The 115343-nt window shown below is 71.0% G+C and carries 98 protein-coding genes and 5 pseudogenes (2 of these 103 cut by a window edge); 45 read left to right on the top strand and 58 right to left on the bottom strand.

The window, feature by feature from the left end; translation table 11 throughout:
- A protein-coding gene (locus F9278_RS11820) for a MazG-like family protein (RefSeq protein WP_152168290.1) crosses the window boundary here: on the bottom strand, positions 1-162 show its start. Its footprint begins 192 nt before the window's first position; only the first 162 of its 354 coding nucleotides appear in the window; the start codon lies at positions 160-162; its stop codon lies off the left edge, out of view.
- A 35-nt stretch (positions 163-197) separates the two neighbouring features.
- On the bottom strand, positions 198-743 hold the full coding sequence (locus F9278_RS11815; protein ID WP_152168289.1) for a DoxX family membrane protein: 546 nt from the start codon (positions 741-743) through the stop codon (positions 198-200).
- Between the two features lie 443 nt (positions 744-1186).
- Here F9278_RS11815 and F9278_RS11810 point away from each other — a divergent pair, with 443 nt between their 5' ends.
- Positions 1187-1513, top strand: a complete 327-nt coding sequence (locus tag F9278_RS11810) for a sigma-70 family RNA polymerase sigma factor family protein (protein ID WP_152168288.1) — start codon at positions 1187-1189, stop codon at positions 1511-1513.
- 97 nt (positions 1514-1610) lie between these two features.
- Positions 1611-2624 carry an aldo/keto reductase gene (locus F9278_RS11805; RefSeq protein WP_152168287.1) on the top strand — a complete coding sequence of 338 codons (1014 nt, stop codon included), beginning with the start codon at positions 1611-1613 and terminating at the stop codon, positions 2622-2624.
- Positions 2625-2657: 33 nt separating this feature from the next.
- On the opposite strand, the gene F9278_RS11800 is transcribed toward F9278_RS11805, so the two are convergent.
- The 3 genes from F9278_RS11800 to F9278_RS11790 form a co-directional block, all read right to left on the bottom strand.
- Positions 2658-3353: an ABC transporter ATP-binding protein gene (locus F9278_RS11800; protein WP_152168286.1), complete on the bottom strand. Its 696-nt coding sequence runs from the start codon at positions 3351-3353 to the stop codon at positions 2658-2660.
- A gap of 33 nt (positions 3354-3386) precedes the next feature.
- Complete coding sequence (locus tag F9278_RS11795; RefSeq protein WP_152168285.1) at positions 3387-4886, bottom strand: ABC transporter permease; 1500 nt, start codon at positions 4884-4886, stop codon at positions 3387-3389.
- A 446-nt stretch (positions 4887-5332) separates the two neighbouring features.
- A complete protein-coding gene (locus F9278_RS11790; RefSeq protein WP_152168284.1) occupies positions 5333-6112 on the bottom strand; it encodes an SDR family oxidoreductase in 780 nt (259 codons plus the stop codon).
- 158 nt (positions 6113-6270) lie between these two features.
- Between F9278_RS11790 and F9278_RS11785 the strand changes: the two genes are divergently transcribed.
- Positions 6271-7932 carry an alkaline phosphatase D family protein gene (locus tag F9278_RS11785; protein WP_152168283.1) on the top strand — a complete coding sequence of 554 codons (1662 nt, stop codon included), beginning with the start codon at positions 6271-6273 and terminating at the stop codon, positions 7930-7932.
- Here the strand turns inward: F9278_RS11785 and F9278_RS11780 are convergent.
- The gene (locus F9278_RS11780; protein ID WP_152173809.1) at positions 7919-8938 is read right to left on the bottom strand and encodes a Gfo/Idh/MocA family protein; all 1020 of its coding nucleotides are present in this window, start codon (positions 8936-8938) and stop codon (positions 7919-7921) included. The genes F9278_RS11785 and F9278_RS11780 overlap by 14 nt on opposite strands.
- A gap of 177 nt (positions 8939-9115) precedes the next feature.
- Here F9278_RS11780 and F9278_RS11775 point away from each other — a divergent pair, with 177 nt between their 5' ends.
- The 5 genes from F9278_RS11775 (at position 9116) to F9278_RS11750 (ending at position 14037) form a co-directional block, all read left to right on the top strand.
- Complete coding sequence (locus F9278_RS11775) at positions 9116-10522, top strand: multidrug effflux MFS transporter (RefSeq protein ID WP_226966703.1); 1407 nt, start codon at positions 9116-9118, stop codon at positions 10520-10522.
- Positions 10519-11652: a serine hydrolase domain-containing protein gene (locus F9278_RS11770; RefSeq protein WP_152173808.1), complete on the top strand. Its 1134-nt coding sequence runs from the start codon at positions 10519-10521 to the stop codon at positions 11650-11652. The genes F9278_RS11775 and F9278_RS11770 overlap by 4 nt, the downstream gene beginning before the upstream one ends.
- 90 nt (positions 11653-11742) lie before the next feature.
- A complete protein-coding gene (locus F9278_RS11760; RefSeq protein WP_404818870.1) occupies positions 11743-12771 on the top strand; it encodes a small ribosomal subunit Rsm22 family protein in 1029 nt (342 codons plus the stop codon).
- Between the two features lie 43 nt (positions 12772-12814).
- The gene (locus tag F9278_RS11755; protein WP_152168282.1) at positions 12815-13297 is read left to right on the top strand and encodes a GNAT family N-acetyltransferase; all 483 of its coding nucleotides are present in this window, start codon (positions 12815-12817) and stop codon (positions 13295-13297) included.
- Entirely contained in the window at positions 13294-14037 is a 744-nt protein-coding gene (locus F9278_RS11750) for a VOC family protein (protein WP_152168281.1), read from the top strand. The genes F9278_RS11755 and F9278_RS11750 overlap by 4 nt, the downstream gene beginning before the upstream one ends.
- A 93-nt stretch (positions 14038-14130) precedes the next feature.
- On the opposite strand, the gene F9278_RS11745 is transcribed toward F9278_RS11750, so the two are convergent.
- Positions 14131-14328 (bottom strand): DUF6243 family protein, encoded by a 198-nt coding sequence (locus tag F9278_RS11745; protein ID WP_152168280.1) that lies wholly within the window; start codon positions 14326-14328, stop codon positions 14131-14133.
- A gap of 96 nt (positions 14329-14424) precedes the next feature.
- Between F9278_RS11745 and F9278_RS11740 the strand changes: the two genes are divergently transcribed.
- Both F9278_RS11740 and F9278_RS11735 read left to right on the top strand, forming a co-directional pair.
- Positions 14425-15060 carry a TetR/AcrR family transcriptional regulator gene (locus F9278_RS11740; RefSeq protein WP_152168279.1) on the top strand — a complete coding sequence of 212 codons (636 nt, stop codon included), beginning with the start codon at positions 14425-14427 and terminating at the stop codon, positions 15058-15060.
- Positions 15061-15305: 245 nt separating this feature from the next.
- Entirely contained in the window at positions 15306-16058 is a 753-nt protein-coding gene (locus F9278_RS11735) for a bifunctional DNA primase/polymerase (protein WP_152168278.1), read from the top strand.
- A 68-nt stretch (positions 16059-16126) separates the two neighbouring features.
- Here the strand turns inward: F9278_RS11735 and F9278_RS11730 are convergent, their stop codons facing one another.
- The 6 genes from F9278_RS11730 to F9278_RS11705 all read right to left on the bottom strand — a co-directional run bounded on the left by F9278_RS11730 (position 16127) and on the right by F9278_RS11705 (position 22621).
- Positions 16127-17077, bottom strand: a complete 951-nt coding sequence (locus tag F9278_RS11730) for a hypothetical protein (RefSeq protein WP_226966702.1) — start codon at positions 17075-17077, stop codon at positions 16127-16129.
- Positions 17078-17135: 58 nt separating this feature from the next.
- Positions 17136-18017: an iron uptake transporter permease EfeU gene (efeU, locus tag F9278_RS11725; protein ID WP_152168276.1), complete on the bottom strand. Its 882-nt coding sequence runs from the start codon at positions 18015-18017 to the stop codon at positions 17136-17138.
- Positions 18018-18020: 3 nt separating this feature from the next.
- Complete coding sequence (gene efeB, locus F9278_RS11720) at positions 18021-19331, bottom strand: iron uptake transporter deferrochelatase/peroxidase subunit (protein WP_152168275.1); 1311 nt, start codon at positions 19329-19331, stop codon at positions 18021-18023.
- A gap of 2 nt (positions 19332-19333) precedes the next feature.
- Positions 19334-20497: an iron uptake system protein EfeO gene (gene efeO, locus F9278_RS11715; protein ID WP_152168274.1), complete on the bottom strand. Its 1164-nt coding sequence runs from the start codon at positions 20495-20497 to the stop codon at positions 19334-19336.
- A 208-nt stretch (positions 20498-20705) separates the two neighbouring features.
- On the bottom strand, positions 20706-21551 hold the full coding sequence (locus F9278_RS11710) for a heme ABC transporter ATP-binding protein (RefSeq protein ID WP_152168273.1): 846 nt from the start codon (positions 21549-21551) through the stop codon (positions 20706-20708).
- An 8-nt stretch (positions 21552-21559) separates the two neighbouring features.
- Complete coding sequence (locus F9278_RS11705; protein WP_152173806.1) at positions 21560-22621, bottom strand: FecCD family ABC transporter permease; 1062 nt, start codon at positions 22619-22621, stop codon at positions 21560-21562.
- Between the two features lie 205 nt (positions 22622-22826).
- Here F9278_RS11705 and F9278_RS11695 point away from each other — a divergent pair, with 205 nt between their 5' ends.
- Positions 22827-23510, top strand: a complete 684-nt coding sequence (locus tag F9278_RS11695; protein WP_152168272.1) for a PhzF family phenazine biosynthesis protein — start codon at positions 22827-22829, stop codon at positions 23508-23510.
- 108 nt (positions 23511-23618) lie between these two features.
- On the opposite strand, the gene F9278_RS11690 is transcribed toward F9278_RS11695, so the two are convergent.
- On the bottom strand, positions 23619-24287 hold the full coding sequence (locus F9278_RS11690) for a biliverdin-producing heme oxygenase (protein WP_193241985.1): 669 nt from the start codon (positions 24285-24287) through the stop codon (positions 23619-23621).
- Between the two features lie 228 nt (positions 24288-24515).
- On the bottom strand, positions 24516-25373 hold the full coding sequence (gene map, locus F9278_RS11685) for a type I methionyl aminopeptidase (RefSeq protein WP_152168270.1): 858 nt from the start codon (positions 25371-25373) through the stop codon (positions 24516-24518).
- Between the two features lie 76 nt (positions 25374-25449).
- Between map and F9278_RS11680 the strand changes: the two genes are divergently transcribed.
- The gene (locus tag F9278_RS11680) at positions 25450-25677 is read left to right on the top strand and encodes a hypothetical protein (RefSeq protein ID WP_152168269.1); all 228 of its coding nucleotides are present in this window, start codon (positions 25450-25452) and stop codon (positions 25675-25677) included.
- Between the two features lie 61 nt (positions 25678-25738).
- Here F9278_RS11680 and F9278_RS11675 read toward each other — a convergent pair whose 3' ends face one another.
- Together F9278_RS11675 and F9278_RS11670 are read right to left on the bottom strand one after the other, a co-directional pair.
- Entirely contained in the window at positions 25739-26578 is an 840-nt protein-coding gene (locus tag F9278_RS11675; protein WP_152168268.1) for an MHYT domain-containing protein, read from the bottom strand.
- A gap of 186 nt (positions 26579-26764) precedes the next feature.
- Positions 26765-27367: a hypothetical protein gene (locus F9278_RS11670; RefSeq protein ID WP_152168267.1), complete on the bottom strand. Its 603-nt coding sequence runs from the start codon at positions 27365-27367 to the stop codon at positions 26765-26767.
- A gap of 160 nt (positions 27368-27527) precedes the next feature.
- On the opposite strand from F9278_RS11670, the gene F9278_RS11665 reads away from it, so the two are divergent.
- The 3 genes from F9278_RS11665 to F9278_RS11655 all read left to right on the top strand — a co-directional run bounded on the left by F9278_RS11665 (position 27528) and on the right by F9278_RS11655 (position 29704).
- Positions 27528-28610, top strand: a complete 1083-nt coding sequence (locus F9278_RS11665) for a sialidase family protein (RefSeq protein WP_152168266.1) — start codon at positions 27528-27530, stop codon at positions 28608-28610.
- 69 nt (positions 28611-28679) lie between these two features.
- A complete protein-coding gene (gene npdG / locus F9278_RS11660; RefSeq protein WP_152168265.1) occupies positions 28680-29408 on the top strand; it encodes an NADPH-dependent F420 reductase in 729 nt (242 codons plus the stop codon).
- An 83-nt stretch (positions 29409-29491) separates the two neighbouring features.
- Entirely contained in the window at positions 29492-29704 is a 213-nt protein-coding gene (locus F9278_RS11655) for a hypothetical protein (RefSeq protein WP_152168264.1), read from the top strand.
- Here F9278_RS11655 and F9278_RS11650 read toward each other — a convergent pair.
- Together F9278_RS11650 and F9278_RS11645 are read right to left on the bottom strand one after the other, a co-directional pair.
- Positions 29691-30488: a site-2 protease family protein gene (locus F9278_RS11650; RefSeq protein WP_152168263.1), complete on the bottom strand. Its 798-nt coding sequence runs from the start codon at positions 30486-30488 to the stop codon at positions 29691-29693. The two genes, F9278_RS11655 and F9278_RS11650, sit on opposite strands and share 14 nt — an antisense overlap.
- Before the next feature lie 145 nt (positions 30489-30633).
- Complete coding sequence (locus F9278_RS11645; protein WP_226966700.1) at positions 30634-32115, bottom strand: recombinase family protein; 1482 nt, start codon at positions 32113-32115, stop codon at positions 30634-30636.
- A 42-nt stretch (positions 32116-32157) separates the two neighbouring features.
- Between F9278_RS11645 and F9278_RS11640 the strand changes: the two genes are divergently transcribed.
- A complete protein-coding gene (locus tag F9278_RS11640) occupies positions 32158-35502 on the top strand; it encodes an AfsR/SARP family transcriptional regulator (protein WP_152168262.1) in 3345 nt (1114 codons plus the stop codon).
- A gap of 141 nt (positions 35503-35643) precedes the next feature.
- Here the strand turns inward: F9278_RS11640 and F9278_RS11635 are convergent, their stop codons facing one another.
- From F9278_RS11635 to panB, 3 genes are all read right to left on the bottom strand, one after another.
- Complete coding sequence (locus F9278_RS11635; RefSeq protein WP_152168261.1) at positions 35644-36474, bottom strand: ABC transporter permease; 831 nt, start codon at positions 36472-36474, stop codon at positions 35644-35646.
- The gene (locus tag F9278_RS11630; protein ID WP_193241445.1) at positions 36471-37496 is read right to left on the bottom strand and encodes an ATP-binding cassette domain-containing protein; all 1026 of its coding nucleotides are present in this window, start codon (positions 37494-37496) and stop codon (positions 36471-36473) included. The genes F9278_RS11635 and F9278_RS11630 overlap by 4 nt, the downstream gene beginning before the upstream one ends.
- Before the next feature lie 352 nt (positions 37497-37848).
- Complete coding sequence (panB, locus tag F9278_RS11625; protein WP_152168259.1) at positions 37849-38727, bottom strand: 3-methyl-2-oxobutanoate hydroxymethyltransferase; 879 nt, start codon at positions 38725-38727, stop codon at positions 37849-37851.
- Between the two features lie 210 nt (positions 38728-38937).
- Here panB and F9278_RS11620 point away from each other — a divergent pair, with 210 nt between their 5' ends.
- The 4 genes from F9278_RS11620 to F9278_RS11605 all read left to right on the top strand — a co-directional run bounded on the left by F9278_RS11620 (position 38938) and on the right by F9278_RS11605 (position 44045).
- Positions 38938-40524, top strand: a complete 1587-nt coding sequence (locus F9278_RS11620) for an MFS transporter (protein WP_152168258.1) — start codon at positions 38938-38940, stop codon at positions 40522-40524.
- A gap of 91 nt (positions 40525-40615) precedes the next feature.
- Positions 40616-41251: a TetR/AcrR family transcriptional regulator gene (locus F9278_RS11615; RefSeq protein ID WP_152168257.1), complete on the top strand. Its 636-nt coding sequence runs from the start codon at positions 40616-40618 to the stop codon at positions 41249-41251.
- A gap of 364 nt (positions 41252-41615) precedes the next feature.
- Positions 41616-42665 carry an endonuclease/exonuclease/phosphatase family protein gene (locus F9278_RS11610; protein WP_152168256.1) on the top strand — a complete coding sequence of 350 codons (1050 nt, stop codon included), beginning with the start codon at positions 41616-41618 and terminating at the stop codon, positions 42663-42665.
- Between the two features lie 153 nt (positions 42666-42818).
- Positions 42819-44045: an MFS transporter gene (locus F9278_RS11605; RefSeq protein WP_152168255.1), complete on the top strand. Its 1227-nt coding sequence runs from the start codon at positions 42819-42821 to the stop codon at positions 44043-44045.
- A gap of 168 nt (positions 44046-44213) precedes the next feature.
- On the opposite strand, the gene F9278_RS11600 is transcribed toward F9278_RS11605, so the two are convergent.
- The 4 genes from F9278_RS11600 to F9278_RS11585 form a co-directional block, all read right to left on the bottom strand.
- Positions 44214-45968, bottom strand: a complete 1755-nt coding sequence (locus F9278_RS11600; RefSeq protein WP_152168254.1) for an NAD+ synthase — start codon at positions 45966-45968, stop codon at positions 44214-44216.
- 101 nt (positions 45969-46069) lie between these two features.
- Complete coding sequence (locus tag F9278_RS11595) at positions 46070-48040, bottom strand: S53 family peptidase (RefSeq protein WP_152168253.1); 1971 nt, start codon at positions 48038-48040, stop codon at positions 46070-46072.
- A gap of 156 nt (positions 48041-48196) precedes the next feature.
- Positions 48197-48817: a DUF305 domain-containing protein gene (locus F9278_RS11590; RefSeq protein WP_152168252.1), complete on the bottom strand. Its 621-nt coding sequence runs from the start codon at positions 48815-48817 to the stop codon at positions 48197-48199.
- Between the two features lie 28 nt (positions 48818-48845).
- On the bottom strand, positions 48846-49511 hold the full coding sequence (locus tag F9278_RS11585) for a DUF3105 domain-containing protein (protein ID WP_152168251.1): 666 nt from the start codon (positions 49509-49511) through the stop codon (positions 48846-48848).
- A 391-nt stretch (positions 49512-49902) separates the two neighbouring features.
- On the opposite strand from F9278_RS11585, the gene F9278_RS11580 reads away from it, so the two are divergent.
- Entirely contained in the window at positions 49903-51264 is a 1362-nt protein-coding gene (locus tag F9278_RS11580) for a glutamine synthetase family protein (protein ID WP_152168250.1), read from the top strand.
- A 115-nt stretch (positions 51265-51379) separates the two neighbouring features.
- Positions 51380-51880, top strand: a complete 501-nt coding sequence (locus tag F9278_RS11575) for a hypothetical protein (RefSeq protein ID WP_152168249.1) — start codon at positions 51380-51382, stop codon at positions 51878-51880.
- Between the two features lie 45 nt (positions 51881-51925).
- Here the strand turns inward: F9278_RS11575 and F9278_RS11570 are convergent, their stop codons facing one another.
- The 4 genes from F9278_RS11570 to F9278_RS11555 all read right to left on the bottom strand — a co-directional run bounded on the left by F9278_RS11570 (position 51926) and on the right by F9278_RS11555 (position 54104).
- Positions 51926-52489 carry a DUF4291 domain-containing protein gene (locus F9278_RS11570; protein WP_152168248.1) on the bottom strand — a complete coding sequence of 188 codons (564 nt, stop codon included), beginning with the start codon at positions 52487-52489 and terminating at the stop codon, positions 51926-51928.
- A 76-nt stretch (positions 52490-52565) separates the two neighbouring features.
- Positions 52566-53009, bottom strand: a complete 444-nt coding sequence (locus F9278_RS11565; protein WP_152168247.1) for a VOC family protein — start codon at positions 53007-53009, stop codon at positions 52566-52568.
- Positions 53010-53055: 46 nt separating this feature from the next.
- Positions 53056-53571, bottom strand: coding sequence for a pyridoxamine 5'-phosphate oxidase family protein (locus tag F9278_RS11560; RefSeq protein ID WP_152168246.1), 516 nt, complete (start codon positions 53569-53571; stop codon positions 53056-53058).
- A gap of 89 nt (positions 53572-53660) precedes the next feature.
- Positions 53661-54104 (bottom strand): hypothetical protein, encoded by a 444-nt coding sequence (locus tag F9278_RS11555; RefSeq protein ID WP_226966699.1) that lies wholly within the window; start codon positions 54102-54104, stop codon positions 53661-53663.
- Positions 54105-54292: 188 nt separating this feature from the next.
- Here F9278_RS11555 and F9278_RS11550 point away from each other — a divergent pair, with 188 nt between their 5' ends.
- Complete coding sequence (locus F9278_RS11550) at positions 54293-57304, top strand: bifunctional [glutamine synthetase] adenylyltransferase/[glutamine synthetase]-adenylyl-L-tyrosine phosphorylase (protein WP_152168245.1); 3012 nt, start codon at positions 54293-54295, stop codon at positions 57302-57304.
- On the opposite strand, the gene F9278_RS11545 is transcribed toward F9278_RS11550, so the two are convergent.
- A complete protein-coding gene (locus F9278_RS11545) occupies positions 57255-58352 on the bottom strand; it encodes a DMT family transporter (RefSeq protein WP_226966698.1) in 1098 nt (365 codons plus the stop codon). The two genes, F9278_RS11550 and F9278_RS11545, sit on opposite strands and share 50 nt — an antisense overlap.
- A gap of 98 nt (positions 58353-58450) precedes the next feature.
- Between F9278_RS11545 and F9278_RS11540 the strand changes: the two genes are divergently transcribed.
- Positions 58451-59395 carry a LysR family transcriptional regulator gene (locus F9278_RS11540; RefSeq protein ID WP_152173803.1) on the top strand — a complete coding sequence of 315 codons (945 nt, stop codon included), beginning with the start codon at positions 58451-58453 and terminating at the stop codon, positions 59393-59395.
- On the opposite strand, the gene F9278_RS11535 is transcribed toward F9278_RS11540, so the two are convergent.
- Positions 59385-60248 carry a phosphatase PAP2 family protein gene (locus F9278_RS11535; protein WP_152168244.1) on the bottom strand — a complete coding sequence of 288 codons (864 nt, stop codon included), beginning with the start codon at positions 60246-60248 and terminating at the stop codon, positions 59385-59387. The two genes, F9278_RS11540 and F9278_RS11535, sit on opposite strands and share 11 nt — an antisense overlap.
- Positions 60249-60380: 132 nt before the next feature.
- Positions 60381-61415 (bottom strand): LacI family DNA-binding transcriptional regulator, encoded by a 1035-nt coding sequence (locus F9278_RS11530; RefSeq protein WP_264300164.1) that lies wholly within the window; start codon positions 61413-61415, stop codon positions 60381-60383.
- Between the two features lie 465 nt (positions 61416-61880).
- Here F9278_RS11530 and F9278_RS11525 point away from each other — a divergent pair, with 465 nt between their 5' ends.
- The 7 genes and pseudogenes from F9278_RS11525 to F9278_RS11495 form a co-directional block, all read left to right on the top strand.
- On the top strand, positions 61881-63152 hold the full coding sequence (locus tag F9278_RS11525; protein ID WP_152168242.1) for an extracellular solute-binding protein: 1272 nt from the start codon (positions 61881-61883) through the stop codon (positions 63150-63152).
- Between the two features lie 108 nt (positions 63153-63260).
- Positions 63261-64265, top strand: a complete 1005-nt coding sequence (locus F9278_RS11520; RefSeq protein ID WP_152168241.1) for a carbohydrate ABC transporter permease — start codon at positions 63261-63263, stop codon at positions 64263-64265.
- Positions 64266-64278: 13 nt separating this feature from the next.
- The gene (locus F9278_RS11515; RefSeq protein ID WP_152168240.1) at positions 64279-65202 is read left to right on the top strand and encodes a sugar ABC transporter permease; all 924 of its coding nucleotides are present in this window, start codon (positions 64279-64281) and stop codon (positions 65200-65202) included.
- 218 nt (positions 65203-65420) lie between these two features.
- Complete coding sequence (locus F9278_RS11510) at positions 65421-67097, top strand: glycoside hydrolase family 13 protein (protein WP_152168239.1); 1677 nt, start codon at positions 65421-65423, stop codon at positions 67095-67097.
- Positions 67098-67289: 192 nt separating this feature from the next.
- A complete protein-coding gene (locus F9278_RS11505; protein WP_193241444.1) occupies positions 67290-67718 on the top strand; it encodes a hypothetical protein in 429 nt (142 codons plus the stop codon).
- Between the two features lie 235 nt (positions 67719-67953).
- Positions 67954-68778 (top strand): DUF6879 family protein, encoded by an 825-nt coding sequence (locus F9278_RS11500; RefSeq protein WP_226966697.1) that lies wholly within the window; start codon positions 67954-67956, stop codon positions 68776-68778.
- Positions 68726-69088: pseudogene (locus tag F9278_RS11495) on the top strand (helix-turn-helix domain-containing protein); the annotation flags it as partial. The gene F9278_RS11500 and the pseudogene F9278_RS11495, both read left to right, overlap by 53 nt.
- A gap of 25 nt (positions 69089-69113) precedes the next feature.
- Here the strand turns inward: F9278_RS11495 and F9278_RS11490 are convergent.
- A complete protein-coding gene (locus tag F9278_RS11490; protein ID WP_152168238.1) occupies positions 69114-70007 on the bottom strand; it encodes a LysR family transcriptional regulator in 894 nt (297 codons plus the stop codon).
- A 98-nt stretch (positions 70008-70105) separates the two neighbouring features.
- On the opposite strand from F9278_RS11490, the gene F9278_RS11485 reads away from it, so the two are divergent.
- Positions 70106-70471, top strand: a complete 366-nt coding sequence (locus F9278_RS11485) for a YybH family protein (protein WP_152168237.1) — start codon at positions 70106-70108, stop codon at positions 70469-70471.
- A gap of 239 nt (positions 70472-70710) precedes the next feature.
- On the opposite strand, the pseudogene F9278_RS46980 reads toward F9278_RS11485, so the two are convergent.
- Positions 70711-70959: pseudogene (locus tag F9278_RS46980) on the bottom strand (IS200/IS605 family accessory protein TnpB-related protein); the annotation flags it as partial.
- 124 nt (positions 70960-71083) lie between these two features.
- Here F9278_RS46980 and F9278_RS11475 point away from each other — a divergent pair.
- The 5 genes and pseudogenes from F9278_RS11475 (at position 71084) to F9278_RS11455 (ending at position 81432) form a co-directional block, all read left to right on the top strand.
- Positions 71084-72466: an alpha-amylase gene (locus F9278_RS11475; RefSeq protein ID WP_152168236.1), complete on the top strand. Its 1383-nt coding sequence runs from the start codon at positions 71084-71086 to the stop codon at positions 72464-72466.
- Between the two features lie 309 nt (positions 72467-72775).
- A pseudogene (locus F9278_RS11470) lies at positions 72776-73750 on the top strand (non-reducing end alpha-L-arabinofuranosidase family hydrolase); the annotation flags it as partial.
- Between the two features lie 152 nt (positions 73751-73902).
- Complete coding sequence (gene pulA / locus F9278_RS11465; RefSeq protein WP_226966696.1) at positions 73903-79323, top strand: pullulanase-type alpha-1,6-glucosidase; 5421 nt, start codon at positions 73903-73905, stop codon at positions 79321-79323.
- Between the two features lie 74 nt (positions 79324-79397).
- A complete protein-coding gene (locus tag F9278_RS11460) occupies positions 79398-81062 on the top strand; it encodes a fused response regulator/phosphatase (protein ID WP_152168233.1) in 1665 nt (554 codons plus the stop codon).
- Between the two features lie 4 nt (positions 81063-81066).
- Positions 81067-81432: a 5-carboxymethyl-2-hydroxymuconate Delta-isomerase gene (locus F9278_RS11455; RefSeq protein WP_152168232.1), complete on the top strand. Its 366-nt coding sequence runs from the start codon at positions 81067-81069 to the stop codon at positions 81430-81432.
- A 24-nt stretch (positions 81433-81456) separates the two neighbouring features.
- On the opposite strand, the gene F9278_RS11450 is transcribed toward F9278_RS11455, so the two are convergent.
- Positions 81457-82161: a TetR/AcrR family transcriptional regulator gene (locus F9278_RS11450; RefSeq protein WP_152168231.1), complete on the bottom strand. Its 705-nt coding sequence runs from the start codon at positions 82159-82161 to the stop codon at positions 81457-81459.
- Between the two features lie 68 nt (positions 82162-82229).
- Positions 82230-84164 (bottom strand): hypothetical protein, encoded by a 1935-nt coding sequence (locus F9278_RS11445; RefSeq protein WP_152168230.1) that lies wholly within the window; start codon positions 84162-84164, stop codon positions 82230-82232.
- 131 nt (positions 84165-84295) lie between these two features.
- On the opposite strand from F9278_RS11445, the gene F9278_RS11440 reads away from it, so the two are divergent.
- A protein-coding gene (locus F9278_RS11440; RefSeq protein WP_404818858.1) for an IS5 family transposase occupies positions 84296-85281 on the top strand; the annotation gives its coding sequence in 2 pieces (ribosomal slippage) (positions 84296-84703 and positions 84706-85281; 984 coding nt in all).
- 218 nt (positions 85282-85499) lie between these two features.
- Here the strand turns inward: F9278_RS11440 and F9278_RS11435 are convergent.
- On the bottom strand, positions 85500-88628 hold the full coding sequence (locus tag F9278_RS11435; protein ID WP_152168229.1) for an alpha-N-acetylglucosaminidase: 3129 nt from the start codon (positions 88626-88628) through the stop codon (positions 85500-85502).
- 114 nt (positions 88629-88742) lie between these two features.
- On the opposite strand from F9278_RS11435, the gene F9278_RS11430 reads away from it, so the two are divergent.
- Positions 88743-89195, top strand: a complete 453-nt coding sequence (locus F9278_RS11430) for a hypothetical protein (RefSeq protein ID WP_193241443.1) — start codon at positions 88743-88745, stop codon at positions 89193-89195.
- 109 nt (positions 89196-89304) lie between these two features.
- Here F9278_RS11430 and F9278_RS11425 read toward each other — a convergent pair whose 3' ends face one another.
- The 7 genes from F9278_RS11425 to F9278_RS11395 form a co-directional block, all read right to left on the bottom strand.
- Positions 89305-90888, bottom strand: coding sequence for a DUF1996 domain-containing protein (locus F9278_RS11425; protein WP_152168228.1), 1584 nt, complete (start codon positions 90886-90888; stop codon positions 89305-89307).
- Between the two features lie 289 nt (positions 90889-91177).
- Positions 91178-92224 (bottom strand): NAD-dependent epimerase/dehydratase family protein, encoded by a 1047-nt coding sequence (locus F9278_RS11420; protein WP_193241442.1) that lies wholly within the window; start codon positions 92222-92224, stop codon positions 91178-91180.
- A 135-nt stretch (positions 92225-92359) separates the two neighbouring features.
- Entirely contained in the window at positions 92360-93049 is a 690-nt protein-coding gene (locus F9278_RS11415; protein WP_152168227.1) for a winged helix-turn-helix domain-containing protein, read from the bottom strand.
- Positions 93050-93383: 334 nt separating this feature from the next.
- Positions 93384-94346, bottom strand: coding sequence for a DUF6891 domain-containing protein (locus tag F9278_RS11410; protein WP_152168226.1), 963 nt, complete (start codon positions 94344-94346; stop codon positions 93384-93386).
- A gap of 103 nt (positions 94347-94449) precedes the next feature.
- Positions 94450-95478: a glutamine synthetase gene (gene glnII / locus F9278_RS11405; RefSeq protein WP_152168225.1), complete on the bottom strand. Its 1029-nt coding sequence runs from the start codon at positions 95476-95478 to the stop codon at positions 94450-94452.
- A 315-nt stretch (positions 95479-95793) separates the two neighbouring features.
- On the bottom strand, positions 95794-96501 hold the full coding sequence (locus F9278_RS11400) for an RlpA-like double-psi beta-barrel domain-containing protein (protein WP_152168224.1): 708 nt from the start codon (positions 96499-96501) through the stop codon (positions 95794-95796).
- 161 nt (positions 96502-96662) lie between these two features.
- A complete protein-coding gene (locus F9278_RS11395; protein ID WP_193241441.1) occupies positions 96663-97022 on the bottom strand; it encodes an arsenate reductase family protein in 360 nt (119 codons plus the stop codon).
- A gap of 176 nt (positions 97023-97198) precedes the next feature.
- Between F9278_RS11395 and F9278_RS11390 the strand changes: the two genes are divergently transcribed.
- Positions 97199-97513, top strand: a complete 315-nt coding sequence (locus tag F9278_RS11390; RefSeq protein ID WP_152168223.1) for a hypothetical protein — start codon at positions 97199-97201, stop codon at positions 97511-97513.
- 232 nt (positions 97514-97745) lie between these two features.
- Positions 97746-98393 carry a DUF4360 domain-containing protein gene (locus F9278_RS11385; protein ID WP_152168222.1) on the top strand — a complete coding sequence of 216 codons (648 nt, stop codon included), beginning with the start codon at positions 97746-97748 and terminating at the stop codon, positions 98391-98393.
- A gap of 264 nt (positions 98394-98657) precedes the next feature.
- Here F9278_RS11385 and F9278_RS11380 read toward each other — a convergent pair whose 3' ends face one another.
- Complete coding sequence (locus F9278_RS11380; RefSeq protein WP_193241440.1) at positions 98658-99605, bottom strand: phosphotransferase family protein; 948 nt, start codon at positions 99603-99605, stop codon at positions 98658-98660.
- A 173-nt stretch (positions 99606-99778) separates the two neighbouring features.
- Here F9278_RS11380 and F9278_RS11375 point away from each other — a divergent pair, with 173 nt between their 5' ends.
- Complete coding sequence (locus F9278_RS11375; protein ID WP_152168221.1) at positions 99779-100072, top strand: hypothetical protein; 294 nt, start codon at positions 99779-99781, stop codon at positions 100070-100072.
- A 59-nt stretch (positions 100073-100131) separates the two neighbouring features.
- Here F9278_RS11375 and pspAB read toward each other — a convergent pair.
- The 5 genes and pseudogenes from pspAB to glnA form a co-directional block, all read right to left on the bottom strand.
- Positions 100132-100460: pseudogene (pspAB, locus tag F9278_RS11370) on the bottom strand (PspA-associated protein PspAB); the annotation flags it as partial.
- 80 nt (positions 100461-100540) lie between these two features.
- Positions 100541-101762, bottom strand: a pseudogene (locus F9278_RS11365) (RNA-guided endonuclease InsQ/TnpB family protein).
- Between the two features lie 429 nt (positions 101763-102191).
- Positions 102192-103622 carry a hypothetical protein gene (locus tag F9278_RS11360; RefSeq protein ID WP_152168220.1) on the bottom strand — a complete coding sequence of 477 codons (1431 nt, stop codon included), beginning with the start codon at positions 103620-103622 and terminating at the stop codon, positions 102192-102194.
- An 11-nt stretch (positions 103623-103633) separates the two neighbouring features.
- On the bottom strand, positions 103634-103888 hold the full coding sequence (locus F9278_RS11355) for an SCO2583/SCO2584 N-terminal domain-containing protein (RefSeq protein WP_152168219.1): 255 nt from the start codon (positions 103886-103888) through the stop codon (positions 103634-103636).
- A 126-nt stretch (positions 103889-104014) separates the two neighbouring features.
- A complete protein-coding gene (glnA, locus tag F9278_RS11350) occupies positions 104015-105424 on the bottom strand; it encodes a type I glutamate--ammonia ligase (RefSeq protein ID WP_152168218.1) in 1410 nt (469 codons plus the stop codon).
- Between the two features lie 198 nt (positions 105425-105622).
- Here glnA and F9278_RS11345 point away from each other — a divergent pair, with 198 nt between their 5' ends.
- Entirely contained in the window at positions 105623-106090 is a 468-nt protein-coding gene (locus F9278_RS11345) for an RDD family protein (protein WP_152168217.1), read from the top strand.
- Positions 106091-106159: 69 nt separating this feature from the next.
- On the opposite strand, the gene F9278_RS11340 is transcribed toward F9278_RS11345, so the two are convergent.
- From F9278_RS11340 to lipB, 4 genes are all read right to left on the bottom strand, one after another.
- The gene (locus F9278_RS11340; protein WP_152168216.1) at positions 106160-106861 is read right to left on the bottom strand and encodes a DUF4191 domain-containing protein; all 702 of its coding nucleotides are present in this window, start codon (positions 106859-106861) and stop codon (positions 106160-106162) included.
- 161 nt (positions 106862-107022) lie between these two features.
- A complete protein-coding gene (locus tag F9278_RS11335; RefSeq protein WP_152168215.1) occupies positions 107023-107226 on the bottom strand; it encodes an SCO2195 family GlnR-regulated protein in 204 nt (67 codons plus the stop codon).
- 360 nt (positions 107227-107586) lie between these two features.
- Positions 107587-108552 carry a lipoyl synthase gene (lipA, locus tag F9278_RS11330; protein WP_152168214.1) on the bottom strand — a complete coding sequence of 322 codons (966 nt, stop codon included), beginning with the start codon at positions 108550-108552 and terminating at the stop codon, positions 107587-107589.
- 309 nt (positions 108553-108861) lie between these two features.
- Positions 108862-109653, bottom strand: a complete 792-nt coding sequence (lipB, locus tag F9278_RS11325; protein WP_152168213.1) for a lipoyl(octanoyl) transferase LipB — start codon at positions 109651-109653, stop codon at positions 108862-108864.
- 384 nt (positions 109654-110037) lie between these two features.
- On the opposite strand from lipB, the gene F9278_RS11320 reads away from it, so the two are divergent.
- On the top strand, positions 110038-111477 hold the full coding sequence (locus F9278_RS11320; protein WP_152168212.1) for a regulator: 1440 nt from the start codon (positions 110038-110040) through the stop codon (positions 111475-111477).
- 55 nt (positions 111478-111532) lie between these two features.
- On the opposite strand, the gene F9278_RS11315 is transcribed toward F9278_RS11320, so the two are convergent.
- A complete protein-coding gene (locus F9278_RS11315) occupies positions 111533-112930 on the bottom strand; it encodes an NAD(P)/FAD-dependent oxidoreductase (RefSeq protein WP_152168211.1) in 1398 nt (465 codons plus the stop codon).
- Positions 112931-113280: 350 nt separating this feature from the next.
- Positions 113281-114204 carry a TIGR01777 family oxidoreductase gene (locus F9278_RS11310; protein WP_152168210.1) on the bottom strand — a complete coding sequence of 308 codons (924 nt, stop codon included), beginning with the start codon at positions 114202-114204 and terminating at the stop codon, positions 113281-113283.
- Positions 114205-114309: 105 nt separating this feature from the next.
- On the opposite strand from F9278_RS11310, the gene F9278_RS11305 reads away from it, so the two are divergent.
- Positions 114310-114798, top strand: coding sequence for a GNAT family N-acetyltransferase (locus F9278_RS11305; RefSeq protein ID WP_193241439.1), 489 nt, complete (start codon positions 114310-114312; stop codon positions 114796-114798).
- Positions 114799-114819: 21 nt separating this feature from the next.
- Here the strand turns inward: F9278_RS11305 and F9278_RS11300 are convergent, their stop codons facing one another.
- On the bottom strand, positions 114820-115343 hold the end of the coding sequence (locus tag F9278_RS11300; protein WP_152168208.1) for a MarP family serine protease. It continues 661 nt past the right edge of the window; 524 of the gene's 1185 nt are visible here — the last part of the coding sequence; the start codon falls outside the window, past its right edge; it ends in the stop codon at positions 114820-114822.

Genomic DNA, 115343 nt, shown 5'->3' with positions numbered 1-115343 from the left:
CGCCTGCGCGACCTCGCCGACCTCCTCCTGCAGCTTCAACATCCGCAGCAGCAGCGCCTCCTGGCCGCCGTGGGGCTGGCCGGCCTCCAGCCAGTCGTGCAGCCGGGCGACGGACTGCCAGAGGTCGTCGGGGGCGTGGGGATGCCGGGGATGCTCGCTCATGGGCGCAGCTTGTCACGCCCCTGTGACAGCCGAGGTCACTCCTCGAACAACGCCTCCTGCTCGCCCTCCTTGGCCTTCCGCACCCGCTGGTTGCGCATGCCCACGACCACCGCGGTGACGGCGGCCGTACCGGCGAGCGCCACCGGGACCATCCAGCCCCGGTCGACGACATGGCGGAACGCGTGGTCGAGGGAGAGCCGGCCGGGCCCGGTGACGGCGAGGCCCGCCGCGGCCAGGCCCAGGGTCGCGGCGTACTCGTAGCCGCCCTCGGCGTTGAAGAAGCCGTTGGGCGCGTGGATCGCGGTCGCGCCGCCCATCGCGCCCGCCGCGGCGGCACCGGCCGCGGGTGTCGCGAGGCCCAGCGCGAGGAGGGTGCCGCCGCCCAGCTCGGCCATCCCGGCCGCGGTGGCGCTCGCTCTGCCCGGCGCGTAGCCGACGGACTCCATGAACTGGCCGGTCCCCTCGATGCCGTGCCCGCCGAACCAGCCGAACAGCTTCTGCGTCCCGTGCGCGGCGAGCACACCGCCCGTGCCCAGCCGCAGCAGCAACAGCCCCAGATCACGTCGGTCGAACGAGGTCATGAACACTCCCTGGACAGCCCTTGGGTGGGTCCGGTGGGTCCCCTCCCGCGTATCCACCGTCGCACCGATCACACCCGCCCGACCCGCTCGCGCGCCCGTTCGGGTGGCGGGCTGGGGCCTGTCTTTCGGATCATGCCGGCTTCGGGTCACGGTGCCTGGTGACCGCCGGTGAGCGGGCTTGGTGCGTGCGGCTGCGAGGCGGAGGAGGGCGTCGACGCGATGGGGGTACCTCCCGCTCGCGCGAAGTCGAGAGTGGGGGAGTCGGCGACCGACGACAACGCGGCTGGGGGTTCCCCCACACCCTTAAGGCCCCGTGAGGCAGTGGGGGAGTGCGTGCCAAGCCCCGCGGCCCAGGCGTGATCCGAACGACAGGCCCCAGGTCGCCCGAATCCGAGGCGCCCTTCCGGTGGCGTACCCTCGTCGTCGGTGTGAGGCTGGCCGCCATGACGATCGCACCCGCCAAACTCAGCGACCCGGCCGTCCGGGCCTTCGTCGCCGCGGTGAACGCCCACGACGAGACCGCGTTCTTCGCGCTCCTCACGGACGACGCGACCATGTCGGACGACGGCTCCGACCGTGACCTCGCCGACTGGACCGACCGGGAGATTTTCTCCTCCCACGGACATATGGAGGTCCAGCGCGAATCCGCCGGCGGCCGGGCCCTGGTCGCCAACTACCGCAACGACACCTGGGGCGAGATGCGCACCGCGTGGCGCTTCACTGTGTCGGAGGACGGCAGGATCAGCCGGTTCGAGACGGGTCAGGCGTAACACCCCGTACGACACACCCCGTACGACACACCCCGTACGACACGGAAGGTTCGGGGGCTTGCGTTCGTGTGCACTCCAACTCCTAACGTCCGTGGTCATGGAGACGAACACGCACACGTCCGCGCACCCGTACACCAGGCACCTCGGCCGCAGCGGTATCCAGGTCAGCGCCCTCGGCTTCGGCTGCTGGGCCATCGGCGGTGAGTGGCAGGCCCCCGACGGGCAGCCGCTCGGCTGGGGCAAGGTGGACGACGAGGAGTCCGTACGGGCGGTCCACCGCGCCCTCGACCTCGGCGTCACCTTCTTCGACACGGCCGACGCGTACGGCACCGGGCACAGCGAGCGGGTGCTCGGCCGCGCCCTCGGCAAGCGCCGCGCGGACGTCGTCGTGGCCACCAAGTGGGGCAACGTCTTCGACGAGCCGACCCGCACCCTCACCGGCCAGGACGACACCCCGGCCCACGCCCGCCGCGCCCTCACCGCCTCCCTGGACCGCCTCGGCACCGACCACGTCGACCTGTACCAGCTCCACCTCTCCGACGCCGACCCCGAGCGCGCCGCCGAACTCCGCGAGGCCTGCGAGGAGTTCGTACGGGAGGGCCTGATCCGGGCGTACGCGTGGAGCACCGACGACCCGGACCGCGCCGCCGTGTTCGCCGAGGGACCGCACTGCGCGGCCGTGCAGCACCGGCTGAACATCCTCCAGGACGCGCCCGAACTCCTGGCACTCTGCGAGGAGTCGAACCTCGCGAGCATCAACCGCAGTCCTCTCGCCATGGGGTTGCTCACCGGCAAGCACACCGCCGGGCGCGCCCTGGAGTCCGGCGACATCCGCAGCACCCCGCCCGCCTGGCTGCCCGGTTTCACCGCCGACTCCGGCGCCGACCCGGAGTGGCTCGGCCGGGTCGAGGCGCTGCGGGAGATCCTCACCAGCGGCGGCCGTACGCTCGCACAGGGCGCCCTCGGCTGGATCTGGGCCCGCAGCCCGCGGACCGTGCCCATCCCCGGCTTCCGCTCGGTCGCCCAGGCCGAGGAGAACGCGGGCGCCCTCGCGAAAGGGCCGCTCACCGCGGACCAGGTGGCCGAGATCGACCGGATCCTGGGGCGGTGAGCGGCCCGTACGCCACGGCAGCCGAAAGGGTTGTCAGCTCGCGTACTGCTCCTGCTCCTGCTCGGTGAGCGTCAGCTGTCCCGCCTTGATGGTGGCGAGCCGGGGCGCGCGGCGGGCGATCGAGGAGTCGTGGGTGACCAGGATGAAGGTGAGGCCCTGCTCGCGCCACAGCCCCTCCAGCAGGGCCATGATCTCGTCGCGGGTGCCCTCGTCGAGGTTGCCGGTGGGCTCGTCGGCGAGCAGCACCTTCGGTCGCTTGACGAGGGCGCGGGCGATGGCGACGCGCTGCTGCTGACCGCCGGACAGCTCGGACGGGGCGTGGGTGAGACGTTCGCCGAGGCCCACCGAACGCAGTGCCTCGGCGGCCCGCTCGCGCCGCTCCTTCGCCTTCACACCGAGCGGGACGAGCGCGGTCTCCACGTTCTCCTGTGCGGTGAGCGTCGGGATGAGGTTGAACGCCTGGAAGATGATGCCGACCTTCTCGGCCCGCACCCGGGTCAGCTTGGCCTCGCTGATGGAGGCGAGGTCCACGCCGTCCAGTTCGACACTGCCCTCGGAGGGGCGGTCGAGGCCGCCGATCATCTGCAGCAGGGTGGACTTGCCGCCACCCGTGGGGCCCTGGACGACGAGCTGGTCGCCGTCCTCGATGACGAGGTCGATGCCGCGCAGCGCCTCGATGGTCTCCTTGCCCCGCTTGTAGCGCTTGGTGACGCCGGTGAGCTTGTACATGGGTTCGTCCTTGGGGGAGTTGGGGCCGGCCGGCTACGACACGCTGCGCAGGGCGTCCGCGGGCCGCATCCGGGAGGCGCGCCAGCCGCCCATGGCCCCGGCGATCAGTCCGCCGGCGATGGCGAGGCCCGCCGCGAGGGCGATGGTGGACAGGGAGACGGGTGCGGAGAGCGCGATCTCCAGGGCGTCGGAGGTCTGCTGGCCGGGAGCGCCGCCGCCCCCGCCGGGGCCGCCGCCCATGCCGCCACCGCCCATGCCGCCGGTGTTGCCCAGCTCCGCCTTGAGGGTCGGGCTGATCGCGGTCACCGTGTAGGCGGCGGCGAGGCCGAGGCCGATGCCGAGGGCGCCGCCGAGCAGTCCGTTCACCATGGACTCGCCGACGACCTGCCGGGTGACCTTGCGGCTGGGCCAGCCGAGCGCCTTCAGCGTGCCGAACTCGCGCACCCGGCGGGACACGGCGGAGGAGGTGAGCAGCGCGGCCACCAGGAACGCGGCGGCGAGCACGGCGATGGAGAGCCACTTGCCGACGCTGGTCGCGAGGTCGGAGGCGGTGGTCAGCGAGCCGGAGACGGTCTCGGCGAGATCGGCGGAGGTGGTGACCGTGGTCCCCGAGATGTTCTTCTGGATGGTCGCCTTGACCGCGTCGATCCGCTGCGAGTCGATGGCCTTGACGTAGATCGTGGTGACGGTGTTCTTGGCGTCGCCGAGCGTCTGCGCCTGCTTCAGCGGCAGATAGACGTCGGTGGTGGACTCGCTGCTGTCGGGCGTCGCGATCCCGATGATCTTGTACTTGGTGCCGGAGATCGTGATCTTCTCCCCGACCGTGTACTCGTTCTCCTTGGCGTACGACTTGCTGAGCACCGCGACCTTCGCGTCGGTCTGCGCGGCCGTGAACGTCCTGCCCTTGGTGATCTTCGAGGTGGCGAGCGGGCCGAGGTCCTGGTCGGTGACGTCGACACCGGCGACGGAGTAGCTGTTGACGCCGAAGGAGGCGCCGCCGCCCTCGACACGGGGCCGGCTGGAGCCGCCGCCCTGGTTCGTGCCGCCGCCGGGGCCGCCCTGGCCCTGCTGCTGCGAGGAGGAGGAGGTGTCGTCGGTGCGGGCCTCGCCCTGGGTGAAGGAGCCGTCGACCTTGGTGACGTTGAGGCTGAGGGCGCCCACGGCCTGGGCGACGCCGTCCTGCTCGGCCACCTCGGCGACGAGCGAGGACTTCAGGGTCTGTCCGCCCTGCGTCATGACCCGGTCCGAACTCTGCTCCTCGCCGTCGTCGCCGTCGGCGGTGGCGTCGAACTCGAATCTGGGCCCGCCCTGCTCCTCGTCGTCCCCGGAGGGTGCCTCTCTGGCCTTGGTGACCGTCATGTCGGTGCCGAGACCGTAGAGCGACTGGAGGACCTTGTCCTGCGCCTGCCGCATCCCCGCCGAGACCGAGTTGACGGTGATGACCAGCGCGATTCCGAGCGCCAGACCCATGGCGATGACCAGAGCCGCCTTCTTGCGCCGGCTCAGCTCACGCTTGAGATAGATGCCAAACATCCCGTTCCTCAAAGGTTCTTGGCGCCCGCTGTGGGCGCGGTCACAAGCTAGGGAGGAACCTTTGAGGGGTCCTGAGTAAGGAATGTGTGAGGCCTGAGAAATCGGCGCCCGGGATCAGATTTCGATAAGACAGCGCATTCCTGAGCCACTCATGGGCCATTGCCAGGAACCGCGGCTTGGATACCGGCCGGAGAAGCGGATGTCGGCGGGCAGCCGTTCCGTGGTCCGGTGCTTACCTCGCGGTCCCTCGCGAGGTCCGCCCCCTTCCGGGCCACGGAACGGCTGCCGCCACCCCCCTCGGGTTGGCCACGGAAGCCATCGCCTCCAAGTGTGAAGCTCTCGTGGAGACGAGTCCTGAGCATATGCCTCCCACGTGCCCGAATGGACCGGAGGGGAGCCCTCCGTTTGTGCAGGTTGAGTCGTGGACGAATCCCGCCGCGACCGGCTCAGCCCCGCCCCACGTACGGCATCGTCGTCGCCATCACCGTCGCGAACTGCACGTTCGCCTCCAGTGGCAGTTCCGCCATGTGACGGACGGTCCGGGCGACGTCCGTCACGTCCATCACCGGCTCGGGCAGGAGTTGGCCGTTGGCCTGGGGGACGCCCTTCGCCATGCGTTCCGTCATGTCCGTCGCCGCGTTGCCGATGTCGATCTGGCCGACGGCGATGCCGTACGGGCGGCCGTCCAGGGAGAGGGACTTGGTGAGACCGGTCAGGGCGTGCTTGGTCGCGGTGTAGGCGACGGAGTGCGGGCGGGGGGTGTGCGCGGAGATGGAGCCGTTGTTGATGATCCGGCCGCCCCGCGGGTCCTGGTCCTTCATCTGGCGGTACGCCGCCTGCGCGCACAGGAACGCTCCGTTGAGGTTGGTGTCCACCACGTGCCGCCAGGCCGCGTAGTCCAGCTCCTCCACCGGCACCCCGCCCGGCCCGAACGTGCCCGCGTTGTTGAACAGCAGGTCCAGCCGCCCGAACCGGTCGCGCACGGCGGCGAGGAGCGCGTCCACGTCACCGGGCCGGGAGACGTCCGTACGGACGCACAGGGCTTCCGGGGACCCGCCCCCAGGGAGGCGGGCGCCCGCCTCCGCCGCCGTCCCGGCGAGCCGGTCCTCGCGGCGGCCGGCCAGCGCCACCGACCAGCCGGTGCGCAGCAGTTCCACGGCCACGGCACGGCCGATGCCGGAGCCCGCGCCTGTCACGATCGCGATCTTGGTTCGCATAGCGTTCATGGCCTCGCAGCGTAAGGGAGGGCGCGTGCTCGACCGCGCAGGTGGGGCCCATCATGCGGAACTCATCCGTCCGCCATCTGGGTGTTGTGGACGCGACAGAAGATCGTCCAACCTGGCCACTCCGATAACTTGCACAACTACCTTCAGCAGAGGGCCAGATGACGCACACCGCCCACGGGCCGACGCGGACCCACTCGTCCCACGCATCCGAACTCCGTGCCGCCGCCCGGCACTTCGATCGCCGCCGCTTCCTCACCGTCACGGGAGCCGCCGCCGCGCTCGCCTTCGCCACCAACCTCCCCGCGGCCGGTGCCGCTGCCGCCGCCACGCTCGACCCGAGCCAGATCACCGAGGACCCCTTCACCCTCGGCGTGGCCTCCGGCGACCCGCTGTCCACCTCCGTGCTCCTGTGGACCCGGCTCGCCCCGGCCCCGTACCAGGCCGACGGCGGACTGCCCGCCGAACGGGTCGCCGTCCGCTGGGAGTTGGCCCAGGACGAGAGATTCCGACGCGTCGTCAGACGCGGCACCGCCACCGCCCACCCCGAGTTCCACCACACGGTCCATGTCGAGGCCGGCCACCTCGCCCCCGGACGCGTCTACTACTACCGCTTCCGCACCGGCACCTGGATCAGCGAGACCGGCCGCACCCGCACGGCCCCCGCTCGCGGCCACCTGACCGGCGCCACCGGCCTCTCCTTCGCCGCCGTCTCCTGCCAGCGGTACGACCAGGGCCACTACACCGCCTACAAGCACCTCGCGGACGAGGACATCGATGTCGTCTTCCACCTCGGGGACTACCTCTACGAGTACGCCGTGAACTCCGTCGGCGGCGCCCGCAACTACACCGACCGCGTCCTGCCCGACGTCTTCAACCACGAGACCGTCACCCTGGAGGACTACCGACTGCGCTACGCCCTCCACAAGACCGACCCCGACCAGCGGGCCGCCCACGCCGCGCACCCCTTCGTCGTCACCTGGGACGACCACGAGACCGAGAACAACTACGCCGGTGACCACCCCGACGGCGGCGAGCCCTCCGAGGAGTTCCTGCTGCGCCGCGCCGCCGCCTACCGCGCGTACTGGGAGAACCAGCCGCTGCGCCGTCCGCAGCGCCCCGACGGGCCCGACATGAAGCTCTACCGCCGCTTCCGGTGGGGCCGCCTCGCCCAGTTCGACATACTCGACACCCGCCAGTACCGCTCCAACCAGGCACAGGGCGACGGCTGGCAGATCCCGGGACCGGAGTCCGCCGACCCCGCCCGCACGATGACCGGTGGCACACAGGAACGCTGGCTCCTGGACGGGTGGGACCGGTCCGACGCGGTCTGGAACGTCGTCCCCCAGCAGGTCACCTTCTCCCAGCGCCGCAACGCCGTCGGCGACGTCTACCGGGTGGCGATGGACGCCTGGGACGGCTACACCGCCTCCCGCGAACGCCTCCTCGCGGGCGCGGACGCCGCCGGTATCGAGAACCTGATGGTCCTCACCGGCGACGTCCACGTCGGCTACGCCTTCGACATCAAACGCGACTTCGACGACCGCTCGTCCCGCACCGTCGGCACCGAACTCGTCGCCACGTCCATCTCCAGCGGCGGCAACGGCTCGGACAGGCCCGCCAACTGGGACACCTACATGACCGCCAACCCCCATATGCGCTTCTACAACGGCCGCCGGGGGTACCTCACCGTCGCCCTCGACCGCGAGGCGGCCCGCGCCGACTTCAAGGCCGTGCCGTACGTGACGACCACCGGGGCCGGCATCTCCACGGTGGCGTCCTTCGCGGTCGAGGCGGGCGCGCCGGGGCTCACACCGGCGTGATCGCCGGCTCCTCACCGAGGCGGTGCTCCTCGCCGGGGTAGCGCACCCCGATACGGTCCCGGACCGCGTCCAAGGTGCGCATCACGGCGAGGGTGCCGTCGAGGGGGACGAGCGGGGACTCCGTCTCACCGACGCGCAGGGCGCGCATCACCTCGGCGGCCTCGTGACGGAGGCTGTTGCGGGGCCCGTCGGCCGGATCCGCGGTGAAGACCCGCGGGTCGCGGCCGTCGCGGTGCAGGACGAACTCCTCCGGGAAGAAGAACCCGGACGGGATGTCGATACGGCCCTCGGAACCGGTCACCGAGGCCGACGTGCCCGTGCCGCCCACGATGGAACAGTGCAGCGAGGCGATGGCACCGCTCTCCCAGGACAGCAGCGCGCCGGTCTGGAGGTCGACACCCTCCTCCGAGAGCACCGCCCGGCCCGTGACGTCCGACGGCTCCCCGAGCAGCAGCTGCGCGAACGACACCGGGTACACCCCGAGGTCGAGCAGCGCGCCCCCGCCCTGCGCCGGATCCCGCAGCCGGTGCGAGGGCGGGAAGGGCCCCGCGAGCCCGAAGTCGGCCTGCACGGTGCGCACCTCACCGATCGCGCCGTCCCGCACCAGCTCCGTCAGCCGCCGCACCAGCGGATTGCAGTACATCCACATGGCCTCCATCAGGAACCGCCCGCGGTCCCGGGCCAGGGCGACCAGCTCCTCCGCCTCCCGTACGTTCAGCGTGAACGCCTTCTCGCACAGCACGTTCCGCCCCGCCTCCAGACACATCCCGGCGGCCACCCGGTGCGCCGCGTGCGGAGTGGCGACGTACACCACGTCCACGTCCGTGTCCTCGGCGAGCGCCCGCCAGTCGCCGTACGCCCTCGGTATCCCGAACCGTTCCGCGAAGGTCTTCGCCGAGGCCTCGCTGCGCGACGCCACCGCCACGACCTCGGCGTCCGGCAGGTCGACGAGGTCGGCCGTGAAGGCCGCGGCGATCCCTCCGGTCGCCAGGATCCCCCACCGCACCGGTCCGTCGTTCGACCGCCCGTCGTCCGGCCGTCCGTCGTTCGACCGCCCGTCGTCCGGCCGTCCGTCGTTCGACATCGCCACCCCTGTCCTCGGCCCCGGGGCGGGATTGTGACCCCGCCCACGTCGTACGAGCTGAGAGCATAGGTGGCGGACCGAACGGAGAGGGAGGGGCACATGCCCGAGGGGCACATACCGGGCTCGGCGCAGGCCGAGCCGGACACGACGGCAACGGGGGAGGCCGCGCGGCCACAGGCGCCGCCGGCGAACCCCACCGCCCCGCGCCGCACCGGCCTCCTCGTCACGCTCATCCTCGGCGGGCTCACCGCCACCCCGCCGCTCGCGATGGACATGTACCTCCCGGCCCTGCCGGAGGTCACCACCTCCCTGCACGCCCCCGCCACCACGGTCCAGCTCACCCTCACGGCCTGCCTCGCCGGCATGGCGCTCGGCCAGCTCCTGATCGGCCCCATGAGCGACCGCTTCGGCCGCCGCCGCCCGCTGCTCCTCGGTCTCGCCGTCTACATCGTCGCCACCGCGCTGTGCGCCCTCGCCCCCACCATCGAGACCCTCATCGCCTTCCGTCTGGTGCAGGGACTCGCCGGTTCGGCCGGGATCGTGATCGCCCGAGCCGTGGTCCGCGACCTGTACGACGGCGACGCGATGGCCCGCTTCTTCTCCACCCTGATGCTGATCTCCGGGGTGGCCCCGATCATCGCGCCCCTGATCGGCGGTCAGATCCTCCGTGTCACGGACTGGCGGGGCGTCTTCGTCCTCCTCACGGGAATCGGTGTCGCGCTCCTCGCGGTCGTCTGGGCGAGACTCCCCGAGACGCTCACCCCCGCCGAACGCCACGGCGGCGGCATCAGCGAGACCCTGGGCGCCATGCGCGGCCTGCTCACCGACCGGGTCTTCATGGGCTACACGCTCGCCGGCGGCTTCGCCTTCGCCGCCCTCTTCGCCTACATCAGCGCCTCCCCGTTCGTGATCCAGGAGATCTACGGCGCCTCCCCGCAGACGTTCAGCCTGCTCTTCGGCGTCAACTCCGTCGGCCTCGTCGTCGTCGGCCAGATCAACGGCAAGATCCTGGTCGGCCGCGTCAGCCTGGACAAGGTGTTCGCGGTGGGCCTCGCGATCGTCGCCGTCTCCGCGACCGCGCTGCTGCTGATGTCCCTCGGCGTCTTCGGCGAGGTCGGTCTCGCCCCGGTGTCGGTGGCCCTCTTCGTACTGATGTCCGCGATGGGTGTCACCCTCCCCAACACCCAGGCGCTCGCCCTGATGCGGGTCCGGCACGCGGCGGGTTCCGCGTCGGCGCTGCTGGGTACCTCGTCCTTCCTGATCGGCGCGATAGCGTCCCCCCTGGTCGGCGTCGCGGGCGAGGACACCGCCGTGCCCATGGCCGTCGTCCAACTGGCCGCGACACTGGTGGCCGCGGCCTGCTTCATGGCACTGTGCCGTCCCTGGAACAGGCGTACGGCAGTGGGTACTTCGGTGGGTACGACGGTGAGTACGACGGCGGATTCGACGGCGGATTCGACGGCGGTTGCGAAGACGGATTCGAAGACGGAGGGAGCGGAGAGCTGAGCGCGCCGAGACTGCGCACGGACACCCCGGAACGGGCCGGACTCGACCCCGAGGAACTGCGCCGCCTCGTCAGGGACGTGCGCGCGCTGACGGAGGGGGAGCGGCCCCGGGCCCCCGCCGCCGTGGTCCTCGCCGGGCGCGGCCCCGTCGTCGCCGTCGAGGAGGCGGCGGGCTGGGCGGTCCGCTACGAGGCCCACGACGAACGCGCCGACCGGGGACGGGAACTGCCGCCGGACGCCCGCGTCCCGGCGACCCCCCAGACCCCCTTCGACCTGGCCTCCCTCACCAAGCTGTTCACCGCCGTGGCCGCCGTCCAGCAGCTGGAGCGCGGCACCCTCGGCATCGACGCGAAGGTGGCCGCGTACCTCCCCGACTTCACCGGCGCCGCCGCACACGGCCTCACCGTCCGCCACCTGCTCACCCACACCTCCGGGCTCCGCCCCGAACTCCCGCTGTACGACTGCCCGTCCCCGGCGGCCCGGCTGGCGATGCTCCGCGCGCAGACCCCGATGACGCCCCCCGGCGGGGCCCACCTCTACTCCGACCTGAACCTCCTGCTCCTCCAGCACGTCCTGGAACGCCTCACCGGCCGCCCGCTCGACGTCCTGATCCGCGACGGCATCACCCACCCCCTGGGCATGGTGTCGACGACCTTCGGCCCCTGCCCGGCCGCCGCCGCGACGGAGGACCAGCGCCGGCCCTGGGCGAAGGCGGACCGGGGCATGGTGCGTGGCGAGGTCCACGACGAGAACGCCTGGTCCCTCGGCGGCGTGGCCGGCCACGCGGGCCTCTTCTCCACCGCGCGTGACCTGGCGGTCTTCTGCCGCACCCTGCTGGCCGGGGGCTCCTACGGCCCCGCCCGCATCCTCGGCCCCGACTTCGTCGAGCTGATGCTCACCCCGCCCGGCCTCGGCTTCGCCCTCGACCAGTCCTGGTTCATGGGGGAACTGGCGGGCCGGGGCGCGGCCGGCCACACCGGCTTCACCGGCACCTCCCTGGTCCTCGACCAGGCCACGGACACCTTCCTGATCCTCCTCACCAACGCGGTCCACCCCCGCCGTCACGCCCCGATCAACGCGGCACGAGCGGCGGCGGGGACGCGGGTGGCGCGGGCGATACGGGGGAGATGAGACGGCGGCTGGGGACTACGGCGGTGTGGGACGCCGGCCGGAGCCGTACGCTCGGGCGGCCCCCGACCCACCCCCTCGTAGAATCACCCCGTGAACGCCCCAGCCACCCCCGCCTCCCCTGCCTCCTCCGCCACCCCCTCCGCCACCCCCTCCGCCACCCTCCGCACCGCGCTCGCCGGGCTGCTCGACGGGCTGCCGCCCAAGTCGGCCACGCAGGCGGTGGAGCGGCTGATCGCGAACTACCGGGGGCGGACGCCGACGGACGCGCCCGTGCTGCGGGACCGGGCGGACGTGGTGGCGTACGCGGCGTACCGGATGCCGGCGACGTTCGAGGCGGTGTGCTCGGCGCTGGAGGCGTTCGCGACGGCGGTGCCCGGCTGGGTGCCCGGTGGTCATGTGGATGTCGGCGGGGGCACGGGCGCGGCGACCTGGGCGGTGAACGCCACCTGGGAGGGTGCCCGGCCCGTGACCGTGCTCGACTGGGCGGAGCCGGCGCTCGCGCTCGGCCGGGAGATCGCCGCGGCGAACCCGGAGCTGAAGGGCGCCGAGTGGCAGCGCGCCCGTATCGGATCGGCGCTCACCATCGCCGACACCGATCTCGTCACCGTCTCCTACGTCCTCGGCGAGCTGACCCCCACCGACCGCGCGGCCGTGGTGGAGGCCGCCGCGACCGCCGCCCAGGCCGTCGTGATCATCGAACCCGGCACCCCCGACGGCTACGCCCGCGTCATCGAGGCCCGGGAGCGGCTGGTCGCCGCCGGGTTCCACATCGCCGCCCCCTGCCCGCACAGCGCCGCCTGCCCCATCGTCCCCGGTGAAGACTGGTGCCACTTCTCGGCCCGGGTCAGCCGTTCCTCCCTGCACCGCCAGGTCAAGGGCGGCTCCCTGCCGTACGAGGACGAGAAGTTCAGCTACGTCGCCGCCACCCGCTTCCCTCCGGACCCGGCCCCCTCCCGCGTGGTCCGCAGGCCCCAGATCCGCAAGGGCCAGGTCCTGCTGGACCTCTGCGAGACCGAGCCCGCCCTCACCCGGACCACCGTCACCAAACGCCACGGCCTCCTCTACCGCGCGGCCCGCGACACCGACTGGGGCGACGCCTGGCCCCCGGCCACCGGGTAAATCGGTTGCGGCGCCCGCACCTCTTCCGGCTATCTCGTCGATCATGTCCACCACCCCACAGCTGGCCGAGATAACCCCCGCCAACCTCGATGCCGCGCTCGGCGTCCGGATCCGTCCCGATCAGGAACACCTGGTGGAGCCGGTCGAGAAGTCGCTGGCCGAGGCGTACGTCCATCCCGGCGTCGCCTGGCCCCGGCTCATCCTGGACGGGGACCGGGCCGTCGGTTTCCTGATGGCCTTCCTCGACATCGACTGGAAGGGCGACGGCTCGGGCACCGACATCCGCTCCGGGCTCTGGCGGCTCAACATCGGCGCGGACGCGCAGGGCCGCGGCTACGGCCGCTTCGCCGTCGAGTCCGTCGCCGCCGAGATCCGCCGCCGAGGCGGCGACCGCCTCTTCGTCACCTGGCACCCCGGCCCCGACGGCCCGGAGGCCTTCTACCTCGGCCTCGGCTTCCGTACGACGGGGGAGACCAGCGGCGGCCAGACGGTGGGAGTCCTGGACCTGCTGGAGCCGACCGGATGACCGCCGGTCCCGCCTCTCCGACCGGGTTCTGCTGGATGGACCTCAAGACCCGTGACCTGCCCGGCACCGCCGCCTTCCTCACCGCCGCCCTGGGCCGGCGCTTCGCCGTGGACGAGGACGACCCGCGCCGGGCGACGAAGATCAGCACGGGGAACGGCCACCGGATCGGCGGGGTCAGCGACCTCGCCCAGCCCTTCTATCCGCCGGGCACGCCCGCCCATATCGCCTACTACCTCGCGGTCGACGACCTCGACCGTCGTACGGACAGGGCGCTGGCGCGCGGGGCCGGTCTCGTCGTCCCGCCCTTCGACGCGGGCGACCAAGGGCGGATGGCCACCCTGGTCGACCCGGAGGGCGCCGGGGTCTCCCTGTGGCAGCCGTACCGATTCGGCGGGTGGCGGTTCCCACCGGGTTCCCCGGGCACCCCGCACCGTATGGTCCTGGCCTGCGAACGACCGGACCGCGCCCGGCGCTTCTACCGTGACGTGACCGGCACGGACCTCCCCGCCGCCGACTTCACCGACAACCACGCCGACGGCACCTACGCCGCCACCGGGCCCGCCGCCCCGCGATGGGAGCTGGCGGTCGGGGTCGACGACCTGGCCGCCGTCGCCGCGCGGGTGCGCGAGTACGGTCGGGGCCTTGCCTCGTGGCCGTACGACCCCGACCGTTCCGTACTGCGGTTGACCAGCCCGGAAGGCCTCCCCCTGCGGGTGGTCCGGCTCCGAACCCGCACCTGATCACGAAGCCTCGTCGGTCGCACGACCCCCCCGGCCGTGCGACCGTCCCGGCGTTCCCCCTGCCCTCCGCCCTTCCTATTCCTCCTATTCCTCCTATTCCTCCTGCTCCCCTTGCCCGGCCCGCCTCTCCTGCTTCTCCTGGAGCTTGCGCAGCAGCTCCCGCTTCTGGGCCTGGGCGTCGAGGCCGCCACCGACGCGGCCGTTCGCGGGGCCGCCGCGCAGGGCCGCGCGGCCCAGGTTCCGGCGGGAGCCGCCGACGCCCAGCATGTTCCCTGCTCCACCTCGGGTCATGACACTCTCCTTCGCTGCGACGATACGGTTCGTCTCGTCTACGCTTCTCACCATGAGGCGAGACGCACCGTCTTGTCAACCTGATAAATTCGGAGCATGGCCAACAAGACCGCCCCTGATTCCGCCCGGCGCAGCGAGAAGTCGCGCCGCGCCATCTACGACGCCGCCCTCGCCCTCGTCGGCGAGGTCGGCTACCAGAAGACGACCATCGAGGGCATCGCGGCCCGCGCCGGCGTCGGGAAGCAGACGATCTACCGGTGGTGGGCCTCCAAGGCGGAGGTGCTCCTGGAGGCGTTCCTCGACCTGAGCGCCCAGGCGGCCGAGGCCGCCGCCCGCCCCGAGGTCGTCGGGGAGCACGCCGAGTACGAGATCCCGGACACCGGGGACCTCGAAGCCGACCTCAAGGCGGTCCTGCGTGCCACCGTCGACGAACTCCTCGATCCCAAGTTCGAGGTCCCCTCGCGCGCCCTGGCCGCCGAGGGAGTGGTCAACCGGCAGCTCGGCACCGAGTTCGTCGGCAAACTGCTGGAACCCCAGCTCCAGCTCTATGTGAAGCGCCTGCGCGCCGCCCAGGAGCAGGGCGCGGTACGCCCCGACATCGACCCCCGGATCGCCCTGGAGCTCTTCGTCTCCCCGCTCGCCCAGCGCTGGCTCCAGTACACGGGCCCCATCTCGTACGACTACACGGACGCACTCGTCGAATACGCCCTGTACGGCCTCGCGCCCCGCTGAGCCCCGTCAACACGCCGCCCGAGTGTGATCAATCCGACCAAGTGGCGCCCAAATGACGTCCGAACGGCGTCCGGGCGGCGGCTGTGACCGGCTCCAAATCCCGCCAAAGCATGTGATAGCCCACCATCCCTGTCCGCACCCCGGCTTCGCCCCACCTACCCCGGATGTGGGCTCCGGCCACCCGCGGCGCAGGATGGTGGGACGATGAAGCATGCTGTCCGCACCACAGCGAGGCGAGGCGATAGATGAGCGCGACGTTCGGCGGCCGGACCGGTCGGCAGGGCAAGTTCTCCGAGTGGCTGCGCGCCCGTCGTCCCGGCCGCCCGCTCGACCAGGGCGCCGACGGCACCGGCCGTGAGGAGCTGCTGATCGCCGCCGCCGCTGCCGGACTCCCGCTCGCGCCCGCCGCATACCCCTCGGGCTTCCGGTGTTCCTGCGACCGCGTCGGCTGTCCCACCCCCGCCCGGCACCCGGTGTCCTTCGCCTGGCAGACGCAGTCGACCACCGACCGCGCCCAGATCGAGCGCTGGGCCCGGCACCAGCCGCAGGCCAACTTCATCACCGCGACCGGCATGGTCCACGATGTGCTGGACGTCCCCTTCGCCGCCGGCAGCGAGGCCCTGGAGCGGCTGCTCGCCGCCGGGATCGAGGTGGGGCCGGTCGCGGAGTCCCAGTCCGAGTCCGGCGAGGGACGGCTGCTGTTCTTCACCCTCACCCGGGGCACGCCCGAGGACGAGGACGAGTGGTGGCCCTGCGAGCTGGACTGCCACCCGGAGACCATGGACGAGCACCCGGGCCTGCGCTGGCACTGCCGGGGGTCCTATGTCCTGGTCCCGCCGGCCCGGCTCCCCGGTGACCTCGACGTCCACTGGGTACGCGGCCCCGAGCACCCCCTGCCGGACCCGCTGAGCCTGCTGGAGATCCTCACCGACGCCTGCTCCCGCCATGTCGGCGAACAGCCGGACCACGCGAACACGGCCTGGCCCTCCCGGGGTTGACCCGACCGGTCCCGAGCCGCCCCGCCTCACCGGCCCGGCTCCATCCGCCCCGCGTCACTCGCCCCGCGTCACTCGCCCTTCGCCCCCGTGAGCCCGCCCACCTGGCTCAGCACCCTCACCTGCTGGTCCGACTCGGTCTTCGCCGGATCGAGGACCGCCTGGTTGTTCACGAACTCCAGGGTCAGGGACTGCTTGGGCTCGCCCGTCATCAGCGCCCGGACGGCCGCGTCGTTGACCGGGATGGTCACGCCCTGCGCGGCGGTCTGCTTCTGATAGGTGCGGGTGGTGAAGAAGACCAGCGCGCCACCGTCCGTGGTGCGCAGCCCGACCGGCGCGTAGTCGCCGTTGGTGAGGGCCTCGTCGATGTACTGCCGTGCCAGCCCCGGCTTCCGCGCGTTCTCCTGCCGCCGGGCCCGCTCCTCGGAGGTGTACGGGCCGTCCGCGAAGAGGGCGCTGTCGTTCTTGAGGTAGGTGACGTACCGGTCGGGCAACTCGGAGGGCTCGACGGAGAGTTGGGTGTCGTCGGGCTGGACGACCTGCGCGTTGCCGTTCTCGTCCTTCTGGAACTCGGGCATGTCGTCGGCGGGGACGACCGTGAGGAAGGACACCTCCCACAGATCGGTCAGCCCGTCCCGGGTGAAGACGAACAGCCAACGGTCCGTCTTGTTGCCCTTGTTGGCGGCGGCGTCGGCCACGAACCAGCGCGGCCAGGCCGCCTTCTCCGGAATCGTGTACGTGACGTCGGTCAGCTTCAGCGGCACATGGTTGGGGTTGCCGCCCGGGTTGAGCTTCGCGCCCGAGCGGAGCTTGCCGCCGTCGATGTCCGCGAGCGCGCCGGTGACCCGGGAGGCGTCCTGGGACTGGTCGTACGCCTTGTCCGCCTTGTTGTACGCGACGGTGAAGTCCTCCAGCGCCCGCGCCGCCTCGCCCTGGGTCGCCGTGGGGACGACCTCCAGATCGCCGCGGACCACCACACACCCGCTCACCGTCAACGACAGCGCGGCCACCGCCGTGGTCATCAGCGTACGAACCGCACGAACCTCGCGAACCGCACGAACCTCGCGAACCGCACGAACCTCACGAAGTGTCCGTGGACCGCGAACCCCGCGCACCCTGCCCCTGCTCATCAGGAATCTTCACCTTCCCCTTCCCGGAGGCGAACCCTACCGGGGCGAGGAACAGCGCGAGCGTCGGGACCAGGTACAGGAGCCAGACCGTGACTTGCAGGACCGTCGGGTCGGGCTGGAAGTTGAACACGCCCTTCAGCAGCGTGCCGTACCAGCTGTCCGGCGGGATCGTCCCGGTGATGTCGAACGCCTTGTCCGTCAGGCCGGGCAGGAAGTCGGCCTCCTGGAGGTCGTGGAAGCCGTACGCGAGGACACCGGCCGCGACCACCACGAGCATGCCGCCGGTCCAGGTGAAGAACTTGGCGAGGTTGATGCGCAGCGCGCCCCGGTAGAACAGCCAGCCGAGCACCACCGCCGTCACCAGGCCCAGCAGTACGCCGATCAACGGGCCCTCGGTACCGTCGCCGGACGCCCGTACGGACGTCCACACGAACAGCGAGGTCTCCAGGCCCTCCCGGCCCACCGCCAGGAACGCGGTCGCCACCAGCGCGCCCGTGCCCATCCGCAGGGCCGCGTCCAGCTTGCCGCGCAGATCGGCCTTCAGATGGCGGGCGGTGCGCCGCATCCAGAAGACCATCCAGGTCACCAGGACCACGGCGATGATCGACAGGGAGCCGCCGAGTGCCTCCTGCGCCTTGAACGTCAGCTCCTGGGAGCCGAATTCGAGGACACAGCCGAACGCGAGCGCCAGCCCGACGGCGACCCCGATGCCGGTCCAGACGGGCTTCAGCGCGTCCCTGCGGTCGGTCTTCACCAGATAGGCGATGAGGACGCAGACGACGAGACTGGCCTCCAGACCCTCCCGCAGACCGATCAGATAGTTCGCGAACACGGCTCAGCCTTCTGTCGTCGAGGGAGAGAACAGTGCCCGGCCCCACCAGTCGTCCGCGTCCCGGACGCCCGGCGGGACCGCGAAGACCGCCGAACCCACGTGCTGGATGTACTCGTTGAGCGCGTCCGCGGCCAGATTGCGCTGGACCGGGATGAACCCCGTGCGCACATCGCGCTGGTAGGCGAGGAAGAACAGGCCCGCGTCCAGACGGCCCAGCCCGTCCGTGCCGTCGGTGAAGGAGTAGCCGCGCCGCAGCAGCGTCGCCCCGTCGTTGGAGTCGGGGTGCGCGAGCCGGACATGCGCGTCCGGCAGCATCGCCTTCAGGAACGGCTCGTCCCGCTCCTTCGCCTTCCCCACCGGCGCGCCCTCGCCCTTGTCACGGCCGAAGATGTCCTCCTGCTCCTGCAGCGAGGTCCGGTCCCAGGGCTCGATGTGCATCCGGATGCGCCGGGCGACCAGATACGAACCACCGCTCATCCAGGCCGAGTTCGCGTCGACGTCCTTCGCGCCGACCCACACGAACCTCTTCAGCCGGGCCGTCTCCGTACCCGCGATGTTGCGGGTGCCGTCCTTGAACCCCATGAGGTTGCGCGGGGTCTGTGCCTCGGGTGTGGTCGAGGAGGTCTTGCCGAACCCGAGCTGCGACCAGCGCACCGACACCTTGCCGAAGCCGATCCGGGCGAGGTTGCGGATGGCGTGCACGGCCACCTGCGGATCGTCCGCGCAGGCCTGTACGCACAGGTCGCCGCCGCTGCGGGCCCTGTCCAGGTTGTCGCCGGCGAACTGCGGCAGATCCACCAGGGCTTCGGGCCGCCGTCCCGCCAGCCCGAACCGGTCGAACAGCGACGGCCCGAAGCCGACCGTCAGCGTCAGCCGGGACGGCCTCAGCCCCAGCGCCTCCCCGGTGTCGTCCGGCGGGGCCTCCGGCAGACCGCCGTACGCGCCGTCGCCGACGGCCTGCCCGGCCGTCATCCGGCGCGCGGCGGCCGTCCAGTCCTTCAGCATCGCCACGAATTCGGCCCGGTCGTCCGTCTCCACGTCGAACGCGGCGAAGTGCAGCCGGTCCTGCACGGGCGTGGCGATCCCGGCCTGATGGGCGCCGTGGAAGGCCACTGCGGCGCCCGCGCCGGGGGAGCCGCCGTCGTCGCCGGTACGGGCGACGGCCGCCGCGCCCCCGGCCGCGGCGGCCCCGAGCGCGAGCCCGGCACCGCCCCAGCCGATCAGCGCCCGCCGGGAGGGGGCACGGGTGTCGGGGGCCTTGGAGGAGGGGGGCTCGTGGGAAGGGGCCTCGGCGGAGGGATCCTCGGTGGCCATCGTCACTTCACCACGGCTGCCGCGAGCTGCGACAGCGGCTCGGCGAGGGCGTTCACGGCGTCCGACAGTTCCTTGCGCTCCGCCTTGCCGACCTTGTCGTAGGAGACGAAGTCATAACCCGTCTTGTCCGCACGGTACTTGTCGAGCAGCGTGTTCAACGCCGCGAACTGCTGGTCGAGTTCCTTCGTCAGCTCCGGGTCGTTCTCGGCGGCGACCGACTTCAGCAGCGCGTACGACTCCTCGGCGCCCTCGACGTTGGCCTTGAAGTCGACGAGGTCGGTGTGCGAGTAGCGCTCCTCCTCGCCGGTGACCTTGCCGGTGGCGACCTCGTCGAGGAGTTCCTTGGCGCCGTTGGCCATGGAGGTCGGGGTGATCTCGGCCTTGCCGACCCGCTTCTGCCAGTCCTCCAGATCGGTCACCAGCTGGTCGGCCAGCTCGGAGTCGCGGGCGGTGAGCTTGCCGTCCTGCCAGAGCGAACGCTCAAGCCGGTGCCAGCCCGTCCAGTCCTTCTCCGGGTCCTGGCCCTCCTCCAGACCGTCCGCCCGCACATCCACCTTCGGGTCGATGTCCCCGAAGGACTCGGCGACCGGCTCGGTCCGCTCCCAGCCGATCCGCGAGGGCGCGTACGCCTTCCTCGCCGCCGCGATGTCCCCGTCCTTGACGGCCTCGGCGAACACCTTCACCAGCGGGATCGTCGCGTCGGCCTGCTCCTGCGCGTACTTGCGGTACGAGGCCACGGCCTTGTCGAGCCGGGGGTCCCGCTTCGCGATCTTGCCGGAGCCGGTGGCGGTGACGTCCTGGCGGATGCCGTCACCCTTCATCCCCGGCTTGCAGGCGATCCGGTAGTCGCCCTCCTTCACCTCGGCGGTGACCTTCTGCTTGGTGCCGGGCCCGATGTTCTCGCGCTCGGTGACCACCCGGTCGTCCGGGAAGAGCAGATACACCTCGGTGACCTTGGAGCCCTTGTTCTCGATGTCCAACTCGACATGGCCCGCCGGGAACTCCTTCTTCGACACCTCGCACTTGGTGTCGGTCGCGGTCACCGCGATCGCCCCGTCCGCGCCCGCACCGCTTTTTTCGGTGCAGCCGGTGAGAGCGGTCAGGGCGGCCACGGTCGTGGCGGCGGTGACGACGGAGAGTCTGAAGGGGCGTCTGAGGGGGCGCATTTCGGCTCCAAGGAGATACACGGGGGACGCACAGGAAAGGCTGGGCCGCCTCATGGTTACATAAGGCTTACCTAACCAATTGCTGTGCGTCCAGTGAATCCCTCTCCTCGGGGCTGGGCGAGCACGACCGGATCACAGTGGCTCAAAACAGCCCCCATACTCCGGTCAAGAGCGGGTCAAGAGCCCCCGATCGAGGTCAAGAACCCTGTTACCCCCGTTTCGGTGTGATCAGGACATCGCCGGTTCGTGGATGCGGGAACACCTCGACCGGCTGCCGGTACACGTCCGACAGCAGTGCTTCCTCGAACACCCCGGCCGGCGGTCCGTCCGCCGCGACCCGCCCGTCGCGCAGGACGGCCACCCGGTCCGCGTACGCCGCCGCGAGCCCCAGATCGTGCAGCACGACCACCACCGCGTCCCCGGCCCGCGCCCGCGCCCGGCACACCCGCAGCACCAACTCCTGGTGCCTGAGGTCCAACGCGGCCGTCGGCTCGTCCAGCATCAGCAGCGGCGCCCGCTGGGCCAGCACCCGCGCCAGCGCCACCCGGGCCCGCTCGCCACCGCTCAGCGCGGAGAAGGGCCGGGCCGCGAACCCGGTGACCTCGGTGACCGCCATCGCCTCCGCGACAGCCGTGTCGTCCTCGTCGTACATGTCCGGCTGCCGCGCCCACGGCGCCCGCCCCATCCGTACGACCTCCTCCACCGTGAACGGGAACGACAGCACCGCCGACTGCGGCAACACCGCCCGCCGCAGCGCGAGTTCGGGCGCCGACCACTCGCCCGCCGGCCGCCCGTGCACCCGTACGACCCCGCCGTCCACCGGCATATCGGCGGCGAGAGCCCCCAACAGGGTTGATTTTCCAGCACCGTTGGGCCCGACGAGGGCGAGCACCTCGCCGGCGCGGGCGGCGATCGACACACCGTGGAGGACTTCGCGGGCGCCGAGCCGGACGCTCACGTCCTCGGCCTCGGCGAGCACGTCACCGGGCCCGGCCGGGGCCGGGGGAGTGGGGGCGCCGGAACCCAGCCGTCCCCGCAGGGACGCCGTGCTCATCCTGAACCTCATGCCCAACCCCCTTGCCTGCGGCGGGTCCTGCGGAGCAGCCAGAAGAAGAACGGGCTGCCGATCAGCGCGGTGAGGACCCCGAGGGGCAGTTCGGCGGGCTGGACGATCGTGCGGGCCGCGAGATCCGCCGCCAGCAGCACGACCGCCCCGGCGAGCGCGCTCCCCGGGATCAGGAACCGGTGCCCCGGCCCGGCCGCCATCCGCAGCAGGTGCGGGATGACCAGCCCGACGAACCCGATGACCCCCGACACGCTCACGGCGGCGGCGGTCAGCAGCGCGACGACCAGGATCAGCACGATCCGCAGCCGCTCCACGTCCACCCCGAGATGCCGGGCCGGCCGCTCGCCCAGCGCGAGCAGATCCAGCCGCCGCGCGTAGAAGGGCGCCACGATCAGCCCGATCGCCGCGCACGGCAGCACCGCGAGCACCTTCGGCCAGGTCGACTGCGCGAGCGAGCCCAGCTGCCAGAACGTGATCTGGTTGACGGCCGCCGTGTCCTCCGCCAGGAAGATGAACAGCCCGATCGTGGCCCCCGCGAACGCGTTCACCGCGATCCCGGTGAGGATCAGCGTCACGACCTCCGTACGCCCGCCCGACCGGGACATGGCATACACGACCAACACGGTGATGAGACCGGCGACGAACGCGAAGACGGACACCGTCCAGTTCCCGAGGAACGTGATCCCGAACGCGATCGTGGCGACCGCGCCCACCGCCGCGCCCAGCGACACCCCGATGACACTCGGTTCCGCCAGCGGGTTCCCGAAGATCCCCTGCATCAGCGCCCCCGCGCAGCCGAGCGACGCCCCGATCAGCAGCGCCAGCACGATCCTCGGGAACCGCACGTTCCACAGCACCGACTCGGGCACCCGCTCCAGCTCCGCCCCGCCGAGCCCGATCCGATGGACGACCGAGGAGATCACATCACCGGTGGGGATCGGATAGGCCCCGAGCCCACCGGCCACGGGCACCAGGACGAGAAGGGCGGCGACGAGTCCGACGGTGAGGAGGAGAGGGGCGCGACGGCGGGCGGAGGCGGAAGCGGGGGCGGCGGGCACGGGCGCGGTGGGCCGGGGCTCACCGGACTCCCGGCGCCCACCGGACTCCCTGGGCCCGTCGGACCTCTCCGGCTCGACCGGCTCCACCGGCTTGTCCAGTACGGTCACTTGGTCCTCTCATGGGTGGGATCTGCCGCGCCCGATCGCCGTCCCGCACTGCGGTGACCTGGCACGACCCGGGGCCGGTTGATGTTTCAATGCGGGGGTGACCGACTTCGACGTGCTGCGTGTGTTCTGCGGACCCCGCGGCGGATACGGCAACGAACTGGGCGTCGTCCGCGAGGGCTCCGTCATGCCCGACCGCGCCGAGCGCCAGGAGTTCGCCGCCAAACTGGGCTTCGGCGAGACCGTGTTCGTGGACGACCCCGAGCGCGGTGTCATCGACATCTACACCCCCTCGCTGCGCCTGCCCTTCGCCGGAAACGCCTGTGTGGGCGCCGCCTGGCTGCTGGACGTACCCGAACTGGTCACCCCGGCCGGTGTGGTCGGGGCCCGGCTGGACGGCGAGTTCAGCTGGATCGAGGCCCTGCCGGAGTGGGCCCCGCCCCGTACGTTCCGCCAGTACGCCTCCGCCGCCGAGGTCGACGACCTGCGCGTCCCCCCGCCCGGCGAGCGAAGCGAGATGGGGGTCCCCCCGGACGAAGTCTGGGGGAGGATCTACGCCTGGGCCTGGGAGGACGAGGCCGCCGGCCGTGTCCGCGCCCGCGCCTTCCCCGGCCGCGACGACGGCGTCGACGAGGACGAGGCCACAGGAGCGGCGGCCCTCCAACTCACCGCCCACCTCGGCCGAGCCCTGAACATCACCCAGGGCACAGGTTCCCAGCTCCTGACGGCCCCGCAGCCGCACGGCTGGGTGGAGGTAGGCGGCAGAGTCTTCCTGGAGCGATAGGGCGCCTTCGGTAGCCAGGGGGGTACCCCGTGCTTTTAAGGGGCGCGGGGAACCGCGCGACCAGCCCCCACCCACCCGCGGCGAACAACCGACCCCCCGGCGGAGCCGTCACGCGCTCAACGGAAACTCTTCCCCCAAGGCAAGAAAGACCGCGGTGTTGAGCGCGAACGCCCGCTTGCACTCAGTCACGATCCGCTGCTTCTCCAGATCATCGGCCCGCACCCCGTCCAGCAGCTCCCGGTACCCCCGCTTGAACGCCGCCGGGTTGGTGATCTCCTCGAACACATAGAACCGGACCCCGTCGCCCTTCTTGGCGAAGCCCCACGTCTTCTCGGCCCGGTCCCGGATGATCTGCCCACCGGACAGGTCCCCGAGATACCGCGTGTAGTGGTGGGCCACATAACCGCCGGCCCAGGTGCGCGCGCACTCGGCCACCCGCCCCGCGTACGCCTCGGTCGCCGGCAGCGCCGTGAGGGTCGTCCGCCAGTCGGGGCCGCGCAGATGCTCCAGGTCCCGCTCCAGCGCGGGCAGCCGCATCAGCTCGGGCTGGATGAACGGCCCGGCGACCGGGTCACCGGCCAGCCCCGGCGCGGCGCTCTCCAACGCCTCGTACACGAACCACAGCTGCTCGGTGTACCGCGTGTACGCCTCGACGCCGAGTTTGCCGCCCAACATGTCGCCCATGAACGTCGTGGACTCCGCCTCGGTGTGCTGCTCGTGCGAAGCGGTGCGGATGAGCGTGGAGAACGCCGTGGCGTCAGTGTCCGACGCGTGCATCGCGTTCATGAGGGCCTCCGGGCCGATATGAGGATGGACTGGGATGGACGAGAACCTGCGGCCATTTTCCATGGTTAGGTTTACCTAAGTCAACAGGTTCCCGACTCCCTGTCGGTAAAAACGTTACCCCGAATCCCCGCCGGTCCCTCAGGGAATCCGCGCAAGAGAGAACCCGCCGTCCGGCGGAGGCCGGGCGGCGGGCTGCGCCGAGGCGGTGTCGATGCTGTGCTACGGCAGGGTGAGGATCTCCGCGCCGCTCTCCGTCACCACCAGCGTGTGCTCGAACTGCGCGGTCCGCTTCCGGTCCTTCGTCACGACCGTCCAGCCGTCGTCCCACATGTCGTAGTCGTACGACCCGAGCGTCAGCATCGGCTCGATCGTGAACGTCATCCCGGTCTGGATCACGGTCGTGGCGTGCGGGGAGTCGTAGTGCGGGACGATCAGCCCGGAGTGGAACGACGAGTTGATCCCGTGCCCGGTGAAGTCCCGCACGACGCCGTACCCGAACCGCTTCGCGTACGACTCGATGACCCGCCCGATGATGTTGATCTGCCGTCCGGGCCGCACCGCCTTGATGGCGCGGGCGAGCGACTCCCGGGTCCGCTCGACGAGCAGCGAGGACTCCTCGTCCACGTCCCCCACCAGGTAGGTGGCGTTGTTGTCGCCGTGCACGCCGCCGATGTACGCCGTCACGTCGAGGTTGACGATGTCGCCGTCGTTCAGCACGGTCGAGTCGGGGATGCCGTGGCAGATGACCTCGTTGACCGAGGTGCACAGCGACTTGGGGAAGCCGCGGTAGCCGAGCGTCGACGGATAGGCCCCGTGGTCGCACATGTACTCGTGCGCGACCCGGTCCAGCTCGTCCGTGGTGACCCCGGGGGCGATGTGCTTGGCCGCCTCGGCCATCGCCCGCGCGGCGATCCGGCCGGCGATCCGCATCGCCTCGATCGTCTCGGCGGTCTGCACCTCCGGCCCGGTGTACGGAGTCGGGGCGGGCTTGCCCACGTACTCGGGTCGGCGGATGTTCCCCGGGACGGGGCGGGCGGGGGAGAGCTTCCCCGGTGCGAGCAGCGACTGGCCAGACATGCCAGCGATTTTAACCAGCGGTCGCGGGGGACCATGCTGGGTACGTCGTGACGACTGGTGAAGGGAACTGAAGGTCATGCCCCTGTTCAAGCGGCGCACGGTCGGCAAGCCCGGCGAGTGGTTCTACTGCCTGGAGCACAAGAAGGTCGAAGAGGGCCCCGACTGCCCCGGCAAGGACCGTATGGGCCCCTACGCCTCCCGCGAGGAAGCCACCCGGGCCATGGAGACGGCCCGCGAACGCAACGCGGAGTGGGAGACGGACCCGCGCTGGCACGACGCCCCGTCCGGGGAGCCCGACGCCTGATCTCCCGGGCCGCCCTTTCGTACTCCGCCGGGGTGGAGGTCACCACTCCGCGAGGGTGGGGTCACCACTCCGCGGGGGTGGAGGGGCGGCCGTCGTGCGGGGCCCGGTGGCGTGCGGGGGCGCCGGTGCCGGCCTCGCGCGGGGCGGGTGCCGTGCGGTCCCACTCCGTGTCGCCGAGCACCATGTCGGGGTCGAACATGACGATGACGGCGGCGATCAGCAGGACCACGAGCGGGCCCGCGAGCATGGCCAGCAGGAACGACAGCAGATCGGCGGAGGACTGCGAGACGGCGGACCGGCCGGTGAGATGGACGGAGACGGAGGCCATGCCGGTGTAGTGCATCCCGGTCACGGCCACGCCCATCACCATGCTCGCCCCGAGGCTGGCCCACAGGGTGTGGATGGAGACCGCCGCCCACAGGGCCGCCGTGGCCGCCGCGACGGCGATCACGACGGAGAGGACCACCGTCGCGGTGTCGTAGTGGAGCGTGCCGTTGGTGTGCACGGCGGCCATACCGAGGTAGTGCATGGCCGCGACCCCGAGCCCGGTGATCGTGCCGGCCGTCGCCAGCGTCAGCGGGGAACCGCCCCGGTGGCCGACGAGGAACACCCCGACCGCGACGACGCCGATGGCGACGGCGAGGCTGAGCAGGGTCTTCGTGGTGTCGTAGTCGACCAGCGCGCCCTGGACGTTGAAGCCGATCATGGCGATGAAGTGCATGGTCCAGATGCCGCAGCCGATGGATATCGCGCCCAGGGTCAGCCACCCGGCCCTGCGGTGCGGGCGTCTGAGCGAGCGGGTCGTGCACCGCAGCCCGAGCGCCGCCCCGAGGCAGGCCATCAGATACGCCGCGACCGGGGTCGCGGCGCCGTAATAGAAGTTGGAGACGGTGGCGTTCATGTAGGGCCCTCCCCTGGCGCACATGAGATCCGACTCGGTTCGGCGGCTCGAACGACTGATTCAAGCCATTTGGCCGAGGTGGCACGATTCAATCACACTGTGCGCACACTTCCCACACACAGTGGTGATCATTGGTTGAATCGAGGACGACCGCCCGGGGATCGCGCGGGGTGCGGCGGACCGGGATCACCAGTGGGTGGGCGGCGGTGAGGTCAGCTGGTCGGTGAGGCGGGAGAGGCGGTCACGGAAGCGGCGCCGCCCGCGCGGGACCGGCGGCGCGTTCTCCCCGACGGCCGCGCCGACCAGGTGCTGCACGGTGTCCAGGTCGACATCCGGTTCGGCGGGCGCCGCCAGCGCCTCGTGGGCCAGCGCGTCCAGCTCCCGGTCGCCGGTGTCCAGCGCGAGCACCGTCGCCCCGGCCCGCCGCGCGTCGTGCACCCGCTCCAGCAGGTCGGCGCCCGGCGCGGAGGGCGCCACGACGAGCAGGGTCTCGCCCCGCCGGGCCGCCGACACCCGGCCGAGCCCCACCGCGAGATGCGCCGGATCCGAGGGCCGCGCCCGATGCCGTACGAGCGTGGGGGACAGCTCCGGCGTACCCGACCAGGCCGCCTCGTCCACCAGATGGGCCGTGAGATGCCACGGCTCGTACTCGGCCGTCCCCACCAGCAGCAGCCCGCCGCCGTACGACACCACGGACCCCCGCAGCGCCCCCGCGAACCGCCGGGTGGCCGCCAGCCACTCGGTCCCGGCGAGCACGTCACGCAACAAAGCGACCCTTACGGCATCCATGCGCCCGCATCCTGCCGCAACCGGACACTCGTGACCCGGAGTTCACCCGGAATTAGCCCGCGGCGGGCACGCACGCCGCACCGGCGGAACCGAAGCCGGCCCCGGAATCGAGCCGCACCCCACCCCCACAGCTCACCGTCCCCCCACACCAGGAGCCCCAGTGACCCTCACCCCCGAGACCAGCACCCCCTTCCACGCCGGCCGCGAGGGCTACGCCAGCTTCCGGATCCCGGCGGTCGTCGTCACCGCCTCCGGCGATCTGCTCGCCTTCTGCGAGGGACGGGTCGGCGGGCGGGAGGACTTCGGGAACATCGACATCGTGGTGAAGCGGTCCACGGACGGCGGCCGGACCTGGGGCCCGCTCCAGGTCGCCGCCGAGAACGGCGACTCCCTCGCGGGCAACCCCGCCCCCGTCGTCCTCGACACCGGCCGGATCCTGCTGGTGCACGTCCGCAACGCCGCCCACGCCACCGAGGACGCCATCCGGCGCGGCGCCGTGAGCGCGGCCGACGGGCGCCGGGTCTGGGTGCGGCACAGCGACGACGAGGGAGCCACCTGGTCCGGCCCCCGGGAGATCACCGCCCAGACCAAGAAGCCCGAGTGGCGCTGGTACGCCACCACCCCCGGCCACGCGCTCCGGCTCTCCACCGGCCGCGTCGTCGTCCCCGCCAACCACTCCCTCCCGCCCACCGGCACCGACAACGGCACGGAGGGCAAGTACAACGGCGGACACTGTCTGCTGAGCGACGACGAGGGCACCACCTGGCGCATCGGCTACGTCGACGACAACACGGACGGCCACATCAACGCCAACGAGACCACCGCCACCGAACTCCCCGACGGCCGCGTCTACTTCAACACCCGCAACGACTCCCCGGCCCCCGGCACCCGCGCCGACGCGTACTCGCAGGACGGCGGTGAGACCCTCACCAAACCCTTCCGGCCGCAGGCGGGCCTCGTCGGCCCGGTCGTCGAGGGCAGCGTCCTCCAGCTCCGCGACCCCGATCTGCTCCTCTACTCCGGCCCCGCCGACCCCGGCTTCCGCGCCCTGATGACCGTCCGCGCCAGCACGGACCACGGCGTCACCTGGCGCCCCGCGCACACCGTCGACGGCCTGCCCGCCGCCTACTCCGACCTGGTCCGCGTCGACGAGGACACCGTCGGACTGCTGTACGAGACGGGCGACTTCAGCGCGTACGAGACGATCACCTTCCGCCGGATCCCGGTCGACGGCCTCGGCTGAACCCGGGGACGCCCGTGACCGGGCTCACGTCACCGCCACCCGCCCGGGACACGCACGTAAAGTCGGCCCATGACCTCTACTGACAGTGCACAGCAGCCCCCCGTGAACGCGCCCGCGAAGGCCCCGGCCAAGGACCCCTGGGACCTGCCGGACGTGTCGGGGCTCGTCGTCGGTGTGCTCGGCGGCACCGGTCCGCAGGGCAAGGGCCTCGCCTACCGCCTCGCCAAGGCCGGCCAGAAGGTGATCATCGGCTCGCGGGCCGCCGAGCGCGCCCAGGGCGTGGCCGAGGAACTCGGACACGGCGTCGAGGGCGCCGACAACGCCGAGACCGCCCGCCGCAGCGACATCGTGATCGTCGCCGTGCCCTGGGACGGACATGGCAAGACCCTCGAATCGCTGCGCGAGGAACTGTCCGGCAAGCTCGTCGTCGACTGCGTCAACCCGCTCGGCTTCGACAAGAAGGGCGCCTACGCGCTGAAGCCGGAGGAGGGCAGCGCCGCCGAACAGGCCGCCGCCCTCCTCCCGGACTCGCGCGTCACCGCCGCCTTCCACCACCTCTCCGCCGTCCTCCTCGAAGACCCGGAGATCGACGAGATCGACACCGATGTGATGGTCCTCGGCGAGGAGCGCGCCGACGTCGAGACCGTGCAGGCGCTGGCCGACCGCATCCCCGGCATGCGCGGCATCTTCGCCGGTCGGCTGCGCAACGCCCACCAGGTCGAGTCGCTGGTCGCCAACCTGATCTCCGTCAACCGCCGCTACAAGGCGCACGCGGGCATCCGCCTCACGGACCTGTAGCCGACGCCCGCCCGCCCTCGGGCATGGGGGACACTGGACGCCGTACCTCTCTCGTCCGACCGTCCTCCCAGGAGCCGACCCCCATGCCCCCCTTGCTCCCACCCGGCCCGGCCCGGCGACTCGCCGTCTACGCCCTCGTCGTCTGTCTCCTCGCCGTCACCGCGGCCGTGGTCTCCTTCAGCCGGGGCAGCTGGCTGGGTGTGGTGTGGGTGCTGATGGCCGGTCTGTCGTCCAACATGACCTGGTACTACGTGCGGAAGGCCAAGGAGGAGCGCCGGGAGGTCACATCCCGGTGAGGCAGATGTCGCTGTCCTCGCGCCAGAAGCGGTAGAGCCAGTAGCCGCAGTCGGACAGCTGGTCCTGGATCCCGAGGCCCCGCATGAACGCGTCGATCACGTCCCAGAACACGCCGTTCACCGCCGGGATCCACAGCACCGCGAAGACGAGCAGCAGCCCGAAGGGCGCGAGCGGCTCCACCTGACGCCGGATCTTGTACGACAGCCAGGGCTCGATGACGCCGTAGCCGTCCAGGCCGGGCACCGGCAGGAAGTTCAGGATCGCCGCCGTGACCTGGAGCATCGCCAGGAAGGCCAGCGCGAAGAGGAACGCCGCCGGGACGCCGTCCGTCACCCCCAGCCAGAACGGCGCGGTGCAGACGGCCGCGAACAGCACGTTCGTCAGCGGCCCCGCCGCCGAGATCAGACTGTGCTTCCAGCGCCCCTGGATCCGTCCCCGCTCGATGAACACCGCACCACCGGGCAGACCGATCCCGCCCATGATCACGAACACGACCGGCAGCACGATGCTGAGCAGGGCGTGTGTATAGGCGAGTGGATTGAGGCTCAAATACCCTTTCGCGCCCACGGTGATGTCGCCCCCGTGCAGAGCGGTGCGGGCATGCGCGTATTCGTGCAGACAGAGGGAGACCACCCAGGCCGAGGTGACGAAGAGAAAGACGGCGAGCCCCGGAGCCGATGCGAAGCCTGTCCACACTGCCCACCCGGTGACCGCCATGACGGCGACGATCCCTAGGAAGACCGGGCTGATCCGGTGGTCGCCGGTGCGAGAGGTGAGGGTCATGTACAGGACTCCTGAGAGGTGGCCGCCGGGATGGGCGAGGAGAATCGGCTGTGATGGTGAACATGAGGACAACGTCCCGAGAGGCGACTGCTCTCCCGAGGCGATTCTCCATTCGGCACCTGACCACCCACCGTGGGACCCCGCCTCACATCAGGAACCCGGCAAGGCGCTGTTGGAAGTCTCCGGGAATCTCCGGGACGTGACCGCCGCGTTCTCGGGGGTGGCATCTGATCGCGATGCCGGCACGGATCAGGTCCTCACCGACCTCCGCGATTCCCATGCTCAGCCACCGCTCGGCGAAGGTTGAACCGAGTGGCACGAACTGCCAACGATCCTCGTCGACGGCATGGGGCGGATTTCCGGCCTCGCTCTTGGTCCTGGTTCGCGGCACGTACTCACGGCGGACTACGGATGTGTGTCCGACCGCATCGACCAGCATGCCCAGGATCGGCGTGATGATGTCCTCGTCGGGCACGAACACATAGCCGGGGCACGCCGGGGAGCCGGCGCGCGAGAGGCAGCGGATCTTCTCGGTGATCCGGTACGTACCGTCCTTGCGTCGCTTTCTGGTGGTGTGCAGCTGAAGGTTCTTGCCGCACCCGCCGCACTTGATCACGCCGAGGAGTGGGGTCCTGGGCGTCGCGGGACGGCGGCTCGACGGTGAGGCCGAATCGGCCAGGGCGCTCTGCAGACGGTCGAAGGTCTCCTGCTCCAGTACTCCTTCGGCCACACGCACCGGATCGCCCGCCTGATCGCGCACCAGTACACGCGTCTTGTACCTTCTGCCGGGCACATCTTCGCTCCGTGTCTTCCAACCGAGCAGTGTGGGCGAGGTGAGAATCCCCTTCAGCGTGCGCGGATACCAGATGAAATCCTTCCCCGACTTGTTGCGCCGGTACGTGTCCGCAGGCGCTGGTACGCCCCGCGCCTCGAAGTCCCGGCAGACGGCGTTGACGGGTTCGCCGCCGATGACGCGCCGAGCGGCCTCCCGCACGACAGTCGCCGTTTCGGGGTTGATCTCCAGGTAACGGGCCCCGTCCCTCGCGTACGTCCTGTAGCCGAACGGTGGCGAACTTCCGCCCCACCGTGCGGAGATGAGCAGGTGCGCACGCGCAGAGGCGACTCGCTCGGCCGCGGCCCGTGCTTCCATCTGGGCGAAGGTGGCGATCATGGTGGCTGTCGCCCTGCCGGTCGGACTCGTGAGGTCGAACGGTTCGGTGGCGGATACGAGGCCCTTTCCGCCATGGGTCTCCGCCCACTCGATCATCTTGTGAAGGTCACCGACGCGGCGAACGAACCGATCGAGTCGCCAGAAGACGACGACGTCGAATTCGGGGGCGCGTTCGTCGAGCCAGCGGGACAGCTCCGGCCGTTGCCATGGGGGAACGGCGGTGGCCGAGACGGAGAGATCTCTGGCGATGCCCACGACCTCCCAGCCGCGCGACTCGCAATAGGACCTGCACTCTTCGATCTGTCGCTCAGGGCTGGTGGTCGACTCGGTTCGGACCGTCGGCCGGACGGTGATGAGTGCTCTGTGAGATCTCCCCATGACGGCCAAGATAGCGTGTTTGTATCTAAGTTGTTTAGAGTTTTCAAAGTTAGTCCTCTGGTCCCTGGGATGCGCCAAAAGTGAGTTCGCCAGTTCTTCGGGGCGAGTGAGAATGACCCCGTGCGCTACCGCATCCTCGGCACCACCCAGGCACTGCAGACCGACGGCACCCCCGTCCCCGTCGGGGGCGCCCGGCTGCGCGCCCTGCTGACCGTGCTCGCGCTGCGGCAGGGGCGTACGGTGCCCGCGTCCGCGCTCGTCGACGAGGTGTGGGCCGACGCTCCACCGGCCGACGCGCCGGCCGCGCTGCAGGCACTGGTCGGCCGGCTGCGCAGAGCGCTCGGCCCGGACGCGGTCGAGTCGCTCAACGGCGGCTACCGGCTCGCGGCGGCCCCGGACGACATCGACCTGCACCGCTTCGAGCGCCTCGCGGACGAGGGGGCCCGCGCGCTCGCCGACGGCGACCCGGCCAAGGCCGCCGACCTCCTCGACGACGCGCTCACCCTCTGGCAGGGTCCGCCGCTGGCCGACCTCCCGGACCGCGCCGCCGAGGCCGCCCGCTGGGAGACCCGCCGCCTCGACGCGCAGCGCACCCGCCTCACCGCCGCCCTCGCCCTCGGCCGGCCCGACGCCGCGCTCCCCGACCTCACCGCCCTCTGCGGCACCCACCCCCTCGACGAACCCCTCCAGGCCCTCCGCCTCCGAGCCCTCCACGACACCGGCCGCACGGCGGAGGCCCTGGCCGCGTACGAGCAGGTACGCCGCCTCTTGTCGACCCGCCTGGGCACGAGCCCGGGGCCGACGCTCAGCGGACTGCACGCGGAACTTCTCCGATCAGGCGAACCCGCGCCCCGTCAGGGGCGCGGGGAACCCCGCGAGAACCCCCACGATCCCGCACCCGACAACGCACCCCCTCGGGGCGGGAAACCGGACCGCCACCCCCACCCCACCCGCCCTCCGGGCAACCTCCGAGCCCGCCTCACCTCGTTCGTGGGCCGCGACACCGACATCGACACCATCCGCCACGACCTCACCACCACCCGCCTGGTCACCCTCCTCGGCCCAGGCGGCGCGGGCAAGACCCGCCTCTCCCAGGAGTCCGCCGAGAAGATCGCCGAAGCCATGCCGGACGGCGTCTGGCTCGCCGAACTCGCCCCCGTGGACGACCCCGAGAACGTCCCGGAAGCCGTCCTCACCGCCCTCGGCGCCCGCGAGACCGTCCTGCGCGGCGCCGGCGCAGAGGAGATGCGCGTCGCCGCCGACCGCCAGGCCGACCCGCTGACCCGTCTCGCCGAACACTGCGCCGGACGCCGCATGCTGCTGATCCTCGACAACTGCGAACACGTCGTGGAAGCCGCCGCCCACCTCGTCGACCACCTCCTCCGGCACTGCCCGACACTCACCGTCCTGGCCACCAGCCGCGAACCCCTCGGCGTACCGGGCGAGTTGCTGCGCCCGGTCGAGCCGCTGACGGAACCCCACGCCCTGCGCCTGCTCGCCGACCGGGGAGCCGCCGCCCGGCCCGGCTTCACCGTGGACGCCGACCCGGAGGCCGCCGCCGAGATCTGCCGCCGCCTCGACGGCCTCCCCCTCGCCATCGAGCTGGCGGCGGCCCGGCTGAGGATGTTGACACCCCGTCAGATCGCCGACCGTCTCGACGACCGCTTCCGGCTGCTCACCTCCGGCAGCCGTACCGTCCTGCCCCGGCAGCAGACCCTGCGCGCGGTCGTCGACTGGTCCTGGGAACTGCTCGACGAGGACGAACGGTACGTACTGCGGCGCCTTTCGGTGTTCGCGGGCGGCTGCGACCTGGCCGCAGCCGAGGCCGTCTGCGGCCCCGCCGCGCTGGAGGCGCTCGGCTCGCTCGTCGACAAGTCCCTTGTCGTGGCGGCCCCTTCGGGTCCGGGCGGGGACGGCGGGATGCGCTACCGGCTCCTGGAGACCGTCGTCGAGTACGCCGGCGAACGGCTCGACGGGACGGGCACCCGCCCCGCCGCCGCCCGCGCCCACCTCACGTACTACCGCGAACTCGTCCGCGCCACCGACCCGTTGCTGCGCGGCTCCGGCCAGCGCGCCGCGGTCGAGCTGCTGGAGCTGGAGTACGAGAACATCCGTACCGCCCTGCGCTACGCCGTCGTCGAGCGGGACGAGCAGGAGGCGCTCTGTCTGACGCTGTCGCTGTGCTGGTACTGGCAGATGCGTGATCTGAAGACCGAGGCCCGGCACTGGTCCGCCCAGGTCAAGGACCTCGGCCCGGACCCCTTCACCGCCCCCGCCCGCCCCGTCCCGGACCTGCGCGGACGCACCGTCGACAGCCCGCCGCCGATGAGCCCGGAGGTCCTCGACGAGGCCCGGCGCGGGGTGCACCTCGTCCATCTGGCCTGTATGGACATGGAGTTGCCCGCCTGGGAGACGCCCGAGAGCCAGGAGAAGCTGCGGGTCATCAGCGCGACCTACGAGCCCGGCCAGCCGCAGACCTGCCGCTTCCCCGGCTTCATGTGGTTCTACGCCGTCCTGCTGACCGGCGACATGGTCCGGCTGCGCGCGGTCCTGGACGCCAACATCCGCACCTGCCGCGACCTCGGCTTCACCTGGGAGCTGGCGCAGACCCTGCAGATGCGGGCCAACATCCTCGCCAACCGCACCGACTGGGCGGGCGACGCCATCACGGACGCCGACGAGTCGCTGGAGCTCTTCGACCGGCTCGGGGACGCCTGGGGCGCCGCCGAGGCGCTGTCGGCGCGCGGCGAGTCCCTGGAACGCCGGGGCGAGTTCGCACTCGCCGCCGCGGACTTCGAGCGGGCCATCGAGTACGCCGAACGGCTCGGCGCCAACGCCCAGTTGGGCGTGCTCGGGGTCCGGCTCGGCAGTGTGTACATCGAGGACGGCGACGCGGAACGCGGCGAGAAGATGCTGTTCGACGTGTTGGAGGCCGGGCGCGGTGCCGCCCGCGAGGCGGTGCCCGCCGCCCGGCTCTTCCTCGCGGTCCGGCTCGGCCGCAGCGGGCGCACGGCCGAGGCCCGGGAGCAGATCACCCTGCTGCGGGAGGACTTCCACGCCGCCGACTTCGTGCTCTTCGCCGGGTTCGTCCTCGGTGTCGAGGGCTGGCTGGAGATGACGGACGGCCGCCACGAGGAGGCGCTGCGGCTGCTGCGCCAGGCGCTGGACCGCAGCCTGGACAGGCTGTCCCGGATGGTCGCGCCCCATATGCCCGCCATCCACCTGGTGACCGCCGCCCTCTCCCTCGCGGGCGCCGACGACGGCTCCCGCGCCCCCGACGCGGCCCGCCTCCTGGGCGCCGCCGACGCGCTGCTGCCGCCCGGCCACTTCTCCACGCCGATGGAGGTCGAGACCCGCGCCAGGGCCGATGCCGTGGTCCGGGCGCTGCTGGACGACACCGCGTACGAGCAGGCGTACGCCGAGGGCGGCACCCTCACCCCGGAGGAGGCCGCCGCCCTCGTCTGAACGCCGTACGACCGCTGACGCCGTGCGACCGCTGAACGCCGTGCGACCGCTGACGCCGTGCGACCGCTGAACGCCGTGCGACCGCTGACGCCGTGCGACCGCTGACGCCGTGCGACCGCTGACGCCGTACGACCGCGCCGGTCAGTTCTTCGTCTTGAACTTGTGGATCGCGATCGGCGCCATCACCGCCGTCAGTCCGACCGACCAGCAGAGCGTGACGATCAGATCGTGGGCGATCGGCCCGCCGGTCATCAGCCCGCGCGCGGCGTCCGCGAGGGCCGACAGCGGGTTGTAGTCGGTGAAGGCCTGCAGCCAGCCCGGCATGGACTGGGTCGGCGCGAAGATCGACGACCCGAACTGCAGCGGGAACAGCACCAGGAAGCCCATGGCCTGCACGGACTGCGCGTTCTTCATCGTCACGCCCAGCACCAGGAAGATCCACATCAGGGACGAGCCGAACACGATCGCGAGGCCCACCGCGCCGAACAGCCCCGGCCAGCTGGTGATGTCGAAGCCGATGAGGACGCCGACGGTCAGCAGGATCGTCGTGGCGACCAGCATGCGCAGCAGCTCGACGGAGATCTTCGCGAGCAGCACCGAGGACCGGCCGATGGGCAGGGACCGGAAGCGGTCCATGACGCCCTTCTGGAAGTCCTCGTTGAAGCCCGTGCCGACGCCCATGGCGATGTTCATGCCCATCATCGCCATCAGCCCCGGCACCACGTACTGCACGTACTGCTCCTGGCCGCCGCCCAGCGCCTGCCCGATGGAGCCGCCGAAGACGTACACGAAGAGCAGGGTGAACACGATCGGCATCAGCACCGCGTCGAACATCGACTCGGGGTCCTGCCGGATCCACAGCAGATTGCGCCGGACCAGCGCACCGGTGTGCCGGGCATGGGCCCGCGGCCCGATCCGGCCGTCGGCCTCGCCCGTGCCACCGGTCGGGGGAAGGGTGGTGGTGGCGCTCATACGGCGACCTCCTCGTAGGCGGCGGACGGGGTGACGTCCTGCGGCGCACTGGCCCGATGGCCGGTGAGCGACAGGAACACCTCGTCCAGGCTGGGCAGTTCGGTGCTGATCGAGGCGATCGTGACCCCGCGCGCGGTGATCGCGCCGACGACGGCGGTCAGTTGCTCGTCGCTGAGGACCGGCACGTGGAGGGTGCCGGTCTCGGCGTCCACCGTGGTGGTGGCCAGCCCGGTGATACCGAGCCCGTCCAACTCCTTGGCCAGTGGCCGCAGTTGCACCGGATCGGCCGGCCGGACCCGGAGCGTGCGTCCGCCGACCTGGGCTTTCAGCTCCTCGATCCGGCCGCCCGCGATCACCTTCCCCTTGTCGATCACGGTCAGCTCGGAGGCCAGCTGCTCGGCCTCCTCCATGTACTGGGTGGTCAGCAGCACGGTCACCCCGTCGCCGACCATCCGCTTGACCTCGGCCCACACCTCGTTGCGGGTGTGCGGGTCCAGGCCGGTCGTCGGCTCGTCCAGATACAGCACGGCCGGGCTCCCGATCATGGACGCGGCCAGGTCGAGCCGCCGCCGCATACCGCCGGAGTACGTGCCCGCCGCGCGCTTCGCGGCGTCGGTCAGCGAGAACCGCTCCAGCAGACCGGTGGCCCGGCTCCGCGCCTCCTTCCGGGGCAGGTCCAGCAGCCGGCCGATCATGTACAGGTTCTCGAAGCCGGACAGCTTCTCGTCCACGGACGCGTACTGCCCGGTCAGCCCGATCACCCGGCGCAGCTGCCGCGGCTGCCGTACGACGTCGTACCCGGCCACGGTGGCGTGCCCCGAGTCCGGTGTGATCAGCGTGGCCAGGCACCGCACGAGCGTGGTCTTGCCCGCGCCGTTCGGCCCGAGCACCCCCATCACGGTGCCCTCACGCACATCCAGGTCGACACCGTCCAGCGCCCTGGTCTCCCCGTAGTGCTTGACCAGCCCCCGCACGGTGACAGCGCCCTTCGCGCCGCTGGCGTTCTTGTCGATTCGTGTCATGCGAACGACCATGTCAGCCCCCACCGACAAACCACCGACAGCCCGCCTACACGGCCGACGGGGTGCCGATACGCGTGAGAACTCGGGGGGCGGCGTTCATCGGCGGGTGCGGGTCCGGTGGGGCTTCTCGCGCGGTTCCCCGCGCCCCTGAAAAGCAGGGGCCGTTGTTCTTAGGGGCGCGGGGAACCGCGCGAGAAGCCCCCACGCACCCGCACCCGCCGACGAAACCCGCCCCCACCCCCTCCCGCGCCACCCCAAAAACAAAGCCGCGGCCCGCCGACGGGGGAAGATCGGCGGGCCGCAGTCGTACCGCAGTGGCTCTGAGCGCGAGGGGCCCTAGTGGACGGAGTGCTTAGTGGACGGAGTGCTCCTCCAGCGGGAACGTTCCGCCGACGACGTCCTCGGCGAACGCCTTCGCCGCGTCGCCCATGACCGCGCGCAGGTCGGCGTACTGCTTGACGAACTTCGGCACGCGCCCGCCCGTCAGGCCGAGCATGTCGGTCCAGACGAGGACCTGCGCGTCGGTCTCGGCGCCCGCGCCGATGCCGACGGTGGGGATGTGGAGCGTTCGGGTGACCTCGGCCGCCAGCTCCGCCGGGACCAGCTCCAGGACGACCGCGAAGGCGCCCGCGTCCTGGACGGCCTTGGCGTCGCGCAGCAGCTGCTGCGCGGCCTCCTCGCCCCGGCCCTGCACGCGGTAGCCCATCGCGTTGACGGACTGCGGGGTGAGGCCGATGTGCGCCATCACCGGGATACCGGACTCGACCAGCAGCTCGATCTGGCGGTGCGAGCGCTCACCGCCCTCCAGCTTGACCGCCCCGACCCCGGCCTCCTTGACCAGCCGGGTCGCCGAGCGCAGCGCCTGCACCGGGCCCTCCTGGTAGGAGCCGAAGGGCAGGTCGCCGACGATCAGGGCGCGGCTGGTGCCCCGTACGACGGCCGCCGAGAGCATGGTCATCTCGTCGAGGGTGACGGGCACGGTCGACTCGTACCCGAGGTGGCAGTTGCCCGCGGAGTCGCCGACGAGCATGACCGGGATACCGGCCTCGTCGAACACGGACGCGGTCATCGCGTCGTAGGCGGTGAGCATGGGCCACTTCTCGCCGCGTTCCTTGGCGAGGGCGATGTCCCGGACGGTGATTCGGCGAGTGCCCTTGCCCCCGTACAGCGCCTTGCTGCCGTCGGAGGACTTGGCCTGGGCGTTCGCCCGGACGGCCGAAAGCTGCGTCATCGCTACAGCTCCTTCATGTCATCTCGAGGCACCCTGACGGTGTCCCCGGACCGCTTCCATGGTGGCACCTCGGGCAGGGGAGGGCCAGGGCGGGTGCGTGTGACGGTTCAGGCACCCGGCATATAAGAGCCGGGTAAAAGCGGGTAAAAGATTGCCGAAGATTTTCGATACGAGACGGGTCCGTATCGAAATAGGTCTAGGCTCGACGCCATGACTACCGCAGTGCCTGACGACTCCCGCTCCCGCATACCGGCGGCCGTGCACCGGCGCCGCTGGGTGATCCTCGGTGTGCTGATGCTCAGCCTGCTGATCGTGGTGCTCGACAACTCGATCCTCAATGTCGCCATCAAGACGATCTCCACCCCTGAGCCCACCGGTCTCGGCGCCACCCAGAGCGAGCTGGAGTGGGCGATCAACGCCTACACCCTGGTCTTCGCGGGCCTGCTGTTCTCCGCCGGCCTGCTCGGCGACCGCCTCGGCCGCAAGAAGGTGCTGCTCGGCGGACTCGTCGTCTTCGGCGTGGGCTCCGCGCTGGCCGCGATGTCGGGCTCCCCGGCCGAGCTGATCGTCTTCCGCGCGGTGATGGGCCTCGGCGCCGCCTTCGTCATGCCCGCCACCCTCGCCGTCCTGATGAACGTCTTCGAACGCGACGAGCAGCCGAAGGCCATCGGCATCTGGGCGGGCGGCGTCGGCCTCGCCATCGCCATCGGCCCGATCACCGGCGGCGTCCTGCTGGACCACTTCTGGTGGGGCTCGGTCTTCCTGATCAACGTCCCGATCGTCGTCCTCGCGCTCGGCCTGATGATCTGGCTGGTCCCGGACTCCCGCGACCCCGCCCCGGGCCGTGTCGACCCCGTCGGCGTCCTGCTCTCCGTCGTCGGCCTCGTGCTCCTCGTCTACGGCATCATCCGCGGCGGCCAGCTCGCCGACTTCACCGACGCCACCGTCCTCGCGACCATCCTGGCCGGACTCGCGGTCCTCGCCGCCTTCGTCGTCTTCGAGAAGCGCAGCGACCACCCGTCCATCGACATGTCGTTCTTCAAGAACAAGGTCTTCTCGACCGCCATCGGCGTCATCGGCGTGGTCTTCTTCGCGCTAATGGGCGTGACCTTCTTCTCCGTCTTCTACACCCAGACCGTCCGCGGCTACTCCCCGCTCCAGACCGGCCTGCTGATGCTGCCGCTGGCCGTCGCCCAGCTCGTCTTCGCGCCCCGCGCCCGCCTCGTCGTGGACCGCTTCGGCAACAGCGCGGTGTGCACGGCCGGTATGACGCTGATCGCCGGGATGCTGGCCGCGTTCGCCGTGCTGGACGCGGACACCCCGATCTGGATCCTCGAAGTCATCTTCTTCTTCATGGGCGTGGGCATGGCACACGTCATGACCCCGCTGAGCGTCGTCATCATGCAGGCGCTGCCCCGTGAGAAGGCCGGCTCCGCGTCCGCGCTCAGCAACACCTTCCGCCAGGTCGGCGGCGCCCTCGGCATCGCCGTCCTCGGCTCGGTGCTCTCCACCGCCTACCGGAGCGGCATCGAGGACAAGCTGCCCCCCGGCGCCCCGCACGCCGCCGCCGAGTCCATCGAGGCCACCCTCGGCCTCGCCGCCCGCCTCGGCGACCGGGGCGAGGCCCTCGTCGGCCCCGCCCACGACGCCTTCCTGCACGCCATGCACGTGACCGCCCTGTGCGGGGCGGGCATCGCACTGCTCGGCGCGGTGGCGATGGCGGTGTTCCTGCCGGGACGGACGAAGGACGGCCAAAAGGGCAAGGGGGAGCCGGAGTTGGTGGCCGCCGACCACTGACCGAGAATGGGACCGGTCCGACGGCCGGAGAACCGGGCCGGTCCGAGGACGCGGAGAGAAGACACGAAGACACACAGAGACGGAGTCGACCTTGAGCCTCGCCGAGAGCCACGCCGGAGACGGGCGGGTCCGGGACGGCAGCCCCGGACGCGGGCGGCCCCGCAGCGAGGCCGTGGAACGGTCCATCATCGAGGGCGTGATGAGACTCCTCGAAGAGGGCGTCCCGCTCTCGGAGTTGTCGATCGAACGCGTGGCCCGCACGGCCGGGGTCGGCAAGGCGACCATCTACCGCCGCTGGAGCGGCAAGGAGGCCCTCTTCGTCGACGTCCTGCGCGCCGCCGAACCCCCGGACCCCGTCCTGCCCGGCACCTCCATGCGCGACGACCTCGTCGTCCTGATGGAGGCGGCCCGCAGGCGCGGACTCCTCAACCGCCCCTCGGCGATCCTCCACAACGTCATCGCGCAGATGAAGAGCAGCCCCAAGATCTGGGACGCCTACCACGCGGACGTCGTCGCCCCCCGCCGCCGCGTCCTCGCCGAAGTCCTGCGCCGCGGCCGGGACAACGGCGAACTCCGCGCCGACGTCGACATCGACCTCGCCGGCGATCTCGTCTTCGGCCCCATGCTCGTCCGCACGGTCATGCGCCCGGACGCCTCCCTCCCCGAGAACCTCGCCGAGAACATCGTCGACACGGTCCTCGAAGGACTCCGTCCGTCTGCGAAGTGAGTCACATGGAATCCTCCCTTCCCTTGTATTTCGGGAGGGGATTCCTGGCTCAGGCCGCCTCCTGGAGCAGCGCTCCAGGAGGTCTTCCGCCACCGAACCCCAACGGGCGAGCCCAGGCACGCGCGTTCGCGTCATCGCTACGGTTTCGGTGGCGGTACGGGCACCGCACGCCCTCCGCAAGAGACAATTGATGTGCGCGTTTCGTCACAACGTCTGGCTCCGTCCGCCGGTTCGGAACTCCGAACAGCGGGTTGTTCGTCCTCGTGGCCATGGGCCCGCGATGTGGCGGCGGGAACCGCGGCGATCATCCCCTAGGGTCGTTAGTCGCGGGGAAGAAGTGCACGGCAGGCAGTGAGGCGACGGTATGGCGCAGGCGTACATGACGGAGACGGGCGGCGGCGGCACGGGCCAGGACCGCGAACGAACCCGGCTCCGGCGCCTGGTGGGCCGTCTCTTCGGCGGCTGGAGAGGGGACCGGCGGATCTGGCGGCGCGGCATCGTCCTCGCCGTCCTCGCGGTCCTCGTCGCCCTGGTGATGGTGCTGCACGCGCAGGTCCCCAACGCGGTGGGAAACCTGGGCAGTCTGACCGAGACGTTCCTGCCCTGGCTGGGCGTCGCGATCCCGCTGCTGCTGATCCTCGCGCTGGTCCGCAGGTCGGCGACCGCGCTGATCGCGCTGCTGGTGCCCACGGTCGTCTGGCTGAACACCTTCGGCGGACTCGTCACCAGCAAGACCGGCGCCGGCGGCGACTTCACCGTCGTCACCCACAACGTCAACGCGGACAACGCCGATCCGTCCGGCACGGCCCGCGAGGTGGCCTCCTCCGGCGCGGACGTGATCGCCCTGGAGGAGCTGACCGAGACCGCGGTGCCGGTGTACGAGAAGGCGCTGGCGGCGACGTACCCGTACCACGAGGTCGTCGGCACCGTCGGTATGTGGAGCAAGTACCGGATGAGCGACACCGAGCCCGTCGACATCAAGCTCGGCTGGGAGCGCGCGATGCGTACGACGGTGGCGACTCCGGACGGCCGGGTCGCCGTGTACGTCGCCCATCTGCCCTCGGTGCGGGTGAAGCTGGAGGCCGGGTTCACCGCCCGGCAGCGCGACAAGAGCGCCAACGCCCTCGGCGAGGCCATCGCCGACGAACCGATCCAGCAGGTCGCCCTCCTCGGTGACCTCAACGGCACGATGAACGACCGCGCCCTGAACGCCGTCACCGCCCAGATGCGCTCCACCCAGGGCGCCGCGGGCAGCGGCTTCGGCTTCAGCTGGCCCGCCGCGTTCCCGATGGCCCGTATCGACCAGATCATGGTCCGGGGCATGGAGCCGACGGCCTCGTGGACCCTCCCGGAGACCGGCAGCGACCATCTGCCGGTGGCGGCCCGGGTGACGATCGACACGTCGGGGAGCTGACGGCGCTGGCAGGACGGGGGAGAGGGCCGGGGGAACAGGTCCCGGGCCGGGTTTGTTCCGTCCATGAACATATGGAACGTACGATGGAACGGACCTCGATTCCTTCCTTTCCCTCCCCCTGCCCTCCCGCACCCTTTGAAAGGTCTCCCCGCCATGCCCTTGGCCCTGCTCGCACTCGCCGTAGGCGCCTTCGGAATCGGTACGACCGAGTTCGTCATCATGGGTCTGCTGCCCGAGGTCGCGGCCGACCTCGGTATCTCGATCCCCGCCGCCGGCCACCTCGTCTCCGCGTACGCGCTGGGTGTCGTCATCGGCGCCCCGCTGCTCGCCGCCGCCACGGCCCGTCTGCCCCGCCGCAAGGTCCTGATCGGACTGATGGTGCTCTTCGTCGCCGGCAACGCGCTGTCCGCGCTCGCCCCCGACGAGCACTGGCTGCTCGCCGCACGCTTCCTCAGCGGTCTGCCGCACGGCGCCTTCTTCGGTGTCGGCGCGGTCGTCGCGACCGGCCTCGTGGCGCCGGAGCGCAAGGCCCGCTCGGTCTCGCTGATGTTCCTGGGCCTGACGATCGCGAACGTCGCCGGTGTCCCGGCCGCGACCCTCGTGGGCCAGCACTTCGGCTGGCGGATCACCTTCCTCGGCGTGAGCGCGATCGGCCTCGCCGCCATCGCCTCCCTCGCCCTCCTCCTGCCGGCCGACCGGACGGAGACACACTCCTCCGCCGGTCTGCGCGGTGAACTGGGCGCCCTGCGCTCGCTCCCCGTCTGGCTCGCCCTCGGCACCACGGTCGCCGGCTTCGGCGCGCTCTTCTCCGCCTACAGCTACATCACGCCGATGCTCACGGACTCCGCCGGGTACGCCGAGACCAGCGTGACCCTGCTGCTCGCCCTGTTCGGCGTCGGCGCCACCATCGGCAACCTGGCCGGTGGCCGCCTCGCCGACCACTCCCTGCGGGGCACCCTCTTCGGCGGCCTCGCGTCCCTGATCCTGGTTCTGGCGCTCTTCCCGGTGCTCATGGCCGCCCAGTGGAGCGCGGCCCTGGCGGTCCTCCTCCTGGGCGTCGCCGCCTTCGCCACGGGTTCGCCGCTCCAGCTGATGGTCATGGAGAAGGCCGCCACCGCCCCCTCGCTCGCCTCCTCCGCCAACCAGGCCGCCTTCAACCTCGCCAACGCCGGCGGCGCCTGGACCGGCGGCCTGGCCCTCTCCGCCGGCTTCGGCGCGACGGCCCCCGCGACCGTCGGCGCGGGCCTCGCGGTGATCGGCCTGACGGTCGCGGCCATCGCCCACACGGTCGACACCCGCCGCACGCCCACCCCCATCCCGCACCGCGGCCGTGTGGTGGCCTCACACGTACCGGGGGAGTCGGAGACGGTACGGGTCTGAGCCCCGCCCCAAAGGGGCGCGGGGAACTGCGCGAGCAACCACAGCCCACCCGCACCCGCCAACGAACCGACCCCCCCCGAGCCATCAGGCGCCGAAGGGGGGTCGAAGGGGCACAGCCCCTTGAGGATGGGACGGGTAGGGGCGGCGGGGGCGAAATCCCCCCGGCGCCTACGCCCGCTCCCGCCACCGATTGGTGATAGGCAGCCGCCGGTCCTTCCCGAACCCCTTCGGCGAGATCTTCGTCCCCGGCGGATACTGCCGCCGCTTGTACTCGGCCGTGTCGACCATCCGCAGCGTCTTGACGACCAGCTCACGGTCGAACCCGGCGGCCACGATCGCGTCCGCCCCCTGGTCCCGGTCGACGTACAGCTCCAGGATCGCGTCCAGCACCGGATAGTCCGGCAGGGAGTCCGTGTCCACCTGCCCGGGCCGCAGCTCCGCGCTCGGCGGCTTGGAGATGGAGTTCTCGGGGATCGGCGGGGTCTGGCCCCGCTCGGCCGCCGCCCGGTTGCGCCACTCGGCGAGCCGGAAGATCGACGTCTTGTACACGTCCTTGATGGGGCCGTACGCCCCCACCGAGTCGCCGTACAGCGTCGAATACCCCACCGCCAGCTCCGACTTGTTGCCGGGGGCCAGCACGATGTGGCCCTCCTGGTTGGAGATCGCCATCAGCAGCGTGCCGCGCAGCCGCGACTGGAGGTTCTCCTCCGCCAGGCCCGTCAGCTCGGTCGACGCCATGTACGCGTCGAACATCGGGGCGATCGGGATGGTCCGGAAGTTGAGGCCCGTGCGGCGCGCCAGCTCCGCCGCGTCGCCCTTGGAGTGGTCCGAGGAGTACTTCGACGGCATGGACACGCCGTACACGTTCCGCGCGCCCAGCGCGTCGCAGGCGATCGCCGCGACGAGGGCGGAGTCGATACCGCCGGAGAGGCCGATCAGCACGGACGAGAAGCCGTTCTTCGCGGCGTACGCCCGAAGGCCCACCACCAGCGCCGAGTACACCTCCTCGTCGTCGTCGAGGCGCTCCGCGTACCCGCCGGTCAGCTCCGGCTCGTACGCGGGCAGCGGCTCCTCGGAGATGACGAGGCGGTCGACGCGCAGCCCGTCGTCGACGACACCCGTCACGGGTTCGGCGGCGCCCGCCGGGAGGTCCAGGTCCAGGACCACGCAGCCCTCCGCGAACTGCGGCGCCCGCGCGACCACTTCGCCGTTCCGGTCGACGACGATCGAGTCGCCGTCGAAGACCAGCTCGTCCTGGCCGCCGATCATCGCCAGATACGCGGTCGTGCAGCCCGCCTCCTGGGCGCGCTTGCGGACCAGCTCAAGGCGCGTGTCGTCCTTGTCCCGCTCGTACGGCGAGGCGTTGATCGAGAGCAGCAGCCCGGCCCCGGCGGAACGGGCGGCCGGGACCCGGCCGCCGTCCTGCCAGAGGTCCTCGCAGATGGCGAGGGCGATGTCGACGCCGTGCAGCCGCACCACCGGCATGGTGTCGCCGGGCACGAAGTAGCGGAACTCGTCGAACACGCCGTAGTTGGGGAGGTGGTGCTTGGCGTAGGTGAGCGCCACCTCGCCCCGGTGCAGCACCGCCCCCGCGTTGCGCGGGGCGCCCGCCGGCTGGCCGAACCTCGGCGAGGCCGACTCGGAGCGGTCGAGGTAGCCGAGGACCACCGGCAGCTCCCCGAGGCCCTCCTCGGCGAGCCGCGCGGCCAGCGCCTTCAGCGCGGCGCGCGATGCCTCCACGAAGGACCCGCGCAGCGCCAGGTCCTCGACGGGGTACCCGGTCAGCACCATCTCCGGGAACGCCACCAGGTGCGCTCCCTGCTCGGCGGAGTGCCGGGTCCAGCGGACCACCGCCTCGGCGTTACCGGCGATGTCGCCGACCGTCGAGTCGATCTGATTCAAAGCGAGACGAAGTTGAGGCACGGGCCCAGTGTAATCGTCAGAGCGACGCAATGGGGTGTGGGGCGCCCCACGTTTGGCACGCCCCACACGCTCCGCACGCCCCGCACCCCCTCGCGTGATCCCTACCGGCGGTACGACTCCACGTAACCCTTCGCGGGCGACCCCACCCCGGTCACGTCGTCGTACCCGCGCACGGCGTGCAGCGAGCTGTCGGCGCCGAGCGTGCGTACGGAGGTGGCGAGCCCGTCGGCGCTGTCGTAGCCGTTGACGAAGTCCACGCGGGCCACCGCGAGCCCGGCACCGCCGCCCGCCGGGGCGTCGGTGACGTCGTGGAACACCTTCGGCCCGTACGAGCCTTGCGCCGAGGCCGCGTACCGGGCGTAGATCGCCGGGTTGGCGAACCCCAGCGGACGTCCGCCGTGCGCCTCCTGGGCCAGTGCCTGCACACCGGCGACGACCGGCGCGGCGAGCGAGGTGCCGCCGATCCGGTACTCGCCGTAACCCTGCCCGCCCTCGGGGAGCGTCTGGGTCTGCCCGATCAGGAACCCGGTGTTCGGGTCGGCGATCGCCGAGATGTCCGGGACCGTGCGCATCGGCCCGCCCCCGTTCGCCGTGGCGAGCGCCTTCGGCACGAGCCCCCGCTGGTAGAAGGGCTGCGGCACGGTCCGGCTGGTTCCGCCGCCCGCGCCGGAGGTGAAGGCGCCCGGGAAGTCCGTCCAGCTCGTGCCGTCGTCCGACAGCGTGGCCTTCAACGTGCCCCAGCCGGTCTCCCACCGGTACGTGTCGCCCTTGCCGACCGCCAGCGACGTACCGCCGACCGCCGTCACCCACGCCGAGTTCGCCGGGGTGTCCACCTGCTTGGTGCCGGTGTTCGCGACCTCGTCGCCGTCGTCACCGGAGGAGAAGTAGAAACCGATGCCCTCGACCGCGCCCAGCTGGAACACCTGGTCGTAGGCGGCGGCGAGGTCCGGGGTCTGGTTGGCCTCGATGTCGCCCCAGGAGTTGGAGACGATGTCGGCGAGACGCCGGTCGACGATCTTCCCGAGCGCGTCGAGCAGATCGTCGTCGTGGCAGGACGCGCCCGCGACGTAGGTGATGTCCGCGGCCGGCGCGACCGCGTGCACGGCCTCGACGTCGAGCGTCTCCTCGCCGTACCAGCTGGCCGCCGAGCACTCCTCGGTCGCCGTGTACTGCTTCGGCAGCACCTGCCGCAACTGCCCGCTCCGGTAGGCCGTGTCGCCGTGCCTGCGCGCGTACGTGGCCGCGTCGGAGGCGATCGTCGGCGAGGCGTACGCGTCCGTGATCGCGACCCGCACCCCCTTGCCCGTACGGCTTCCCGCCCCGTACGCCGCCCGCAGCTGCTTGCCCGTGTACCCCTTGACCGCGTACGGGATCTTCGTGCCGTACGCGTCGGGCAGCGTGCTCGCGGTCGTCGAGCCGTAGTACGAGGAGAAGGGCCCGGCGTTGCGGAACACCGTGTCCGGCGGCGGGAGTTGGTCGTCATGGGTGGCCCGGTGGGGCGCGGTGTCCAGGCCTGTCACGGTCAGGACCGCCCCGTTCAGGGCGGCGGGCGCGGAGGCCGTCTTCGCCGGGGCGCGGTAAGTGTGACCGCTCTTGCGGTAGTTGTGCAGCTGGGTGCCGAACGCCCGCTCGGCGTCGGCGACTTCACCGGTCACCGCTATGTACCGCTGGTTCGTGCCGGTGACGGTCAGCCCGGCGCCCTTCAGCCACTTCCTCACGGCCGTGACCTGCGCCGAGGTCGCCCCGAAGCGTGCCTGTGTCCGCGCCGGGCTCAGGAACTTCCCGTACGACTTCGACGACGGATCGGACACGGCCTCGGCGTACGCCGCGAGCCCCGTCGCGTCCCGGCCCGCGAGATAGACGCGCGCGGAGACCTTGGAACTGTCGGCCGTGGCCCCCGCGTCGGCCTTCGCCGTGGCCCACGCGGGTCTGGTGCCCCGGAGTGTGTCCCGGCCCGGGTCGGTCGAGACGGTCGAGACGGTCGAGACGGTCGAGGCGTGTGCGGCGGGGATGCCGAGCACGAGCACACCGGCGGCGAGCAGCGCGGCACGCCCGGACCTCTTGGTTCGCATGGATGTACCCCCTGGAATGCGGTTGCCGCAACTCTCGCGATGAACCGTTCATGCCAGGGAATGGGGGCGGGCACGGGTGGACCAAGAACCCCTCAAGCGCGCGTATGGAAGCGTATGGAAGCCCCAAGGAGCCGTGCGCGCAAAGGAATCACCGGGTCACCGCGGCGCGGCACCCCGCTCCTTGAGCATCCCCGTCATCAGGGAGATCTCCGACTCCTGGGCGTTGACCATGCCCTGCGCGAGCTTCTTCTCCACGCCGACCGCGCACTTGGAGACACAGCCCTCGGCCATGTGGATGCCGCCCTTGTGGTGGTCGGTCATCAACTGCAGGAAGAAGATCTCGGCCTGCTTGCCGTTGAGCTTGCCGAGCTTCTCCATCTCGGCATTGGTGGCCATGCCCGGCATCAGCGAGCCGTCCTCGCCGGAGGCCATCTCGCCCATGCCCATCCAGGACATCGGCTCGGCCGACGACACCTTCGGCAGCCCCCACAGGTCCAGCCAGCCGATCATCATGCCGCGCTGGTTGGCCTGCGTCTGCGCGATGTCGTACGCGAGCCGCCGGACCTCCTCGTCGTCCGTCCGGTCGCGCACGATGTACGACATCTCGACGGCCTGCTGGTGATGGACCGCCATGTCCCGGGCGAACCCCGCGTCGGCGGAGTCGGCGGCGGGGGCCGTCAGCCCGGACTCGTCGCCGTCGGCGACCGCGTACGTGATCGCCCCGGCCGCGACGAGTACCGCCGCGGCGCCGGAGGCGATCCAACCGATGTGCTTCATGCTTCCCACTGTGCCAGTGCCGCCGTCGTCAGGAGACGCCGTTGGTGCACGCGGCACCCGGCTCGGGCGTCTGCTCGCCCTGGACGTAGGTCTCCAGGAACTTGTCGACGTTCGCGTCGCTCGCGCTCGTCACCGTGCGCTGGTGGCCCCAGGCGCTGAGCATGATCGGGTCCTTCTGGTCGTCGACCGGGCTCATCAGCGTGTACGGGGTCTTCTTGACCTTCTCCGCGAGCGCCTTGACGTCGGCCTCGGAGGCCTTGCCGTTGTACGTCACCCAGACCGCGCCGTGCTCCAGGGAGTGCACGGCGTTCTCGTTCTTGATCGCCTTGTCGTAGACGTCACCGTTGCAGTTCTGCCAGACCGGGTTGTGGTCGCCGCCCACCGGCGGCTCCATCGGGTAGTCCACGGTCTTGGTGACATGGTTCTGGGTGAGCTTGGTGCTCCAGGTCTTGACGCCGTCCGACCCGGTCTCCCACTTCCCCTTCGCCTTGGAGTCGCTCGCCGTGCTGCTGCTGTCGCTGTCGTCGGACTGCGAGCGGACCAGGACCGTCCCGCCCACGACGAGGCCGGCGACTATCAGCACGCTGGCGCCGATCGTGAGGATCCGGTTCCGGCGCTCACGGGAGCGCTCGGCGCGACGCATCGTCTCGATGCGTGCCTTGCGCTCCGCGCTGCTGTTGGTCTTGGCGGCCATGGGGTGTGTCCTTAGTGGGGGATGGTTCGGATGGGACGGTCGGATCGACTGATCGTAATTTGATCCGCTCCCTCTCGTAAACGAGGGATCCCGCCTCCCGTGCCGCACCCGGCGGCCCCCAGGTCCGTCCAGGGAGCGACATGGCGTTACGCATGACGGCGCGAGCAGGCAAGATGGGCGGCAGAGCGGTTCAGCGGCGCAGCGAGAGGTACTCACGCGGAGCGGGAGGTACACCTGCCGTACGCCGGGCGTTCGACTGGACGTCGGTTTGCCGATCAAGGTGCGCAACGCGCGTGAAATGGTGTTGTGGTGGGATGCTCAGGTGCCCGACCGCCTCCCGTCGCTCGGGAGCAAGGCGGCCTGACCAGCAAGGAATGGGTGGAAGCGGAAGATGGACAAGCAGCAGGAGTTCGTGCTCCGTACCTTGGAGGAGCGCGACATCCGTTTCGTACGCCTGTGGTTCACGGACGTGCTGGGCTTCCTGAAGTCCGTCGCCGTGGCCCCCGCCGAGCTGGAACAGGCGTTTGACGAAGGCATCGGCTTCGACGGCTCGGCCATCGAGGGCTTCGCCCGGGTGTACGAATCCGACATGATCGCCAAGCCGGACCCGTCGACCTTCCAGGTCCTGCCCTGGCGCGCGGAGGCCCCCGGCACCGCCCGGATGTTCTGCGACATCCTCATGCCGGACGGCTCCCCGTCCTTCGCCGACCCGCGCTACGTCCTCAAGCGCGCCCTGGCCAAGGCCTCCGATCTGGGCTTCACCTTCTACACCCACCCCGAGATCGAGTTCTTCCTGCTCAAGGACAAGCCGACGGACGGCTCCCGTCCGACCCCGGCCGACAACTCGGGCTACTTCGACCACACCCCCCAGAACGTCGGCATGGACTTCCGCCGCCAGGCGATCACCATGCTGGAGTCCATGGGCATCTCGGTCGAGTTCTCCCACCACGAGGGCGCCCCCGGCCAGCAGGAGATCGACCTCCGCTACGCCGACGCGCTCTCCACCGCCGACAACATCATGACGTTCCGGCTGGTCATGAAGCAGGTGGCGCTGGAGCAGGGCGTGCAGGCGACCTTCATGCCGAAGCCGTTCTCCGAGCACCCCGGCAGCGGCATGCACACGCACCTCTCCCTCTTCGAGGGCGACCGCAACGCGTTCTACGAGTCCGGCGCGGAGTACCAGCTCTCCAAGGTCGGCCGCTCCTTCATCGCGGGCCTGCTGAAGCACGCGGCCGAGATCGCCGCCGTGACCAACCAGTGGGTCAACTCCTACAAGCGCATCTGGGGCGGCTCCGAGCGCACGGCGGGCGCCGGCGGCGAGGCCCCCTCGTACATCTGCTGGGGCCACAACAACCGCTCCGCCCTGGTCCGCGTTCCCATGTACAAGCCCGGCAAGACCGGCTCGGCCCGCGTCGAGGTCCGCTCCCTGGACTCCGGCGCGAACCCGTACCTGGCGTACGCCATGCTCCTGGCCGCCGGCCTCAAGGGCATCGAGGAGGGCTACGAGCTGCCGCCGGGCGCCGAGGACGACGTCTGGGCCCTCTCCGACGCGGAGCGCCGCGCGATGGGCATCGAGCCGCTCCCGCAGAACCTGGGCGAGGCCCTCTCCCTGATGGAACGCAGCGACCTGGTCGCCGAGACCCTCGGCGAACACGTCTTCGACTTCTTCCTGCGCAACAAGCGCCAGGAGTGGGAGGAGTACCGCAGCGAGGTGACCGCCTTCGAGCTGCGGAAGAACCTGCCGGTGCTGTAGGCATCGGCGGCGGACACGCATGACGAAGGGGAGTCCCGGTTACGGGACTCCCCTTCCGCGTGCCGGTGGGGGACCGGCATGATGATCTCCATGAACGCATCCCGACGAAAGGCCCATGCCGCGTAAGCGGCCCGGCGCGCTGCGCGCCGCGCGACGACGGCTCGACGGAGACCGCCCCCTGAGCCGGGACACCCCGCCGGAGAGCCGTATCCACGGACTCTCGGCCCGTACCAGCGCCGCCGTACACCGCTACGAGGCGCTCTCGACCGACTACGACGTCTTCCCCGGCGTGACCGCCTACGCCCTGCGGCGCTACCGAGCCTTCGCGGGCGGATCCGGGACGCGCCCGCGCTACCCGTTCCTCGACGACTGCGGGTGCCGCGGCTGCGCCCTCAGGGACATCAGACACGTCCGCGACATGCTCGACACGGTCCTGTGCCACCTGCCCCCACGGCCCCGCGCCGAACTCGGCCGCCTGGTCGCCTCCCTCGACATCCGCTACCTGGAACGCACCCTGCCGGACCCGTTCGTCCACGTCCGCCGGTGGTGGCGCCCGTACGCCTGGTGGTACCGCCGCCTCGAAGGCTGCCGGTACGCCGCGACGGGCGTCGTCTGACGGATGCCGGCGCCCGCCGTCGCCCTCCGGCGTGCGGCGGGCGGTTCATCGCGGAGCGCGGAGGCCGTCCAGCGCCCGGGGCAGCGGGTAGAGGCGCTCGGCGGGGAAGAGCCGCTGGGCCTTCGTCACCTGGCCGGACCGCAGGAGCTCGGCGGCCTTGCGGACCTGGGGGGTGAGGTCCTTGAGTCCGACGGTCCACTCGTCGGTGAAGGTCCGGATCAGGTCGCGGCCGATGCCGACCTGGATGCTGTAGTGGTTCAGAGCGGCCCCGCGGGGGGAGCGCTCCGGGTCCCACTGGACATGGACGGCGGCCCCGGCCACGGCCGCCGGGTCCGCCGTCGTCAGCACGGCCTGGGACAGCGCCTCCTCCCAGCCCTCGCGGGTGATCCGCACCGCGAGCACCCGCTCCTGGCCGGACTTGCGGGCCCAGTTGCTGCGGTGCATCAGCCACAGGAACGACGGCTTGATCCACGTCATCCGCCGGAACGACAACGGCTCGACGAAACGCCCGGCCCGCAGCGCCGCGTCGGCGATCGCGGGCGCGTACGCCTGGTAGACCACGATCGTGCGGGCGTCGAAGTCGGCGCGGATCTCGTACTGGGGAGCCATGCGCGGCACCCTGCCAGCCGCCGCGCGGGGGCCGCGAGCGAATTCCCGCGGGGTGGCGTGATGCGGGCCCCGGGGGCTACTGCCGCTCCGCCAGGTCCGCCAGTACCCGGTGCAACGGCTCCGTGACCCGGCGCCGGTACTCCTGGATCGCCCAGCCGTTGCCGTCCGGGTCCTTGAAGTACATGAAGGTGGCGCCGTCGTCGGGGGCGTACTGGACGGGGTCGGAGACATCGAGGCCGCGTTCGCGGAGTTCGGCGTGGGCGGCCTTGATGTCGGCGACGCAGAGCTGGAGGCCCTGGTACCCGCCGGGGGAGGGCTTGGCGCCCTGGGCCATGTCCCAGATGGCGTCGCCGAGGGCGATCGAACAGCCGGAGCCCGGCGGGGTCAGCTGGACGATCCGCATGCCCGGCATGACCTCCTGGTCGATGTCGACATGGAACCCGACCTTGTCCCGGTAGAAGTCCCGGGCCCGGTCGATGTCGCTCACGGGCAGCGGAATCACTTCGAGGGTGTACTGCATCGCTGGTCCTCCAAGTCGCCGTTGACGGGAGTGGTCGCGTCGGCCGTCAGCCGAACCGCCATCGTGTCTGGCTGAACGGCTCTCCCTTACCGAAGCCGAAAACCGTGCCGGGCGCCACCGAGAAGACGAGAGCCGATCCCGCGCCGTGCTGAAAACACCCGTCCCGTACGTCGAAGTGCCAGAAACTGCCGTACTTCGACTCCCACGCGGCGGCCAGCTCCCGTAGCCGCCCGTCGTCCGCGACGCGTACGGCCTCGCCCTCCACCACCAGGTCGTAGCCCTCGTCCCAGGTGTTCGTGCCGGTCGTCAGCACGACGCACGGGTTCACCGCGAGGTTCCTCGCCTTCCGCTCCTCCGGCCCCGTACAGAAGTGCAGCGCCCCTTCCGACCACACCGCGGGCAACGGCGTCACATGGGGCCGCCCGTCCGGCCGGACCGTCGAGATCCAGAACAACTCGGCGGCGGACAGCCGCGCCTCGGCCTCCGGCCAGGGGATCGCGGCGGCGGAGGGGTCGCTGTAGCGGGGGTCGAGACGGGTCTGCGGGGTGCTGGTGTTCGACATGGGTGTCACTTCCTGTCGCCGGGGGTCCGGTGTCGTCACACGGGGACCTGACGTCCTCACACAGGGCAGACTCCGCCGGGCCCGGAAACTCATCCCGCCGGGGCGAGGAGGCGGGCCAGCACCGTCACACCGGCCGGCAGCGCGACCAGATAGCCGACGAGGAGCGCGATGCCCGGGTCGGCCGACGCGGGAAGGGCCCAGTGCGTCGCCGCGGCCCCGAGCAGGCTCACCACGACCAGCGTCACCAGGGCCGCGAGGACGGCGAACCGGCGCGGCGGGCGCCCCGCGCGGTACAGCTCGGCCGCCGGCCCGACCGCGGCCATGCCCGCCGTGAGCGCGGCGAGGTGCGGGTCGGGCAGCCACCCGAGGAGCCACCCCACCAGCGCGACGACCCCGTACAACGCGAGACCGGCCAGTTCCAGCAGGACCGTGGAGGCCACCGCCTCCGACGACACCGCCCCCGCCCACGAACGGCGCCGTGCCGAGCCGTCCCCGCCACCCTCGCCGCCCGCGCAACCCTCTTCTTCGGCCACCTCGGCAGAGTAGCCGTGGCCACGGCACGTACGGCCCGCCGCGGCATCCGCCCGCTGCCGACCGGCGCCTGTGCCGGGTACTCCGGTTAGGCTCATGCCCGTACGACCTTGATCGATGGAGTCGGGCGACCGGGTGGGCGGACGACTGCGGCGATCGACGAGCGGGCTCGATCCGACGGGAGGTCTGGATGATGACGCCGGGGCGCAGGAGCAGTACGTTCTCGCGACTGCTGCGGCACGGTTTCACCGACCCCAGCGCCGCCGAACGGCTGCTGGAGAGCGAGGAACTGTCGGCCCTGCGCGACGATCCGGTGCTGCTGGACGCGCTGGGGGCGACCGCCGACCCGAATCTCGCGCTGCTGGGCCTCGTACGGCTGCTGGAGGCGCAGCCGGACCGTACGGCACGGCGGGCGGTGCTGGACACCTTGACGGCGGCCAAGCCGCTGCGGGACCGGCTGCTCGGGGTGCTCGGCGCGTCCGCCGCGCTCGGTGACCATCTGGCCCGGCACGCCCAGGACTGGCAGGCGCTCGTGACGTACGAGCCGCAGGATCTGCACCCGGGCGTCGAGGAGTTCGAGCGGGGCCTCGCGGAGGCCGTCGACCCCGTCTCGCTACGGGTCGCCTACCGCCGCTGTCTGCTGTCCATCGCCGCCCGTGACGTCTGCGGGACGACCGATGTCGCCCAGGCCGCCGCCGAGTTGGCCGACCTCGCCACCGCCACGCTGCGCGCCGCGCTCGCGATCGCCCGCGCCGCCGCGCCGGACGACGCGGCGCTGTGCCGGCTCGCGGTGATCGCGATGGGCAAGTGCGGTGGCCACGAGCTGAACTACGTCTCCGACGTCGATGTCATCTTCGTCGGGGAGACGGCGGACGGGGCCGACGAACAGAAGGCGATCCGGGCCGCGACCCGGCTCGCCTCGCACATGATGCGGATCTGTTCCGAGACGACCGTCGAGGGCAGCATCTGGCCCGTCGACGCCAATCTGCGGCCCGAGGGGCGCAACGGCCCGCTCGTCCGCACCCTCAGCAGCCATCTCGCGTACTACCAACGGTGGGCGAAAACCTGGGAGTTCCAGGCGCTGCTGAAGGCCCGCCCGGTCGCGGGCGACCTCGAACTGGGCGAGGCGTATGTCGCCGCGCTCGAACCGCTGGTCTGGAAGGCCGCCGAGCGGGAGAACTTCGTCCCCGATGTGCAGCGTATGCGGCGCCGGGTGATCGAGAACATCCCGGCCGCCGAGATCGACCGTCAACTCAAGCTCGGGCCGGGCGGGTTGAGGGACGTCGAGTTCGCCGTACAGCTGCTCCAGCTGGTGCACGGGCGCGGGGACACGTCCCTGCGCAGCGGGACCACGCTGGACGCGCTCGGCGCGCTGGCCGCCGGCGGATACGTGGGACGGGCGGACGCCGCCCAGCTCGACGCCGCGTACCGCTTCCTGCGCTCGATGGAACACCGCATCCAGCTCTACCGGTTGCGCCGCACCCACCTCGTCCCCGAGGACGAGAACGACCTGCGGCGCATCGGCCGTTCGCTCGGCCTGCGCACCGAACCGGTCGCCGAGCTGAACCGCGAATGGCGGCGCCACGCGGCCGTCGTACGCCGGCTGCACGAGAAGCTCTTCTACCGCCCGCTCCTCGACGCCGTCGCCCAACTCGCCCCCGGTGAGACCAAGTTGAGTGCCGACGCGGCCCGCGAACGCCTTGTCGCCCTCGGCTACGCCGACCCGGCCGCCGCCCTGCGCCACCTGGAGGCCCTGGCCTCCGGCGTCTCCCGCAAGGCGGCCATCCAACGCACGCTCCTGCCCGTCCTGTTGGGCTGGTTCGCGGACTCCGCCGAGCCGGACGCCGGACTCCTCAACTTCCGCAAGGTCTCGGACGCGCTGGGTCGAACCCCCTGGTATCTGCGGCTGTTGCGCGACGAGGGCGCCGCCGCCGAGAACCTCGCCCGGGTCCTGTCCGCCGGCCGCCTCGCCCCCGACCTCCTGATGCGGGCCCCCGAGGCCGTCTCGCTCCTCGGTGACGGGGACGGTGTCGCGGGCGGCGCCGGAGGGCTCGAACCCCGGCCGCGCGCCCACCTGGAACAGGAGATCCTCGCCGCCGTGGGCCGCGCCGACGGCGCCCAGCAGGCGGTCACGGCCGCGCGCGGGGTCCGCCGCCGCGAACTCTTCCGTACGGCCGCCATGGACATCGTCGGCTCCTACGGCACCGAGGCGTCCCCGGCGACGGCCGACCAGGGCGCCCTGGTCGACCTCGTGGGCGGCGCGGTCTCCGACCTCACGGCGGCGACCCTCGCGGGCACCCTGCGGGCCGTGGTCCGCGACCGCTGGGGCGACACCCTCCCCACCCGCTTCGCCGTCATCGGCATGGGCCGCTTCGGCGGCCACGAACTGGGCTACGGCTCCGACGCCGACGTCCTGTTCGTCCACGAGCCGCGCGAGGGCGCCGACGAGCAGGAGGCGGCCTACGCCGCGAACGCGGTCGTCTCCGAGATGCGCCGTCTGCTCCAGCTCCCGAGCGCCGACCCGCCCCTCCTCATCGACGCCGACCTCCGCCCCGAGGGCAAGACCGGGCCCCTCGTGAGGACGTTGAAGTCGTACGAGGCCTACTACCGGCGCTGGTCGCTCGGTTGGGAGTCACAGGCGCTGCTGCGCGCCGAACCCGTCGCCGGGGACGAGGAGTTGGGCCGCCGCTTCATCGAACTCATCGATCCGCTGCGCTATCCGGCGAACGGACTCGGCGACGACGCCGTCCGTGAGATCCGGCGGCTGAAGGCCCGGATGGAGTCGGAGCGGCTGCCGCGCGGCGCCGACCCGACCCTGCACAGCAAGCTCGGCCGAGGCGGTCTGTCGGATGTCGAATGGACCGTCCAGCTCCTCCAACTCCAGCACGGCCGGAGCGAGTCGGGCCTGCGCACCACCCGCACCCGCGAGGCCCTGGCCGCGGCCCGCGCGGCGGACCTGGTGAGCGCCGAGCACGTGGCCGTCCTCGACGAGGCCTGGGTCCTCGCCACCCGGGTCCGCAACGCCGTGATGCTGGTCCGGGGCCGCGCGGGCGACACCTTCCCCTCCGACGGCCGCGAACTGGCCGCCGTGGGCCGCTACCTGGGCTACGGCCCCGGCCACGTGGGCGACATGCTCGACGACTACCGCCGGATCACGCGACGGGCGCGGGGTGTGGTGGAGGAGCTGTTCTACGGGGGCTGAAGGGTGCGTTGTCGGGTGCGGGTGCGTGGGGCTTCTCGCGCAGTTCCCCGCGCCCCTGAAGAGCCGGGGCTGCGCCCCGTGCTCTTCGGGCCGAAACAGCCCGCTTTTTCAGGGGCGCGGGGAACTGCGCGACCAGCCCCCACGCACCCGCACCCGACAACGCACCCTTCAGCACCGCAGGCTCCCGCCGCACCCGCGTCAACGCCACCCCCGCCAGCACCACCCCCATCCCCGCGATCACCCGCGGCCCCACCCGTTCGTCGAGGAACAGCGCGCCCAGCGCGACGGAGACCACCGGCAGCAGATAGCCGACCGTGGCCGCGCTCGTCGCGCCCTCGTCCGCGATCAGGCGGTAGTTGAGGTAGAAGGTGACACCCGTGCCGAAGATCCCCAGGACGGTCACCGCGAGCAGCGCGGTCAGGTCGGGCCCGGCCGCGTCGGTGGCCCCGGCGGGCAGGGCGAGGGCCGCCCACCCCGTGGCCACGAGCAGCTGCGCGGCGGAGACGGCGAGCGGGGCGTCGCGGCCGGTCAGATGGCGGCCCATGTAGGCGAAGGCCACCGCATAGCTCATGGCCGCCCCGAGCAGCGCGAGCGCGCCGCCGCTCATCAGCCCCGCCCGCTGCCAGGGCGCGAAGATCAGCAGCACCCCGCCGAAGCCGAGCAGCAGACCGGCGAGGCGGGCGGGGGAGAAGGGGCGGTCGGTGCCGAGGAGAAGACCGAGGAGAAGGGCCCACAGGGGGGTCGTCGCGTTGAGGACGCCCGCCGTGCCCGAGTCGACGGTCTGCTCGCCGATGCTGAAGAGCGCGAACGGCAGGGCGTTGCAGAAGAAGGCCGCCACCAGCAGATGGCCCCAGACCCGCCGGTCGCGCGGCGGCCGCTGGCGGGCGACCAGGGCGAGGGCCAGCAGCACCCCCGCGCCCAGCGCACACCGCGTGACCGTGATCTGGAGCGGGGAAAGGCCGTGGTTGAGGGCGAGCTTGATCCAGAGGAAGCCGGAACCCCAGAGCAGGGCGAGGACGGCCATACGGAGTGTGGACGCGAGAGGCATGACCCCACGGTCCGGCACCCGAACACATAAGGACAAGCGAAGGATCGTACACATACCTTTAAGCTGGCCTTCAAAATGGCCCCTAGGATGGCCGCATGATGCTCGACGTGCGGCGTATGCAGGTGCTCAGGACCGTGGTGACCAGTGGCTCGGTGACGGCCGCCGCGACCGCCCTCGGCTACACCCCCTCCGCGATCAGCCAGCAGATCGCCGCGCTGGAGAAGGAGGCCGGGACCGCGCTGCTGGAGCGGGTCGGGCGCGGGGTGCGGCCCACGGAGGCCGGGCTGCTGCTCACCGAGTACGCGGGCACCATCGGCCGGCAGGTCGCGGAGGCGCAGACCGCGCTGGCCGATCTGCGCGCGGGGCGCACCGGACGGCTCGCCGTGCGCTACTTCGCCACCGCCGGCGCCTCCCTGGTGGCCCCCGCCGTCGCCCGGCTGCGCGCCGAGCACCCCGGTGTACGGATCGAGCTGAAGCTCGTCGACCCCGACGACCCGCTCCCGGCCGTCAAGGAGGGCCGCGCCGACCTCGCGCTCGTCGTACGGCCGCGCGGGACCGACCCCGAGGGCGTACGGCTGCTGCATCTGCTCGACGACACCTACTTCGCCGTACTGCCGGCCGCGCACCCCCTCGCCGACCGGCCCGCACTCGCCCTGGCCGACCTCGCCGACGAGCCCTGGGTCGGCAGCGAGTGGCCGGGCCCCTGTCTGGACGCCCAGCTGGAGGCGTGCGCCGGCGCGGGATTCCGGCCCCGCTTCGTGGTGGAGAGCGAGGACTACGCGACCGCGCAGGGCTTCGTCGCCGCCGGACTGGGCGTCGGCCTCATCCCCCGCCTGGGCCTGGGCAGCACCCACCCGGATGTCGTCGTACGCCGCTTCACCGGCCCCGAACCCCGGCGCTCGATCCACGCGGCCGTCCGCGAGTCGGCGCCGCCGCGGCCCGCGCTGCGGACGTTCGTGACGGCGCTGCGGGAGGCCGCCGAGGCCTCAGGGCCGCGAGAGACGGCGGGGCGGACGGCGGCCGGGAGCGGGCCTACGCCTTGACCGGTGCCAGTTCCGTCTCGCCGGGCCGTCCCGCGACCTGGCGCGGCAGCGCGTACGGCAGCGCGCCGTACCAGACGCGGGCCACCGTGTATCCGAAGGCGAGGCAGAGCATGCCGCCGACGGCGTCGAGCCAGAAGTGGTTGGCGGTGGCGACGATCACGACGAGCGTCAGGGCCGGGTAGAGCAGGCCCAGGACGCGCACCCACGGCACCGACGCCAGCGCGAAGATCGTCAGCCCGCACCACAGCGACCAGCCGATGTGCATCGACGGCATCGCCGCGTACTGGTTCGACATGTTCTTCAGATCGCCGGAGGCCATCGAGCCCCAGGTCTGGTGGACGACGACCGTGTCGATGAAGTGCTCGTCGGTCATCAGCCGGGGCGGGGCCAGCGGGTAGAAGTAGTAGCCGACGAGGGCCACGGCGGTGGTCGCGAACAGGACCAGCCGCGTCGCCGCGTAACGGCCCGGGTGGCTACGGTAGATCCACACCAGGACACCGAGCGTGACGATGAAGTGCAGGGTCGCGTAGTAGTAGTTCATGCCGACGATCAGCCATGTCACCGAGTTCACGGAGTGGTTGATCGACTCCTCGACCGCGATCCCGAGGTGGTGCTCCACCTTCCAGATCCAGTCGGCGTTCTCCAGGGCCTGCGTCTTCTGCTCGGGGACCGCGTTGCGGATCAGTGAGTACGTCCAGTAACTCACCGCGATCAGCAAGATCTCGAACCAGAGACGCGGCCTGCGCGGAACCCTCAGCCGGTGCAGGAACCCCTGCCCCGGCGCATCCGTGACGGACCGCGGAGCGGCCTGCTCCCGGCCTTCCTCCAGTGTCGTCACGGTCGAATCACCCATGGGCACAGAGTCTGCCAGATAAGCGGTACCCCACCGATCATCCTCTGGTCGGGTTCATCACGCACGTTCGTCGGGGTACCACGGAGGGACATCTCCTACGCACGTATGGCATCGTTCACCGTTTTCTCCGCCTCAGGTACGAGACCGGTCCCCGGGAGCCGAAGCCGTCGACCCCCGCACCACCAGTTCCGGCATGAACACGAACTCACTGTGCGGCGCCGGAGTCCCGCCGATCTCCTCCAGCAACGTACGCACCGCCGCCTGTCCCATCGCCGGGACCGGCTTGCGGACGGTCGTCAGCGGGGGATCGGTGAAGGCGATCAGCGGGGAGTCGTCGAAGCCGACGACCGAGACGTCCCGCGGCACCTGGAGGCCGCGCTGCCGGGCCGCCCGGATCGCGCCCAGCGCCATCATGTCGCTCGCGCACACCACCGCCGTGCAGTCCCGGTCGATGAGCGCCAGGGCCGCCGCCTGGCCGCCCTCCAGCGTGTACAGGGAGTGTTGGACGAGTTCGGACTCGACGGTCGCCGCCGCCAGGCCCAACTGGTCCTGCATGGTCCGGACGAAGCCCTCGATCTTGCGCTGGACCGGCACGAACCGCTTCGGGCCCAGCGCCAGACCTATCCGGGTGTGCCCGAGGGACACCAGATGCGTCACCGCGAGGGACATCGCCGCCCGGTCGTCCGGGGAGATGAAGGGGGCCTGCACCTTCGGCGAGAAACCGTCCACGAGGACGAACGGCACGCCCTGCGCGCGCAGTTGCTCGTAGCGCTGCATGTCGGCCGAGGTGTCGGCGTGCAGTCCGGAGACGAAGATGATGCCGGCGACGCCCCGGTCGACGAGCATCTCCGTCAGCTCGTCCTCCGTCGAACCGCCGGGGGTCTGGGTGGCGAGGACCGGGGTGTAGCCCTGCCGGGTCAGCGCCTGGCCGATGACCTGGGCCAGGGCCGGGAATATGGGGTTCTCCAGCTCCGGGGTGATGAGGCCCACCAGGCCCGCGCTGCGCTGCCGCAGCCGTACGGGCCGCTCGTAGCCCAGGACGTCGAGGGCGGCCAGAACGGACTGGCGAGTGGTGGCGGCGACGCCCGGCTTCCCGTTCAGGACGCGACTGACAGTCGCCTCGCTGACCCCCGCCTGGGCTGCGATGTCGGCAAGCCGTGTGGTCACAGCACTGGACTGTACCGGCCGGGCCTGCGCTTGCCCACCGCCCCGGCGCCGGGTGCGGGCGGGCGTGCGGCCCGCTGCGGGCTGCTGCGTCATCGCGGTCCCTCATGATTCTGGTCGGTGTCCGTGGGGGTGCCGGTATGCGGAAAGAGGTGGCTTCCGCAAGGCGCTGACGGGGTGATGATGTCCGCCTCCGCAAGCGATGGCAAGAGCTTGCAGAGTCTTGCACACCTGTTCCCGCATGCGCTTATCCGTGGGAAACCGCGCTCTCCGCAAGGCGTCGAGCAGGTCACGGCGGCGTAACCGTCACCGCTTCTTGCATTTTTTTGCTGCAAGACCTTTCGCGCCGCTTACATCGCTGTTACGTTCGGCCACGCCCGGCGGCGGCGACGGCGCGGCCGGCACCGGCGGGGACGGCAGACGGGGCCTCCCTCCCGGTACACGGGCTTTCACCCTCAAGGAGATCTCATGCGGCGTGGCATAGCGGCCACCGCGCTGGTGGCGTCGATCGCCCTCACGGCGACGGCCTGCGGCGGAAGCGACAGCGGCGACTCGGCCGACGGTCCGGTCACCATCACCTGGTGGGACACCTCCAACGCCACCAATGAGGCACCGACGTACAAGGCCTTGGTCAAGGAGTTCGAGGCCGCCAACAAGGACATCGAGGTCAAGTACGTCAACGTGCCCTTCGACCAGGCGCAGAACAAGTTCGACACCGCCGCCGGTGCCACGGGCGCCCCGGACATCCTGCGCTCCGAGGTCGGCTGGACGCCCGCCTTCGCCAAGAAGGGCTTCTTCCTGCCGCTCGACGGCACCGAGGCCCTCAAGGACCAGGACAAGTTCCAGCCCAGCCTGATCAAGCAGGCCCAGTACGACGGCAAGACCTACGGCGTCCCGTTCGTCACCGACACCCTCGCGCTGGTCTACAACAAGGAACTCTTCGAGAAGGCCGGCCTCACCGAGGCCCCCAAGACCTGGGACGACCTGAAGAAGGCCGCCGCCACGATCAAGGACAAGACCGGCGTCGACGGCTACTGGGGCTCCACCCAGGCCTACTACGCCCAGTCCTTCCTCTACGGCGACGGCACCGACACCGTCGACGTCGCGCAGAAGAAGATCACCGTCAACTCCGCCGAGGCGAAGAAGGCGTACGGCACCTGGCTGGACCTCTTCGACGGCAAGGGCCTGCACAAGGCGGACACCACCGCCGATGCCTACGCCCACATCCAGGACGCCTTCGTCAACGGCAAGGTCGCCTCGATCGTCCAGGGCCCGTGGGAGATCACCAACTTCTACAAGGGCTCCGCGTTCAAGGACAAGGCCAACCTCGGCATCGCCACCGTCCCGGCCGGCACCTCCGGCAAGGCGGGCGCCCCGACCGGCGGCCACAACCTCTCCGTCTACGCCGGCTCGGACAAGGCGCACCAGGAAGCCTCGCTGAAGTTCATCAACTTCATGACCTCGGCGAAGTCCCAGGAGACCATCGCCCTGAAGAACTCCACGCTGCCCACCCGTGACGACGCCTACACCGCCGAGGTCAAGGCCGACCCGGGCATCGCCGGCTACCAGACCGTCCTCGGCGCCGCCCAGCCGCGCCCCGAGCTGCCCGAGTACAGCTCCCTGTGGGGCCCGCTCGACACCGAGCTGCTCGCGATCGCCGGCGGCAAGGAGTCCCTGGACAAGGGCCTCGGCAACGCGGAGACCGCGATCGCCAAGCTGGTCCCGGACTTCAGCAAGTGACCCCGAGTGGCCGCCGCACTCGCCTCGCACACCGGGGGGCGGACGCGGCGGTCACCGGCCTGTCCCCAGAGCAGCCCAGCCCCCTGAACTTCCAGAAGGTGTCGAACGATGACAGTCGCCATCGACCGAGCGACCGGCAAGCGCCGAGGTGAACCGGGCGGGCGCCCCGGCCGGCTGACGCGTCTGAGGCAGTCGTACCAGCGGTACTGGTACGCGTACGCGATGATCACCCCGGTCGTCGTCGTGCTCGGCGTCCTGGTGCTGTATCCGCTGGCCCGAGGCTTCTACCTCACCCTCACCAACGCCAACAGCCTCAACTCGGCGCGCACGATCGGCGCCAACCACATCGAGGCGACCTACGAGTTCATCGGCCTCGACAACTACGCCGACATCCTCTGGGGCCCGACCTCCTACGACCGCTTCTGGTCGCACTTCATCTGGACGATCGCCTGGACGGCGCTCTGCGTCACCGTGACCTTCACCCTCGGCCTCTGCCTCGCGCTGCTGCTCAACCAGAAGCTGCGCGGGCGCACCTTCTACCGGCTGATCCTGGTCCTGCCCTGGGCCGTGCCCACCTTCGTCACCGTCTTCGGCTGGCGGTTCATGCTCGCCGACGGCGGTGTCATCAACTCCGCCCTGGAAGCGCTGCACCTGCCGGCCCCGCTGTGGCTGGAGGACACCTTCTGGCAGCGGTTCGCCGCGATCATGGTCAACACCTGGTGCGGGGTGCCGTTCATGATGGTCTCCCTGCTCGGCGGACTCCAGTCCATCGACTCCACCCTGTACGAGGCCGCCGAGATGGACGGCGCGAGCGCCTGGCAGCGCTTCCGGTACGTCACCCTGCCGGGTCTGCGCTCCGTCAGCTCCACCGTGGTCCTCCTCGGTGTCATCTGGACGTTCAACCAGTTCGCCGTCATCTTCCTGCTGTTCGGCGACACCGCGCCCGAGGCGCAGATCCTCGTGACCTGGGCGTACTACCTCGGCTTCGGTCAACAGCCGCGTGACTTCGCGCAGTCGGCGGCCTACGGCATCCTGCTGCTGGCCATCCTGATCGTCTTCACCTCCGTCTACCGCCGCTGGCTGAACCGCGATGAGCAGCAGCTCGCGATCTGAGGCAGGAGCCCCCATGAGCACCACGACGCCCACGAACGTCAAGACCACGGCTCCGGCCGACTCCTCGTCGGCGCGGCCCTCCGCCGGCCGGCCCAGGACCCGCCGGCGCGGCGAGAACAGCCTCGGGGGCACTCTCGCCTCGCACGGCATCCTCATCGTGGCGAGCCTGGTCGCGCTCTTCCCGATCGCCTGGCTGCTCTTCCTGTCCCTCGGCCCGGACAAGGACGATTACCTGCATCCCGGGCGCATCTTCGGCAAGATGACCCTCGCCAACTACTCGCACGTGCTCCAGGAGACACAGTTCTTCGACTGGCTGGTCAGTACGCTCGTCGTCTCGCTCGGCACCACCGTCCTCGGGGTGCTGATCGCGGCGACCACCGGCTACGCCGTCTCCCGGATGCGCTTCCCGGGCTACCGGAAGTTCATGTGGGTGCTCCTGGTCACGCAGATGTTCCCGGTGGCCGTCCTGATGGTGCCGATGTACGAGATCCTCTCGGAACTCCGGCTCATCGACAGCTATCTCGGCCTCATCCTCGTCTACTGCTCGACGGCCGTGCCGTACTGCGCCTGGCTGCTCAAGGGCTACTTCGACACGATCCCCTTCGAGATCGACGAGGCGGGACGCGTGGACGGGCTGAGCCCCTTCGGCACGTTCGCCCGGCTGATCCTGCCGCTCGCCAAGCCGGGGCTCGCGGTCGCCGCGTTCTACAGCTTCATCACCGCGTTCGGCGAGGTCGCCTTCGCCTCGACGTTCATGCTGTCCGACACGAAGTACACCTTCGCCGTCGGTCTGCAGAGCTTCGTCAGCGAACACGACGCCCAGCGCAACCTGATGGCCGCGACGGCGGTACTGGTCGCGATCCCCGTCTCCGCGTTCTTCTACCTCGTGCAGAGGAATCTGGTGACGGGGCTGACGGCGGGCGGCACGAAGGGGTGACCGCCGGTCGAGCCGCGAGGGGCCGTCGGTTGTCTGCGGCTCTCGTCGTGGCCGGTCGCGCCCCGCGGCGCAGCCGCCGATTTCAGAGCCCCGCGCCCCTTCGGGCGCGGGTGGCGGCCCGCGGTGTCCATCCGACCCCGCCGGCACCGCGGGCCGCCTCTGTCACCCGTCCCGTATCTACCTCTGACCCAGTGACTCCCTTACGTACCAAGGACGCCATGAGCCACCAGCACTCCACCACCACCCCCACCGCGACCCCCGCCGAGGCACAGCGCAGCGACTGGTGGCGCGACGCGGTGATCTACCAGGTCTATCCGCGCAGCTTCGCCGACAGCGACGGCGACGGCATGGGCGACCTGGAGGGCGTACGCGCGCGACTGCCGTATCTGCGGGACCTCGGGATCGACGCCGTATGGCTCAGCCCGTTCTACGCCTCCCCGCAGGCCGACGCCGGCTACGACGTCGCCGACTACCGTGCGGTGGACCCGATGTTCGGGTCGCTGCTGGACGCGGACGCGCTGATCCGCGACGCCCATGACCTGGGCCTGCGGATCATCGTCGACCTGGTCCCGAACCACTCCTCCGACCAGCACGAGTGGTTCAGGCGGGCGGTCGCCGAGGGCCCCGGCTCCCCGCTGCGCGACCGCTACCACTTCCGCCCCGGCAAGGGCGCGCACGGCGAACTCCCCCCGAACGACTGGGAGTCCATCTTCGGCGGCCCGGCCTGGACCCGGGTCACGGAACCGGACGGCACCCCCGGCGACTGGTATCTGCACCTCTTCGCCCCGGAGCAGCCCGACTTCAACTGGGACCACCCGGCGGTCGGGGACGAGTTCCGCTCGATCCTGCGCTTCTGGCTGGACATGGGCGTCGACGGCTTCCGTATCGACGTGGCCCACGGCCTGGTGAAGGCGGCGGGTCTCCCGGACCTCGGCGCCCACGACCAGCTGAAACTGCTGGGCAACGATGTCATGCCGTTCTTCGACCAGGACGGCGTGCACGCGATCTACCGCGAGTGGCGTCTCGTCCTGGACGAGTACGCGGGGGAGCGCATCTTCGTCGCCGAGGCCTGGACCCCGACGGTCGAACGCACCGCGAACTACGTCCGCCCGGACGAACTCCATCAGGCCTTCAACTTCCAGTACCTGAGCACGAGTTGGGACGCGGCGGAGCTTCGCACCGTCATCGACCGCACGCTGGACGCGATGCGCCCGGTGAACGCCCCCGCGACCTGGGTGCTGTCCAACCACGACGTCACCCGTCACGCGACCCGCTTCGCCAACGCACCGGGCCTCGGCACACAGATCCGCCTGGCGGGCGACCGCGAACTGGGCCTGCGCCGCGCCCGCGCCGCCTCGCTCCTGATGCTGGCCCTCCCCGGCTCGGCCTATGTCTACCAGGGCGAGGAACTGGGCCTCCCGGACGTCGTCGACCTCCCGGACGAGGTCCGCCAGGACCCCGCGTACTTCCGGGGCGCCGGCCAGGACGGCTTCCGCGACGGCTGCCGGGTGCCGATCCCGTGGACCCGTACGGGCTCCTCGTACGGCTTCGGCGCGGGCGGCTCCTGGCTGCCGCAGCCGGCCGACTGGGCCGACCTGAGCGTGGAGTCCCAGACGGGGGTCGCGGACTCGACCCTGGAGCTGTACCGCACGGCCCTGTCCGTCCGCCGCGAACAGCCAGGCCTCGGCGCCGGCGACGCGGTGGAGTGGCTCAAGGCCCCCGCCGGTGTCCTGGCCTTCCGCCGGGGCGACTTCGTCTGCGCCGCGAACACCACGTCCCAGTCGGCCACGATCCCCGCGTACGGCCGCGTCCTGCTCGCGAGCGGCGAGGTGACGGTGGCGGAGGACGAGGCGAAGCTGCCGGGGGACACGACGGTCTGGTGGACGACCGGCTGATGAACAGTCTGAGGAAACTTCGTCCCGCCTGACGGGACTTGAGGGCTCGCCACCTGGATTGTCCGGGTGGCGAGCCTTCCCTCACGGTATTCGATGGCGAGTTCGTGCACGGACGTCCAGGAGGATGCTCTGTCCCCGGCTTACCGACCCTGTACGTTCTGGCTCACGGATCGACGTAGCGCAGGGGGCGGGATGTCTGGATACGGTCGTGCGGACAGTGAATGGGCGGAGCTCGTAGACGCCGGGCGCACCTTTCTTGTCGAACGAGCGAAGCTGGGGAGGCTGACCTCGTACACCGAGCTGAATGTGGCCCTCGCCAGGCGAACGGACTGTCGTCTCTTCGACTTCGAGCGTGCTGACGACCGGGCCGCGATGGGGCGTCTCCTCGGACTGATCGTGGAGCGAGACCAGGAGATCGCCCCCTCGGACCCACCTCTCATGCTCTCGGCCCTGGTCAACTACCTGGGCTCCAACGACGCCGGCTCCGGCTTCTACCAGCTGGCCAAGGAACTGCGACTGCTCCCCATGAGCGCGTCCGCCGACGAGAAGTTCGTCTTCTGGGCCAAGCAAGTGAAGCGAATCCACGAATGCTATGGAGGCGGTGAGGCGGTGAGGCGGTGAGGCGGTGAGGCGGTGAGGCGGTGAGGCGGTGAGGCGGTGGTGCCCGGCTCCTGTGCTGTGACCATGAAATGAGCGTTCCGGAAGGGCGGTGGGGGGCACCAGCGCCTATACCCGGTTATTCGCGGATGGCTACGGTCCATGCCCGAGAATGCTTTCGGCGTGGCAGGGCAGCCATGGCGGAGACGGGCGCTGCGGCGCGAGGCTGATCAAGAGGCCCCGGCGAAAGGAACTGCTCATGGCGCGTCGCCTGCGCTTCAACGGCACCGGGAGCGGCGTCAACGGCTGCCCCGCCGTGCACGAAGACCTCGACACCGGTGAGGTGATCATTCACGGGCCGGCGCTCACCGACCCCGACGACCTCGCCCGCCTGCGGCACCTCGGCGAGGGCGAGGTGCCCATCGTCGTCCCGCGCGAACTGCTCGTCGACTTCGGCCCCAACGAGGCCACCCGCGTGCCCGACATCATCGGCCTGGACGAATTCGACCGGCTGTTCACTCAGTTCAAGCACACCGCGTGGCGGCTGGAGAGCCGGCGCCGGTACGCGTCCGACGAGGTCACCGAGACGTATGCACAGTTCGTCGCCGGTGATCCCGTCGACTGGGAAGGCCGGGACGCGGAGTGGTGCGCCGAACGGCGTGAACAGACCGCGCTCGGCAAGCGGTTCGAGCGCGTGCGCGTTGTCGACATGCCGCCTACCCCTGGACAGCTCTATCTGCTCGACAACGCCCGCCGCAACAGCGCCGTCGGCGAGCACATCCGGCAGCTCCGGCGCGTCGACGCCGACCGACTCCACCTCCCCCACGAGGATTTCTGGATCTTCGACTCCCGACTGGTCGCTCTGCTGCACTTCGACGGCGCCGACAACCTCGTGAATGTCGAACTGATCACGGAACCGGTGGAGGTGAACCGCTACGTACAAGCGCGCGACGCTGCCGAACACTTCGCGGTGCCGTACGAAGAGTTCTCTGCGGGCCTCGCCGCCGACGAGTGGACAGGGGGCGGAACCGGTGACCACCGACTACCAGCAGGCGCGGGCAGCGCTTGGGGTTCGGCTGCGTGAGCTGCGGCTGACGGCCCCGGACGGTCGGCTCACCGGTTCCGCACTCGCGCGGCGGTTGGGCTGGCCACAGCCCAAGGTGAGCAAACTGGAGAACGGCAGGCAGACGGCCACCCCCGAGGACCTGAGGGCGTGGGCCGACGGGACCGGTCAGCCGGACGCGTACGACGAACTCCTTGCCCGGCTCAGGGGCTTCGAGTCGCACATCCGCTCGTGGCGACGCCAACTCGCCTCCGGTCACAAGCCCGTGCAGGACACGCACCTCGCCGCCCACGGCGACGCCTCCGTTTTCCGGGGCTGGGAGTCCTCCATAGGCGGTAGCAGTCCGTGTCCCGCCTCTACTGGCGCGTCCCCAGCAGGCCCGCGAACGCTTGTCGGCTGTGCGAGATCAACTCACGTACCGACGGATTGCGCGTGTTCTTCCAGATCAAGGCGAGCAGTGCTGGTGTCTCGACATCGGCGATGGTGCGGGCGGTGAGCCGGTCGCGATAGCTCTCGGCCATCGAGTCGCTGAGGACGGCGACTCCGAGCCCGCGGGCGGCGAGGTCGGCGATGGCATCCGCGGCGCCAGCCTGCAGCGCGATCGTCGGGTGGAAGCCCCGCGCGGCGCAAGCCTGGTCGAGTACCGCGCGCAGGCCGGTGCCGGGCGGCATGCACACGATCGGGTAGGTCATCAGGTCGCGCAGGGTGACCTGCCGCTGTTTCGCCAAGGGGTGCCCGGCCGGGACCGCCGCGACGAGCCGCTCGCTGATGATTGTCAGCGCTTCCAGCCCGTCCGGGGCGGTTGCGGCCCCGGTGAGCGCCACGTCGAACGCGCCGGTACGCACCCCTTCGACGAGCCGGTCGGAGCTGTCCTCCAGCAGGGAGATCTCGACACCGGGATGCGCTTCGTGGAATGCGGCGAGGGCGTCGAACAGCGGGGCGAGCGTGCAGCCGATGACCATGCCGACGGTGAGCCGACCCCGGATCAGGCCGGTCACCTCGCTCACCGCCTGGCCGACCGCACCGGCCGCGGCGAGCGCGGCACGGGCGGGTTCGAGCGCGGCCTTCCCCGCGACGGTGAGGGTGACGGTGCGGGCGGAACGGTCGAACAGCTCGGCACCGAGTTCACGTTCGAGCTGGCGGATCTGGGCGCTGACGCCGGACTGGCTGATGTGGACCCGCTCGGCCGCACGGGTGAAGTTCCGCTCTTCGGCGACGGCGACGAAGTATTCCAGCTGCCTCAACTCCATATCTGTAGATTCTAGTTCGTTGAAGAACCATCTGTTGGACTTCTGGTCGGTGGGTCACCAGGCTGAGAGGCACGCCAGCCCGACATCAGGAGGAACCCATGCCGGAGTACGAGCAGGCCATGCGGCCCGAAGACATCACCCGCCTTTTCGTCGAGCGATCCAACGCCGGTGACGCGGCCGGGGTCGCCGCGCTCTACGAAGAGGACGCGGTGCTGGCCTACCCGCCGGGCGAACTGACGGTCGGGCGGGAGGCGATCCGTGCACTGTGGGAGAAGGTGCTGGCCAATGCGCCTCGCTTCGAGTCGGAGCCACCCCTGCCGACACTGACAAGCGGCGACATCGCTCTCACCTCGACCCCGCCGAAGGATGGGGCCGGTGCTCGGGCGCAGGTCGTCAGGCGCCAGCCCGACGGAAGCTGGCTGCGCCTGCTCGACCAGCCCGAGTTCGTATCGGCCACGCGCTGACCCCGGCGTCGATGTCCTCGAAGCCTCTTCTCTCTTGCTGGGCCCTACCCCAACACCCCATCCCGTGAAGAGATTTCGCGGACGTGAAGAAGGTGTGTCCGGAGGGTTGACCGTTTGACGAGCAGACTCGTACCTTCCTCTCGGTTGAAGGTTTTCAGTCATCTTGCAGCAAGAAACGTCAACGGATCTTGCGTGGATCGCTTCGGGCTCCCAGCCCCTCCCGATCCTTCGGACCGTTCCTAGGGACTGAGCGGGAGTGAGTCCTGTTGCCAGAACCCGTGCTCGGCCGAACGCCCCGGACGGTGTTGGGCGTTCTGGTTGCCCGCGTTCGCTCCGCGTCCGGCGCGCACGGATCGTGTCCGTGGTCCGGGAATGCGGGGGCGGGTTCCCTCACGCCCAGGGACGCCAGGTCCGGCCTGGACGGTCCGATGCCCCACACGATCACTCCGGTCATGTGGGGGCGGTGCCGTCCGTCGCCGGATCGGGTGCCTTGACCTCACGGCCGAGATACATGACACAGACCACCCACACTCACTCCCGCTCACCAGAACGTCCTTGAACGCACTCCAGCGCAGCAGCTCCAGACCCCTTCAACGGAGAAGGACCCCACACATGGCCAGCAGAACCCTCTCCGGCGCGCTCGCTCTCGCGGCGGGCGCGTCGATCGCGCTCGCGGTGCCCACGGGAAGCGCGTCCGCCTCGCCCCCCGGCACCAAGGACGTCACCGCCGTCCTGTTCGAGTGGAACTTCGCCTCGATCGCCCGGGAATGCACCAACACCCTCGGCCCGAACGGCTACGGCTACGTCCAGGTCTCCCCGCCCGCCGAGCACATACAGGGCTCGCAGTGGTGGACGTCGTACCAGCCCGTCAGCTACAAGATCGCCGGGCGGCTCGGCGACGCCACCGCCTTCCAGAACATGGTCGACACGTGTCACGCGGCCGGCGTCAAGGTCGTCGTCGACACCGTCATCAACCACATGTCGGCGGGCAGCGGCACGGGAACCGGCGGCTCGTCGTACACGAAGTACAACTACCCCGGCCTCTACTCCTCCTTCGACTTCGACGACTGCACCGCCACCGTCGGCGACTACACCAACCGCGCCAACGTCCAGAACTGCGAGCTCGTCACGCTCGCCGACCTCGACACCGGTGAGGAGCACGTCCGTTCGGCCATCGCCGGGTACATGAACAGCCTCCTCGGCTACGGCGTCGACGGCTTCCGGATCGACGCCGCCAAGCACATCCCCGCCGCCGACCTCGCCAACATCAAGTCGCGGCTGAACAACACCTCCGCGTACTGGAAGCAGGAGGCCATCTACGGCGCCGGGGAGGCCGTCCAGCCGAGCGAGTACACCGGCAACGGGGATGTGCAGGAGTTCCGTTACGCCTTCGACCTGAAGCGGGTCTTCAACAACGAGAACCTCGCCTACCTGAAGAACTACGGCGAGGGCTGGGGCTACATGAGCAGTTCGGCCGCCGGGATCTTCGTCGACAACCACGACACCGAGCGCAACGGCTCCACCCTCAGCTACAAGGACAACGCCAACTACACGATGGCCAACGTCTTCATGCTGGCCTACCCGTACGGCGCGCCCGACATCAACTCCGGCTACGAGTTCTCCTCCACCGACGCCGGCCCGCCCAACGGCGGTACGGTCAACGCCTGCTGGCAGGACGGCTGGAAGTGCCAGCACGCCTGGCCGGAGATCATGCGCATGGTCCCCTTCCGCAACGCCACCCGAGGCGAGGCCGTCACCAACTGGTGGGACAACGGCAACGACGCGATCGCCTTCGGCCGAGGCAGCAAGGGCTTCGTCGCCATCAACCACGAGTCGAGCAGCCTCAACCGTACGTATCAGACCTCCCTCGCGGCCGGCACCTACTGCAACGTGCAGAACAACACGACCGTGACCGTGAACGGCTCCGGCCAGTTCACCGCCACCCTCGGCTCCAACACCGCCCTCGCGATCTACACCGGCAAGTCCAGCTGCTGATACGCCCACACCCCCTGGTGCGCGACCGCGCGTTGTTGCGACTGGCAACGCGCGGTACGCGAGGGGTTGACGGTCCCCAGGTCCCGCCCTACGTTCCGAAAAGAGGAGGTGGGAGCGCTCCCACATCCCCACCGTCAAGAAGGAGTCGACATGAGAGTGGCAGGACGTCTGGGATCCGTCGCGGCAGGACTGGCGCTGATTCTGGGGGCCTTGCTCCCCGGTGTCGGGCCCTCGGCGGAGGCGGCGGAAACGGCGGAAACGGCGGAAGCGCCGGAAACGGCGGAAGCGCCGGAAACGGCGGAGAACACGGCCGCCGCCGCGTTACCCACCAGCTTCCAATGGCGGTCCGGCAACATCCTGATCTCCCCGAAGTCGGACGCCACCCACAACATCGCCGCCGTCAAGGACCCCACGGTCGTGTACGCGGGCGGTCGCTGGCACGTCTTCGCCAGCACCGCGAACAGCAACGGCGCCTACAGCATGGTCTACCTCAACTTCACCGACTGGTCGCAGGCCGCCTCCGCCCAGCACCACTACCTCGACCAGACCCCGATCGGCGCCGGCTACAAGGCCGCGCCCCAGGTGTTCTACTTCGCGCCGCAGGGTCTGTGGTACCTCGTCTACCAGGTCGGGGACAACGCCGCTTACTCGACGACCACCAACATCGCCAACCCCGCCTCGTGGAGCGCCCCGAAGCGCTTCTACGCCAACGGCATGCCGCAGATCATCCGCGACAACATCGGCAGCGGCTACTGGGTGGACTTCTGGAACGTCTGCGACGCGGCGAAGTGCTACCTCTTCTCCTCCGACGACAACGGCCACCTCTACCGCTCGGAGACCACGCTCGCGAACTTCCCGAACGGCTTCACCAACACCGTCATCGCGCTGCAGGACTCCAACAAGTACCGCCTGTGGGAGGCCGCCAACATCTACAAACTCCAGGGCTCCAACCAGTACCTGCTGCTCAACGAGGCCATCGGCGGCAACGGCAGGCGCTACTTCCGGTCCTGGACGTCGACGAGCCTCACCGGCACCTGGACCCCGCTCGCCGACACCGAGTCCAACCCCTTCGCCCGCTCGAACAACGTCACCTTCGACGGCACGCCCTGGACCGACGACGTCAGCCACGGCGAGATGATCCGCTCCGGCACCGACCAGACGCTCACCATCAACCCGTGCCGCCTGCAGTACCTCTACCAGGGCCTCAACCCGTCGGCCACCGGCAACTACAACACCCTCCCGTGGCGGCTGGGCCTGCTGACGCAGACGAACTCCACCTGCTGAGCCCGACCGTCCCACCGGAAGGCCCACCTGAAAGCACTACCTGCCTGTAAGCATTTACCGTTACTTTCAAGCCTCTTGCTGAAAGGCTTTCGGCGGCGATACGGTCGCGCGGGGTCGGACCCACCAGAGCCGTCATCGCAAGGAGTCCATCTGTGATATCGAGATGGTTCAGCGCGGTCACCGTGACCGCGCTGACCGCCGCGCTCGTCCAGCCCCTCGCCGCCGGGGCCGCGACTCCGCCTCCGCCCGCACCGCCGTCCGACGCGAAGCTGGCGAAGACCGCCGCCCTTCACGAACTCACCCGCGAGCAGTTCTACTTCGTCCTGCCGGACCGTTTCGCCAACGGTGACAGGGCGAACGACAAGGGCGGTCTGACCGGCTCGCGCCTCGCCACCGGCTACGACCCCACCGACAAGGGCTTCTACCAGGGCGGCGACCTCAAGGGCCTGGCCGAGAAGCTCGACTACATCAAGGGCCTCGGCACCACCGCCATCTGGATGGCCCCGATCTTCAAGAACCAGCCCGTGCAGGGGACGGGGGCCAACGCCTCCGCCGGCTACCACGGTTACTGGATCACCGACTTCACCCGGGTCGACCCGCACTTCGGCACCAACAAGGACCTGGAGACCCTGATCTCCAAGGCCCACGCCAAGGGCATGAAGGTCTTCTTCGACGTCATCACCAACCACACCGCCGATGTCGTCGACTACGAGGAGAAGTCCTACGACTACCTCTCCAAGGGCGCCTTCCCGTACCTGACCGAGGACGGGAAGCCCTTCGACGACACCGACCACGCGGACGGCGAACCCCGCTTCCCGTCCGTCGACCGGGAGTCGTTCCCCAGAACCCCCGTCGTCCCGGCCGCCAAGAAGAACACCAAGGTCCCCTCCTGGCTCAACGACCCCACGATGTACCACAACCGGGGCGACTCCACCTGGGCCGGCGAGTCCGCCACCTACGGCGACTTCGTCGGCCTGGACGACCTGTGGACCGAACGCCCCGAGGTCGTCTCCGGTATGGAGAAGATCTACGAGAAGTGGGTGCGGGACTTCGACATCGACGGCTTCCGGATCGACACCGTGAAGCACGTCGACATGGAGTTCTGGACCCAGTGGGCCACGGCACTGGACAAGTACGCGGCCGAGCGAGGCCGCGACGACTTCTTCATGTTCGGCGAGGTCTACTCCGCCGACACGTCCGTGACCTCCCCGTACGTCACCCAGGGCCGCCTGGACTCCACGCTCGACTTCCCCTTCCAGGACGCGACCCGGTCGTACGCCTCCCAGGGCGGCAGCGCGCGGCGGCTCGCCTCGGTCTTCGCCGACGACTACAAATACACGACCGACAAGGCCAACGCGTACGAGCAGGTCACCTTCCTCGGCAACCACGACATGGGGCGGATCGGGACCTTCCTCAAGCAGGACGACACGGGCGCGAGCGATGCCCAACTGGTCAAAAAGGCGCGGCTGGCCAACGAGTTGATGTTCCTCAGCCGTGGCAACCCGGTCGTCTACTACGGCGACGAGCAGGGCTTCACCGGCGCGGGCGGCGACAAGGACGCCCGGCAGACGCTCTTCGCCTCCAAGGTCGCCGACTACCTGGACGACGACCGGCTCGGCACGGACCGTACGCACGCCGACGACGCCTATGACACGAGCGCGCCCCTCTACCGCCAGATCAGCGCGCTCGCCAAGCTCCGCAAGGCCAACCCGGCGCTCGCGGACGGCGTCCAGACCGAGCGCTACGCGGCCGACGGGGCCGGGATCTACGCCTTCTCACGGACGGATGCCGTGACCGGCACCGAGTACGTCGTCGCCTTCAACAACGCGGGGGAGACCAAGAAGGCCACCTTCGCCACGGGTTCGGCCCGCATGACCTTCAAGGGCGTCTACGGGACCGACGGGTCCGACGGGTCCGACGGGTCCGATGCCAAGGTGACGAGCGGTGCCGACAAGAAGGTGACCGTCACCGTCCCGGCCGGTTCGGCGATCGTCCTCAAGGCCACCGGCACTCTCGCGAAGCCCGCCACCGAGCCGTCCCTCACCCTCAAGGCCCCCGCCGCCGGCGCCACCGGCGCGGTCGAGATCGGCGCCGATGTCGAAGGCGGACAGCTCAATCGGGTCGTCTTCGCCGCCCAGGTCGGCAACGGCAAGTGGAGGACGCTGGGTTCGGCGGACCACGCCCCGTACCAGGTCACCCAGGCCCTCGGCGCGGACGTTCCCTCCGGAACCGCCTTGCGGTACAAGGCAGTTGTGATCGACCGCACCGGACGTACGGCGAGCGCCACGGCGACCTCCACCACCGGCACCCCACCGGCCCCCGAGGTCCCCACCGCCTCCTCGCGGGACTACGCGATCGTCCACTACCAGCGCGCCGACGGCGACTACACCGACTGGCGGCTGTACGCCTGGGGCGACATCGCCGAGGGGGAGGGGACGACCTGGCCGGACGGCCATGACTTCATCGGGCGGGACGCGTACGGCGCCTTCGCGTACGTCAAGCTCAAGCCCGGTGCGTCCAGCGTCAGTTACCTCGTCATCGACAAGGACGGCACCAAGGACGTCGCCGCCGACCGTTCGATCGAGGTCACGAAGACGGGCGAGATCTGGGTCGAGCAGGGCAAGGAGGCCGTCCGCACCGAGAAGCCGGCCGCCGACTACCCGGGGCAGGACAGGACCAAGGCCGTCCTGCACTACCACCGCGCCGACGGGAACTACGACGGCTGGGGCCTGCACGTCTGGTCCGGCGCCGCGAACCCCACGGACTGGTCGAAGCCGCTGGAGCCGGTGCGCACCGACGCCTACGGCGCCGTCTTCGAGGTGCCCCTCACCGACGGGGCCACCAGCCTCAGTTACATCGTCCACAAGGGCGACGAGAAGGACCTCTCCACCGACCAGGCGCTCGACCTCAAGGCCAACGGGTACGAGGTGTGGCTGCTGAACGGGCAGGAGAAGTATCTGCTCCCGCAGCCGGCCGGTTCCGCCGCCGCCCTCGACCTGAGCACCTCCAAGGCGGTCTGGATCGACCGGAACACCGTCGCCTGGAACGGCGACGACACCGCCGCCTCCACCCAACTGCTGTACTCCCGCACGGGATCGATCACCGCGAAGGACGGCACGCTCTCCAGCACCGATGAACGCTGGCTGCGCCTCACCAAGTCGACGCTCACCGACGCCCAGAAGGCGAAGTTCCCGCACCTGAAGGCGTACACCGCGTGGACCGTCGATCCGCGCGACCGCGACCGGGTCCGCGAGGCCCTGCGCGGCCAGCTCGTGGCCTCGCAGCGCGCGTCGAACGGGGCCGTGTCGGCGGCGACGGGCGTCCAGATCGCAGGCGTACTCGACGATCTCTACGGCCAGGAGGCGGCCGACGCCGACCTCGGCCCGACCTTCACCAAGGGCCGTCCGACGCTCGCCGTCTGGGCGCCCACGGCCCAGAGCGTGTCGTTGGAACTCGACGGCAGGACGCACTCGATGAAACGGAACGACACCACCGGCGTCTGGTCCGTCACCGGTGAGAAGTCCTGGCGGAACAAGCCCTACCGGTACGTCGTGAAGGTGTGGGCGCCCAGCGTCCGCGAGGTCGTCACCAACAGGGTCACCGACCCGTACTCCGTCGCCCTGACCGCCGACTCCGAACGCAGCCTCGTCGTCGACCTGACGGACAAGTCCCTGGCGCCCGGCGGCTGGTCGTCGTACAGCAAGCCCAAAGCCGTGCCGCTGAAGGCCGCGCAGATCCAGGAACTGCACGTCCGGGACTTCTCCATCGACGACAGGACCGTGCCCGCGAAGGACAAGGGCACCTACCTCGCCTTCACCGACAAGGACGGCGACGGATCGAAGCACCTGCGCGCGCTGGCGAAGGCGGGCACCTCGTACGTGCATCTCCTCCCCGTCGCCGACATCGCCACCATCCCGGAGCGGAAGGCCGACCAGGCGACCGTCGACTGCGATCCGAGCGCCTACCCCGCCGACTCCGAGGAACAGCAGAAGTGCGTGGCGAAGGCCGCCGCGAAGGACGGGTTCAACTGGGGCTACGACCCGTACCACTACACGGTCCCGGAGGGCTCGTACGCGACCGATCCGGACGGCACCCGGCGCACGGTCGAGTTCCGGCAGATGGTGAAGGCGCTCAACGGCGACGGCCTCGGGGTCGTGCTGGACGTGGTCTACAACCACACCCCGGCCGCCGGCCAGGCCGACAAGAGCGTCCTCGACAAGGTCGTCCCCGGCTACTACCACCGGCTCCTCGCCGACGGTTCGGTCGCCACCTCGACCTGCTGCGCCAACACCGCGCCCGAGAACACCATGATGGGCAAGCTCGTCGTCGACTCGATGGTCACCTGGGCCAAGGAGTACAAGGTCGACGGGTTCCGCTTCGACCTGATGGGCCACCACCCGAAGGCCAACATCCTGGCCGTACGCAAGGCCCTCGACGCGCTGACGCTCAAGAAGGACGGCGTCGACGGGAAGAGGATCATCCTGTACGGGGAGGGCTGGAACTTCGGCGAGGTCGCCGACGACGCGCGCTTCGTCCAGGCCACGCAGAGGAACATGGCCGGGACGGGCATCGCGACCTTCTCCGACCGGGCCCGTGACGCGGTGCGCGGCGGCGGCCCCTTCGACGAGGACCCGGGCGTCCAGGGCTTCGCCTCCGGCCTCTACACCGAACCCAACTCCTCGGCGGACAACGGCACTCCGGCCGAGCAGAAGGCCCGGCTGCTGCACTACCAGGACCTCATCAAGGTCGGGCTGAGCGGCAACCTCGCCGACTACCGGTTCACCGACACCGACGGCAAGGAGGTCAAGGGCTCCGAGGTCGACTACAACGGGGTCGCCGCCGGATACGCGGACGCCCCCGGCGACGCCCTCGCCTACGTGGACGCGCACGACAACGAGTCCCTGTTCGACGCGCTCGCCTTCAAGCTGCCGAAGTCGACGAGCGCGGCCGACCGGTCCCGGACGCAGGTCCTCGCCATGGCGACGGCCGCCCTCTCCCAGGGCCCGGCGCTCTCCCAGGCGGGCACCGACCTGCTGCGCTCCAAGTCCCTCGACCGCAACTCCTACGACAGCGGCGACTGGTTCAACGCGATCCACTGGGACTGCCGGGACGGCGGCAACGGCTTCGGACGCGGACTGCCGCTCGCGGCCGAAAACCAGTCCAAGTGGCCTTACGCCAAGCCCCTGTTGACCTCCGTCGAGGTCGGCTGCGAGCAGATCGAGGGCGCCTCGGCCGCGTACCGGGACCTGCTGAGGATCCGTACGACGGAGGACGTGTTCTCCCTCGGCACGACCGGACAGGTGCAGTCGAAGCTGTCGTTCCCGCTGTCGGGGAAGGACGAGACACCGGGCGTGATCACCATGGAACTCGGTGACCTCGTCGTCGTCTTCAACGCCACCCCCGAGAAGCGGAAGCAGACCGTGACCGGCCTCGCCGGGACGGGATACACCCTGCACCAGGTACAGAAGGCGGGCGCGGACTCTACCGTCCGTGACTCCTCGTACGAAGTGGAATCGGGGACGTTCGTCGTTCCGGGGCGGACCGTGGCGGTTTTCGCGCGATCCGATCGGTAGGAGGCTGGTTTGGGTGGTGCGGGCGGGGAAGGGACGGCCCGCACCACCCGAGCCTCAGGGACGACGAGAACCTCATGGGCCTGACGGCCGACGACACAGGCACCGAAGCAGGCGCCGAAGCGGGCGCCGAGGCGGGCGCCGAGGCGGGCAGCGCGGTGCTGGTGGTCGACGACGCGCCCGCCGGCCGGTACGCGACGGGCGCGGTGCTGCGCAGAGCCGGACACCGTGTCGTCCCCGTCGCCAGCGCCGGTGAGGCCCTCGCCGAACTCGATCTGCGGCTCCGCTCCGGAGCCCTGCCCGATGTGGCCCTCGTCGACGTCGGCCTCCCCGACATGAGCGGCTTCGAACTCTGCCGCCGCCTCAAGGCCCGGCCCCCGACGGCGGCCCTGCCCGTCGTCCACTTCTCCGCCGCCTCCGTCGCCCCCGTCGACCGCTGCCGGGGACTCGACGCGGGCGGCGAGGCCTATCTGACGGTCCCCGCCGAACCGGAGGAGATCCAGGCGGTCGTCCGCGCCGCCGTCCGCGGCGCCCGGATGCGCAACGGCGCCGAGGCCCTCGTACGACGCCTCACCCTGCTCTGCGAGACCATCGTCGCCGTCCAGGCGGCCCGCACCCTGGACGAACTGGCCGGGGCCGCCGCCGAGGGAGCCGCCCGGCTCACCCGGTCGCCCGCCGCCGTCTTCGTGCTCGGCGAGGACGGCCACCTCCGCAGCGGCACCTCCCGGGCCCGCGCCCGCACCACCCTCCCCGACGCCGGCGCGCACGAGGCCGTGGCCCGGCTCCTCCGCCGACTCACCGACGGCGACCCCGGACCCCATGACACCGTCGTCCCCGCACCCCTGTGGCCCGCCGGCTTCTTCCCGCCCGGCGTCACCGAGGACGCCCGGCCGGCCCCGGCCCGCACCGAGAACGGCACGCCGGTCTGCGTCGCCACACCCGTGCGCGGCCCCCGGGGCGCGACGCCCGACACCCCCGGCCTGGTCGCCCGCCTCGCCCAGGCCACCGCGCTCGCCGCGCAGCCGCTGCTCATGTACCAGGTCGAGCGGCATGTCGCGCTCACCCTCCAGCACGGCTTCCTGCCCAAACGGGTCCCCGACTTCCCCGGCCTCGACGTGGTCGTCCGGTACGTCCCCGCCTCCCGCGAGACCGAGATCGGCGGCGACTTCTACGCGGTCCTGTCCACCCCCGACGGCCTCCTCACCGCCGTCGGCGACGTCGTGGGCCACTTGCTGGACGCGGCCACCGTGATGGTCGAGATCCGGCACGCCCTGCGCGCGTACTGCGTCGAGGGGTCCGACCCGGCGGCGCTCGCCCATCGGCTCGACCGGATGCTCCAGCGCTACCATCCCGATGTCACCGCGACCGTGTGCCTGGCCCTCGTCGAGCCCGGCAGCGGACGGGTACGGATCGCCAACGCCGGCCACATCCCGCCGCTGATCGTCCGCGACCGCGGCGAGGCCGAGTACGTGAAGGCCGCCGGGCCGCTCCTCGGGCTCGGCCTCGACCGCCCCGCACCCACGGAGGCCGTGCTGTGGCCGACGGACCGGCTGCTCATGGTCACCGACGGGCTGGTGGAGACCCGGGGCATCGATCTCTCGCTCTCCCTGGAGCAGTTGCGGGTCGCCGCGGCGGACGCCCCGGCCGGGACGGCCGCGCTGTGCGACACATTGCTGCACTGTTTCGGCAGGGACCGGGAGGACGACATCGCGATGCTGGCGTTGAGGCTGCGGTTAGGGTGACCTCATGCCGCAGATCACTGTTGACTATTCCGCCGTTCTCTCCGAGGGCTTCGACCGGCCCGCGTTCGCCAAGGCCCTGCACGAGGAGGTCGTACGGACGGCCGCCGCGAAGCCGGAGGCGTGCAAGACGCAGTTCCGGCCCGGTGTGGACACCACCGTCGGGCCCGACACCGAGGGGCACGCGATCGTGCACGTCACGCTCGGGCTGCTCGCGGGGCGGACCGACGAGACGAAGACGACGCTGACCGAGAACGTGCTGGAGCTGCTCCGGGAGTATGTGAAGCCCTTGGCCGGGCTGGCGTTGCACGCGTCGGCGGAGGTGCGGGACCTCGATCCGTCGTACCGGAAGTTCGACATCCTCGAGAGCTGAAAGCTCAGCCGCTCCCCAACATCATCACGCGCTCCCCAAGGCCATCAGGCGCCCCGCCAGGTCGCTGAACGGGCCGTCCGTCGGCTCGTTGTCGAGGAGACGGCGGAGCAGCGCGGCCATCTCCTCGTCCTGGGCCGCGCTGACCGCCGCCAGCGCCGCGAAGTCGTGGACGAGCTGGATCTCCAGCTCGCGCCTCGGGATACGGCGGCCGTCCAGCCAGATGAGGGCCGTGGACTCGGCGAGCGAGATCCAGGAGCGGATGACGAGTTCCAGGCGGGCGGGTACGGCGTCGGGGTCCGCGTCCGTGTCGAGGTGCGAAAGGATCTGGACATAGGCGGCCTGCCGTACGCCGTCGACAAGGGCGTTCGCGCGCGACGAACCGACGGCCGGACCACCGCGCATCAGGGCCGAGAAACCGGGACCGTGCGCGTCGACGAAGTCGAAGAAGCGGTGGGTGACCCGGAGCAGCCGGGCGCCGAGCGGGCCCTCGCGGGGCTCCACGAAACGGTTCGCGAGATCGTCCGAGGCACGTGTCAACGCGGCCTCGTACAGGCTGAGTTTGCCCGGGAAGTAGTGGTAGACGAGCGGCCGTGAGATACCCGCGGCGGACGCTATCTCGTCGATGGAGACCTCGTCGGGCGAGCGCCGGCTGAACAGTTCCAGGGCGACCCCGATCAACTGCTGCCGCCGCTCCTCCACACCCATCCTGCGGCGCGCACCTGTTCGCATACGAACACCTTACCGATTGAATCCGGCCTGTCATGGCCGGGATCGCGTAGAGGCGGCGGGCAGGGAGGTCATCCGGCCGGCTGAAGCCCCTTGATCTCCCGCCCGTTCGCGAGCCTGCCCGTCAACTCCGCCTGCGCGCCCTCCTCGGCCGGTACGGCGAGAAGGTGGCCCGTCGCCGATCCGCTCACCCCACCGCTCAGTTCGACGGAGACGGTGCCCCGGCTGCCGGCGGCCAGCAGATACGCGTCGCCGCTCGCGGACTTCCACAGACCACCGGCGAGCACGTACGGGTCGGCGGGGCCGCAGGCGGGGATCTCGTCGGCGGCGGCCGTGACATACGCCCCGGCCGGGGTGTTGAACTGGGCCATCGCCCGGGTCCCCGCGCCCCGCCAGGTCTCGGTTCGGGTGCACACCCAGTCGGCCCGGCCGCTGCCGTCGGGCAGCGGCTGCCGGGCGAACTGCCAGGCGTTCACCGCCCGCACACCCTGCGACCGTACGGCGGCCAGGGAGCAGGCGAAGGGCGCCCAGGTCGCGGGCGAGGCGGCGGCGTCCCGGGCGGGCCCGTCCGACGGGCGGCCGACGGTGAGCCGCGCGGGCGTCACCTCGGACAGATCCGTCAGCAGCCGCGTACCACCCGTGGCATCGGTCAGCTGGAGCACGTCCCACGACCGGCACTCCCCGGTACGCAGCGCCGGACTCGCGAACGGCGCCGTCGTCCCCTCCCGCGTCAACGCCAGCTTCCGCACGGGGGCGTCAGGCCGCGCCAGATCCCGTACGGCCGCCCCGCGCACCCAGGGTGCCGTCAGATAGCGGACGTTGCCGTCGGACCGGCCCAGCACCAGGGCGCTCGCACCGGGGCCGGTCGCCCCGTCGACCCGGGTCAGATCGAGGGCGGCGAGACCCGGCTCGTCCAGCGGCTCGGCGTACCGGGCGATACGCAGACCGTCGTGGAGCAGGACCACCCGGAGGTTGTCGACCCGGCCCGCGTACAGCAGCTGCGGCGGGCCCGGCGGGGGACCGGCCTGGGTCCCCAGGGTGACCGCGACCTGCACGGACTCCCCGGGCCGGGCCCAGACCGCGAGGGCCCGCCGCAACAGTGCCTTGTCCTTGACGAGATCACCGCGCGCGGGCCAGGTGGAGAAGTCGGTGCGCCCCGTCGCCTGCCAGGCCGTGGCCGTCGCGATCGTCAACTGCCCAGGATCCAGGGCGGCCTGGGCCGCCGGATTGAGCGCGTACGGCGGTGCCGCCGCGCCGTCGGGCCCCCACCCCTCCCCGGGCGGACCGAGGAGCGCCCCGCACACGGCCACGGCCGCGGCGGCGGCCAGCGCGGCCTTCGTGTGCTGGCGGCGGCGCATCAGATCGGTGGGGCGGGCGTGCAGCGAACAGGGGTCGAACTCGGGGGAGGAGAGCAGCGCGTACCGCTGCGCCGGGACGGAGCCGGCCTCCTTCAGCGCGGCGGCCGGATCACCGACGCCGACCTCTTCGAGGAGCGCCCTGACCTCCGGGTCGGGGAGCTTCTCCAGACCCCGCAGGACATAGGCCGCGCGCGCCGGGGCGGAGAGCGCCGACAGCCGCTGGTCCAGGGCCAGTTCGTCGGCGCCGCCGGAGCGCGGGAAGAGCCGCAGGCCCCACACCTGCGGCAGCAGCGGCGGCAACTGCGACCGCTTCGGCCACGCGAGGCGCCGCAGCGGGAGTCCCGCCTCCAGGGCGGTGCGGACGACCTGGAGGCGTACGTAGGCGTACCCGGGGTTGCGCTCGCGCCCCGTCGCCTGCGCCGGGATCAGGGACGCCGACCTGCGCCCCCTGGGCAACGCCCGCTGCGTCAGCGCGTGCGCCGTCAGCACACGCCGGTTCCGGCCCAGGCTCGGCGGCAAGGTCAGATAGGCCAACCGGACCAGCCGCGGATAGTGCTCGACGAGCGCGGCCTCCGCGTCCTCGACATCCACGACCGACTCCTGGGCGCGGGAAGAGGCGGGGCGCGGGGCGACATCCTGTGACTGCACGTTCAGCAAAACGAGCGAATGGTCAGATGGTCATGGGTGGAACGGGGGCTCCTAGGGCCTGTCTGGAGTTTGGATCAGGAGTTCGGTAGATCGCCTGCGCGCGAGGGCTCGGTCTTGATAGGCCATCAGTCATGGCGCGAGGCGATCTCACCGATGAGCAGTGGGCCCTGATCGAGCCGCATCTCCCGATTGCCGCGGTTGGTCCCATCCCTGACCTGCGGAAACACTTCAACGCGGTGATGTGGCGGTTCCGGACGGGTAGCCCCTGGCGTGACCTGCCGACCGAGTTCGGGCCCTGGCAGAGCACGTACGACCGCTTTCGGATCTGGGCGAGGCGGGGCGTTTTCCAGGACCTGATGCAAACAGTGATCGCTGAGGCCGCCGCCCGCGGCCAGGCCGACTTGGGCCTGGTCAGCGTGGACTCTGCGACCGCCCGGGCCCATCATCACGCCGCCGGGATGGCCCTGGACCCCGAGCAGTTGGCGGCCTTGGAAATGGCCGTCGAGGCCGAAAAGGGGGCGAGGGCAAGGCACAAAGAACGCAGGACGGACAGGCTGAGGATGAGGCGCGCGTCGAGCGGCGACGGGTCCGCCGACGACACCGGGCCCGGTTGAAAGCCGCCGAGCTGGGGCGTTCCCGGGGCGGACTGACGAGCAAGATTCATGTGGCGGCTGACCGACGCTGTCGCCCGCTTGCGTTCGTCCTCACGCCCGGGCAGGCCGGTGACAGTCCGCAGTTCGCCCCGGTCCTGGAACGGGTGAAGGTGCGCGGCCCGATCGGGCGCCCGCGGACCCGGCCGGATGCGGTGGCCGCGGACAAGGCGTATTCGTCCCGACGCAACCGCCGCTACCTGCGACGACGCGGGATCCGAGCCGTGATCCCGGAGAAGGTCGACCAGGCCGCGAACCGCAAGAAGCGTGGCAGCGCCGGCGGCCGGCCAGTCTCATATGACGCGACGCTCTACAAAGAGCGCAACACCGTGGAACGGTGCATCAACCGGCTGCGGAACTGGCGCGGTATCGCTACCCGGTACGACAAGAACCCGGAGAGTTACGAGGCCGGACTGCACCTGTGTGGTGCGATGCTCTGGCTCCGTAGCATCGCACCACACTTGTGATCCGAACTCCAGACAGGACCTAGGGGGAGGGGGTTCGGGTGCGTCGGCGGGTGCGGGTGCGTGGGGGTTGTTCGCGCGGTTCCCCGCGCCCCTGAGAAGCCGGGGCTTCCAGGGGCGCGGGGAACCGCGCGAGAGGCCCCACCGGACCCGCACATGGGGGTCAAAGGGGCGCAGCCCCTTGAGGACGGGACGGGTAGGGGCGGCGGGGGCGAGAAAACCTACGCCAGCGACCACCCGCTGAACTCCACCAACCCCCGCGCCCCACTCCCCCCATGCGTCGCACTCATGAAGAGCCCCACATCCTGCCCCCCACCCACCGCCCCGGGCACGGTCACCGAGGCCACCACCCGCCAGCTCGCCCCCTCGTCCACAGAACACTCCCCCGCATACGCCCCCACCCCCACCCGCCTCAACCGCAACACCACCGGCGCCCGAACCCCCGTGATCCGCCGATACGTGTCCAGCGTCCCGTCCCCCGTACTGTCGTACGACAACACCACCCCGTTCACCGGAGTGACCGCCAGGTTCAAGAACCCCGCACCCCCGGCCACCCCCAGCACATTCCGCACCACGATCCCGGCCCGAGCCCAGTTCCCGGTAGCCGCCTGCGAGTCGACCCGCAGCGTCACCGCCGTCCCGACCCCCAGCGCCCCCGCCCGATACACCGTGCCGAACTCCGACGTACCCCGCCACAGATCGGCCCCGCCCCCGTCGATGGCGAACCGTTCCCCCAACTGCCCGAACACGGCCCCGTTGTTGGTGTAGGCGCGCCACCCCGCCTCCAACGCCCCCGCCTCGAACAGCGTCCCGTCGAACCGCCCCTCGACCCGGTCCTCCCCCCGGGGCCCGTACGCGGCGGTGATCACATACGGCAGCGCCCGGAGCGGCCGGTCCAGCGGCGCCCCCGGCGCACCCACCCGCCAGCGCACGGTCCCCGTCCCCGCCGCCGCGACACTCGGCAACGATGTCGCCCCCTCCGGCTCGGCCGCCCCCGCGAAGCCGTCGAGCGCGAAGTCCACCCGCCCGGTCGCCCGCAGCCCGTTGACGTTCCGGAAGACCGCCGACAGCCGCGCGCTCCCGCCCGGCGGCAGTACCGGCGGCTCGGCTGTGACGGTCAGCGTCCCCTGGTACGGCGCCCGCGCCAGCACGTCCCGCACCCGCGCCGCCGCCCCGTACGCGTCCCCGACCGGCCGCAGAGGATAGTCCTTCCGCTCCCGTGTCCACGGTTCCTCGAACGCGAACCAGTCCACGGCCGCCGGAGCGGTCCCCGTGGCGAGCGCGTCCTCCAGGGTGTCCAGCCACTTCTGCCAGCGCGGGACGTAGAAGTCGGCCATCAGGCCGTTCCACTCCCGGTTGCCGTACTCGTGCAGCGTGCCCGCGTCGGAGGTGGCCCGCCCGCCCCACACCGTGATCAGCACCTTCGCCGTCCGCTCGAACTCGGCCCGCTCGGCGTCGTCCGTCGCCATCAGCCGCGCGTCGTTCACCCACGGCCCCAGCAGGAACGCCCCGTTCGTGCCCGTGACCTCGTCGGACAGCCGCATCAGCCGCAGCCAGAGCGTGGACAGGGCACGGAAGGTCGCCAGGTCCTTGCGCTGGTGGGCCGCCCGCAGCTGCGGCAGATACTGACGGCTGCGGTGCGCCAGCGCCTGCCGGGCCACGTCCACCAGGTCGTACCGGTACGCCGGACTGCGGCGCAGCCCGCCCGCCACGCCCAGCAGCCCGGCGAGGGCCGCGTCGAAGCGGCCCGGGTCGTACGTCAGGGCCCTCGGCGCGTACTCGGCGGCCCGGTTCGCGGCCAGGTCCGGGCGGGCGCAGAAGAGGGAGTCGTGCGGGTCGCTGCGTTCCACGGCCCGCTGCTGGTACGCCGTGTCGTGCAGCGCCCGCCAGGCCCGGCGCGCGGAGTCGTCGCGTCCGCCGTAGCGGAAGTCGGCGTACGAGGAGAACCAGGCCGCCCGGTCCAGCTTCCGCGGCGTCCAGGCCAGTTCGGAGAAGAGTTCGAAGGCGGCCGGGTCGCGGTCGGTGGCCTCCGGCAGGAACGCCGTACCGGCCAGCGCGCTGCCCGCCTTGTCCCGCCAGGCGAAGAACTTGTCGTTCCACAGGTGCGCGCGGGCCCCGATCGTGGTCCGGCCGCCGAAGTTGGGGATCGTGCCGAAGCAGTACGGGGTGCCGCCCCAGTCCCGTTCGCGGTCGGTGACGCTCGCGTAGCGGTCGGAGACGCCGTCCACGATCAGCATCCTCGACCGGTCGATGGCGTCCAGCAGCTCCGGCAGCGGGTTCTCCTGCCAGCCGAGGATCACCCAGGTGGCACCGGGACGGGCCTTCTGGAGAGCCTTCTCCACGCCCCGCGCCGCGTCCGGCACCGGTACGTCGCCCGCCGTGCCGCCCTCGTGCAGGAGATCCATCTTGAAGTGGGCCGCCTCCCCGAACACGTCCTCGGCGTGGCCGTAGAAGGAGGCGGCGACCCGGGCGAACGTGTCGGTGCGCGGGTCGAGCCAGTCGGGGCGTTCGAAGCCGTGCCAGACGCCCTGCGGGACGACGTGCGCGTCACCGCCGTTGCGTTCCACGAACTGCTTGGGGACGTGCCCGTAGTAGCCGGGGAGCACCGGGGACATGCCCAGCTCGCGCAGCCGGTCGGCGATGCGGCGGCCCAGCGCGGCCCGGCGGGTGATCAGCTCGGGGGAGAGGGGGCCGCCGTAGCCGGAGAGGTTCTGCAGCAGCCACCACGGCTGGTGCGAGGGGGCCGGGAGCCAGGCCCGGGACTCCTCGTCGGAGTAGCCGAAGTCCTTCAGCAGCCGGTGGTAGACGGCCTCCATGCCCGCGACGACCAGCACCTCGTTGCAGCCGTGCGCCGCCAGCAGATCGATCTGGTGTTCCCAGTACGGCCAGTCCGCGTACGGGGCGGTGTAGCCGTCGTTGGTGTCGTTGAGGGCGAAGCGGTGGGGGAGGGCGGTGGCTCTCTCCAGGGGCCGGGCGGGCGCGGGGAGGAGCCTCGGGAGGTTCAGTTGGCCGCCGTTCCAGGCGAGGTGTGCCCCGCAGACGTACTTGAGATACCAGTGGACGCCCATCAGCAGGGTGGCCGGTGTGGTGGCGCCGACCCGGACGCGTCCGGTGGTGCCTGTGACACGGAATCGGTCGACTGTGCCGTCGCGGTCGAGCAGACTGAGCCGGAACTGTCCGGCATGACCGGGCAGCAGCCGATTGAGCGCGGAGCGCGCGGGAGCCGTATCGAAGGCGGGGCCCCCGCCGGGGCTCTCAGCGGCGTGGGCCGGGGCCGGCCACTGAAGGCAGGTTCCGAGGCCGATGACACCGGCCGAGCCCAGCACCGCGCGTCGCGACGGACTGTTCATGTCTGTGTGCCCCCTGTGTCGACAGTGGCGGCACGCTAACTGGGCGACCGTCCGTGAACAACGGTGCGCACGGAGCTGGCGAGTTCACGTCGCCGGAACGGACCGGAGGTACGGATGAGTGTGACGAGGAAGAACCTTGCGGGCGGCGCGGCCGGCGTGGTCGCCGCCCTGCTGATGCTGACCGGCTGCGGCTCGGGCGACGACGCCGAGGCCGCCGTCCCCAAGACGGCGACGGGGACGCTGGAGCACATCGCGGGCGAGGTGGGCTGCGAGCCGGACATGCAGACGGACGCGGACACCATTCGCCAGGCCCTGTGCACCAACAAGGACGGCGACTTCGACGGCAAGTTCGTCCTCGCGACCTTCGCCACCGACCGGGGCCAGGCGGAGTGGCTCGCCGGCGCCAAGGACTACGGCGGCTACTACCTCGTCGGCCGCAAGTGGGTCGCCGTCGGCGAGAAGAAGACCGTCAACGGGCTGCAGGGCACGCTCGGCGGGGAGATGCAGGAGGGGTCGGAGCACATGAACCCCGGTGGCAGCCACAACAACGGCAGCCACAGCGGCTGACCGCGCGGATCGCGGATCGCGGATCTCAGGGGAAACCGAAAGCCGGCGGTGGGAATCCCACCGCCGGCTTCCTCGTCACCGCTTCAGGATGACTGTGACTGCTTCAGGACTACTGGCAGTCCTGGCCGCTGTTGATGCAGTCGACCACCTGGTTCATCGTGTTCTGGTCGAAGAAGTTGATGAAGTCGTTGTGGTCGGTGATCGCCTTGTGGAGCTGGTCCGGGAAGGAGTCGACCGCGTAGGCGTTCTGCAGCTGACCGTTCTGGATGGACGGGGCCGGGATGTCGTAGACCAGGCGCACCTGGAGCTGCGGGATGGCCTGGAAGCCGTTGGAGCAGCTGCCGTCCTGCTCGACGAAGTCGACGTGCGTCCGGTGGTTGGCGCTGTCGATGTTCTGGCCGTCCCAGCAGCTCTGGAAGAAGGACGTGCGGACCACGGAGCTGCCCTGCGGGCAGATCGGGTACTTGTCCGTCACCACACGGTCCTCGAGACCCGTGCAGCTCCAGTTGGTGTTGGCGTTGTTGAGGCCGTTCACGAAGGACTTCGCGTCACCGGTGATGATGCGCAGCGCGGTCGGCATCGCGACGACGTCGCCCTGCTTGTTGCCGACGAACTTCAGCTCGGCCTGGTTGGGCTCGACGATCTGGCCGACGTTGCCGTCCTGGCCACCGCCGGGGGCGTTGGCGTCGATGTCGTTCGAGCCGTCCTGGAGGCGGATGACCGGCCAGAAGTAGGACGACTTGTCGCCCTGGTTCTGGCAGGTGGTGTCCGCGTTCGCCAGGTCCTGGTCGCTCGCGAAGGCGTTGTTGCTCTGGTTGCCGACGTAGTCGTGCTGGTGCTGGGCGCCGTTGCTGACACCGGGGGCGACGATCACGTTGTCCGAGTTGCGGTTCTCGTTCTCGTTGGTGCCGCAGCTCGTGGTGAAGGTACCCGTCGAACCGCCGTCACCGTTCGCGGCGAGACCGTTGCCGCCGACACCCTTGGGGCCGCCGTTCGGCTGGACCGTGGTCAGGTCGACGAAGTCGGCCGCCACCGGGCCGTTGCCGCCCTGGCCGTTGCCACCCTGGTCCTGACCCTGACCGTTGTCACCCTGGCCGTTGTCGCCCTGGTTCTGGCCCTGACCGTTGTCGCCCTGGTTCTGACCGCCGTTGTTGTTGCCCTGGTTCTGACCCTGGCCGTTGTTGCCCTGGTTCTGACCCTGGCCACCACCGGCGTTGGTCTGGTTCTGGTCCGCGACGCCCTGGCAGGTGGCGAGCTGGTCCATGCCCTGCGGGGTCTGGCCGCCCGCGTTCCGGATGTTGATACGGATCCGGTCGAGGGTGGCGACCCGCTTGGACTCGAGCGGGTTCAGAATGGCGTTGTTGACGAAGCCGGCATCCCCCGCCTGGGCCTGGCGCGTGTCAGCGAGGCGCTTGTACGCCGCGGTGATCTGCTGGTCCAGCGTCGCCAGCTCCTTGGCGACACTCTTGCGTGCCTTCCTGGGCACGCTGGTCAGCTGCTGACCGACGTCCGGGCAGTCGATGGTGGCCACCTGCGCGGAGGCCAGTGTGCTGTTCTGCTTGGACTTCGACTCGCCCGCTGAGGCGTAGAAGTTCGCCCAGACCAGGCCGCCGCCCGCGACCGCGAGAGCCGCGGATGCGGCAATGGCCCGAACGGCCAGCGGCGAACGTCGTTTGCGTGTGTTGCGTCCCATGGAACTCCTCTGACTTCCTTGCGGGGCATCGAGGCGCCCGACAGGAGTGAAGCGGCTCCATCCAATACGCGGTGAGTCCCAGGAGTGTTCAGGCGACTCATCAATTGATGAGAGATTCGTGGGACAAACTGGTTTCAACACCCCATGAAACACCGGGAGTTGTCGAACCCCTACGCCGTGTGCACGGTGAAGGTCCCTGGTGGGGTCCGTGAAGGGGGCGTTTCGGCGGCCCTGGCCAAGATGCGCGAGAACCGCCGCGCGCGTGCGGATTGCCCGTTGTGCCGCGGCCCTACAGCCCCAGCCCCAGCCCCAGCCGCAGCCCCAGCACCTTCGCCTCCACCGCCGGGTCCAGTCCCACCGGCGGCCGGTCCGACCGGTGCGGCGCCACTCCGCCGAGCCCCGTCAGCCACTCCCAGGTGTCCCGTACGGTCTCCTCCACGCCCCGGCAGCGCAGCCCGTCCCGTACGGCCCGGGACACGTCCGCCCGGTGCAGCGCGTCGTGCGACTCGCTTCCCTCCGGCACCCACACCGGCAGCTGTGTCCACGGCTCGATCCCGGCGCCGAGGATCAACTCCGGTGCGGTCCACCGGAGTTCGGCCGCCGAGCCGGTCACCCGTACGCACGCGTCGAGCAGTTCGCCCATGGTGGTCGCGCCCGAGGGGGCGATCAGGTTGTAGGGGCCGCTCAGACCCTGTTCCGCCGCCCCCGGGATCCAGTCGGCGAGATCGCGGACGTCCACGTACTGGAGGGGGAGGTTCCGGGGACCGGGGGCAAGGACCGGTCCGCCCCGGGCGATCCGGGTGAGCCACCAGGGCAGCCGGCCGATGTTCTCGTACGGCCCGAGGATCAGCCCGGCGCGTACGAGGAGCGAGCGGTCGGCGCCGAACTCCTCGACCGCGGCCAGTTCCCCGCCCCGCTTGTCGCGCGCGTAGTCCGTACGGTCGGCGTCCGCCGACGCGCCCTCCACCACGGGCGCCCGCTCGTCGTACCCGGCGGCCGGGGGCCAGGCGTACACCGAGCAACTCGACACGTATACATACCGTCCGGCCACGCCCGACAGCAGGCGCGCGGTGTCCCGAACGGCTCGCGGCGCCGCCGACCAAGTGTCGACGACGACATCCCACCCGCCCCCGCCGGAACCGGAACCGGCGGTGGAGGCGTCGACGAGCGCCGCGAGCCCGTCCGGTGCGGTGCGGTCGCCCAGCAACGACCGCACCCCGGCCGGAGGTGCGTGCCGTCCCCGGTGGAAGACGGTCACCTCCCAGCCGCGGGCCAGCGCCGACTCCACGACGGCGCGGCCCACGAACTCCGTACCACCCAGCATCAGAAGTCTCATACCGCCGACTCTGCCCGCCGGGCGGCGGCCACGGACGCGAATCTGCTCTCAGAAGATCCGCCCTCAGGAGATCCGCTCTCAGAAGATCTGCTCTCGGAGGGTCCGCCCCGGCCGGGGTCAGGGGCGGACCCTCGATCAACGGCCCAGCGGCGGCGTGTACTTGTATCCGACCCGCCGCACCGTCTGGATCGCCTGGCGGAACTCCGCGCCGAGCTTGCGGCGCAGCCGGGCGATGTGGACGTCGACCGTACGACCGTCGCCGACATGCCCGTAGCCCCACACCGTGGTGACCAACTGGTCGCGGGTGTGCACCCGGTTGGGGTGCGCCACGAGATGGGCGAGGAGCTCGAACTCCAGATAGGTGAGGTCCAGCGGCCGTCCGCCGACCTCGGCGGTGCGCTGCACGGTGTCGACCCGGACCAGCTCGTCCCCGACCTCGGCGGAACCGGAAGCGGAACCGGAAGCGGAACGGGAAGGGGCGTTGACCGTGGCCGTGGACGCGGAGACCGCACCGGCGACGGCGTGGTCGAACGGCTTCTCGTCCGCGATCACGAACGGCAGCACCGGCGGCTGCTGGTCGGCCGGTACGAGCACCAGATAGCCGATCATCGGCGGCCGGCCCGGCAGCGTGGGCAGGGTGTGCTGGGGAGCGGGCAGCCAGGTCGCCCCCGGCGGCAGGAAGTCGGTGATGTCCACGACCTCGTCCCGGCCCACGGCACGCAGCCGGTTCCGTGGGGAGGCGCCGGGGGAGGGGAGCGCGACGGGCGCGGAGCCCGACGCGGAGGTCAGCGGAGCGGCGGTCGACAGTGAACGGGTGTTCGCCATGAGAGGTCAGCTCTTTCGCGCGAGAGGTTCGTCCGGGATGCCTCGGCGACCGAGTTCGTGGTCGGGGACCCGCCGAGGGACGTACGTCGTTCCGCGCCGACCGAAGGCCGGGGTGTACGGCTTTAGAGGGCCGGCGCGTTCATCGCGCGGCAACACACCCGGTCGAAGTCATGGTGCTGACGGGAAGGCCAGAAGGGCTCGAGGTCATGGCGACCCGTCGCACGTCGGTTCTGGAAGCTGGCCATGCTCCCATTGAAGCAGACACACGCCCGCTACAGGAGTCTCCTCTCACTGCTTGGACGCTTCTTCGCCATGACGGGGGTGTGTCATCACCTCACCCGACCAGGCGTTTCCGCCAATCCAGGGGGGTGACGGTGAGCACCGTGCTGGGATCGCCGTCCCATTCCGTGGACAGCCCCTCCGCCGCCAGCGCCGCCACGACCTGCCGCCCGACCGCCGCCGTGGTCTCGGCGGAGCCGTCGAACCCGCCGTACAGCAGTGCCAGTCCGTGCCCGGCGGCGGCGCCCTCCGTGCACTGCGAGTGGAAGAACACGAACCCGGCGGCGTCCGGCGGGCCTTCGGCGCCGATCTCGGTCGTACCGCAGTTGCGGCAGCAGGTGAAGTTCTCCCGGGCGGTGATGCCGTGCGCCGCCCGGAGCGTCTCGAAGGCCCGGGTGAGCCGCTCGGGGTCGGTGACCCCGTCCCAGGTCTCCTGCTCGGCGACCCGCTCCACCCAGAGCCGGTCGACCAGCTGCCGGGCCTGCGGGGCGGAGACGGGCCGCAGGTCGCCGTCCACCAGATACTCCTCGGCGGTCTCGCTCAGCCGCGCCCGGTCGTCGTAACCGCAGCGCAGCAGCTCCCGCACCCGCTCCTCGACCTGCTCCCGTACGTCGTCCGGGAGTTCCGGGACCTCCGCCGGGGCGTCGTGCTCGACCGGGGTCCACTCGACACCGGTGTCCCAGCCGTCCGTCCGCCGTGCCCAGCCGGTCATGGCCTCGGCGACCCGCTCGGGGTCGGTGAGGACGGCCCCGAGGAACCGGTCGCGGCTCTCACGGTGCTCCAGCTGGTACTCCCCGGTCGTGCCGTCGTCGGCGCGCTCGTGCCAGACCTGGACGAAGACGTCCGGCATGTCCGGTATCCGCTGGACGACCAGGAAACGGTCGCCGTGGTCCCCGATCCGGCGCACCAGCTCGCGCAGCCGCTCCGCCGTGATCCGGGCGTGCGTCTCCCGGTTCTCCGTCTCGACCTTGATGGCCAGTTCCGTCGTCGCGCTCGTGGCGCCCCCGTCGATCTTCATGCCTCCACCCTGACATGTCCCACCGACAACGCCGGAGGGCGCCCACCGGAACCGGTGGACGCCCTCACGGAAAGCGCGGGAGGCGCGGGAGGCGTGGCGCGGATCAGACCTGGCCGGCCTTGTCGAGCGCGGTGCAGCAGGTGTCGACGATCAGCCGCGTCACCACGTACGGGTCGACGTTGGCGTTCGGGCGGCGGTCCTCGATGTAGCCCTTGCCGTCCTTCTCGACCTGCCACGGGATACGGACCGAGGCGCCGCGGTTGGAGACACCGTAGGAGTACTCGTTCCACGGGGCGGTCTCGTGCAGACCGGTCAGGCGGTCGTCGATGCCGGCGCCGTAGTTCTTGACGTGGTCGAGCGGCTTCGAGCCCTCGCCCAGTGACTCGCACGCGGTGATGATCGCGTCGTAGCCCTCGCGCATCGCCTTCGTGGAGAAGTTGGTGTGCGCGCCGGCGCCGTTCCAGTCACCCTTGGCCGGCTTGGGGTCGAGGGTGGCGGCGACGTCGTAGTCCTCGGCGGTGCGGTAGAGCAGCCAGCGGGCCACCCACAGGTGGTCGGAGACGTCCAGCGGGGAGACCGGGCCGACCTGGAACTCCCACTGGCCGGGCATGACCTCGGCGTTGATGCCGGAGATGGCGAGACCGGCCGCGAGGCAGTTCTCCAGGTGGGCCTCGACGATGTCACGGCCGAAGATCTCGTCGGCGCCGACACCGCAGTAGTAGCCGCCCTGGGGGGCCGGGAAGCCGCCCTTGGGGAAGCCGAGCGGGGAGCCGTCCTGGAAGAACGTGTACTCCTGCTCGATGCCGAAGATCGGCTCCTGCGCGGCGAACCTCTCGGCCACCTCGCGCAGCGCGGCACGGGTGTTGGACTCGTGCGGCGTCATGTCGATGTTGAGGACCTCGCAGAGCACGAGGATGTCGTCGCCGCCGCGGATCGGGTCCGGGCAGGAGAAGACCGGCTGCAGCACGCGGTCCGAGGAGTGCCCCTCGGCCTGGTTCGTGGAGGACCCGTCGAAGCCCCAGATCGGAAGCTCCGCACCCTTGGCGTCGTCGGCGAGAATCTTAGTCTTGGATCGGAGCTTGGCCGTCGGCTCGGTGCCGTCGATCCAGATGTACTCAGCCTTGAAGGTCACGGGACACATCCTTCGGGGTGGGTCACTAGGCGCATGTGCGGGTGCTGCGGCGCTGCGGCACTGAAATGCCGCGCTTGATGCCGGGCAGCCTGTCAACGTGCGATTTCCCGGTCGTTGCTCGAATGTGAACCCCGTGTTACCTGGTGTCTCTGTGGCGCGACTCACGCGCCGGCGGTGGTGTCGGGCGGAGCCGCTGGTCGGACGCGCGCGTGAGGCCGGCCGCCGCTGCGCGCGGCGACCGGCCTCTCCGGACGCTCTCGGCCCGCTCTTCATCTCACCGTCATGAGCGGGCCCGTGCCGTCGTCCGGGCCGGCGTCACCCCACCTTCTCGATCAGCGCGCGGCGGATCAGGAACTTGCCGGGCTCCCGGACCTGTTCGAAGGCGGCGTTGTTCAACAGGACACAACTGCCGGAGACCGAGGTGACCTCGACCGTCGTGGACTTGTTGTTGTCCAGGTTGGTCACCCGCAGCTTCGTGCCGGCCGGGAACTCGTCGCTGGACGCGGCCGGGGCACCGGCCTCGCCGGAGAGGGTGACGGTGGAGCCGTTGCAGACCTGCTCACCGGCCCCGGCCCCGGCGTCGCCCGTGTCACCGGCGCCACCCGTGCCCGCGGCGCCGCCCGCGTTCCCGGCCGCCTCGTCGCCCTGGGGGTCCTGAGCCGACCCCCCGGTCTCCGTGGCCGGCGCGGACGGCTGTGCGGGTTGCGCGGCCTGGGAGCCCTGAGCCGACTCCCCGACGACGCAGTCCGACGCGCCCTGTTGGACCTTGATCTGGGCGATGACCGCCTCGCGGTTGGCGATCCGGGCCGCCGACTGGGCGTCGGGGTTCGCCTTCTGGTCCGCGATGAACCGCTCGTTGTTGCCGAGCGCCGTGGCCAGCCCCTGGCAGACGGTGGACTGGGCCGCGGTCTGCGCCGCGTTCGACGTGGCCGCCGTCGCGAAGGCCCCGCCTCCCGCCACCGCCGCCGCGGTCACGAACAGCGCGACCTTCTTCTTCGTGCCGAGCGTTCTCCTACGCGACATGCGCGCCTCCTGTTCCCGGTGGACCTCGGATCGGCCGGCCGGATCGGACGAGTACGCCGCTACGTACGAGATCCCGAACGAAGCTACTCAACGGTCACGGCAAACTCTCAAGTAACCCACGTCACACCGAGGTTGGTGGAGCGGATGCCGCGAACCGCCCGCTACCTGGACAGAGCGTCCCGTACGGCTTCGTCGGTGCGCGCCACCACCGCCGTACCGTCGTCCGCGGTGATGATCGGCCGCTGGATGAGCTTCGGATGCGCGGCGAGCGCCTTGATCCAGCGGTCCCGCGCATCCGCGTCCCGTGTCCACTCCTTGAGACCCAACTCCTTGGCGGCGGCCTCCTGGGTGCGGGTGATGTCCCACGGTTCGAGCCCGAGCCGGTCCAGTACGGCGCGGATCTCGTCCTCGCCCGGGACGTCCTCCAGATAGCGGCGGACGGTGTAGTCGGCACCCTCGGCGTCGAGCAGGGTGATCGCGCTGCGGCACTTGGAACAGGCCGGATTGATCCAGATCTCCATGCCGCCCACCGTAGCCAACGGGGCCCGAAAACCCGTGTTCCACCCCTGTCACAGGACCCGTCAGATCCCGTCTGGCCAGGGGCGATTGTCAGTGGAGAGTAGTAAAATAGAAGCAGTGTTCGAGGGTTGCCGACGGGGGATTCCGGCGGCGCCCAGACCGCGACAGGAGGATGTCCGTGCCCGCTGCCGCACTGAAGTCGAAGCCGCTGCCCACTCAATCCACCGCCCAGCATCCCGTCCTGCTCGACCTGCCCTACGCCCCGGTGGTGAAGCACACCCTGCCGCCGGGCCGTCCGCGCGAGTGGTACATCACCCACAACCGGCGTCTGAAGGCCATGCGCCTGGCGATCGCCCTGCTCGACTCCGGTGTCCACATGCCGAACCAGGCGCGTGACGAGACGATCCGCAGCGCGGCGGAGGTCATCGGTGTGCACCCGCCGTCGGACACCACGTGCCACATGGTGCGGGCGCTGATGCGCTACAGCCGCTGATCCGGTAAGGCCGCCGAGGCCGAGGAAAAGGGCGATCTCCGGCCGCCAGGGTTGGCCGGAGATCGCCCTAGCCCTGCCCGCTCCGGGTCCATACGATGCGGTCGCCCCCCGGTCTTCACAGCTGCTTCACAGACCGCCGCTTCAACGACCGCGGGGTCCTCGCGCGTGCCTATGACATGCGCATGACATGTGCATCATCGGGAATGTGCATCACTAGATCGGAGAACCCCCCATGGTTCGTGGTCTCCTCCTGGGCGGCGCTGTCGCCGCCCTCTTCGCCAGTGCGCTGCCCGCGCAGGCCGAGTCCCCCTTCGAGGACCCGCCCCCGGACAAGATCGTCATCAACGTCGCCACGGTGAACGGCTCCGGCTGCCCCCAGGGCACGGCCGCGGTCGCCGTCTCGCCGGACAACACCGCGTTCACCGTGACCTACAGCGACTACCTCGCCCAGGTCGGCGGCGGCGCCCCGTCCACCGCGTTCCGCAAGAACTGCCAGCTCAACCTGATCGTCCATGTGCCCGGCGGCTTCACCTACGCCATCGCCAGCGTCGACTACCGCGGATTCGCCTCGCTCCAGCGTGGCGCGAGCGGTGTGGAGAAGGCCTCGTACTACTTCCAGGGCTCCCCGGACACGGCCTCCAGGACCCACACCTTCAACGGCCCCTACGAGGACAACTGGCAGGCCACGGACGAGACCGACTGGGCCCAACTGGTGTGGGCGCCCTGCGGTGTCGAGCGCAACTTCAACATCAACACCGAGCTGCGGGTCAACCGGGGGTCGTCGCCGGCGAGCAGCACGAGCTTCATGACCATGGACTCGACGGACGGTGACATCAGCACGATCTACCACTTGGCGTGGAAGGAGTGCCCCTCCGGGTGAGCCGGGGCCGCCGGGTGCCGCCTCTTTTCTGGGCACCCGGCACTCACCCTGAGCCTCTCCGGCCGCCGACCGCCCGCGGCCCGGTGGGGCTTCTCGCGCAGTTCCCCGCGCCCCTCAAGGCAACGGCCCCTGCGGGCCGTTGAAAAAGCACGGGGCGCGGCCCCTGCTTTTTCAGGGGCGCGGGGAACTGCGCGAGAAGCCCCACCGGACCCGCACCCGCCGACGCACCCCCACCCCCGAGCTATTAGGCGCCCCCCGCCCCAACTACCCGTACCGCTCCCACAACCCACCCACATACTCCTCCAGCCGCACCCCCAACACCCCCGGCGTCAAATCCCCCCGCCCCAGCTCCCGCCAGGGCCCCGCGAGCTTCTCCGCGTCGGGCGCGTACGCGAGCGCGTCCAACAGCCGCCAGTACAAATGCTCCCGCCCCCGAGCCAGCCGACGCCCACCCCACGCTTCGTACCGCTCACCGAACCCGACCCCGTACTCCGCCCCGAACAACAGCGCCAACGCGGTCGCACAGTGGGCCACATCGAGATCCGCAGGCCCCCAAGAGGTCTCCACCCAATCAACCACCCCGCTGATCCCGAGACCTCCGCCCCCGCCCCCACCCCCGACCCCACCCGTGAACAGCACGTTCCCCGGATGGAAGTCCCGGTGCAGAAAACACCCCTCCCACGCCGGAGGCTCCCGCCGGATCACGTCCACGGCCCGCTCCCACAACGCACCACCCGCCGTCGTGACCCGCTCGGGCGAGGTCCAGGCCTGATACGTACGCGGCCGTTCCACCGGTACGACCGCGTGGATCCGGGCGAGCTGCCCGGCGAGCAGATCGAGCCGCTCCTCAAGGTCCGCGTCCGCCGTCACCCGCACCGACCCCGGCAGCAGGGACATCAACAGCGAGGGATGACCGGCGAGTTCGCCGCCCGGGTCGACGGCGTACAGGCGTGGCGTGGGAATGCCGTCGTACGGCGCGAGCAGGGTGAACATCGCTGCCTCACGGTTCAACAGCCCGGGAGCGTGCAGCCGGAAGAACGGTTTCACGAACGACCGCAGGACGAGCCCCGTCCCGTCGTCGAGCGTCAGCCGGCGCATCGTCGAGGACCAACCACCCCGTAGATCGGCCCAGTTCAGTACCACGCGGCCCTCGGGCAGCTGCTCGGCCACCCACGCCCGGGTCGCCGCCCACTCCTGATCGTCGAATCCCATGAGGGCCAGCATCCCCGATAAATGAGATGCCCCCGCACCCGTCACACGAGCATCCTGGACAGACGCGGGGGAGTCCTCGGACACCGGACTCACGCAGGACGGGGGTCACTTTCCGGCCCCGGGGCTACTCTTCCTCGCATCATCACCCACGCCACGCCCCGAGGAGTCCCGTCATGGGCACCTTGATCCTCTCGGCGACCGCGGTTCTGGTCGTCATGGGTTTCTCCAACCAAGTCCTCTGGCTGGCCGCGGTCGCCCTGCTCTACCTGTACGTCCGTTACGGCCGCACGGGGGGAGGCTCGGCGACTTCCTCGTCGGGTTCCCCGGCGAGCGGCGGCTCGGCCCAGCCCGCCTCCTACCGCGCGTACCGCGATCGCCGTGACCAGCAGGCGAAGTGGGAGCGCCGCTACCGCCGCGAACGTCCTTCCGAGACCCGTCGGCAGGACCGCGACAAGAGCAACAAGTAACGAGCGACGAGCAACAAGCAACGAGTAACGAGCGACGAGCAAGGGCGTCCCGGGGTCGGTCACAGCCCCGGGGCACCCCAGATCGGGAACCACCGGCTCAGCTCGGGCTCGATCCGCAGATCGTCCCCGAGCGCGGCCCGGACCCGTAGCTCCGGCGCGTTGTCCCGCCGCCACCCGCCACCCGCCACCCGCCACCCGCCGCCCGCCGCCCGCCGCCCGCCGCCCGCCACCCGCCACCCGCCACCCGCCAGCGGCGCGAACGGATAGAACGTCCCACGCTTGTAGATGGACGACCCCGAGCCGAGTGCCGTCTCCCCCACCGCGCCCGTCCCCCGCCCCGACGCCGGAACCCGATGACCGAGCACAGCAGTTGCGGCCCGAACCCGCCGCCGGGAGACCAGCCACGATCGACTTGCACCTCGGGCTGAAGCCCGAGGATTCTGGCCTTCTCGACTTGCTGCTGTGCCGCTACGCGGCACGGTTTCCGGTCGGGAATCCGTGGCTTCCTGTTTCTTCGCGCTGTGCCGGGATCGCTCCTGGTCTTACCGGCGCTCCGCAGGCCGTCACCGCCAGTCCGGCGGACGTCTTCACGTTGATCGCGGCGTTCACGTCCCGGTCGTGGACCGCGCCGCAGGCGACACACGTCCACTCCCGGACATCGAGGGGTTTGGGCCCGTCCACGGCGCCGCAGGTGGAGCAGGTCTGGGAGGTCGGCGTGAACCGGCCGATCGTGACCAGGGTGCGGCCGTACCGTGCCGCCTTGTACTTCAGCATGCCGATGAACGCCGACCAGCCGGCGTCGTGCACGGACTTGGCCAGCCTGGTGCGTGCCAGCCCCGCCACCGAGAGGTCCTCCACGGCGATCCCTTGGTTTTCGGAGATCAGCCTCGTGGAGAGCCGGTGGTGGAACTCACGGCGTGCGTCGGCGACCTGGGCATGGGCGCGGGCGACCTTCAGGCGCGCTTTGGCCCGGTTCTTCGTTCCCTTCTGTTTGCGGCACAGCTCTTTCCGGACCCTCTTGAGCTTCTTCTCCGCCCGGCGCGGAAACCTCGGGGAGCCGATCTTTGTGCCGTCGGACAGGACGGCGAAATGTGTCAGGCCCAGGTCGATGCCGATGGTCCCGTCGGACTCGGGCATCCGGGCGGCGTCGGCGGCGGGGTCGGTGTCGATGACGAAGGAGGCGAAATACCGGCCGGCCGCGTCCATCACGACGGTGACCGAGGTGGGGGTGACGGGCAGGGTGCGGGACCGTTTCACCTTCACCGTGCCGGTCTTCGGCAGGTTCAGCCGTCCCCGGTCGGTGATGTTCCGGCGGGCATTGGCGGTGAACCGGATCGACTGCCGGGCGTCCTTACGGGACTTGAAGCGGGGCGAGCCGACCTTCGGTCCCTTGCGGGCTCCTTTGAGGGAGGCGAAGAAGTTGCGGTAGGCGGCCTCGGCGTCCCGCAGGGACTGCTGGAGGACGACGGCGGAGACCTCACCCAGCCAGGACCGTTCCGCTGTCCGTTTCGCCTCGGTGACCAGCCTCCTCGACAGCCTCCGGCCGCCGGGAACGGCTGCCCGGCCCGGCGGGCATCCCCGGGGCTCGCACCGCGTCGTTGAACACGACACGGGCGCACCCGAACGCCCTGGCCAGCGCGGTGCGCTGACCGACATCCGGGTAGAGCCTGAACGCGTACCGGAGATGCATGACGATCACACTAGGCAGATCGCGCACGCGTCACCAGAGAGCGCAGGTGAACGAATCATCACCCTGACTCTCCCGCCCCCACCCACCACAGCGTCCGGCTGCGCCGGAGCAGTGCCGCGACGCTCCGCGTCACCGTCATCGGATCCGCTTCACCCCCGGCCTGAAGGCCGGAGCACTGCGAATGAGTCCCGGTAGCCGTACCCGTCCCGTTCGATCCCGACCGGAACCCGAGCATCGGTCCACCCCACACGCAGGCAGCAGTTCGCCCGCTTCCCTTGTGCGCCCGAGGGTTCCCATGAACCGGTCGCGATCGGCCCCCATCAGGGCAAATGACTCTCCGCGGATCCGTAGGACCCGGGCGTGGCCCCTGCTCGGTCGACCCGGGCGTGGCTGCCCGCTCGCTCGACCCGGGTGTCGCCGCCTGCTCGCTCAGGCGCCGAGCCCGGCCTCCCGCTTCCGCAGCCGCAGGACGGGGTCGCTGAACAGGCGGCGGCCGCGATCGAGCAACTCGCCCACCTCTGGGTCCCCGAGCCGCCCCTCCGCCGACGGACGCCACCCCTGCACGGACTGCCCGGCCCAGGTCCGCAGCCTGTCGTCCGAGTCGTCCAGTAGCGCGACGGCCGCCCGCAGCCCCACGACTCCACCGCGAGCCTCCAGCAAGCGGAAGGCGGCCACCCGCGCGTGCCGTGGCCGCTCGGCCCTCAGCCGTTCCGTCAGCCACTCCTCGGGCAGCCGTTCCGCCGACGGCAACAGCGCGACGGTCGTCTCCCGGACGACCCCGGGTCCGGGATCGTCGATCAGGGGCCGCAGCCGCCGTACATCGGACACGTCCAGCAGCCGCAGGGCCGCCACGGCACGGGCCCGTACGCCGGGTGCCGGATGGGCAAGAAGCGGCCACAGCAGCCCGGCGTCCGCCCGATTCCCGCACTCGGCGAGCCCGATGACGTGCCCCGGCCGCAGCGCCGAATCGTCCGGCGCCGCGCACCAGGCCCGGTACAGCGGCGCCGGATCGGTCCCGTACCGCCGTACGACATACCGGGCGCAGGCCCGTACCAGCGCGGACCGGTCGCCCAGGAATGCCACCGCGCCCTCCGGCCGCCCGGCCCGCCGCAGCGCGGTGACCCCGGCGGAGCGTGCGCGGGGGCTGCGGGCGCCGAGGAGGGGGCCGAGGACGTCGTCGAATGATTCCTCCGGTACGGCGGCCAGCGCGGCGTCCGCACACAGGTCCTGGACGACGACGTCGCCGTCCCGGGCGGCGGCGCCGGCGAGCCCGGCGGGGGACAGGAGCCGCTGCTCGATCGCCAGCCGGTAGGCGAAGCGGCGGACGGCGGGATCCGGGGCAGTGAACAGGGGCGCGAGCCGCTCCAGCGGGGCCGGGCGGAGCACCTCGGCGAGCAGACCGACGGCGAAGGCGCCCCGGTCGCGGCGGCCGACGAGCAGGATCAGCGGGGCTAGGACGACCGCCGCGCTTGGGTCGAGCGCCGCACGCAGCAGGGAGCGTGCACGCTCCCGCACAGGTCCGGCCCAGTCGGCGGCGCGGACGACGAGCAGCGGCAACAGATCCGGATATGCCGTGGCGGGCCGCAGCGCCGCCTCACGCACCCGGCCGTCGTGGTGGCACAGGGCGAGTGCGAGCCGTGCCTCGGTCGGTTCCGCCCGGCGCGCCAGGACGCCGAGCCAGGTGCGTCGGCCCTCGACCTCGTCCCGCGTCGGCAGCAGGTCCCGGCCCACCCAGCAGCGCGTGCCCGCGTCCAGGTCGAGCCAGGCGCCGGGAGCGGTGGCATCGACCGAGTCCCGCAGTTCCCCGCCCCGCACGAGCCGCAGGGCGGCCTCGCCTCCGCCCCGGAGATCCTGGCGCATGCCCGACCCCGTTAGGAGGACCGATAGTTGACGTATCCGATGAGCGCGATCAGACCCGCCACGCACCCGAACACGATCACCGTCGACACCCACGAGGACCGCCGCGGCTCCCTCGGGCCGGGGTCGGCGCGGAAGGGCTGGGGCGCGGGCGGGTTCTCCTTCCAGCGCGCGGCCAGCATCCGGGCCCGCGCCGAGGGCTCCTTCAGCTCCGCGTTGTCCGCCCACTTGATGTCGAACTCACGCTCGTCGTCGTCCTGTTCGGGCATCCCCGTGTCCCCCGTCATCTCTCTCGAACAGTCGTGCCAGAACCCTACGGCCCAGAACCATACGACGGCGCCCCCGTCCCGGAAACCGGGAACGGGGGCGCCGTCGTCGTAGGGGCTACGCGTCGATCACACGTCGAAGTACAGCTCGAACTCGTGCGGGTGCGGGCGCAGCTGCAGCGGGGCGATCTCGTTGGCGCGCTTGTAGTCGATCCAGGTCTCGATCAGGTCCGGCGTGAAGACGTCGCCCTGGAGGAGGAACTCGTGGTCGCGCTCCAGCGAGTCGAGGACGGCCGGGAGGGAGGTCGGGACCTGCGGGACGCCCGCGTGCTCCTCGGGGGCCAGCTCGTAGAGGTCCTTGTCGATCGGCTCGGCCGGCTCGATCTTGTTCTTGATGCCGTCGAGGCCCGCGAGCAGCAGGGCCGAGAAGGCGAGGTACGGGTTGCCGGAGGAGTCGGGCGCGCGGAACTCGACGCGCTTGGCCTTCGGGTTCGAACCCGTGATCGGGATACGCATGGCCGCGGAGCGGTTGCGCTGCGAGTAGACCAGGTTGACCGGGGCCTCGAAGCCGGGCACCAGGCGGTGGTACGAGTTCACCGTCGGGTTGGTGAAGGCCAGCAGCGACGGGGCGTGCTTGAGGATGCCGCCGATGTAGAAGCGGGCGGTGTCCGACAGGCCCGCGTAACCGGCCTCGTCGTAGAAGAGCGGCTGGCCGCCGGTCCACAGCGACTGGTGGACGTGCATGCCCGAGCCGTTGTCACCGAAGATCGGCTTCGGCATGAAGGTCGCGGTCTTGCCGTTGCGCCAGGCCACGTTCTTCACGATGTACTTGAAGAGCTGGAGGTCGTCGGCCGCGGCGAGCAGCGTGTTGAACTTGTAGTTGATCTCGGCCTGGCCGGCGGTGCCCACCTCGTGGTGCTGGCGCTCGACCTGGAGGCCGGACTTGGCCAGCTCCAGGGAGATCTCGGCACGCAGGTCGGCGAAGTGGTCGACCGGCGGGGTCGGGAAGTAGCCGCCCTTGTAGCGGACCTTGTAGCCGCGGTTGTCCTCCAGCGCACCGGTGTTCCAGGCGCCCGCCTCGGAGTCGATGTGGTAGAAGGACTCGTTCGCCGAGGTGGCGAAACGCACGCTGTCGAAGACGTAGAACTCGGCCTCGGGGCCGAAGTACGCCGTGTCGGCGATACCGGTGGACGCCAGGTACGCCTCCGCCTTCTTCGCCACGTTCCGCGGGTCACGGGAGTACTGCTCGCCCGTGATCGGGTCGTGGATGAAGAAGTTGATGTTGACCGTCTTGTCGCGGCGGAACGGGTCGACGCGCGCGGTGGACAGGTCGGCGCGCAGCGCCATGTCGGACTCGTGGATGGCCTGGAAGCCTCGGATCGAGGAGCCGTCGAACGCGAGCTCCTCGGCCGGGTCGAAGGCCTCCGCCGGGATCGTGAAGTGCTGCATCACACCCGGCAGGTCGCAGAAGCGGACGTCGACGAACTTGACGTCCTCGTCCGCGATGTACTTCTTGGCCTCGTCGGCGTTCTGGAACATCCAGCTCCTCCTACTCCCGACGTCTCCTGCCGGGGTGGTAGTTCGTTCGTGCGGCCAGTGCGGTGGCACACGCTCTTCACGACACTAGGGACAGGTGATTTCTCGTACGTGACCCATTTGTTTCGCACAAGTTAACCGGACATCCCACCCCGCACCCCACCTGTCCGTATGGCAGAACGGTGGCAGTACCGTGGACGCGTGGACAAGAGGCAAGCACTCGGATCGTGGCTCTCCGGCCCCCGCGAAGCCGCGGAGGCGGCCGGAGTCGACTTCGGATACAGGGGAGAGCAGCTCGGTCTGCCGGAGGAGGGGCCCGGCTCCATCGCCCGCCCCGGCCGCCGCCTCGGGGCCCTCGCCGTCGACTGGGGCCTGTGCCTGTTGATCGCATACGGCCTCATCACCGACGGCTACGACCAGGCCACCAGCAACTGGGCCCTGCTCGTCTTCTTCCTGCTGCACGCCCTCACCCTGGGCACGGTCGGCTTCACGCCGGGCAAGCGCCTCTTCGGCCTGCGTGTCGTCGCCGAGGGCACCGGCACGGTCACCCCCTGGCGCGCCGTCGTCCGCACGCTCCTGCTCTGCCTCGCCATCCCCGCCCTGGTCTGGGACCGCGACGGACGCGGCCTGCACGACCGGCTGGCCCGCACGGTCGAGGTGCGGATCTAGCGTCGCTACGACGATGGGGGCGCCCGGATCTCTCCGGGCGCCCCCATCGTCATCGTCGTACTCGCGGCGTCAGCGGGCCTTCGGGCCGCCCTTCGGCATGCGCATGCCCTTGGGCATCGGGCCCTTGGGGAGTGGCATGTTGCTCATCAGGTCGCCCATCGCGCGCAGCCGGTCGTTGGTGGCGGTCACCTGGGGGCCGGAGAGCACGCGCGGCAGCTTGAGCATCGTCGTGCGCAGCTTCTTCAGCTCGGTCCGGCCCTCGCCGGTGCCCACGACCAGGTCGTGCACCGGGACGTCCGCCACGATGCGGGCCATCTTCCGCTTCTCGGCGGCCAGCAGGCTCTTGACCCGGTTCGGGTTGCCCTCGGCGACCAGGACGATGCCGGCCTTGCCGACGGCCCGGTGCACCACGTCCTGGCTGCGGTTCATCGCCACCGCGGGCGTCGTGGTCCAGCCACGGCCCACGTTGTCCAGGACCGCCGCGGCGGCCCCCGGCTGGCCCTCCATCTGCCCGAACGCGGCCCGCTCGGCCCGCCGTCCGAACACGATCGCCGTCGCGAGGAAGGCGAGCAGGAGGCCCAGGATGCCGAGATAGATGGGGTGACCGATCAAGAAACCGATCGCGAGGAAGACACCGAAGGTGATGATTCCGACAGCCGCGAGTACAAGACCGATCTTCTTGTCGGCCCTGCGGGTCATCTTGTACGTCAGAGCGATCTGCTTGAGTCGCCCGGGGTTCGCAGCGTCCGCTGCGGGTTCCTTCCTCGCCATGGCACGAAGTCTACGTGTCCGGGGAAGCGGGGACGACGGCGGTGCCGGTGGGGACCGGAGACCGGCGGCTGCGCTGGGGAAGCGGCGCCGGGCGGCGGCGGTGCCGGCGTGGTGCGGCGGTTGCGTGGTGCGGTGTTGAGGGCGCGGTGCTACGAGGTGCGTTACGAGGTGCGTGAGGTGACGGCCGCTTCGAGGACGCGCTCGGTCTCGACGCGGTCCTTGGCGCGGCGGCGGTCCTCCAGGACGGAGGTCCAGGCGTTGCGACGGGCGGTGCGCTGACCACTGCTCATGAGCAGCGACTCGACGGCACGGAGTGCATCGGTGAACGACGGGATCGCTGTGGCACGAACGGGTGCGGCCTGCATGGGAGGTCCCCCCTCGGGATGGCTGCTCTGGCTAGGACCCTGTACCGGGCGTGAAACCAGGGTCACTGATTGGTGTTACCAGGGCGTGACCGACCGGTCAAACGCCAATGAAACCTTGATGCGCGGCACTTAATCCCTGACGCGGCCCTGACGACGCCCTCATCTGCGAGGACGGTCAGGACCGCGGTCAATCGGCCATTACCGACGAGTAGCCTCTTGTGCTCAGATTCACGCGAATCGGGTGGCACTCCGTGCCATTCGGCGTAAGGCGCTCGCGAGGCGTTCGCGAGGCGTTCGTGAGGCGTTCGCGAGGCGTTCGCCGGGGCTCGGGAGGGGCCGGGAGGGGTCGGCCGGGAGGGGTCAGACGGCCTGCGAGGCGACGTACGCGCCGCGCTTCTCGACGGCCATCTGGTAGAGGCGGCCGGCCCGGTACGAGGAACGGACCAGCGGGCCGGACATCACACCGGAGAAGCCGATCTCGTCGGCCTCCTGCTTCAGCTCGACGAACTCCTGCGGCTTGACCCAGCGCTCCACGGGGTGGTGGCGGACGCTCGGACGCAGGTACTGGGTGATGGTGACCAGCTCGCAGCCGGCGTCGTGCAGTTGCTTCAGCGCCTCGCTGACCTCCTCGCGGGTCTCGCCCATGCCGAGGATCAGGTTCGACTTCGTGACCAGACCGTAGTCACGGGCCTCGGTGATGACCTTCAGGGAGCGCTCGTAGCGGAAGCCGGGGCGGATGCGCTTGAAGATCCGGGGGACCGTCTCGACGTTGTGCGCGAAGACCTCGGGGCGGGAGGCGAAGACCTCCTCCAGCAGCTCCGGTACGGCGTTGAAGTCGGGGGCCAGCAGCTCGACCTTGGTCCGGCCGTCCGCGCGCTCGGCGGTCTGCTGGTGGATCTGGCGGACCGTCTCGGCGTAGAGCCAGGCGCCGCCGTCCTCCAGGTCGTCGCGGGCGACGCCGGTGATCGTGGCGTAGTTCAGGTCCATGGTGACCACGGACTCGCCGACGCGGCGGGGCTCGTCGCGGTCCAGCGCCTCGGGCTTGCCGGTGTCGATCTGGCAGAAGTCGCAGCGCCTGGTGCACTGGTCGCCGCCGATGAGGAAGGTGGCCTCGCGGTCCTCCCAGCACTCATAGATGTTGGGACATCCGGCTTCCTGGCAGACGGTGTGCAGCCCCTCGCCCTTCACCAGGGCCTGCATCTTCGTGTACTCGGGGCCCATTTTCGCCCGGGTCTTGATCCACTCGGGCTTGCGCTCGATGGGGGTCTGGGCGTTCCGGACCTCCAGGCGCAGCATCTTGCGTCCGTCCGGTGCGACTGCGGACACATCGGCTCCCTGTGCTTCGATTCTTCGGCGTCCACCAGGGTACGCCCGTACGGTTCTCGCTCCCCGGGGTGGGCAACCTTCGGCTCGTGGGTTGCATTCCCGGCGTCGGGTGCGGTGAGGGTGAGTTCTTCGGCCGCTGCTGAGTGGGGCTTCTCGCGCAGTTCCCCGCGCCCCTGAAAAAGCGGGGCTGCGCCCCTGCTTTTTCGGCCCGAAGTGGCCGTAGGCCCTTCAGGGGCGCGGGGAACTGCGCGACCAGCCCCCACGCACCCGCACCCGCCGACGAGCCGAACCCCCACCCCCTGACGCGGACTACGCCGACGCCCGCTCCACCACCCGCGGCTTCAGATCCGCGTCCTCCAGAACATCCCGCAGATGCCGCTCGGCCACGGGCAGCACCTCGGCGATGGTGATGTCCCGCCCCAGCTCACCCGCGAGGGACGCGACCCCGGCGTCACGGATACCGCAGGGGATGATCCGGTCGAACCACTTGTTGTCGGGGTTCACGTTGAGCGCGAACCCGTGCATCGTGACCCCCTTCGCGACCCGGATCCCGATCGCCGCGATCTTGCGGTCCTCACGCCGCTGCCCCGCGTTGGACGGCGCGTACTCCGGCCCGTTCATCCGCGGATCGAACTCGTCGTCGGTCATCCGGGGATCGAGGTCCAGCGAGAGCCCGCCGAGCCGCCGCTCGACCGGATCGCCGAGCACCCACACCCCGCTGCGGCCCTCGACCCGGGTCGTCTCCACGCCGAACTCCGCACACGTACGGATCAGGGCCTCTTCCAGACGCCGTACGTGCGCGACCACGTCCACCGGGCGGGGGAGCTTCTGGATGGGATAGCCCACCAGCTGGCCCGGCCCGTGCCAGGTGATCTTGCCGCCGCGGTCGACGTCGACGACGGGCGTGCCGTCGAGGGGGCGCTCGCTGTCGGCCGTGCGCCGCCCGGCCGTGTAGACCGGGGGGTGCTCCAGGAGCAGCACGGTGTCGGGGACCTCGTCGGCGAAGCGGGCGGCGTGCACCCGGCGCTGCTCGTCCCACGCCTCCTGGTACTCGACCATCTCCGCGCCGAACCCCATGCGGACGAACCGCAACCCACTCACGGCAAGTGCCTCCCTCGGCTGTCGTCCTGTCGTTCCGTCGCCCCGGTCAGGCGCGTGACGCGCCCAAGCCACTGTACGACCGTAGGACCGGGCGCCGTTCGAGCGGTGCCCGGCGCCCGTCGTACGAGGCGCGGAGGCGGATGGCGACGCTCGTCGTACGCGCCGGCCGCCGGGCGTACGAGGGGCCCAGCCGGCGCGTGTCGGAGGCCCTCCACGTCAGCCGTGCGGCAAATCCTCACACGATCGGATGAATGGACGCGGAAGTGTGCGATCGGACGCTTACTCTCCGCTACATTCGCGCCGTTCACAAGGCCGCAAAAGGCTTCTCACCAGGCAATCCGGGAAACCCCGCCGACACCCGGAAGGCAGGAGACCGCACCGCAGATGACGGAACGACCCGCGCAGCGCACCCCCAACCGCCAGCTCGCCGCCCTCATCGCAGAAGCGGGGTTCTCGAACGCGGGACTAGCGCGCCGTGTGGACCAGCTCGGTCTCGAACACGGCCTCGACCTCAGATACGACAAGACGTCGGTCACCCGCTGGCTGCGAGGTCAGCAGCCCCGGGGGACGACACCCGCCCTCATCGCCGAGGTGTTCACCCGCCGCCTCGGCCGTCGGCTCACCGCCCAGGACCTCGGCCTGGACGCCTGCGCCCCCGTCTACGCGGGCCTGGAGTTCGCCGCCACCCCCGAGGAGGCCATCGACATCGTCGGCGGCCTGTGGCGCAAGGACTCCGGCAGCCACGCCGAACTCCGCAAGATCGCGTTCACCCCGGCCGGACTGGTCGTCCCCAGCCGGGACTGGCTGATCGGCCGGGCCGACGACCGGGTGGGGCGCGGTGACCCGGCAGCCACCCGGGTCCCCCCGCAGGGCCGCCCTGTCGTCCCCCGGCAGCGCAGCCAGACCGAGCGCGGCCCCGGCCAGAAGGTCACCGGCGGGGACATCGCCGCCCTCCGCTCCGTGGGGGAGCTGTTCCGCGCCCTCGACGACGCGTACGGCGGCGGCCACGCCCGCCAGGCCCTCGTGCGCTACCTGGAGCACGAGGCCGAGCCCATGCTGCGCGGCGCCTACGGCGAACAGATCGGCCGACGGCTGTTCGCCGCCGCCGCCGACCTGACCCGGCTGGCCGGCTGGACCTCGTACGACATCGGGGCGCACGGCCTCGCCCAGCGGTACTTCGTGCAGGCGCTCAGGCTGGCGCAGGCGGCGGGGGACCGGGCGTACGGGGCGTATGTGCTCGTCACGATGAGCCGTCAGGCGGTCTATCTGGGGCACGGACGGGAGGCCGTGCAGCTCGCGCGCGTCGCCCAGCAGGGCGTCGGGTCGGCCGTGCCGCCGGTGGTGCAGTCGCTGCTGCACTCCGTCGAGGCCCGCGGGCACGCGGTGCTCGGTGAGGTGCGGGCCTCCACGGCCGCGCTGGTCCGCGCCGAACGCGCCCTGGAGACGGCCCGCCCCGGGGACGAAGTCCCGTACTGGGCGCGGTTCTTCGACGAGGCGCAGCTCGCCGACGAGTTCGGCCACAGCCACCGCGACCTCCAGCAGTACCGGGCCGCGGCCCAACACGCGGAACGCTCCCTGCAGTTGAGGGCGCCCGCCTACGCCCGCAGCAGGCTCTTCTGCCGGGTCGTCCTCGCCTCCGCCCGTCTGGGCCTCGGCGAACTCGACCAGGCCTGCCAGTTGGGCGCGGAGGCCGCGGGACAGGCCGCCGAGATGCGGTCCGTACGAGCCGTGGAGTACGTCCGCGACTTCGAACGCCGCCTGGAGCCCTACCGGGACGCCGCCCCGGTGCGGGGTTACCGGGACAAGGTGGCGGCGCTCGGCTAGGCGCACGGCTCGCGGCAGGGGCGCCCGGTGCAACGCCGGGCGCCCCTGCCGTCGTTCACGCGGCGGCGTCCAACGGCTCCTCCAGGAACGTCGGGCGGGCGTCCAGGTCCGTCAGCACCGCGTGGGCGGCCCGGCGGGCCGAGTGCAGGGCGCCCTGGACGGTGCTGGTGTCCCGGTGGTCGCCGCAGACGTACAGACCGGCCAGCAGCCGTACCGGGCGGCGCAGATCGTGCGGCGCGGGCATCGCGGGGACCGCCTCCGGCACGTGGTACGCGGCGAGGAGTTCCCAGCGGGTGGTGGACGTCCGGTAGAGCCGGGCCAGTTGGGCGCGGACCGTGGCATCGAGGTGCGCGGGGGCCGGGGGAGTGCCGAGGACCGTGGAGGTGATCAGGGCGCGGCCCGCCGGTGCCCGGCTCGGGTCGACCTGGCTGATCACCGCCGTGTGCGAGACGGGCCCGCTGCGGTCGGCGTCAAGGAGCAGCGCCGGTTCGCCCAACGGGGGCTCGTCCGTGGCGTGGTGCAGCACCGTCACCGGATGGAACCCCGGCACCCGCAGTCCCGGCAGCAGCCCGGCGGCCGAGCGGGCGTCCGTGGCCAGCACCACCGCACGGCAGCCGAGCACCCCGTGGTGCGCCGTCGTCACCGAGGTCGTGCTGATCCCGGTGACCTCGACCCCCGTACGCACCGAGCCCGGCGGCAGCGCCGCCGCCAGCAGCTCCGGAAGCGTGTCCGCGCCGCCCTCGGTGACACACAGCCGACCCGTCGCGAACGTGTGCAGGGCGAGGTCGGCGCACCGGCTGGAGGTCCCCAGCGCCGGGTCCGCCAACAGCGCGGCCAGCAGGGGGCGTACGAAACCGTCGATCGTCCGGGGCGGGAAACCCCGGGTCGCCAGCGCCTGGGAGGCCGGGACCTCCGCCCGGGTGAGCAGCCGCTCGGGGGCCGTCGCGGCGAGCCGGGCCAGGGCCATGGCCAGCCGCGACTGGTCGGCGGGAGCGCCCAGCCGGCCGGGCCGGGTGCCCGTGGAACGGACCTGTGGACGGCCCTGGTTGCGGGGGAGCCTGGGGGCGCTTGCGAGGGCGCGTGCGGCCGTGAGTGCGCCCCTCGCGCTCCGCAGGACGGGGGTGGCGCCGGCCCGCTGATGACGGCCGTCGGCGTGCAGCAGGACGCCCGGGGCGAACGGCCGCAGGGGCAGCGTGTCCAGGCCCGGGGTGCGGCGCAGTTCCGGGTACGAGGTGGAGAGCAACTGCGCCGTCCGGTCCAGCCGGAAGCCGTCGATCTTCTCGGTGGACATACGGCCGCCGACGGCGGGGGCGGCCTCCAGGACGGTGGTCCGCAGACCCGCCCTGGTCAGATGTCCGGCCGCAGCGAGGCCGGCGACGCCGGCTCCTACGACGATGACGTCCACGTCGTCCGTGTCCGCCTGGTACGCCGACTGGTGCACCGACTCAAGCACGTGCCCCTCCCGAGGTCGCGCGGCTGCGGGGACGTTATGCCCCCAACACCCATCTGAAATACCTGAGTTCGGCACGAGAATGAAGGTGGGCGGCGATGTGGGGGAAGGAGCGTGTGACCTCGCACGGAGGCATGGGGTGGGTGCGTGTGCGCCGGGCGTTCGGGGTGGTGCGGGTTCGTTCGCGACCGCGGGCCCGGTGGGGGCTGGTCGCGCGGTTCCCCGCGCCCCTGAAAAAGCGGGCTGCGCCCTGCTTTTTCGGCCCGAAAGGGCCGTAGGCCCTCAAGGGGCGCGGGGAACCGCGCGAGAAAGCCCCCACCGGGCCCGCACCCGACGACGCACCCCACCACCCCCTACCTCCCCGCCGCCACCCGAATCGCGTCGTCGATCTCCGGGTACCGGAACGTGAACCCCGACTCCAGCAACCGCGTCGGGACGGCCCGTGTGCTGCCCAGGACGTCCCCGGCGACGCCGCCGAGCGCGAGCCGGAGCGCGGGCGCGGGCACCGTGAACAGGGTGGGCCGGCGCAGCACACGACCCATCGCCGCCGTGATCTCGCGATTGGTGAGCGGGGCCGGCGCCGTCAGATTGAACGGCCCGGACAGGGCCGGTGTGAACAGCAGATGCCGCAGCGCGGCGACCTCGTCGTGCAGCGAGATGAAGCTCCAGTACTGGCGGCCGTTCCCCATCCGCCCGCCCAACCCGGCCTTGAACAGCGGGAACAGCGGCCCCCACGCACCACCGCCCCGGGCCACCACCAGCCCCGTACGGGCGAACGCCGTCCGGATCCCGGCCTCCCGCGCGGCCCCGGCCGCCCCCTCCCACTCCACGCACAGCGAGGACAGGAACTCCGAGCCCGGCCCCGCCGACTCGTCCACCACCCGGTCGCCCGTGAAGCCGTAGAAGCCGATCGCGCTGCCGTTGACGAAGACGTTCGGCGGGGTGTCGAGGGCGGCGGCGGCCTCGGCGAGCGTCCGGGTGCCGAGGACACGGCTGTCGCGGATCGTCGCCTTGTACGCGTCCGTCCAGCGCCGGGACGCCACCCCCGCGCCCGCGAGGTTGACGACGGCCGCGCACCCCGCGAGCCCCGCCACGTCGACCTGACCCGCCTCCGGGTCCCAGCGCACCTCGCCCCGCGCCCGGGGCGCCCGCCGCACGAGCCGGAGCACCTCGTGGCCGTCGTCGGTGAGGGAGCGTGCCAACGCCGAACCGATCAGGCCGGACGCACCGGCGATCGCGATACGGGAACCGGGCGGAACGGGCGATTCAACGGTCATGCCCCCATCCTGCCCCGCCCCCGCCGGAACGGCGGCCCCCGGGGGCGGCGACCGGCCGGCCACCGCCGCCCCCGCCCGCCGTGCCCCCGCCGTACAGTGGCCGCCATGCCCGTTCCGCACATACGCGTCGCGACCTCGGACGACGAGGACACGCTCGCCCGCCTCGACCGCGACACCTGGTCCACGCTGCACTCCGTCCAGGAACGCCCCCGACAGCCCTACGAGCCCTTCTTCAACGAGCGCGTCGGCGCCGAGGACCACCTCGTCGCCGAACGCGACGGCACCGTCGTCGGCTACGTCCGGATCGTCCGCCCCACGGGGCTCGCCTGCCACACACACGTCCGGCAGATCCAGGGCCTCGCCGTCGCCGGCACGGCGCGCGGGGCGGGCGTCGCACGGGCGCTGCTGCGCGCCGCACAGGACGAGTCGCGCCGGCGCGGCGCCCGCCGCCTCACCCTGCGCGTCCTCGGCCACAACACCCCCGCCAGGAAGCTCTACGAGTCCGAGGGCTTCGTGGTCGAGGGCGTCCTGTCCGAGGAGTTCCTGCTCGACGGGCGGTACGTGGACGACGTGCTGATGGGCTGCCGGCTCTGACCTGAGCACCAGGTCACGGGGTCACGAGGTGACCAGGTCGCCCGTGTCCACCGGCGCCGTCGCGATCGCCGCCCGCTCCGCGTCCGGGACGACCTCGTCCACGGTCAGGACGTAACCCGTCTCCGCGTCCGACGTGGAGCGCGCGAAGACGACGCCGAACACCCGGCCGTCGGTGGTGAGGAGGGGGCCGCCGGAGTTGCCGGGGCGGACGGTGGAGCGGATCGAGTAGATGTCGCGGGTGACCGAATCCGTGTTGTAGATGTTCCGGCCGGTCGCGTCGATCCGGCTGGCGACCGTGGCCGCCTGGAGGTCCAGGCCGCCGTCCTCGGGATAACCGGCCACCACCGCCGCGTCACCGCGCTCGGCGCTGTCGTCGAACCGCAGCAGCGGTGCCTTCAGCCCCGGGACGTAGAGGACCGCCACGTCCTTGTCCGGGTCGAAGAGCACGACCTTCGCCTCGTACGCCTCTCCCACACCGCCCACCCGCACGCTCGGGTCGTCGATGCCCGCCACCACATGGGCGTTGGTCATCACATGCTCGGTCG

This window comes from Streptomyces phaeolivaceus (assembly GCF_009184865.1).
GTDB lineage: Bacteria > Actinomycetota > Actinomycetes > Streptomycetales > Streptomycetaceae > Streptomyces > Streptomyces phaeolivaceus.
Note: the sequence above shows the minus strand (reverse complement) of the source record. Positions and strands in the feature narration are given on the sequence as shown.

Coding starts and splice junctions, on each gene's coding strand:
- F9278_RS11375 (WP_152168221.1), top strand. CDS start 99,779: ATGGGCACCTTGATCCTCTCGGCGACCGCGGTTCTGGTCGTCATGGGT.
- F9278_RS11800 (WP_152168286.1), bottom strand. CDS start 3,353: ATGTACAAGCTCACCGGCGTCACCAAGCGCTACAAGCGGGGCAAGGAG.
- glnA (WP_152168218.1), bottom strand. CDS start 105,424: ATGTTCCAGAACGCCGACGAGGCCAAGAAGTACATCGCGGACGAGGAC.
- F9278_RS11430 (WP_193241443.1), top strand. CDS start 88,743: ATGAGTGTGACGAGGAAGAACCTTGCGGGCGGCGCGGCCGGCGTGGTC.
- F9278_RS11690 (WP_193241985.1), bottom strand. CDS start 24,287: ATGCACGCGTCGGACACTGACGCCACGGCGTTCTCCACGCTCATCCGC.
- F9278_RS11580 (WP_152168250.1), top strand. CDS start 49,903: ATGGACAAGCAGCAGGAGTTCGTGCTCCGTACCTTGGAGGAGCGCGAC.
- F9278_RS11590 (WP_152168252.1), bottom strand. CDS start 48,817: ATGAAGCACATCGGTTGGATCGCCTCCGGCGCCGCGGCGGTACTCGTC.
- F9278_RS11735 (WP_152168278.1), top strand. CDS start 15,306: ATGAGCGCGACGTTCGGCGGCCGGACCGGTCGGCAGGGCAAGTTCTCC.
- F9278_RS11585 (WP_152168251.1), bottom strand. CDS start 49,511: ATGGCCGCCAAGACCAACAGCAGCGCGGAGCGCAAGGCACGCATCGAG.
- F9278_RS11380 (WP_193241440.1), bottom strand. CDS start 99,605: ATGGGATTCGACGATCAGGAGTGGGCGGCGACCCGGGCGTGGGTGGCC.
- F9278_RS11485 (WP_152168237.1), top strand. CDS start 70,106: ATGCCGGAGTACGAGCAGGCCATGCGGCCCGAAGACATCACCCGCCTT.
- map (WP_152168270.1), bottom strand. CDS start 25,373: ATGTCTGGCCAGTCGCTGCTCGCACCGGGGAAGCTCTCCCCCGCCCGC.
- F9278_RS11570 (WP_152168248.1), bottom strand. CDS start 52,489: ATGGCTCCCCAGTACGAGATCCGCGCCGACTTCGACGCCCGCACGATC.
- F9278_RS11340 (WP_152168216.1), bottom strand. CDS start 106,861: ATGGCGAGGAAGGAACCCGCAGCGGACGCTGCGAACCCCGGGCGACTC.
- F9278_RS11595 (WP_152168253.1), bottom strand. CDS start 48,040: ATGCGAACCAAGAGGTCCGGGCGTGCCGCGCTGCTCGCCGCCGGTGTG.
- F9278_RS11740 (WP_152168279.1), top strand. CDS start 14,425: ATGGCCAACAAGACCGCCCCTGATTCCGCCCGGCGCAGCGAGAAGTCG.
- F9278_RS11805 (WP_152168287.1), top strand. CDS start 1,611: ATGGAGACGAACACGCACACGTCCGCGCACCCGTACACCAGGCACCTC.
- F9278_RS11490 (WP_152168238.1), bottom strand. CDS start 70,007: ATGGAGTTGAGGCAGCTGGAATACTTCGTCGCCGTCGCCGAAGAGCGG.
- F9278_RS11520 (WP_152168241.1), top strand. CDS start 63,261: ATGACAGTCGCCATCGACCGAGCGACCGGCAAGCGCCGAGGTGAACCG.
- F9278_RS11450 (WP_152168231.1), bottom strand. CDS start 82,161: ATGCGAACAGGTGCGCGCCGCAGGATGGGTGTGGAGGAGCGGCGGCAG.
- F9278_RS11420 (WP_193241442.1), bottom strand. CDS start 92,224: ATGAGACTTCTGATGCTGGGTGGTACGGAGTTCGTGGGCCGCGCCGTC.
- F9278_RS11515 (WP_152168240.1), top strand. CDS start 64,279: ATGAGCACCACGACGCCCACGAACGTCAAGACCACGGCTCCGGCCGAC.
- F9278_RS11745 (WP_152168280.1), bottom strand. CDS start 14,328: ATGACCCGAGGTGGAGCAGGGAACATGCTGGGCGTCGGCGGCTCCCGC.
- F9278_RS11730 (WP_226966702.1), bottom strand. CDS start 17,077: ATGACCACGGCGGTGGCCGCGCTGTCGTTGACGGTGAGCGGGTGTGTG.
- efeO (WP_152168274.1), bottom strand. CDS start 20,497: ATGCGCCCCCTCAGACGCCCCTTCAGACTCTCCGTCGTCACCGCCGCC.
- F9278_RS11775 (WP_226966703.1), top strand. CDS start 9,116: ATGCCCGAGGGGCACATACCGGGCTCGGCGCAGGCCGAGCCGGACACG.
- F9278_RS11670 (WP_152168267.1), bottom strand. CDS start 27,367: ATGGATGCCGTAAGGGTCGCTTTGTTGCGTGACGTGCTCGCCGGGACC.
- F9278_RS11455 (WP_152168232.1), top strand. CDS start 81,067: ATGCCGCAGATCACTGTTGACTATTCCGCCGTTCTCTCCGAGGGCTTC.
- F9278_RS11810 (WP_152168288.1), top strand. CDS start 1,187: ATGACGATCGCACCCGCCAAACTCAGCGACCCGGCCGTCCGGGCCTTC.
- F9278_RS11535 (WP_152168244.1), bottom strand. CDS start 60,248: ATGGGTGATTCGACCGTGACGACACTGGAGGAAGGCCGGGAGCAGGCC.
- F9278_RS11655 (WP_152168264.1), top strand. CDS start 29,492: ATGCCCCCCTTGCTCCCACCCGGCCCGGCCCGGCGACTCGCCGTCTAC.
- F9278_RS11415 (WP_152168227.1), bottom strand. CDS start 93,049: ATGGCGAACACCCGTTCACTGTCGACCGCCGCTCCGCTGACCTCCGCG.
- efeB (WP_152168275.1), bottom strand. CDS start 19,331: ATGGCCACCGAGGATCCCTCCGCCGAGGCCCCTTCCCACGAGCCCCCC.
- F9278_RS11560 (WP_152168246.1), bottom strand. CDS start 53,571: ATGTCGAACACCAGCACCCCGCAGACCCGTCTCGACCCCCGCTACAGC.
- F9278_RS11435 (WP_152168229.1), bottom strand. CDS start 88,628: ATGAACAGTCCGTCGCGACGCGCGGTGCTGGGCTCGGCCGGTGTCATC.
- F9278_RS11790 (WP_152168284.1), bottom strand. CDS start 6,112: ATGAACGCTATGCGAACCAAGATCGCGATCGTGACAGGCGCGGGCTCC.
- F9278_RS11505 (WP_193241444.1), top strand. CDS start 67,290: ATGTCTGGATACGGTCGTGCGGACAGTGAATGGGCGGAGCTCGTAGAC.
- F9278_RS11710 (WP_152168273.1), bottom strand. CDS start 21,551: ATGAGCACGGCGTCCCTGCGGGGACGGCTGGGTTCCGGCGCCCCCACT.
- F9278_RS11305 (WP_193241439.1), top strand. CDS start 114,310: ATGCCCGTTCCGCACATACGCGTCGCGACCTCGGACGACGAGGACACG.
- F9278_RS11475 (WP_152168236.1), top strand. CDS start 71,084: ATGGCCAGCAGAACCCTCTCCGGCGCGCTCGCTCTCGCGGCGGGCGCG.
- F9278_RS11410 (WP_152168226.1), bottom strand. CDS start 94,346: ATGAAGATCGACGGGGGCGCCACGAGCGCGACGACGGAACTGGCCATC.
- F9278_RS11550 (WP_152168245.1), top strand. CDS start 54,293: ATGATGACGCCGGGGCGCAGGAGCAGTACGTTCTCGCGACTGCTGCGG.
- F9278_RS11510 (WP_152168239.1), top strand. CDS start 65,421: ATGAGCCACCAGCACTCCACCACCACCCCCACCGCGACCCCCGCCGAG.
- F9278_RS11635 (WP_152168261.1), bottom strand. CDS start 36,474: ATGAGCGCCACCACCACCCTTCCCCCGACCGGTGGCACGGGCGAGGCC.
- panB (WP_152168259.1), bottom strand. CDS start 38,727: ATGACGCAGCTTTCGGCCGTCCGGGCGAACGCCCAGGCCAAGTCCTCC.
- F9278_RS11400 (WP_152168224.1), bottom strand. CDS start 96,501: ATGTCGCGTAGGAGAACGCTCGGCACGAAGAAGAAGGTCGCGCTGTTC.
- F9278_RS11540 (WP_152173803.1), top strand. CDS start 58,451: ATGCTCGACGTGCGGCGTATGCAGGTGCTCAGGACCGTGGTGACCAGT.
- F9278_RS11620 (WP_152168258.1), top strand. CDS start 38,938: ATGACTACCGCAGTGCCTGACGACTCCCGCTCCCGCATACCGGCGGCC.
- F9278_RS11360 (WP_152168220.1), bottom strand. CDS start 103,622: ATGCGCCAGGATCTCCGGGGCGGAGGCGAGGCCGCCCTGCGGCTCGTG.
- F9278_RS11460 (WP_152168233.1), top strand. CDS start 79,398: ATGGGCCTGACGGCCGACGACACAGGCACCGAAGCAGGCGCCGAAGCG.
- F9278_RS11565 (WP_152168247.1), bottom strand. CDS start 53,009: ATGCAGTACACCCTCGAAGTGATTCCGCTGCCCGTGAGCGACATCGAC.
- F9278_RS11675 (WP_152168268.1), bottom strand. CDS start 26,578: ATGAACGCCACCGTCTCCAACTTCTATTACGGCGCCGCGACCCCGGTC.
- F9278_RS11335 (WP_152168215.1), bottom strand. CDS start 107,226: ATGCAGGCCGCACCCGTTCGTGCCACAGCGATCCCGTCGTTCACCGAT.
- F9278_RS11575 (WP_152168249.1), top strand. CDS start 51,380: ATGCCGCGTAAGCGGCCCGGCGCGCTGCGCGCCGCGCGACGACGGCTC.
- F9278_RS11395 (WP_193241441.1), bottom strand. CDS start 97,022: ATGGAGATCTGGATCAATCCGGCCTGTTCCAAGTGCCGCAGCGCGATC.
- F9278_RS11355 (WP_152168219.1), bottom strand. CDS start 103,888: ATGCCCGAACAGGACGACGACGAGCGTGAGTTCGACATCAAGTGGGCG.
- F9278_RS11755 (WP_152168282.1), top strand. CDS start 12,815: ATGTCCACCACCCCACAGCTGGCCGAGATAACCCCCGCCAACCTCGAT.
- F9278_RS11610 (WP_152168256.1), top strand. CDS start 41,616: ATGGCGCAGGCGTACATGACGGAGACGGGCGGCGGCGGCACGGGCCAG.
- F9278_RS11320 (WP_152168212.1), top strand. CDS start 110,038: ATGACGGAACGACCCGCGCAGCGCACCCCCAACCGCCAGCTCGCCGCC.
- F9278_RS11785 (WP_152168283.1), top strand. CDS start 6,271: ATGACGCACACCGCCCACGGGCCGACGCGGACCCACTCGTCCCACGCA.
- F9278_RS11630 (WP_193241445.1), bottom strand. CDS start 37,496: ATGACACGAATCGACAAGAACGCCAGCGGCGCGAAGGGCGCTGTCACC.
- F9278_RS11815 (WP_152168289.1), bottom strand. CDS start 743: ATGACCTCGTTCGACCGACGTGATCTGGGGCTGTTGCTGCTGCGGCTG.
- F9278_RS11310 (WP_152168210.1), bottom strand. CDS start 114,204: ATGACCGTTGAATCGCCCGTTCCGCCCGGTTCCCGTATCGCGATCGCC.
- F9278_RS11385 (WP_152168222.1), top strand. CDS start 97,746: ATGGTTCGTGGTCTCCTCCTGGGCGGCGCTGTCGCCGCCCTCTTCGCC.
- F9278_RS11545 (WP_226966698.1), bottom strand. CDS start 58,352: ATGCCTCTCGCGTCCACACTCCGTATGGCCGTCCTCGCCCTGCTCTGG.
- F9278_RS11750 (WP_152168281.1), top strand. CDS start 13,294: ATGACCGCCGGTCCCGCCTCTCCGACCGGGTTCTGCTGGATGGACCTC.
- F9278_RS11795 (WP_152168285.1), bottom strand. CDS start 4,886: ATGTTTGGCATCTATCTCAAGCGTGAGCTGAGCCGGCGCAAGAAGGCG.
- F9278_RS11425 (WP_152168228.1), bottom strand. CDS start 90,888: ATGGGACGCAACACACGCAAACGACGTTCGCCGCTGGCCGTTCGGGCC.
- F9278_RS11525 (WP_152168242.1), top strand. CDS start 61,881: ATGCGGCGTGGCATAGCGGCCACCGCGCTGGTGGCGTCGATCGCCCTC.
- npdG (WP_152168265.1), top strand. CDS start 28,680: ATGACCTCTACTGACAGTGCACAGCAGCCCCCCGTGAACGCGCCCGCG.
- F9278_RS11500 (WP_226966697.1), top strand. CDS start 67,954: ATGGCGCGTCGCCTGCGCTTCAACGGCACCGGGAGCGGCGTCAACGGC.
- F9278_RS11605 (WP_152168255.1), top strand. CDS start 42,819: ATGCCCTTGGCCCTGCTCGCACTCGCCGTAGGCGCCTTCGGAATCGGT.
- F9278_RS11650 (WP_152168263.1), bottom strand. CDS start 30,488: ATGACCCTCACCTCTCGCACCGGCGACCACCGGATCAGCCCGGTCTTC.
- F9278_RS11680 (WP_152168269.1), top strand. CDS start 25,450: ATGCCCCTGTTCAAGCGGCGCACGGTCGGCAAGCCCGGCGAGTGGTTC.